The sequence below is a fragment of the Streptomyces arenae genome, assembly GCF_022343545.1.
Lineage (GTDB): Bacteria > Actinomycetota > Actinomycetes > Streptomycetales > Streptomycetaceae > Streptomyces > Streptomyces humi.
The window spans coordinates 1-83332 of the sequence record NZ_JAKQYH010000019.1 but is presented as its reverse complement, the minus strand read 5'-3'; the positions used below and the strand labels follow the sequence as shown (position 1 = coordinate 83332).

Here is an 83332-nt window from a genome sequence, read left to right as displayed (position 1 = left end):
CGGCGTGGGGCGGGGGCCCGTTGTGGGGCCGGTGGGGGGGGTGCGGTGGAAGGGGAGGAAGGTGTGCAGGCGGGTGTGGTGCGGGGTGGGCGGGAGATCGCGGGGGCGGAGGGTCAGGGCCACTGCTGTGGACGCCAGCAGCGGGGGCACCGTCAGGAGGGTCAGGGCGGCCGGCAGCGGGAGGGGCCGGTTCGCGGCCAGGAAGTCCTTGGCCGCGCCGTCGAACGGCATGCCCGTGAGGTCGCCGCGCAGGTGCAGGAAGACGGCCAGGGCCAGCAGGGAGCCCAGGGTGCACGCGAGGGCCGTGTTGAGGGCGGCGACGGCCATCAGGCGGCCCGGACCGAGGCCGAGGGCCGACAGACCTGGGCGCGGCCGGGTGCCGGGGTCGGTGCGGGCCACCGCCAGCGCCAGGTACACCGTGGCGGCGAGCGGGACCACGCACCAGGAGAGCCGCAGCAGCGCCGCCGTCGTGTGGGTGGGGTGGGTGATCGCGTAGCCGAGGGCGGAAAGGAGGAGAAAGCCCGTGCCCGCCGCCGCCGTGGCCACCATGAGGCGGCGCAGCTGGACGGCCGGGTGGGCGACGCGGGTCAGGCGGAGAGCGAGCACTCGGCCCGGCCTTCCGCTTCGGGGGCCGGCGGCAGCTGGACCGTGTTCACCCGGCGTCCGTCGAGCAGCGGGACCCTGCGGTCGGCGAGGGCCGCCGTCTCCGCGTCGTGGGTGGCGAGGACGACCGTGATGCCGTGCGAGCGCGCCGCCGTGGTGAGGGTGCGCAGCACGTGGGCGCGGTCGGCGCGGTGCAGCGGGGCCGTCGGCTCGTCCGCGAAGAGGATCGTGGGGGCGGGGGCCAGCGCGCGGGCGATGGCGACCCGCTGCCGTTCGGCCTGCTGGAGCTCCGCCGGGCGCCTGCGGGCCCGGTCGCCGACGTCCAGGCGGTCCAGCCACTCCAGCGCCGCCACCTTGGCCCGGCGGCGGCCGGTGCCCCGCAGCATCAGGGGCAGGGCGGTGTTCTCCCAGACGTTCAGCTCGGGGACGAGGGCCGGGACGGGGTCGATCCAGCCGAAGCGGTCGCGGCGCAGCCGTTCGCGGGTCAGCGGGCCCATGCGGTGCACGGCCGTGCTGTTGAACCAGACCTCCCCGTCCTGCACCGGCGTCAGACCGGCGAGGCACCTCAGCAGTGTCGTCTTGCCGCTGCCGCGCGGACCGCTGACGGCGAGGATCTCGCCCTCCCGCACGGCGAGCGAGACACCGGTGATCCCGGGCGAGCCGTCCTGGTGGCGGAAGTGCAGGGCGCGTGCCCACAGCACGTCGTTGTCCGGCGGGGCCTCCATGGGCGTACACCTCGGTTCTGATCCGTTTTGCCGTGCCTTCCCACGTCCGGGGGAACGAGAGGCTGGGCCGATCGGTCACGTGCACGCTAGGCGGGTCGGCGGGCGGTGCCGGGGAAGCACACGGCCCCGGGCCGCCGTTCTCACTCGAACGGACGGCGCCGGGGCCGGTGTTGATCAGCTGATCAGAGGTGCGGGGCTCAGCGGCCCGAGGCTCAGAGCTTCGTCCAGGCCTCCGTCAGCGTGGCGCGCAGGATCTGCTCGATCTCGTCGAAGGTCTCCTGGTTGGAGATCAGCGGCGGGGCGAGCTGGACGACCGGGTCGCCGCGGTCGTCGGCACGGCAGTACAGGCCGTTGTCGAAGAGGGCCTTGGAGAGGAAGCCGTACAGGACGCGCTCGGTCTCCTCGTCGTTGAAGGACTCCTTGGTCGCCTTGTCCTTGACCAGCTCGATGCCGTAGAAGAAGCCGTTGCCGCGGACGTCGCCGACGATCGGCAGGTCGTGCAGCTTCTGCAGGGTGGAGAGGAAGGCGCCCTCGTTGTCCAGGACGTGCTGGTTGAGGTTCTCGCGCTCGAACAGGTCGAGGTTGGCGAGGCCGACGGCCGCGGAGACCGGGTGGCCGCCGAAGGTGTAGCCGTGCAGGAAGGTGTTGTCGCCCTTGTAGAACGGCTCGGCGACGCGGTCGGAGACGATGCACGCGCCGATCGGGGAGTAGCCCGAGGTCATGCCCTTGGCGCAGGTGATCATGTCCGGGACGTAGCCGAACTTGTCGCAGGCGAACATCGTGCCCAGGCGGCCGAAGGCGCAGATGACCTCGTCGGAGACGAGCAGCACGTCGTACTGGTCGCAGATCTCGCGCACGCGCTGGAAGTAGCCGGGCGGGGGCGGGAAGCAGCCGCCCGCGTTCTGGACCGGCTCCAGGAAGACCGCGGCGACGGTCTCGGGGCCCTCGAAGAGGATCTGCTGCTCGATCTGGTCGGCGGCCCAGCGGCCGAAGGCCTCCGGGTCGTCGCCGTGGATCGGGGCGCGGTAGATGTTGGTGTTCGGGACCTTGTGGGCACCGGGGACGAGCGGCTCGAAGGGGGCCTTCAGCGCCGGCAGACCGGTGATCGACAGGGCGCCCTGCGGGGTGCCGTGGTAGGCGACCGCGCGGGAGATGACCTTGTACTTGGTCGGCTTGCCCTGGAGCTTGAAGTACTGCTTGGCCAGCTTCCAGGCGGTCTCGACGGCCTCGCCGCCGCCGGTGGTGAAGAAGACCTTGTTCAGGTCGCCGGGGGCGTGGTCGGCCAGCCGCTCCGCGAGCTCGACGGCCTTCGGGTGGGCGTAGGACCACACCGGGAAGAAGGCCAGCTCCTGCGCCTGCTTGAACGCGGTCTCGGCGAGTTCGGTGCGGCCGTGACCGGCCTGGACCACGAACAGGCCCGCGAGACCGTCGAGGTAGCGCTTGCCCTTGTCGTCGTAGATGTAGGTGCCCTCGCCCCGGACGATGGTCGGGACGGGGGCGTTCTCGTACGAGGACATGCGGGTGAAGTGCATCCACAGGTGGTCGTACGCGGTGCGGCTGAGGTCCTTCTGGCTCACGGTTATCGGGTTCCCCACATGTAGGTCTGCTTCTTCAGCTTCAGGTAGACGAAGCTTTCGGTGGAGCGCACGCCGGGCAGCGCCCGGATGCGTTTGTTGATGACGTCCAGCAGGTGGTCGTCGTCCTCGCAGACGATCTCCGCGAGGATGTCGAACGAGCCCGCGGTCATCACCACGTACTCGACTTCCGACATGGCCGTCAGCGCGTCCGCGATCGACTCGACATCGCCCTCGACGTTGATGCCGACCATCGCCTGCCGGCGGAAGCCCACGGTGAGCGGGTCCGTGACGGCGACGATCTGCATGACGCCCTGGTCCAGCAGCTTCTGGACGCGCTGCCGCACGGCCGCCTCCGACAGGCCGACGGCCTTGCCGATCGCGGCGTACGGCCGGCGGCCGTCCTCCTGGAGCTGCTGGATGATGGCGAGGGAGACGGCATCCAGCTGGGGGGTGCCGCTTCTGGACTCGCGGGACGAGTCCCTCTGGTCTGCGCTTCGACTGGCCACGACCTCACTGTGCACGACGTCTCGACGGTTCCGCAAGGCCGTATCAATGAAATTCGTTGTTTGGGGTGGCCGAGATTGCGGATTTCGCAGACTCGGCGGCGGCAGGGGTGTTGAAAACGTGGGATCTCGGATTACTGTGGGTGTCTCAGTCAATGGACACCCGAACTTGGAGGGCCGGCAGTGAGCACCGAGCTGCGTCGTCTGCGCAATTACATCGACGGTGAGTTCCGGGACGCCGCCGACGGACGGACCACCGAGGTGGTCAACCCGGCGACCGGCGAGGCCTACGCCACCGCCCCGCTGTCCGGCGAGGCCGACGTCGACGCGGCGATGGCGGCCGCGGCCGCGGCCTTCCCGGGCTGGCGCGACACCACGCCCGCCGAGCGGCAGAAGGCGTTGCTGAAGATCGCCGACGCGTTCGAGGAGCGGGCCGAGGAGCTCATCGCGGCCGAGGTGGAGAACACGGGCAAGCCGACCGGGCTCACCCGCTCCGAGGAGATCCCGCCGATGGTGGACCAGATCCGGTTCTTCGCCGGGGCGGCCCGGATGCTGGAGGGCCGTGCGGCCGGCGAGTACATGGAGGGGATGACCTCCATCGTCCGCCGCGAGCCGGTCGGTGTCTGCGCGCAGGTCGCGCCGTGGAACTACCCGATGATGATGGCCGTGTGGAAGTTCGCGCCGGCGATCGCGGCGGGCAACACGGTCGTGCTGAAGCCGTCCGACACCACCCCGGCCTCCACCGTCCTGATGGCCGAGATCATCGGCGGGATCCTGCCGAAGGGCGTCTTCAACGTCGTCACCGGTGACCGTGACACGGGCCGCCTGATGGTCGAGCACCCGGTCCCGGCGATGGCGTCCATCACCGGCTCCGTGCGCGCCGGCATGCAGGTCGCCGAGTCCGCGTCCAAGGACCTCAAGCGGGTCCACCTGGAGCTGGGCGGCAAGGCGCCGGTCGTCGTCTTCGGGGACACCGACATCGCCAAGGCCGTCGAGGACATCTCCGTGGCGGGCTTCTTCAACGCCGGCCAGGACTGTACGGCGGCGACCCGGGTGCTGGTGCACGAGTCGATCCACGACGAGTTCGTGGCCGCGCTCGCGAAGGCCGCGGCCGAGACGAAGACCGGGCAGCCGGACGACGAGGACGTGCTCTTCGGCCCCCTGAACAACCCCAACCAGCTCAAGCAGGTCTCCGGCTTCATCGAGCGGCTGCCCGCCCACGCCAAGGTCGAGACCGGCGGTCAGCGGGTCGGTGACAAGGGGTACTTCTACGCGCCGACCGTCGTCTCCGGCCTGAAGCAGGACGACGAGATCATCCAGCAGGAGGTCTTCGGGCCGGTCATCACCGTCCAGTCCTTCTCGGACGAGGACCAGGCCGTCGAGTGGGCCAACGGCGTCGAGTACGCGCTGGCGTCGTCCGTGTGGACGAAGGACCACGGGCGTGCGATGCGGATGTCCAAGCGGCTGGACTTCGGCTGCGTGTGGATCAACACGCACATCCCGCTGGTCGCGGAGATGCCGCACGGCGGCTTCAAGAAGTCCGGGTACGGCAAGGACCTGTCCGGGTACGGGTTCGAGGACTACACGCGGATCAAGCACGTGATGACCTCGCTGGACGCGTAAGCCGGGGGCCGCGGGAGGTCGTAGGTCGGCTGCGGGCGCGCGGGGGCTGGCCGCACAGTTCCCCGCGCCCCTTCAGGGCGCATGGAGGCGGCGGTGTCGACAAGGTGTCCGGGGCCTGAGCGCGCACACTCGACGCAGCGTCGATTGTCGGCCCGGCGCCCGGGGCGACATCCTGCGGCAATGCCCTTCTCAGCGAAGAACCTCCCGCTCTCCCGTCGCTCCCTGTTGCGCGCTCTCGGCGGCACCGCCGCGCTGGGCGCGCTGGCGGGCTGCGGGGTGCCCGCCGCCTACGTCAAGGCCGGCGACCGTGCCGTGACCGACCTGTCCGCCGAGGACCACAGGCTCGTCTTCGCGAACTGGCCGCTGTACATCGACGTCGCCGACGACAACCCGAACAAGCGGCCCACCCTCGACGCCTTCGAGAAGCGCACCGGGATCTCCGTCGACTACATCGAGGAGATCAACGACAACGACGAGTTCTTCGGCAAGATCAGCCCCGCGCTGATGAACCACCAGTCCACCGGCCGGGACCTCATCGTCATCAGCGACTGGATGTGCGCGCGGTTCGTCCGCCTGGGGTGGGTCCAGCGGATGGACCGCGCCCACCAGCCGAACGTCGCGAAGTACCTGGACCCGCTGCTGCGCACCCCCGCCTTCGACCCGGGCCGTCTCCACACCGTCCCGTGGCAGTCGGGCATCACCGGCATCGCCTACGACCGCCGCAAGCTGGGCCGCGAGATCCGGCACGTCAAGGACCTGTGGGCGAGTGACCTCAGGGGCCGGGTGACCCTCCTCTCCGGCCTCGACGAGGCGTTCGCGCTGCTCATGCAGGGCAACGGCGTGGACATCACCAAGTGGACGGCCGACGACTTCTACGACGTCTGCGACGAGGTGCAGAAGCAGGTCGACCGGGGCCAGATCCGCCGCTTCACGGGCAACGACTACACGAAGGACCTGGTCAGCGGTGACGTCCTGGCCTGTCAGGCGTACTCCGGTGACGTCATCCAGCTCCAGGCCGACAACCCCGACATCCGCTTCGTCGTCCCCGAGGAGGGCGCGGAGCTGTGGTCGGACTCCCTGATGATCCCGGACCGCGCCGCCCACAAGGCCAACGCGGAACGCCTCATCGACTACTACTACGAGCCGGCGGTCGCCGCCGAGCTGGCCGCCTGGGTCAACTACGTCTGCCCCGTCCCGGCGGCCCAGCACGTCCTCGCCGACTCCGGGGACAAGGACACCGCGGCCCTCGCCGACAACCCGCTGATCTTCCCGAACGCCGAGATGCGCAAGCGCCTCGCCATCGCCCGGGACATCACCTCGACCGAACGGGTGGACTTCGCCAGGCGCTGGAACAAGATCGTGGGGCTGTAGCGGGTCACGGGGGTTCTCAGTCCCCGCGGCCCGGGCGGGGGAGGCGGATCGCCGAGACGAGGAAGAAGATCCCGCCGAGAGTGGCGTAGCCGGCCAGGGCGGTCAGTGAGGGGTCGTCCTGGGAGGCGCTTCGGACGAAGGACGCGCCGGCGAGGACGGAGATGCCGCCGCTGAGGATCATGGCCCACTGGCCGCCCATCGGCCGGCGCGCGACGCCCACGAGGAGCTGGATCAGGCCGGAGACGACCGCCCACGCGCCCCAGACGCGCAGCACGTCGGCGACGCCCGAGGCGCCGGCGACCGCGATGCCGACGGCGGCGAGCACGCTGGCGGCCATGTTGGCGTACAGGGCCCTGACCGGCCCGGCGGTGCGCGCCGACCTGGCGTCGACGACGGCCGCGGCCACATCGAAGGCGGGATAGAGGAACAGCAGCAGCCTGGCCGCGACGGTGAGTTCGGAGCCGGACAGCAGCAGGAGCGCGGCCCACGCGATCGCGAAGACGAAGCGGGTGACGTACAGGCGGCGCAGAGCGGGCGTGGCGCCGAGGGGTTCGGCGGAGACGGTGGATGCCATGGGTTCTCCAGTGACTGCGAAACACGACCAGGAAGTAGAGAGAAGTAGAGAGAACGTTCTCTCTTGTCCGCAGCCTGGCACACCTGTCCCGTGGAAACAAGAGAGAGCGTTCTACCCGCTACCATGGACGGCATGACGAAGACGGAGGCCGGCACAGGCACCGGCAGGCGGGTCTCCGAGGCCCGGGAACGGCTCCTGAGGACCGCCGGGCAGCTCTTCTACACGGAAGGCCTGCACACGGTGGGCGTCGACCGTCTGGTCGCCGAGTCGAAGGTCACCAACGCCACCTTCTACCGCCACTTCCGCAGCAAGGAAGACCTCGCCGTCGCCTACATCGGAAGCGTCGACGAGGCGATCCGCACCCAGATCGGCGCCCTGACGGCCGCGGACGTGCCGGCCGACGGCATCCTGCGGGGCATCGGCGCCTCCCTGGTCGAGCAGATCCGCTCGCCCGGTTACCGCGGATGCGCCTTCCTCAACGCGGCGGCGGAGTTCCCCGATCCGGACCACCCGGTCCACCGCGCCGTCGTGCGACACCGCGCATGGTTCCTCCGGACGATCACCGGACTGTTCGCCGAGATCACGGCCGCGGAGGCCGAGCACGCCGGACGGCACTTCGTGATGCTCCGCGACGGCGCGATGAGCGCCGGCTACCTGGGCGACCCCGTCCTCGCCGGCGACACCTTGCTGCGCGGCATCGAAGGGCTGCTGCGGATCCACGCCGCCCGCGGGCACGACGAGCGCGCCGCCTCCGCGCCCGGTCTGCCTACCGCGGCCGCCACGGAGATCCCCGACATCGAGTGCGCGCCACCCGGCGCGTGACCCTGGCGCGGCCGGCGCGCGCCCGGCCACGCCGAACGCCTGCTCCGGGGCTCCCCGGCCGGGCAGGCCGTCGACCCGGCCGCCGGGGACGCGCCCGGCCTGCTCGACCACTGCGCCCGCCTCGGCGCGGCACGCCGTGGCCGCCCCGTCAGCTGAAGACCACCGTCCGGTTGCCGTGGATCAGGACACGGCCCTGGCAGTGCCAGTTGACGGCACGGGCCAGTGCCAGGCGTTCGGCGTCCCGGCCCACGGTGACGAGCCGTTCGGCGCCGGCCCGGTGGTCGACCCGGATGATCTCCTGCTCGATGATCGGCCCCTCGTCCAGGTCCGCCGTGACGTAGTGGGCGGTCGCCCCGACGAGCTTCACCCCGCGCCGGTGCGCCTGGTGGTACGGCTTGGCCCCGGCGAAACTCGGCAGGAAGGAGTGGTGGATGTTGATGGCCCGGCCCTCCAGCCGCTTGCACAGGTCGTCGGAGAGCACCTGCATGTAGCGGGCGAGGACCACCAGGTCGACCTGGTGCTCCTCGACCAGGGCGAGCAGCCGCGCCTCCGCCTGCGGCTTGGTGGCGGCCGTGACCGGGACGTGCGCGAACGGTACGCCCTCGGCAGCCGCCAGCGGCTCCAGGTCGGGGTGGTTGGAGACCACCAGGACGATCTCGGCGTCCAGGGCGGCACTGCGCCACCGGTAGAGCAGGTCGGCCAGGCAGTGGTCGAACCGGGACACCATCACCAGCACCCGCGGCTTGACCGCGGCATCCCTGAGCTGCCACTCCATGCCGAACTCGGCGGCCACGGGCGTGAAGTCCGCCCGCAGCCGGCCCAGGGTCGCCGCCGGGTCGGGGGCCGCGAAACTGGTGCGCAGGAACACGATGCCGTGGTCCGCGTCGTCGAACTGCTGGTGCTCGGTGATGTCACAGCCGTGCCCGAGCAGGAACGACGTCACGGCGTGCAGGATGCCGGGGCGCTCGGGGCAGCTGAGGGTGAGGACGAACTCGGTCTTCATGCGGGGCTCCTCAGCGGTGTTCGGTGCAGGCGTCGACCAGCCAGGCGGCCAGGTACGCGGCGAAGGAGGCGCGGACCAGCAGCCGGACGTCGGGGGCCGGCGCGTCGTCGCGGACCACGAGGGTCACCGGGGCCTGGGCCAGCAGCGTGGTCGGGCAGGAGCCGGCCGGTGTGACCCGCGGGTCCAGGTCCACGGCGCAGCCCTGGGCCAGCACCGGGCGGACGAGGGGCCCGGACAGGGCCAGTGTGGTGCGCTGCGCCGAGACGTCGGTGACGGTGGCGAACTCGTCGCCGACGGCGGACCGCAGCCGCGCGCGGAGGTCGTCCGCCCGGCCGTCCGGAGCCACCAGCAGCCATTCGTCCGGGCCCATCCACAACACCTCGACGTCACCGGAGAGTTCGGCGCGCACCGGGCCGGGCAGGGGGACGCCCAGGCAGGCCTCGACGGCCCGCGCCGCGGCGCTGCCGGGCTTCGCACGGAGGGTGAGCTGGGTCAGGTGGGGCACTTCCCGCACCCGGATGCCGGTGGGCAGCTGCGCCAGGGTGTCCTGCCACGCGGACAGCGGGCTGAAGCGGACGGGGGTCTCAACCGTCACGGCGAGCTCCCTCCTTGTCGAAGAGCACGGGGTCGGTCACGGTCACCGGGACGGTCCGGCCGTCCAGCGGGACGTAGAGGGTCTCGCCGATGCGCCGGGTTCCCGAACGCACCAGGGCCAGGGCGAACGTCCGCTGGAGCGCGTCACTGCGGTAGCTGGAGGTGACATGGCCCAGCATCGGCACCGGGGGCGCCGGGATGTCGCTGGTGGCGATGATCTGGGCGCCTTCCGGAAGCAGCACGTGCTCGTCGGCCGGCAGCAGGCCCACCAGTTGCTTACGGTCCTCACGCCGGTTCTCCGCACGGGCGAAGGACCGCTTGCCGACGAAGTCCGGCTTCTTCTTCGACACGACCCAGGACATGCCCAGGTCCTGCGGGGTGACGGTGCCGTCGGTGTCCTGCCCGATGATCGGGTACGCCTTCTCGGCGCGCAGCACGTGCATCGTCTCGGTGCCGTACGCCGTGATGCCGAACGCGTCCCCGGCCGCGTGCAGGGCCTCCCACACCGTGATGCCGTACCAGGCGGGCACGTTGACCTCGTAGGCGAGCTCACCGGAGAAGCTGATCCGGCAGACCCGGGCCGCCACCCCGGCGACGGTGGTGTCCTGCCAGGACATGAAGGGGAAGGCCTCGTTGGTCACGTCGAGGTCCGGCGCCACCAGGGCCAGTACCTCGCGGGAGCGGGGGCCGACCAGGGGGATGGTCACCCAGTGCTCGGTGACGGAGGTGAGGTGCACCCGCAGGTCGGGCCACTCCGTCTGAAGCCACTCCTCCATCCACTCCAGGACCCTGGCCGCGTTGCCGGTGGTCGTGGTCAGCAGGAACTCCTGCTCGGCCACCCGGATCACGGTGCCGTCGTCGATCGCCATGCCGTCGACGCCGCACATCACGCCGTAGCGGACCCGGCCCACCTTGAGGGTGCTCATCAGGTTCGTGTAGAGCCGGTCCAGCAGCACGCCGGCGTCCGGGCCCTGCACATTGATCTTGCCGAGGGTGGAGCCGTCCATCATCGCGACGCCGGTGCGGGCGGCCCGGCACTCCCGCTGCACCGCCTCCTCGATGGTCTCCCCGGCCCGCGGGTAGTACCAGGGGCGCTTCCACTGGCCGACGTTCTCGAACAGGGCGCCGTGCTCGACGTGCCAGGGGTGCAGCGCGGTCACCCGGACCGGGTCGAAGAGCTCCCCGCGGTTGCGGCCCGCCAGGGCGGCGAAGGACACCGGCACGGCCGGCGGCCGGAAGCGGGTGGTGCCGAGTTCGGCGACGTCCACGCCCAGCGCCTCGGCGACGATGCCCGAGGTCATCACGCCCGAGGTACGGCCCTGGTCGTGGGCGGTGCCGATGGTGGTGTACCGCTTGACGTGCTCCACCGACCGCAGGCCCGCGCCGGTCGCCCGCAGCACGTCGGAGACGGTCGCGTCGCGCTGGAGGTCGACGAACTGGAGCGTGCCGTCCTGGTCGTCGTGGCCGTCCCGCGGGCTCGGCACCCGCCACAGCACCTGGGCCGGCGCCCCGTCCGGGAGCGGGCCGGTGACCGGCAGGGCGGTCTCCGGAACGGTCCTGCCGAGCGCCGACAGGGCCTGCCCGGCCGCGGCCACGCCGTCCGCGAGACAGCCGGCGAGGGTGAAGGTGCCGCCGGCCGCCCCCGCCGTACGGACGCCGCCGGGCGCGCCCGCGGGGACGAAGGCACCGGTCCCGGCGTCGTAGCGCAGGGTGCCGCGGGCCTGGCTGAACAGGGCGACGGCCGGGTTCCAGCCGCCGGAGACCAGCAGCAGATCGCAGTCGACGCCGTGCCGCTCGCCGAGCCGTCCCGCCCCGAACGAGGCGACATGGGCGCGGCTGACGCGCTCGATGCCGCTGGTGCCGGCGACGACGTGGCCCGCGCGGACGGCGATGCCGCTTTCGGCGCAGGCGGTGCGCCAGTGCTCCGGCACCTCCTCGCGCACGTCGGCCACCGCGGCGATCCGCACGCCCGCGTCGGCCAGTTCGAGCGCGGCCGGGTAGGCGCTGTCGTTCGTGGTGAAGACGACCGCCCGCGTGCCGGGCAGGACGCCGAAGCGGTTCAGGTAGGTGCGGGCCGAGCCGGCCAGCATGATCCCGGGGCGGTCGTTGTTGTCGAAGGCGATCGGACGCTCGTAGGCACCGGTGGCGTACACGACCTGCCGGGAGCGGATCCGCCAGATCCGCTGCCGGGAGACGTGCGCGGGCGCCGCGGCACCGAGGTGGTCGGTGCGCTTCTCCAGGGCGAGGACGAGCCCGTCGTCGTAGTGGCCGAAGGCGGTGGTACGACGCAGGACCCGTACGTCCGCGTGCCCGTCGAGCTCCGCGAGGACCGCGCCGACCCACTCCATGGCCGGTGCGCCGTCGAGCGGTTCCTGGCTGCCGAGCAGCGAACCGCCGGGCTCGGGGAGTTCGTCGACGAGGACCACCCGGGCCCCGGCTCGGGCGGCGGCCAGGGTGGCGGCCAGGCCCGCCGGGCCCGCGCCGACGACCAGGACGTCGCAGTGGGCGTGCATGGTGTCGTAGCGGGCGGTGTCCGGCTCGCCGCTCAGCCTGCCCTGACCCGACAGGCCCCGGGCGACCAGGCCCTCGTACAGCTCCACGGTGGTGGCCGTGAGCATCGGTTCGGGGAACGGGAACTCGATCTGGACGAGGGCGTTGGGTTCCTCGGCGCCGGCGGCCAGGACACCGCGCGGGCGGCCGTACCTGATGCCGTGGGCCACCTGGTGCACGCCCGCCGCGAGCAGCGCCGAGGCGAGGGTGTCACCGGGGTGGCCGGTGTAGGCGGTGCCGTCGAAGGTGAAGGTGAGGGTGGTGCCGCGGTCGACGCGACCGTGGCCGGGGGCGCGGAAGGGGGTGTTCATCGGGTGGCCTCCTGGCCCTTCGCGGTGCTCGTGGGGGAAGGGCGGGCGGAAGGGCGCTCGGCGCCGGCCTCGTAGACGGCGAGGAACTCGTGGGTGACGGTGTCCCGCAGGGCGTTGAACCAGCGGCGGCAGCCGGCCGCGTGCACCCACCGCTCGGCGAACGGCCCCTTGGGGTTGTCGCGGAAGAAGACGTACTGGGCCCACTGCTCGTCGTCGAGCGCGTAGGGGTCCTCGGGGTAGGCGACGTGCGCCTGACCGCCGTAGTGGAACTCGACCTCCTCGCGGTCACCGCACCAGGGGCAGGTGATGAGCTGCATGTCGGTACTCCTCGGCTAGTGGGCGACGGCGGCGGCGCCGTGCTCGTCGACCAGGGCACCGGTGGTGAAGCGGTCGAGGGTGAAGGGCGCGTTGTAGGGGTGCGGTTCGCCGGTGGCGACGGTGTGCGCGAAGCACCAGCCGACGCCCGGGGTGGCCTTGAAACCGCCGGTGCCCCAGCCGCAGTTGAGGTACAGGTTCTCGACGGGGGTCAGGCCGACGATGGGGGAGGCGTCCGGGGTGGTGTCGACGATGCCGGCCCAGGTGCGCAGCATGTGGGCGCGGGCGAAGACCGGGAACAGCTCCAGGGCGGCGGCCATCTGACGCTCCAGGATGTGGAAGGCGCCGCGCTGTCCGTAGCCGTTGTAGCTGTCGATGCCGGCGCCCATGACCAGCTCGCCCTTGTGCGCCTGGGAGACGTACACGTGCACGGCGTTCGACATCACCACGGTCGGGTGCACCGGTTCCAGGAGCTCCGAGACCAGCGCCTGGAGGGGGTGGCTCTGCAACGGCAGCCGCAGCCCGGCCATGCCGGCCAGCACCGAGGAGTGCCCGGCCGCCGCGAGGGCGACCTTCCCGGCGGCGATGGGACCGCGCGTGGTCCGCACCCCGCGCACCCGGCCGTCGACGATGTCGAGGCCGGTGACCTCGCAGTCCTGGATCAGGTCGATGCCGTACGCGTCGGCCCTGCGGGCGAAGCCCCACGCCACGTAGTCGTGCTTGGCGATGCCCGCACGCGGCTGGTAGGTGGCGCCGAGCACCGGGTACCGCACGTCCGGTGAGACGTTGACGATGGGGCAGACCTTGGCGACCTCGTCGGGCTCCAGCCACTCGGCGTCGATGCCGTTGAGCTGGTTGGCGTAGACGCGGCGCTTGCTGTCGCGGATGTCCTGGAGGGTGTGGGCCAGGTTGAGCACACCGCGCTGGCTGAAGAGGATCGGGTAGTCGAGGTCCTCCTCCAGGGTCTCCCAGAGCTTGAGGGAGTGCTCGTAGATGCCGGAGCTCTCGTCCCAGAGGTAGTTGGAGCGGATGATCGTGGTGTTGCGGGCCATGTTGCCGCCCGCGAGCCAGCCCTTCTCCAGCACGGCGACGTTCGTGATGCCGTGGTTCTTCGCCAGGTAGTAGGCGGTGGCCAGGCCGTGCCCGCCGCCGCCGACGACGACCACGTCGTACGACCGCTTGGGGCCGGGGTTGCGCCACAGGAAGTCCGGGTGGTCGGGCAGGCCGGCGCCGGGCGGGACGGGAGCGGAGCCGCCGGGCGTGGCAGGGGTGTTGGTGCGCTGGTGCTGGTGCATCACTGAGCGGCCTCCTCGGCCACGAGCTGCGGGTCGACGAGGGAGCCGGGGGAGCCGGGGGAGCCCAGGGAGTCGGGGGAGTCCGGGGAGTCGGGGATGCCCGGGGAGTCGGGGGAGCCGGGGGATGTCGGGGCACCGGGGGAGTCGAGGACCGAGCCCTGGGCCTGCGTCACCGCGAGCGGTGCGAAGCCCTCGCTCGCGATCATCTCCAGGGTGCCGCGCCGCCTGGCCGGTTCGGCGGCCACGGCTGTGGCGGTCTCGGGGTCGAAGTCGTCGAGCCGGGCGCTGAGAACCGCGGAACGGGCCGCTTGCGCGCCGGGGGCGTGGGCAGTCATGCGAGCTCCCTGGTGGGACCTGGGGACCGACTGGAAGGCGACTGATATATCAACCTGCTGTTGCGCTACGCTAAGAGGACGGATCGGCTCGCGTCAAGGGAGGGCTGCGCGTGACTTCATCGACCGCCGCTGGTCGGAGCGCAGGTCAGGACGCGGGTGCGCAGGGCGCCGGGACACTGGCGGACCAGGCCTATCGCGCCGTCTCCGACCGCCTGGTGACCCTTCGGATCCGCCCCGGCGAACCCATCAACGACGAGCGGATCGCCGCGGAGCTCGGCTTCGGGCGCACCCCGGTCCGCGAAGCGCTCAAGCGCCTCGAACACGAACGGCTGATCGTCGCCTACCCCCGGCGCGGGACCTTCGCCACCGAGGTCCAGATCGCCGACCTCGGGCATGTCTCGGAGGTGCGCAGACAGCTGGAGCCGCTCGCCGCGGGCCTGGCGGCGCAGCGGGCCGGCGAGGCCGACCGCGCCGCGCTGGAAGGGCTGCTGGCCCAGCTGGCGGACGCGTCCGACGTCGGCACCGACCTGATCCGGCTCGACATGACCCTGCACCGCGCCATCTACGCCGCGACCCGCAATCCCTACCTCGAGGACACGCTGATCCGGTACGACAACCTGGCCACCCGCATCTGGTGCCTGTTCCTCGACCGGCTGCCGGGCCTCGCGGGCCACGTGCACGAACACGGGCCCCTGCTACGGGCCGTCATCGAGGGCGACGCGGAGAAGGCCGCGGCACTGGCCGAGGGCCACGTGGCCGGCTTCGAGGCAGCGGTCCGCGGCGTCATCTGAACACCCCGGCACGCCGTTCCGCGCGCGCTCGCGGAAGTCGTGTCAGCGGGGTGCGGTGTTCCGTGGTTCTCCTGGGCGCAGGCGGGCGTGGTCCGCGTGCCTGCGCCCAGCGTTCGATCTCGACCCGCCACAGCCGCGCCGCCGCGTTCCCGTCGGCGTCGCGCGAGGCGTCGTACACGGCGGCGTCGCGCGAGGCGTCGTACACGGCGGTGTCCTCGTCGGCGATCGTGAGGCTGTCCGGTGTGATCAGGAAGCGGCGCCGCGCAGGACCGAGCGCAGGTGTTCGGCGCTCGCCCAGACGTCGTCGACCGGACCCTTCTCCTTGGGCTCCGCGGTGAGGATGGTGTCCTGCTCCAGCACGTACCAGCCGTCGTAGCCGCGGGCGCTGAGGTGGCCGACGATGGCCTCCACGTCGACGTCGCCGGCGCCCAGCGGCCGGTACATCCCGGCCCGGACCGCCTCGGTGTAGCTGAGACGGCCGGACTGGACCTTGGCGGCGAGGGCGGCGTCCACGTCCTTCATGTGCGTGTGGGCGATCCGCTCGGGCGCCTGCCGGGTCAGTTCGGCCGGGTCGGTGCCACCGATGAGCAGATGGCCGGTGTCGAGGCAGAGGGAGATGGCCGAGTGCTCCAGGACCCGGCGGACCTCGTCACCGTTCTCGATCATCGTGCCGACGTGCGGGTGCAGGACGGCCCTGACGCCGCGCTCCGCGGCCAGCGCCGTCAGCCGGTCGAGGTTGGACAGCAGTAGCCGCCAGCCCTCGGCGTCGAGTTCGGGGCGGGAGTCGTAGCCGTCCTGGCCAGTGATCGCCGACAGGACGAGGACCTCGGCGTCCGAGGCGGCGTAGCCCTCGAGCAGCTGCTCCGCCTCGGGCAGGGGGTCGTGCCCGGGGACGTGCAGCAGCAGCGGTGTGAAGCCGCCGACCGCGTGCAGGTCGTGGTCGGCGAGGACCCGGGCCATCGCGTCGGGGGCGGCGGGCAGGAAGCCCTCGGGGCCGAACTCGGTGGCGGCCAGGCCGACTTCGCGCATCTCCTTCAGCACTCGCTCGGGCGCCAGCTGGTGGCCCCAGCCGGGTACTTCGCAGACGCCCCAGGAGATGGGCGCGCCGGCGATCCGGTTCAGGGAAGGAGTGCTCATGCCGCGGCCTTTCGGTGGTCCGGTCGGGTGGTCCAACGGCGAGGCCGTTCACGTGCCGGTAACGCTAGGACCGCGAGGGGACCCGGCGAAACCCCCGAACCCATCAATTACCCCTCACCAAACCCATCATTTTCCCTTCAGTGCAGGGAGATCACTGGGGGGAGGTTGTCGTGGGGGTGTCGAGGGCGTGGGTGAGGAAGCGGTGGGGGGCCGGGGGCAGGGGGCGGGAGGACGGCCAGGCGATGCCGATGTCGCGGGTGGCCCGGACGTCGGTGAGGCTTAGGTAGCGGACGGGGAGGTCCGGGTTGGTGTCCGGGGCCGCCGTGGCGTCCGGCGAGGCCGGGATCAGGGACACCCCGAGACCCGCCGCCACCAGACCACGCAGCGTCTCCACCTCCTCACCCTCGAAGGCGACGAGCGGGCTGAACCCAGCCTGCCGGCACAGGGTCTCGGTGACACTGCGCAGGCCGTAACCGGGCTTGAGCACGACGAACTGCTCGGCCGCCACCTCGGCCAGTCGGACCCGGCGACGCTGGGCGAGCCGGTGCCGGGCCGGGACCGCCAGCCACAGCGGCTCGACCAGCAGCCGGCGCCAGGTGATGAGCGGGAGCCCGGGGTCCTTGCCGGTGATGACCAGATCGGCGGTGGCGTCCAGGAGGTGCTGGGCGAGGCCGTTCTCGTCGGCCTGGTGGAGTTCGAACCGGACGGCGGGGAACCGCTGCCGGAACCCGGTGACCAGCCTCGGTACCAGCCAGGTGCCGAGGGTGTGCAGGAAGGCCAGCGAGACCACGCCGGTGTCGGGGTCGACGACCTCGGCCACGGCCCGCCGGCCGCGGTCGTAGGCGTCCAGCACGGTGTCGACGTGCTCCTTGAACACCCGCCCGGCCGGGGTGAGCCGGAGGACTCGGCCGACGCGCTGGAAGAGCTCCGCGCCGACCTCGTTCTCCAGTCGGCGCAGGGACCGGGACAGGGCGGGCTGGGTGATGTGGGCCTCGGCCGCCGCCTCGGTCACCGTCACCCCTTCGGCCACGGCCCGGAAGGAGCGCAGTACCTGGAGATCCATCGTCCCATTCTCCCGCCGCATGGAAGGAGCCCGGTCCAGAACCCCGACGCATGCCCTCCGCCCAACGGCTGGTCCGCCGAGGCGCATGCCCCTCCTGGAAGCCGCCGGGCCTCCCAGCCACATGACCGCCCCGGAGCGGTCGAGCTTCCACGGCGCGTGGTCCCTCCGGGGTGCGGTCGGCTTCATAGCCGCGTGACCGCGACGACCGGCCGAGCTGCTCCGCCGCATGACCTCCCAGGAGTCGCCGGCTTCTCGGCCGCAGGGGCGTCGGGGTGCGGTCGGGGTTCCGTGGCGGGTGGGCCCTCCTGGGCGTGGCCGGGGTCTCAGACCGCCTTGACGGGTGGGTACGTCGGCTGCCACATGGTTGTCCTGACGTGGTTCTCGATCGTGGCGTCCACGGTCGCGCGGGCCACCCCGTCGGCGTCCGCCGCGCGGGCCACCGCCACCGCGACGGCCACCGACGTCTCGCGCAACTGGTCGGTGAGGGGCAGGATCGGCGCGCCCGGACCGTCGGTGTCCGTCTGGTCGGCGACGGCGTGCGCGGCGGCCACCAGCATCCCGTCGGTGACCCGGGTGGCCCGCGCGACGATCGCGCCGAGCCCGAGCCCGGGGAAGATCAGCGCGTTGTTGGCCTGCCCGATCCGGTACACGACCCCGTCCTGCTCGACCGGCCGGAACGGGCTGCCGGTGGCGATCAGCGCCCGCCCCTCCGTCCAGGCCAGCAGGTCGGCGGGGACCGCCTCGGCCAGGTCCGTCGGGTTGGACATCGGCAGCACGATCGGGCGCTCGGTGTGCGCGGCCATCGTACGGACGATCTCCTCGGTGAAGGCGCCGCCCTGCCCGGAGGTGCCGATCAGCACCGTCGGCCGGACCCGCTCGACGACCTCGGCCAGCGCGATGCCGCCCACCTTCTCGTCCCGCTGCCAGTCGGCGACCTCGGCGGCCGGGCGGGCGTACCCGACCTGGAAGTCGCGCAGCTCGTCCTGGTCCTCGGTGAGCAGGCCGTACCGGTCGACGGCGAAGATGCGGGCGCCGGCCTCCTCGGCGCTCAGCCCGTCGGCGACCATGGCGTCCCGCAGCTGGTCGGCGATGCCGATCCCGGCGGTGCCCGCGCCGAAGATCACCACCCGGTGCGCGCGCAGCGGGGTGCCGCTGGCCTTCACCCCGGAGAGCACGGCGGCCAGGTTGACGGCGCCGGTGCCCTGGACGTCGTCGTTGAAGGTGAACTCCTGCGGGCGGTAACGGTCCAGGATGCGGCGGGCGTTGGCGGGACCGAAGTCCTCCCAGTGCAGGAGGGCGCCCGGGAAGAGGCGGCGGGCGGTGGTGACGTAGGCGTCGATGAAGGCGTCGTACGTCTCCCGGTCGACGCGCGGGTGCCGGTTGCCGAGGTAGAGGGGGCTCTCCAGGAGTTCCTGCCGGTTGGTGCCGACGTCCAGCATGACCGCCAGGGTGCGGTTCGGGTCGATGCCGGCGGCGGCCGTGTACACGGCGAGCTTGCCCACCGAGATGTCGATGCCGCCCACGCCCCAGTCGCCGATGCCGAGGATCGCCTCGCCGTCCGTGGCGACGATCAGGTCCACGTCGTCGGGGCCGAGGCCGGCGGCGGTGAGCGCGCCCTCGATGTCCTCCGGCGCGTCCACCGACAGGTACACCCCGGCCGGGCGCCGGTACTCGAAGCTGTAGCGCTGGATCGCCCGGCCCACGGTCGGGGTGTAGACGATGGGCAGCATCTCCTCGAGGTGGTCGCAGAGCAGCCGGTAGAAGAGCACCTGGTTGCGGTCGTGCAGGGCGGTGAGGTTGACGTTCTTGGCCAGGTCGGTCGGCTGCGCCGCGTACTGCTGGTACGCCCGCTCGGCCTGCTGCTCCAGCGTCAGCACCGCCGGCGGCACCAGTCCCGTCAGACCCAGCTCGCGCCGCTCCTCGGGGGTGAAGGCGGTGCCCCGGTTCAGACGGGGCTGCGAGAGTACGGCCCTGCCGCGGTCGGTGGTCTCGACCCGCCCCTCGTCGGCGTTCCACTGGGTCGTCATGATCGGCTCCTCGTCACTTCCGGCGGATCGGTGCTCCCCACCAGCCTCGGCCGTGGCCGACACATACGTCCAATGCCTGAAAAGGCAGTGATCCATGCGTGAAAGACATGTATGCGAGCCCACCTGGGTGTACGGCGTCAGCCGCGCCGCGCGTTCGCGTAGGTGCGCTCCAGCGCCGCGACCGTGCTGAGGAAGTCGGCGCCCCGCAATCCGCGCAGGGTGTCCGTGGCCAGGCGGTCGAGGGTGGTCCACAGGTCGGCGACCGGGCGGCGGAGCGCCTCGCCGTCGGCGGTGAGGGAGACGACGACGGCCCGCCGGTCGTGCTCGGCGCGGGCGCGGGTGACCAGGCCGGCGTCCTCCATGCGGCGGATCGACCGCGAGACCGTGGAGTGGTCGAGCCCGACGGCCTGTTGCAACTCGGCCTGGGTCTGGCCGTCCCGGTCGAAGAGCCGCATGAGGATCAGCTCCTGGCCGGGGTGCAGGCCCAGCCTGAGCAGGAGTTCGGCACCGTAGCCGTGCAGTTCGCGGGAGAGCGCGAAGAGCCCGAAGCTGACCGGGGCGCGCTCGACGAGGCTGGGCCGGGGCATCACCGGGTCGGGCTTCGAGATGAGTTACGCGACGTTCGTGACCTTCGAGGACGGCCTGATCGTCAGGTACCGCGAGTACTGGAACCCGCTGGCGTTCCTCGAGGCGCTCGGCGGCCGCGCGTTCTAGGCCGCCGCCGTCGCCCCCCGGGTGGCCGGGCGGATCAGTCCCGACTCGTAGGCGAAGGTCACCGCCTGCACCCGGGCGCGGGCGCCGATCTTCGCGAGGACGTTGCTGACGTGCGTCTTCACGGTGGTCGGGGCGATGGACAGCCACTGCGCGATCTCGGCGTTGGTCCAGCCGGAGGCGACGGCGATCAGGACGTCGCGTTCGCGCCGGGTGAGGGCCCCGAGCCCCGCGGTGCGGGGGAGCGGGCGGACGGTGTGCTGCCGGCGGACGGCGTCGATGAGCGCCCGCGTCAGACCGGGCGTGATGACGGCGTCCCCGGTGGCCACCACCTGGATGGCCGCGGTCAGTTCCGCGGGGTCGGCGTCGTTGAGCAGGAAGCCGCCGGCTCCCGCGCGCAGCGCCGCCCAGGCGTCGGCCTCCCGGTCGGCGGCGGTCAGCACCAGCACCCGGGGGGCGGCCGGCTCCTCGCCGGGGAGCCCCGCGATACGGGTGACGCCGGCCGGACGGCTGATGCGCCGGACGGTGTCGATGACGTCCGCACGGGACAGCCTGCTGTCCATCACCACGACGTCGGGGCGGAGCGCGGCGCTCGCACGGATCGCCGCGTCACCGTCCGCCGCCTCCCCGACCACCGTCAGGCCGGGCTCGGCGGTCAGCAGCATCCGCAGGGCGAGGCGTTGGAGGGACTGGTCGTTGACGACGAGTACGGAGACCATGCCTGCCTTCTCCCTGCGGGGTTCCACGCGAGGTTCCATGCGAGGTCCGTTCCGTGAACGAAACTGTTTCGTTCACATGCTACGCCCGGATCCGCCGTCCTGGGAGAGTGGCTCCGCTCACTCGGCCCGGACGATCCGCGTCTCTGCCCTGAAGGCCCCGCTCACCGGGCAGGGACGAGCCCGGTGCCGTACGTACCGGTCCGGTCTCTCACTGCGGTTGACGTGCCTGCCTGCCGAGCGCCGCCAGGGCGATCCGCTGGGCCACCGGGTTCATGTCCTCGCCCTTCGCGTCGGTCGCGTTCACCGAGTAGACGAGCGTCCGGCTCAGGTCCCGGGTGCCGAGGACCAGGGCGTTGTACCCGTACCGGGCGCCCGACTTGAGCCAGTACACCTGCCCCTCGTACTCGAACCGCTGGAGCCCGGCGCTGTAGGTGGCCCCCGCGATGTGCGCCGGGACCGTGAACATCTCCGCCAGCTGCGGTCCCGGCGGCACGATCCGCCCGCGGAACAGGGAGGTCAGCAGCCGTTCCAGATCCGCCGTCGTGGAGATCATGTCCCCGGCGGCGAACCGGTCCGCCTGGTTCCAGTCGGTCACGTCCACGAGGGACGTGGTCCCGTCGGCCCGCGTCACCTTCTGGTAGCCGTGGTTGTGCGGGCCGCGGATGCGCGGGTCGGTGCCGGGGAAGTAGCTGTCCCGCATCCCGGCGGGGCGCAGCACGAGCCGGGTGACCTCGGTGGCGTACGACCGCCCGGTCACCTTCTCGATCAGCAGCCCGAGGACCGTGTAGTTGATGTTCAGGTAGTCCTGCCGGGCGCCCGGGGCGAACTCCGGTCCCTTCGCCACCGCCGACCGCACGACCTGCTGCGGGGTGAGCGTGTCGAACCGGTGCGCGTACTGCGCGTCGAAGGAGTCGCCCCAGCCGTCGCCGGCCCGGATGCCGCTGGTGTGGTTCAGCAGCTGCCGTACGGTGATGGGCGCGAAAGCCCCGGTGAACAGGCCCGGGAGGTAGTGCTGGACCGGGGTGCCCAGGTCGATGCGGCCCTGTGCGGCCAGTGCCAGCACGGCGGCCGCGGTCACCACCTTCGTCGTGGAACCGGCCCGGAAGCGGGCGTCCGGGTCCGCCGCCCGGCCCGTCGCCAGGTCGCGCACGCCCGCGCTTCCGCGCCAGACCCCGTCGGTGCCGCCGACCCGGACGAGTGCGGCGGTGGCGTCCGCGCTGGGCAGCCCGGTGATCGCGGCACGCAGCGCGGCCGCGGCGGGGAAGGCGGCCGATGTGGTGGACGCCGATGTGGTGGAGGCCGATGCGGGCAGGGCAGGGGCTGCCAGGGGGCCGGCCACGAGGACCAGGGCGAGGGAGGCGGTGAGGACGGTGGTCCGGGAGTGGACGCGCATACGTGGGCTCCAAGGGGGCGTCGGGTGACGGGCGCGTTCATCCTCCTGGCGCCCGGCGGCCGGCCGGATCCTCGGCGAGGAGGACGCGGATCCCTGATGTTCGTCCCGCCAACTTGCGCTACTCATAAGGGAGTTACCAGGGTTCGCCCGTAGGGGGGTGTCGGCGGCGGGTACCCCGGTGCGGAAAAAGTGTTATCCCGGAACGCCTCGCTCCGTCTCCACTCTGTGATCCCCGACATTGCCAAGCCCACCGCCCGGGCTGAGAGGGTGCGGTCATGAGGACGGACGTGCGGGTGCCGCGGCAGTGGCGGGCCACGGTCGCGGCCGCGCAGGCGGGTGACCGGCGGGCGCTGGACGAACTGGTCGAGGGCTGGCTGCCGTTGGTCTACAACGTCGTCGGCCGCGCCCTCAACGGCCATGCCGACGTCGACGACGTCGTCCAGGAGACCATGCTGCGTGCCGTCGGCAGCCTAGGCACCCTCCGCGACCCGGACAGCTTCCGGTCCTGGCTGGTGGCCATCGCCATGCGGCAGGTACGGGACCGGGCCCGCCGCAGACCGGAACGGAAACTGGACGAGCAGGTCCCGGACGGCACCGCCGACTTCGCCGAACTGACGGTGCTGCGCCTTCAGTTGGAGGGCCAGCGGCGGGAGGTCGCGGAGGCGGTGCGCTGGCTGGACCCGGAGGACCGGCAGTTGGTGTCGCTGTGGTGGCTGGAGGTCTCGGGCGAACTGACCCGCCGCGAACTGGCGGCGGCCGTCGGCATCAGCCGGCAGCACGCCGCCGTCCGCGTCCAGCGGTTGAAGGAAAGGCTGGAGACCTCACGCGGCATCGTGCGCGCGCTGGACGGGGCCTGCCCCGGGCTGCGCGAGCTGACCGCCCGCTGGGACGGGCGGCCCGACTCGGTCTGGCGCAAGCGGCTGGCCCGGCACATCCGGGGCTGCGGCTACTGCTCGGACAGCCGCGACTCCGTCGTACCGGCGGAACGGCTGCTCGCCGGAATCGCGCTGGTGCCCGTGCCGGTGGGCTTCACGCTGTCGCTGGCGCTCGGCGGGAAGACGGCGGTGGCGGCCTCGGTGACGTCCGCCGGGTGGTCGGCGAAGGTGCTCGGCGCGCTGACCAAACCGGCGGTGGCGGTGACGGCGGGGGCGACCATCGTGGCGGGCGGCGCGTACGTCGTCGTACAGACGCCGGGCGAGAGCGCGCCGCGTACGGCTGTGTCACCGACGGCGGTGGTCACCGACGGAGGGCCCGCGACGACCCGGCCGGCCACAGCCGCGCCGTCTCCTTCGGCCTCGCCGTCCCCGTCGCCGTCACCGTCGACGTCGGCGTCGGCGTCGGGCCGTGCCGGGGTCTACGGCTCGGTCGTCGACGCCGTCGACAGGGCGCCGGACCCGGACACCCGGCCGGGGGCGCTGCCGCACCGGCCCGAGTCGGGGATCACCAGTACGGGCGGGGCGCACGCCGTGCTGAACCACCGGGGAGACAGCGTCACCCTCAGCGGGCGGGGCTATGTGCTGGTCCGCTGGCAGATCTCACCGCAGTACCGGGCCGGGAGTCTGGTGATGCCGTCCTGGACCGGGTTGAAGGGGAAGCTCTTCCATGTGGCGTCCGGGGGCGGGCGGCGGATGGACGACCGGGTGAGCACCACGGACACCTCCGCGACGGGCATGGGCAACTCGGCGGTGGGCTACGCGGTGCTGCCGTCCGGCGCGCAGCAGATGTGGCAGAACGAGTACTTCTACGTCGACGGGAGTGTGTCGCTCACCGTGAACGAGCGGGGGGCGGACTACGGGTTGAGCGTGTTCCCGTCGTCGTGGGACGCGGTGGAGAAGGACGTGCTGTACGGACCGCCTGCCGGGGCGGTCCGGTACGGGCTGGTGCGGGACGACGGGACCGACGCGGCGCCGGTTCCGCAGTACGTGACGCGGAAGACGCCTGCCGACGCTTCGACCGTGCCCCAGCGTTCGCGGGTCTAGGGCGGGCCGGCGGGCGGGGCGTGGCTGGGGCGCCTCAGCGCAGCGCGTCGAGCAGGTCCACCCTGTTGGTCGTGATCGAGTCGACGCCCAGGTCCAGCAGGCGGCGCAGGGAGCGGCGGGTGTCCGGGGTCCAGCAGGAGACCAGGTGGCCGGCGCGGTGGACGTGTTCGGTCAGGGCGTGGTCGAGCAGGGTGAAGCGGTAGTTGAGGTAGCGGGGGCGGATCGCGTCCAGGACCACGGGGCGGACCGGGGCCAGCGTCGTGCGGGTCAGGGCGATCTCGGCCGCCGTGTCCGCCGCGCGCACCGCCAGCATCGACGGGGCGTCCCCGGTGTAGTAGACGCGGTCCGCCGCGCCGCACTCGCGGGCCACCGCCACGATCCTGGCCACCGCCCGCTCGCTCGGGGCCCCGGGCAGGTCGATCATCACCCGGCTGTCCTCCGTCGCCGCCAGCGCCTCGGCGAGCGTCGGGACACCGCCCTCCGTGAGACCGCGGACCTCGTCCGCCGACAGGGCGGTCAGCGGTCGGTCGTGTCCCCACAGCCGCTTGAGGGTGCCGTCGTGCAGGAGGACGGGGACGCCGTCACGGGTGAGGCGTACGTCGATCTCCACCGCGTCCGCGCCCCGGCGGAGCGCGGAACGCAGCGAGTCGAGCGTGTTCTCACGGAGACGGTAGGGGTCGCCGCGATGGGCCACGGCGGTCACGGTCTGCATGGGCCCATGTTCTCAGGGCCCGGCAGCGGTTCATCAGGGGGCGAGCCACGTCTTCGTGTACGTGTCGATCTCGGCCGATATCCTCGCCTTGCCCGGCTCGTCCAGGAAGGACGCCTCGACCGCGTTCTTGGCGAGGTCGGCGATGCCGCGCTCGTCCAGGCCGAGGAGGCGGGCGGCGACGACGTACTCGCTGTTCAGGTCCGTGCCGAACATCGGCGGGTCGTCCGAGTTGACCGTGACCAGGACACCGGCGTCCACGAAGGCCTTGATCGGGTGCTCCTCGAGGGTCCGGACCGCGCGCGTCGCGATGTTGGAGGTCGGGCACACCTCCAGCGCGATCCGGTGCTCGGCGAGGTGGGCGAGCAGCTTCGGGTCCTGCGCGGAGCTGGTGCCGTGGCCGATGCGTTCGGCGCCCAGTTCGCGCAGGGCGTCCCAGACCGTCTCGGGGCCGGTGGTCTCACCGGCGTGCGGGACGGAGTGCAGGCCGGCCGCGACCGCCTGGTCGAAGTACGGCTTGAACTGCGGCCGCGGTACCCCGATCTCGGGGCCGCCGAGCCCGAACGACACCAGGCCCTCCGGCCGGAGCCGGTCGTCGGTGGCGAGCCGCACCGTCTCCTCGGCGGCCTCCAGACCTGCCTCGCCGGGAATGTCGAAGCACCAGCGCAGGACGGTCCCGAACTCGGCCTCCGCCGCCTTCCGCGCGTCCTCGATCGCGTCCATGAAGGCCCGCGCGTCGATCCCGCGCCGGGTGGACGAGAAGGGGGTGATCGTCAGCTCGGCGTAGCGCACCTGCTGGCGGGCCAGCTCGCGGCCCACCTCGTAGGTCAGCAGCCGGACGTCCTCGGGCGTGCGGATCAGGTCGACGACCGACAGGTAGACGTCGATGAAGTGCGCGAAGTCGGTGAACGTGAAGTAGTCGACCAGAGCCTCGGGGTCGGTGGGCACCTTGGAGTCGGGGTGCCGGGCGGCCAGTTCCGACACGATGCGGGGGGAGGCGGAGCCGACGTGGTGGACGTGCAGTTCGGCCTTGGGCAGTCCGGCGACGAAGGCGTGCACATCGCGCAGGGCGGCGGGTTCGGCGTGGCGGTCGGTCAAGGGTTCCTCCCCGGAACGGCGCGGGGGGCCGCCGGCGGCCGCGGTACGGCCGCGAGCTCGCCCCTCGCGCGGTGATCGGCTGATCAGTGGTCCGGGGTCATGGTAGGCCGGACCGGCGTCCGACGTGCTCGGGCCGTAGCATGACGGCGGCACGCGTGAGGGACACGTCGGGGAGACGTGGGGGAGACGTGGGGGAGAGGGGACATCGCGAGATGGCTGACGAGGCGCCTGAGGCTCCGAGGATACGGCTGGACAAGGGAGCGGACGCGGCGGAGGGAGCCGGGCCGGCGGCGGACCCCGCGGCGGCCGGCGACACCTCGCGCGCGTGGCCGGCCCCCGCGACCCCGGGCGGCCCCGGCGAGACGGTGCTGTCGGTCGGGCCGGGGGCCCCGGGACCGGCCGAGCCGACCGTCCATGACGTGCCCACCGGGCCGTCGGTCCACGACCAGCGGACGGTCGCCGCGGTACCGGGCGCCGAGGTGCCCGCCGACGCGGCGCCCCAGGCCTGGGCCAACCCCTTCGCGGCCCCCTCCGACACCCCTCCGCCGCCCGCCGCCAATCCCTTCGCGGCGCCGTCCCAGTCCGCTCTGCCGCCCGCCAACCCCTTCGCGGCGCCCGGTCCCCAGGCCGCGCCGAGCCCTTACGCCCCGCCCGCCCCGCCGCAGGGCGTGGCCGTACCGCCTCCTCCGATAGCCCCGGACGGCCCCGGGCAGGTGCCGTACGGCTACCCCGGCGCACCGGCTCCCGGCCCGGTGCCGGCGGCCCCGGGCTACGGCTACCCCGGTCCGCCACTGCCGTCGTACCCGGGTGGCCCCGGCGGGTACGGAGGCTGGCCCGGTGCGCAGCTCACGCCCAACAACGGGATGGGCACGGCCAGCATGATCACCGGGATCGTCAGTGCCATCGGGTTCTGCATGGTGCCGGTCGCCGTGGTGACGGGGGTGCTGGCGATCATCCTCGGCGTGCTCGGGCGGGCGCGGGTCAGGCGCGGGGAGGCCACGAACGCCGGACAGGCGCTGGCCGGGATCATCTGCGGGGCGGCGGGGCTGGTCCTGACCGCCGCGTTCATCGCCCTGATCGTCTTCGCCGGCTCCCAGGACTAGCCACCTCCCAGGACTAGCCGGCTCGCGGGGCTGGCCGGCTCCCAGGACTAGCCGGCTCCCAGGACTAGCTGGCTCGCGGGGCTGGCCGGCTGACGGGGCTGGCCGGCTCCCAGGGCCTCCCCACCGTCTGCCGCCCCGCCTCCCCTACGCCGGGCCGGGCCCGTCCGTCGTCAGGCGCTCTCTCGCTGCCATCAGCGCGAATCCCAGCAGGTTCGACCCCTGCCACCTGGCCGGGTCGTCGGCCCCCTCGTCCGTCGCCGCCAGGCCGATCCCCCACACCCGGTCCACCGGGCTCGCCTCCACCAGGACCCGGTCGCCGGTCGCCAGCAGGAAGTCGCGGAGCGCGTGGTCGGCCGTGAACTTGTGCACGCTGCCCTCGGTCACGATCCCGAGGCGTTCCCGCTGCCACACCGCCTCGTCGAAGCCCCGGACCAGCCGGCCCGCCTTCTTGGCCTCGGCGGGATGTCCCGCCGCCAGGATCCGGCGCTCCGCCTCCGGGTCCGCGAAAAGCCTCGCCTTGCCTGCCATCATCCAGTGCTCGGCCGTCGCGTACTCGACACCGTCGACCACGAAGGGTGACGGCCACCACTGACTCAGACAGCTCGCCGAGACCTGCCCGTCCGGCCTCGGGCGGTGCCCCCAGAAGTGCAGGTATTTGATCCTGGCCCCCGCCCGGACCGCCCTGATCAGGGCTTCCACAGAATCGATCCTCGCCATGCACGCCAGTCTGGCAGGCACCACTGACACTCCGTCCCGCCTTTCCGGTTCCCACTCGACACCTGGTCGACAGATTCCGTCGCGTAACCAAAAGGCAACAACGGAATCACTTGTTGGACTCCCCTTGCTCTGTCAGGATCGGCAGTCAAATCCAGCTGGAGCTACGCCACCCACCCCTCGGGACGGGTACACGGCGGAGGAGAAGCGACATGGACAACCCGGGCACCGCCACCCCGGAGACCTTCCCCGCGCAGGAGCGGCTCGCCGGCGGCGCGCAGTACATCGCGGGACGGTTCACCAAGGGCACGTCAGGCCGTACGCACGCGGTCGTCGACCCGGCCACCGGCACGGACGTGTACACGTACGAGCTGGCCGGTACGGCGGACGTCGACGCCGCCGTGGCCGCCGCCCGCGACGCCTTCCCCGGCTGGGCCGGAGCTACCCCCGGCGAGCGGTCGGACGCGCTGCACCGGTTCGCCGCCGTGCTCGCCGACCGCGCCGAGGAGTTCGCCCGCGCCGAGTCCCTGCAGTGCGGCAAGCCGCTGAAGCTGACCCGCGAGTTCGACGTGCCGGGGACCATCGACAACACCGCGTTCTTCGCGGGCGCCGCCCGGCACCTCCAGGGACAGGCGGCCGGCGAGTACTCCGGCGACCACACCTCGTACGTACGCCGTGAGCCCATCGGTGTCGTCGGGTCGATCGCGCCCTGGAACTACCCGCTCCAGATGGCCGCCTGGAAGATCCTCCCGGCGATCGCCGCAGGCAACACCGTCGTGCTCAAGCCTGCCGAGCTGACCCCGCTCACCTCCCTGCTCTTCGCGGAGGCCGCCACCCTCGCCGGGATCCCCGACGGTGTGATCAACATCGTCACCGGGACCGGAAAGGAGGCCGGTGAGCACCTCGTCGGCCATCCCGACGTCGCCATGACCTCCTTCACCGGCTCCACCGGCGTCGGCAAGCGGGTCGCGGAGGTCGCCACGGCGACCGTCAAGCGGCTCCACCTGGAGCTCGGCGGCAAGGCACCCTTCGTGGTCTTCGACGACGCCGACCTGGAGGCCGCCGTCCACGGGGCCGTCGCGGGTTCGCTCATCAACACCGGGCAGGACTGCACCGCCGCCACGCGCGCGTATGTGCAGCGGCCGCTCTACGAGGCCTTCGTGGAGCGGACCGCCGCGCTGATGGAGACCGTCCGGCTCGGTGACCCGTTCGCCCCCGGCACCGACCTCGGGCCGCTGATCTCGCACGCGCAGCGGGACCGCGTCGCCGGGTTCGTGGAGCGGGCGCGCGGCTACGCGCGCGTGGTGACCGGCGGCGAGCCGCCCCAGGACGAGCTCAAGAGCGGCGCCTACTACCGGCCCACCCTGATCGCCGACGCACCGCAGGACAGCGAGATCGTCCAGGCCGAGATCTTCGGGCCCGTGCTGGTCGTCCTGCCGTTCGACAGTGATGATGAGGGCATCCGGCTGGCCAACGACACCCCGTACGGACTGGCCGCCTCCGCGTGGAGCGGCAGTGTCTACCGGGCCAACCGAGCGACCCGCGAGATCAAGGCGGGGTGCGTATGGGTCAACGACCACATTCCGATCATCAGCGAGATGCCGCACGGCGGCTACAAGGCGTCCGGCTTCGGCAAGGACATGTCGGTGTACTCGTTCGAGGAGTACACCCAGGTCAAGCACGTAATGTTCGACAACACGGCGGTGGCCCGGAAGGACTGGCACCGCACGATCTTCGGGGACCGATAGTCATACCTCCGGCCGCTCGGTGAACGGCCGTCTTCCCGAAAGGGCATCAAGCGCATGAGGCAGTACGAGCCCGACCGCCCTACCCCGGTCGAAATGGCCGCCATCCGGCGCGGCCTCCGCACCGGCCGGGCCGCCCTGGGCCGCCGTTCGTTCCTCGGCGGCGCGCTCGCGGTGGGCGGTGCCGGGGCGCTGAGCGCCTGCGGAATCCCCGCGGCAGGCAAGACCCAGGGCGGTGTCTCCGCCGACGACCACTCGGCACAGGAGAAGGTGGTCAACTTCTCCAACTGGCCCGAGTACATCGACGTGGACGACAGCGGCAAGACCCACCCCACGCTGGACGAGTTCCGCAAGCGGACCGGCATCACCGTCAAGTACACCGAGGACATCAACGACAACGACGAGTTCTTCGGCAAGATCCAGCCGCAGCTCGCCGCCGGCCAGGACACCGGCCGGGACCTGATCGTCCTCACCGACTGGCTGGCCGCCCGGATGATCCGGCTCGGCTACGTCCAGCAGCTGGACGCGTCCAACCTGCCGCATGCCTTCGCCAACCTGTCGGACCAGTTCCGCAGCCCCGACTGGGACCCGGGCCGCGCCTACTCGTACCCCTGGCAGGGCATCTCCACCGTCGTCGCCTTCAACAAGAAGGCACTGAACGGCGTCGAGGTGAAGTCGGTCTCCGACCTGCTCGACAACCCCGCGCTCAAGGGCCGGGTCGGACTGCTGACGGAGATGCGCGACACCGTCGGCATGACCATGCTCGACATGGGCATCGACCCGGCGAAGTTCACCGACGACGACTACGACGCGGTGATCGCCCGCCTCCAGAAGGCCGTCGACAAGGGGCAGATCCGCCGCTTCACCGGCAACGACTACACCTCTGACCTCAGCAAGGGCGACCTCGCCGCCTGCGTCGCCTGGGGTGGTGACATCGTGCAGCTCCAGGCCGACAACCCGGACGTCGCCTACGTCCTCCCGGACAGCGGCTACATGACGTCGACCGACAACCTGATGATCCCCAACAAGGCACGTCACAAGACGAACGCCGAGCGGCTCATCGACTTCTACTACGAGCCCCAGCCGGCCGCGGAACTCTCCGCCTACGTCAACTACGTCAGCCCGGTCGCGGACGTGCAGCCGTACCTCGCCAAGATCGACAAGGGGGCGGCGAGCAACCCGCTGATCGTCCCCGACAAGGCCATGCAGGCCAAGTCCCATGCCTTCCGGGCGCTCAGCTCGAAGGAAGAGACGGCCTACCAGCAGAAGTTCGCGAAGCTCACAGGGGCGTGACGACACCATGACGAAAGACAGCAGCGGCGACGTCCGCCTCACCGGCATCGGCAAGACCTACGACAACGGTTTCACGGCCGTACAGCCGATGGACCTGACCGTGCCGCAGGGCTCCTTCTTCGCCCTCCTCGGTGCCTCGGGCTGCGGCAAAACCACCACCCTGCGCATGATCGCGGGACTGGAGGAGCCGACCAGCGGCACCGTGCACCTCGGCGACCAGGACGTCACCCATCTGCCGCCCTACAAGCGGCCGGTGAACACGGTCTTCCAGTCCTACGCCCTCTTCCCGCACCTCGACATCTTCGAGAACGTCGCCTTCGGCCTGCGCCGGCGCGGCATCAAGAGCGTGAAGAAGCAGGTCGAGGACATGCTGGAGCTGGTCCAGCTCGGCGAGCAGGCCCGCAAGAAACCGCATCAGCTCTCCGGTGGCCAGCAGCAGCGGGTCGCGGTGGCCCGCGCGCTCATCAACCACCCCAAGGTGCTGCTCCTCGACGAGCCGCTCGGCGCCCTCGACCTGAAGCTGCGCCGGCAGATGCAGCTGGAGCTCAAGCGCATCCAGACCGAGGTCGGCATCACCTTCGTGCACGTCACGCACGACCAGGAGGAGGCCATGACCATGGCCGACACGGTCGCCGTGATGAACGCGGGGCGCGTCGAGCAGCTCGGCTCGCCGGCCGACCTCTACGAGAACCCGAACACCACGTTCGTGGCGAACTTCCTCGGCACCTCGAACCTGATCGAGGCCGAGGTCGACACGAAGAGCGGGGACGACATCGTCCTCAAGGCCGGCGGCGGGAAGCTGGTGCTCCCCGAGGCGCGATGTTCGGCGCCGACCACGACCGGCGGCAAGGTGCTGGTCGGGATCCGGCCCGAGAAGATCTCCCTCACCCACGCGGACGACGCCGGCTCCATCCCCGAGGGCCGCAACCGCATCACCGGCAAGGTCGCCGACGCCAGTTTCATCGGCGTCTCCACGCAGTACGTCATCGACAGCCCGGTCTGCGACGAGTTCGCGGTGTACGTGCAGAACATCGAGCGCGACGGACGGCTCGTCCCCGGCGCCGACGTCGTCCTGCACTGGAGCCCCGCCCACACCTTCGGTCTCGACGCCGCCCAGGACATCGACGCCGGCACCGAGGAGGAGGCCGCCTGATGGCCACGCTCTCCGAGGCGCCGCCGCCCCTGGCGCCCGCCGAACCCGGGACGAAGAAGCCACCGCGCAAGCGGGGCCGGCTCACGCCCTACTGGCTGCTGCTGCCCGGCATCCTGTGGCTGGTCGTCTTCTTCGCGCTGCCGATGATCTACCAGGCGTCCACGTCCGTGCAGACGGGCTCCCTGGAAGAGGGCTACAAGGTCACCTGGCACTTCGCGACCTACTGGGACGCGCTGAGCGAGTACTGGCCGCAGTTCCTGCGGTCCGTCTTCTACGCGGCCGCGGCCACGGTCCTGTGTCTGCTGCTCGGCTACCCGCTGGCGTACCTCATCGCCTTCCGCGCCGGGCGCTGGCGGAACCTGATCATGATCCTGGTGATCGCGCCGTTCTTCACCAGCTTCCTGATCCGCACCCTGGCCTGGAAGACGATCCTCGCCGACAACGGTCCGGTCGTGCACGTACTGAACTCGCTGCACGTCCTGAGCGTCACCGACTTCCTCGGCTGGACGGCCGGCGACCGCGTGCTCGCCACACCGCTGGCCGTCGTCTGCGGTCTGACGTACAACTTCCTGCCGTTCATGATCCTGCCGCTCTACACCTCGCTGGAGCGGATCGACGGCAGGCTGCACGAGGCGGCCGGCGACCTGTACGCCAAGCCGTGGACGACGTTCCGGAAGGTCACCTTCCCGCTGTCGATGCCGGGCGTGGTCTCCGGCACGCTGCTGACCTTCATCCCGGCGGCCGGTGACTACGTCAACGCCGAACTCCTCGGCTCGACCGACACCCGCATGATCGGAAACGTGATCCAGACGCAGTTCCTGCGGATCCTGGACTACCCGACGGCGGCCGCGCTGTCCTTCATCCTCATGGCCGCGATCCTCGCCATGGTCACGATCTACATTCGCCGGTCCGGGACGGAGGATCTGGTCTAAATGCCCTTCGTCAAGTGGCTCAAGAAAAACCTCGTCGTCATCGCGGGACTGCTGACCCTCGGATATCTCCTCCTTCCGAACGTCATCGTCACGGTGTTCTCCTTCAACAAACCGAAGGGGCGCTTCAACTACGAATGGCAGCAGTTCTCGCTCGACGCCTGGAAGCAGCCGTGCGGGGTCGCCGACATGTGCGGCTCGCTCTCCATCAGCCTCCGGATCGCCGCCCTGGCGACGATCGGCGCCACCCTGCTCGGCACGATGATCGCCTTCGCCCTGGTCCGCTACCGCTTCCGGGCGCGCGGCGCGGTGAACTCGCTGATCTTCCTGCCGATGGCGATGCCCGAGGTGGTGATGGCGGCCTCGCTGCTCACCCTGTTCCTCAACATGGGCGCCCAGCTGGGCTTCTACACCATCCTGATCGCCCACATCATGTTCTGCCTCAGCTTCGTCGTCACCGCGGTCAAGGCGCGCGTGATGTCGATGGATCCGCGCCTGGAGGAGGCGGCCCGGGACCTCTACGCCGGACCGGTGCAGACGTTCGTCCGGGTCACGCTCCCCATCGCGGCCCCCGGAATCGCGGCGGGCGCGCTGCTCTCCTTCGCGCTCTCCTTCGACGATTTCATCATCACCAATTTCAACGCGGGCTCCACCGTCACCTTCCCCATGTTCGTCTGGGGTTCGGCGCAGCGCGGCACGCCCGTCCAGATCAACGTCATCGGTACGGCCATGTTCCTGGTCGCCGTACTGTTCGTGCTGGCATCGATGCTCATCAACAACCGCCGCAACAGGCAAAAGGCATAAGCCTTTAATTGACTCTGTAGGGAGTTGAAAATCATGGCCCCGAGCGCCATGAGCCGTCAGGCAGATTGGACCAGGTCTCTTTCTGAAGCACAGCCGGTCGCGTACTGGCTCGAAGACCCCGGCAAGCCCCACCCCGAGCCCGCGCTCACCGGCGCCGACATCTGCGACCTGCTGGTCGTGGGCGGTGGCTACAGCGGACTGTGGACCGCGCTCAACGCCAAGGAGCGCGATCCGGGGCGCGAGGTGGTCCTGCTGGAAGGCCACGAGGTGGGCTGGGCCGCCTCGGGCCGCAACGGCGGCTTCTGTGCCGCCTCCCTCACCCACGGGCTGCCCAACGGGCTGGCCCGCTGGCCCGAGGAGATCTACCGCCTGGAGGAGCTGGGCCGGCGCAACCTCGACGAGATCGAGGCCGCCGTCGCCCGGCACGGCATCGACTGCGAGTTCGAGCGCACCGGCGAGATCGACGTCGCCACCGAGACCTACCAGGCCTGGGAGCTGCGCGACTGGCACAAGGAGCTGGAACGGCGGGGCCTTGCGGACGACATCGAGTTCCTCGACGCCGACGCGGTGCGCGCCCAGGTGGCCTCCCCCACCTTCGAGGCCGGACTGTGGGACCGGCGGGGCGTGGCCATGCTCAACCCGGCCAAGCTCGCCTGGGGCCTCAAGCAGGCCTGCCTCGCGCTCGGCGTCCGGGTGTACGAGCACACGCCCGCCCTCGACCTGAAGGCGTACGGCGCCGGCATGGCCGTACGCACGCCCTACGGGGCGATCCGTGCCCGGCAGGTCGCGCTCGGCACCAACATCTTCCCGAACCTGGTCAGGCGGGTCCGCGCCTACACCGTCCCGGTCTACGACTACGCCCTGATGACCGAACCGCTCACCGCCGAGCAGCTCGGCGCGATCGGCTGGAAGAACCGGCAGGGCCTCGGGGACTCCGCCAACCAGTTCCACTACTTCCGGCTCTCCGCCGACAACCGCATCCTGTGGGGCGGTTACGACGCGATCCACCATTACGGCGGCCGGGTCCGCCGCGAGTACGACGACCGTCCGGAGACGTACGCCAAGCTCGCCGGGCACTTCTTCACCTGCTTCCCGCAGCTGGAGGGCGTCCGCTTCAGCCACGCCTGGGGCGGCGCGATCGACACCTGCTCCCGTTTCTCGGCGTTCTTCGGCACCGCGCACCAGGGGAAGGTGGCGTACGCGGCCGGGTACACCGGTCTCGGCGTCGGCGCGACCCGCTTCGGCGCCGACGTCATGCTGGACCTGCTGGCGGGGGAGGAGACCGAGCGCACCCGCCTGGAGATGGTCCGCAAGAAACCGCTGCCGTTTCCGCCCGAGCCGTTCGCCTGGACGGGCATCGCCCTCACCAAGTGGTCCCTGGCCCGCGCGGACGCGCATGGCGGGCGCCGGAACCTGTGGCTCAGGGCGATGGACCGGCTGGGTCTCGGCTTCGACAGCTGACCGCCCGGCATGTGATCCAGGTCACTTGAAAAAGGCGGCCAAACCCGCGTAATGCCCCTGGAGGACCTCCCTCTCTCCTCGTGGACGCGACACCCGCGTCCGCGAGCGGATCGGGAGGTCTTCTTGATGACTGGGGCGAAGACGGCGGTCGAGTGGCTGGCATCCGTCGCACCGGACCCCGAGTCCTGCCGGCGGGAGTGGGAGCGCAACCCCCTGGGGGTCGCGCTGCTGCCCGCCGGCCGGGCCTGGGACGTGCTGATCCTGCCGGGCGGGCTCGGCTATCCCACCCTTGACGTGCTCACCCGCGTCCTCGACCAGCCGGGGCCCGTGCTGGTCGACTTCGGGGACAACCGGGTGGGGTTCTTCGTGCCGCCGGGAACGGCCGCGCGGTGGCTCGGCACGGGGATCAGGACGGCGGGTGCCGGTACCTGGATCGTGGTGCCGTACCCCGGGCGGGCGACCCGTGGTGTGCGCTGGCTGGTGGCGCCGGACGGATCGGGGACGCTGACGGATCCGGCGTTGCTGGAGCTGGCCATGCACGAGGCTGCCGCCGGCTTGGCCGACGAATAGGCGTTGCTGTGCTCGGTCGGCTGCGGCGGCGTCGTGGCTGGTCGCGCAGTTCCTCCCCCAGCCTCCGGCCGGGGGTACCCCCAGCGCCCCCGACGGGGCGCTGTCCTTGCCGTCTGGCAGACCGTTGCTGTGGCCTTGACAAGTGAATTGGTCTGGACCAAGTTGTGTGCGGTCGCATCCTCCAAATCCCCCATGTTCGGAGGCACTTGTGGTTCGCGCGAGACCTTTTCTCACCCTGCTCACGGCTCTGTTGCTGGCTCTGCCCGGTGTCACCGCGCTCTCGTCGGCCGCCCGTGCGGCCGACGCGGACCTCGTCGTCAACGGCGGCTTCGAGTCCGGCCTGAGCGGCTGGAGCTGTACGGCGGCCACGACGGTCGGCTCGCCCGTGCACAGCGGCGGCTCGGCGCTCCAGGCCACCCCGGCCGGCAGCGACTACGCCCAGTGCGCGCAGACGGTGACCGTGCAGCCGGGTGCGCAGTACACCCTGTCCGGCTACGTCCGCGGCTCCTACGTCTACCTGGGCGCGAGCGGCACCGGCACCACCGACGTCTCCACCTGGACCCAGTCCGCCCCCGACTGGCAGAAGCTCACCACCACCTTCACCACCGGCGCCTCGACGACCAGGGTGACGATCTACACCCACGGCTGGTACGGCACCGGCGCCTACTACGCCGACGACGTCTCACTGGTGGGCCCGGGGGGCTCCACGGGCCAGCCGCCCGCCGCGCCCGCCGGCCTGAAGGCCGGCACGATCACCTCCTCCAGCGTGGCCCTTTCCTGGACCGCGGTCACCGGTGCCACCGGTTACGCGGTCTACCGGGACGGGACCAAGGTCCAGACGGTGACCGGGACTTCGGCCACCGTGAGCGGGCTCTCCGCCGCGACGGCGTACAGCTTCCAGGTCACCGCCGTGAACGCAGCGGGGGAGTCACCGAAGTCGGCCGCGGTGACCGCCACGACCACCACCGGCTCCTCCGGCGGCTCCACCGGCCTGCCCACCCACGCCCTGGCCGGCTACCTGCACGCCTCCTTCGCCAACGGCTCCGGCTACACCCGGCTCGCCGACGTCCCGGACAGCTGGGACGTCATCGACCTGGCCTTCGGTGAGCCGACCTCCACCACCTCCGGGGACATCCGCTTCAACCGCTGCCCGGTGACGGAGTGCCCGAACGTCGAGTCCGACGCCGACTTCAAGGCGGCGGTCAAGGCCAAGCAGGCGGCCGGCAAGAAGGTGCTGATCTCCATCGGCGGCGCCAACGGCCAGGTGCAGCTGACCACCACCGCCGCCCGCGACACCTTCGTCTCCTCGGTGTCGAACATCATCGACACCTACGGACTGGACGGCCTGGACATCGACTTCGAGGGCCACTCGCTCTCCCTGGACGCGAGCGACACCGACTTCAGGAACCCGACCACCCCGGTGATCGTGAACCTGATCTCGGCCCTGAAGACCCTGAAGGCGAAGTACGGCTCGAAGTTCGTGCTGTCCATGGCACCCGAGACCTTCTTCGTGCAGATGGGCTACCAGTACTACGGCACCGGCAAGTGGGGCGGCCAGGACCCGCGCTGCGGGGCGTACCTCCCGGTCATCTACGCCCTCCGCGACGACCTGACCCTGCTGCACGTCCAGGACTACAACTCGGGCTCGATCATGGGCCTCGACAACCAGTACCACTCCATGGGCGGCGCCGACTTCCACATCGCCATGACCGACATGCTGCTCACCGGGTTCCCGGTGGCGGGTGACGCCAACAACGTCTTCCCGCCGCTGCGCCCGGACCAGATCGCGATCGGCATGCCGGCCTCGGTCAACGCGGGCAACGGCTACGTGGCCCCGGCCGAGGTCACCAAGGCCCTGGACTGCCTGACGAAGAAGGCGAACTGCGGCTCGTACGCGACCCACGGCACCTGGCCCGCGCTGCGTGGCCTGATGACCTGGTCGGTCAACTGGGACCGCTACTCGAACTGGGAGTTCCAGAAGAACTTCGACGCCTACTTCGGCTGAGCAGCAGCGTCAGGGCGGTCAGCATGACCGTGCCCAGGCACCAGGCCGCCACCACGTCCAGCGGCCAGTGCCAGCCGCGGCGGACCAGGCCGTAGGAGACGCCGAGGACCAGGGCCGCGCAGATCCCGACGGTCAGCCGGCGGGCTCTCGCGGAGGCCAGCCAGGGGAGGAGGACCAGGGTCGCGGAGCCGTACGCGATCGCCGCCGTCGTCGTGTGACCCGAGGGGAAGTAGCCGACCGCCGGGGGCACCACCGGTGTCCCCGGCCGGGCGGTCCACTCCTTGAGGGGGACGACGACCGCGGGGACCAGGGCCATCAGGACGGCGGCCGCGGCCGGCGGCAGCCACCAGCGGTCTGTACCGGTGGCACGGCCGCGCCGGGCGACGTGGGCGAGGACGACCACCAGGACCGGGACCGCGACCTGGACGTTCCCGAGGTCGGAGAGGAGTTCGGAGAACCGGTCCGGGTGGACGAGTGCGCCGCTCAGGCGGCTGTCCAGGCGCAGCAGGGGGCCGTGCGCCACGACCTGCCAGGTGATCAGCGCGAACAGGACGGCCGGCAGGGCCACGAGTCCTGTGAGGAGAAGGAGAAGGAAGGAGGTCGGCCGCCCCGGAACAGGGGGGGTGGTTCCGGGGCGGCCGTCCGGATCGGAACGCCGCACGCCCCGGGGGGTTTGGGGCGGGCGACCGTCCGATCGGTGAGGAGATCCGGAGCCGGAGGCCCCGGTTGTGTGCGCGAGGGCACGACCAGGTCGAAGCTGGGGAGGCCCCGGCCTGAGATCGCCCACAGTCCCCTGTGGGCGGGGTGTATCTCTCATCTGGGTAGAACCTACGGCAGGGGGCGGTGCGGCGACAGGCAGAATCGGGTCCCGTCATCCACCTCGCACACGTTCTTCACACGGCCTGACGGCCGCCGCCCCGGCCTCCCGCATCACACCAGGTGGGAGGGGTGGGGCCGGTGCGGCACAAGGGTTCGAGACCCTTGGAGCCGACTGCGGGAACCCTGTGGCTCAGATCCGCGCGAAGGCCTGCTCGATGATGTCGAGGCCCTCGTTGAGGAGGTCCTCGCCGATCACCAGCGGGGGCAGGAAGCGCAGCACGTTGCCGTAGGTGCCACAGGTCAGGACCAGCAGGCCCTCCTGGTGGCAGGCCTTGGTGAGGGCGGCGGTCGCCTCCGGGTTCGGCTCCTTGGTGGCGCGGTCCTTGACCAGCTCGATGGCGATCATCGCGCCCCGGCCGCGCACGTCACCGATGACGTCGAACTTCTCGGCCATGGCGGTCAGGCGCGGCTTCATGATCGCCTCGATGGCCTTCGCCTTGCCGTTGAGGTCGAGCTCCTTCATCGTCTCGATGGCGCCGAGCGCACCGGCGCAGGCGACCGGGTTGCCGCCGTAGGTGCCGCCGAGGCCGCCCGCGTGGGCGGCGTCCATGATCTCGGCGCGGCCGGTGACGGCGGCCAGCGGCAGACCGCCCGCGATGCCCTTGGCGGTGGTGATCAGGTCGGGGACGATGCCCTCGTCCTCACACGCGAACCACTGACCCGTACGGCAGAACCCGGACTGGATCTCGTCCGCGACGAAGACGATCCCGTTGTCCTTCGCGAACTGGCTGATCGCCGGCAGGAAGCCCTTCGCGGGCTCGATGAAGCCGCCCTCGCCGAGCACCGGCTCGATGATGATCGCGGCCACGTTGTCCGCGCCGATCTGCTTGCTGATCTGGTCGATGGCCTGCTTGGCGGCCTCCGGACCGGCGTTCTCCGGGCCGGTGGGCCAGCGGTAGCCGTACGCCACCGGAACGCGGTACACCTCGGGCGCGAACGGGCCGAAGCCGTTCTTGTACGGCATGTTCTTCGACGTCAGCGCCATGGTGAGGTTGGTGCGGCCGTGGTAACCGTGGTCGAAGACGACCACGGCCTGCCGCTTGGTGTACACACGCGCGATCTTGACGGCGTTCTCGACGGCCTCGGCGCCGGAGTTGAACAGCGCGCTCTTCTTCGCGTGGTCGCCGGGGGTCAGCTCGGCGAGCGCCTCGGCCACCTCGACGTACCCCTCGTACGGCGTGACCATGAAACAGGTGTGGGTGAAGTCAGCCAGCTGTGCGCTCGCCCGGCGTACGACGGCCTCGGCGGAGGCGCCCACGCTGGTCACCGCGATACCGGAACCGAAGTCGATCAGGCGGTTGCCGTCGACGTCCTCGATGATGCCGCCGCCCGCGCGCGCGGTGAACACCGGCAGCACGGAACCGACGCCCTGCGCGACCGCGGCGAGACGGCGGGTCTGCAGCTCCTGCGACTTGGGGCCGGGGATGGCGGTGACGACGCGGCGCTCCTGCGGAAGTGCGGTCATGAGGGCTCCCTGATGAATCGTGCGAACCGGTGCGTTCCGGGCTGCGAACCGAGTGTTCCCCCCGGTGACTCCGGTGGTGCGTTTTCGGACGCTTTCCTTCTTTCTTCGCAGGCTAGGGCCGGGTGTGGAGGGTGGGCATGCTCCATGTGGGCGTTGTCGGCGGGTGACGTTGTCCGTGGTGGACATAGTGAAGGGGGAGGTGCGGGGCCCGGCCGGGGGGCTCCTCGGCCGCGTAAGCGGTGAACTCCCTTGGTGGGAGCGTTAGATTGGCCGCTGACGGTGGACGGAACGGCTGGTCAGGGAGCGAGAGCGATGGACAGCGACGGGACGCGGGACGCCCGGGGCACGCATGCCAATCCTGTACCGCGTCCGGCGGGGCCGCAGGACGCGGGCGCGGTGCCGGCCGAGGCGTCCGCCGTGCCGGCCGGTGCCGCCGCGGTGCCGCCGCGGCCGACGGCGCCGCCGACGGTGCCTCCGCTGCCGGACGGCTCGGCCTTCCTCAGCTGGCTCCGCACCCCCCGCCCGGAGGCGGCCCCGGGGGTGTGGCGGTTCGGGTACCGGGCGCGGTTGAAGGAAGAACCCGACGAACTGCCCACGCGGCAGCTGCTCAGCGGCGCCTTGATCGCCTTCTTGGTGGGGTGGCTCATCTGGTCGCTGCTGACGCACGGCTATCTGGGTATGTGGTGGGGCCTGCCGTTCCGGCTGCTCGTCCCCGACTCCTGGCAGGGTGGTCACAGCAAGCTGGGACCGACCTTCACACCACTCGTCTACAAGGGTTATGAGTACCTTGTTGCCATTGCCATCATGGCCGTGGTGGGGAAACTCGGCAGGTGGGGAGAGGTGTGGAGGCGTTTTGTGGCACCCCGTGTAAAGCCTGCGGTGTCGCATCATGAGCCCCTGACGCCGGCGGAGGATCCCGCGGAATGGCCCCATCTCCGCGCGGCCGGTGCGTACGAGGCTGCCGAGCGGCTGGCCGGGGAGGCCCGGGGCGGGCTGATGCGGGACGTGGACCATGCCCGGATCGCCCGCGCCTGGCAGGGCGTGCAGAGCGGCCGGCACGGCCTGGCCGCCTTCTCCGCCGCCGTCGTCAAGGACGGCGCCGCCGCCTGCGCACACCCCTCCGGCGAGCGCGACCTGCCCGCCAGGCACGCCCGGCACGACCTGGTCACCGGCCAGGTCCGGCTCGGCACCACGGCCGACGACCCCCGCAACCCGTACCACTACCGCGGCACCGGCCTCGCCCTCGGCCCCGAGCTGCTCGGCACCTCGCTGCTCGCCGTCGGCCCGGCCGGCTCCGGCAAGACCGGCTCCCTGGTCCGCCCGCTCGCCGAGTCGCTGTGCCTGCACGCGCTCGCCGGCCGCGCCTCCGTGGTCGTCGTCGGCGCGGCCGGCGCGGGACTGGGACCGGCCGACTCCTACGACGTCGTCGTCCGCATCGCCCACCCCGACTCCGTCTACGACCTCGACCTGTACGGCGGCACCACCGACCCCGACGAGGCCGCCGCCATACTCGCCGAGGCCCTCGTCGGCGACCTCGCCGACCCGCATCCCGGCAGCGACAGCCGCCGCTCCACCACCGTCCTCGCCCAGCTGCTCGGCCCCTTCAAGGCGGTCCACGGCCGTTTCCCGTCCGTGCCCGAACTCCGTCAGCTGCTGGACGGAGCGGCCGGCCCGCTGGCCGCGCTCCGCAAGGCGCTGACGGTCACGGGCCACGAGTCCCTGCTGCGCGAACTCGACGCGCGGGAACGGCAGATGGGCCACCCGGGCGACGTCGGCGCGGTCCTCGCCGACCGCATCGCGCTGCTCGACCGCCCCGCCTTCGCCGGCTTCTTCGACACCTCCGGGCAGACCCGCCCGTTCTCCCTCAAGGCCCTCGACCACCCGGTCCGGGTCCGTATCGACCTGCCCGAGCGCGGCCACGCCGACGCCTCCCGGATCCTGGCCCGGCTGGTGCTCGCCCAGTTCACGGCGAGCGTGACGGTACGGGACGACCGCTCGCTCTTCGCCTGCCTGCTCCTGGACGACGCGACGGGCGTGGTCACCCCCGAGGCGGTGCGCGCCGTCCAGCGGCTGCGTTCGACGAACGCGGGCGTCGCGCTGACCCTCCGCACCCTCGACGACGTGCCCCGGCCGCTGCGCGGTCCGCTGCTCGGCGCCACCGGCTGCCGGATGGCCTTCGCCGGCCTCACCCCCTGGGACGGACAGGACTTCGCCGAGGTCTGGGGCAAGGAGTGGACGGAGACCCGGGACGTCACCGACCGCCAGATCATCGCGGAGACCCCCGCGGGCAAGGCGCTGCACGTGGTGCGCCGGGTGATCACCGGCAAGGCGCCCACGGCACGGGCGGTCACCGTCCGGCAGGTGGAGCGGGAGCGCTGGTCCGCCTCCGAACTGGCGCACGGGGTGCCCGCCGGCCACGCGGTCCTCTCCCTGACGACCGTCAAGGGCGAACACGCGCCGCCCCTGCTGGTGGACCTGAGGAGCGGCGGCCGGGGGTGAACAAGGACGTACGGGTGACCGTACAGTGAGGCAGAATCGACAGTGGCCGTTCATACGCGACGGCCAAAGCTCCCTGCCGCCGCGCAGGCCGCCTCCGTCCACGACGAAGAGAAGATCTGACGGCCTCATGCCACCGACGCTCGCCTCGCTCGTCCATCACTCCGCGCTCAAACTGACCGTGCGCGCGGGCGAGGACCGCCTCGACGTGCCCGTGCGCTGGGCGCATGTCAGCGAACTCGCCGACCCGGTGCCGTACATGGAGGGCGGGGAACTGCTCCTGATCACCGCGCTCAAGCTGGACGCGGAGGATCCGCAGGCGATGCGGCGGTATGTGAAACGCCTGGTGGGAGCGGGCGTGGTGGGTCTCGGCTTCGCGGTCGGGGTCAATTACGACGAGATCCCCGAGGCCCTGGTCGACGCGGCGCGGCAGGAGGGGCTGCCCCTCCTGGAGGTACCGCGCCGCACCCCCTTCCTCGCCATCAGCAAGGCGGTCTCTGCGGCGATCGCCGCCGACCAGTACCGGGCGGTGACCGCGGGCTTCGCCGCCCAGCGCGAGCTGACCAGGCAGGCCCTGAACGCCGGCCCCGAGGGCCTGCTGGCCGCGCTCGCGGCGCAGGTGGACGGCTGGGCGGCGCTCTACGACGCCTCGGGCGCCGTGGTGGCGACCGCACCGGAGTGGGCGGGGCGCAGGGCGGCCCGCCTGACCCCGGAGGTGGAACGCCTCAGGGAACGCCCGGCCCCGGCGTCCTCCGTGGTGGGCGGCCCCGACAACGAGGACCGGGTCGAACTGCACTCCCTCGGCACCGGCCGCCGCCCGCGGGCGGCCCTGGCGGTCGGCACGGCCGCGGCGCTGGGCACGGCCGAGCGCTATGCCGTCCACTCCGCGATCGCCCTGCTCACCCTCACGACGGAACGCTCCCGTTCGCTGCACGCGGCCGAGCAGCGGGTCGGGGCGGCGGTGCTGCGGATGCTGCTCGCCGGTCAGCCGGACCACGCCCGGGCCGTCGCCGGGGACCTCTACGGCCGGCTGCTCGACGCACCGTTCCGGATGATCGTCGCGGACGCCGGCGGTGAACTGCTGGCCGGCCTCACCGAGGCGGTCGAGTCGGCCGCGGCCCGCTCCGGGGAGGCGGTGCTGGTGGTGCCCGAGGGCGAGGGGCGGCTGGTGGTGCTGGCCGCGGACGGGGGCGCGGCGGTCACGGCGTACGGGGAGTACGCGGCGGCCCGCGAGGCGGCGCGGACGGCGGCGGAACAGGCGGCCGACGACGACGAGCTGGTGGTGGGCCTCTCCGCGCCCTCCGGCCCGACCGGCGCGGCGGCCGCCTACAAGCAGGCCGAGCAGGCGCTGTCCGTGGCCCGGCGCCGGGGCCGCGTGCTGGTCGAGCACGAGCAGCTGGCGTCGGGGTCGGTGCTGCCGCTGCTCGCCGACGACGCGGTGAAGGCGTTCGCGGACGGTCTGCTGCGGGCGCTGCGCGAGCACGACGCGACGGGCCGGGGCGACCTGGTCGCCTCCCTGCGCGCCTGGCTCTCCCGGCACGGCCAGTGGGACGCGGCCGCCGCCGACCTGGGCGTGCACCGCCACACGCTGCGCTACCGGATGCGCAGGGTGGAGGAGATCCTGGGCCGCTCCCTGGACGACCCGGACGTACGGATGGAGCTCTGGCTGGCCCTGAAGGCGACCTCGGCGGACTGACCCCCGGGACGCCCCTGCCAAACCGGCGCGCCCCCACCCTCCACCACTACACCCCGGACAAACGCACCCGGGCCCGCGCCGACCTACCGTGGACGCGAACGCACATACCTCCAACGCGGAAGGGCCGGGGCCCGCACATGACTTCCACCACCGCCTTCTGGCTCGCCGGCCGCCAGGTCACCGGCGAGGACACCTTCGACGTCACCAGCCCCTGGGACGGCCGGCTCGTCGGCAGGGTCGGCGTGCCCACCGACGCGCAGGTCGAAGAGGCCGTCGCCGCCGCGTACGCCGTACGGGACGAGTTCGCCGCCACCCCCGCCCACGTACGCGCCGCCGCCCTCGACCACGTCAGCCGCCGGCTCGCCGAGCGCACCGAGGAGATCGCCCAGCTGATCTCCGCCGAGAACGGCAAGCCGATCAAGTGGGCCCGCGGCGAGGTCGGCCGGGCCGTCTCCGTGTTCCGGTTCGCCGCCGAGGAGGCCCGCCGGTTCAACGGCGGCGAGGCGCAGCGCCTCGACACCGACCTCGGCGGCCAGGGCCGTCTCGCGCTGACCCGCCGCTTCCCCAAGGGCGTCGTCCTCGGCATCGCGCCCTTCAACTTCCCGCTCAACCTGTGCGCCCACAAGATCGCCCCGGCGATCGCGGCCGGCGCGCCGATCATCCTCAAGCCGGCCCCGGCCACCCCCCTGTCCGGCCTGATCATCGGCGACCTGCTCGCCGAGACCACGGGGCTGCCGGCCGGCTCCTGGTCGATCCTCCCGGTCGCCAACGACAAGATGGCCGCCCTCGTCCAGGACGAGCGCCTCCCGGTCATCTCGTTCACCGGTTCCGAGAAGGTCGGCTACTCGATCATGGACTCGGTGCCGCGCAAGCACTGCACCCTGGAGCTCGGCGGCAACGGCGCGGCCGTCGTCCTCGGCGACTACGCGAGCGACGCCGACCTCGACTGGGCCGCCACCCGCATCGCGACCTTCTCCAACTACCAGGGCGGCCAGTCCTGCATATCGGTGCAGCGCGTGATCGCCGACGCGTCCGTGTACGACCGTCTTCTGCCGCGTATCGTCGCCGCCGTCGAGGCCCAGGTCACCGGTGACCCCGCCGACGCGAAGACCGACGTCGGCCCGCTGGTCAGCGAGGCCGCCGCGGAGCGCGTCGAGGCGTGGGTGAAGGAGGCCGTCGAGGACGGCGCCACCCTGCTGACCGGCGGCGACCGGGACGGCGCCAGCTACGCGCCGACCGTCCTCGCGGACGTCCCCGCCGACACCACCGTCTCCTGCGAGGAGATCTTCGGACCGGTCCTGACCGTGCAGAAGGTGCACGGCGAGGCCGAGGCCTTCGCCGCCGTCAACGACTCCAAGTACGGCCTCCAGGCGGGTGTCTTCACCCACGACGTGCAGACCGCCTTCCGCGCCCACCGCGCCCTCGAGGTCGGCGGCGTGATCATCGGTGACGTCCCCTCCTACCGCGCCGACCAGATGCCGTACGGCGGCGTCAAGCAGTCCGGCGTCGGCCGCGAGGGCGTCAGGTTCGCGATGGACGACTACACCTACGAGCGGGTCCTGGTCCTCACCGGTCTCGCACTCTGATCCACTCCCGACGACCACCACGGCCGGAGCCCGCTGTGCGGGGGCTCCGGCCGTGGTGTCGGCCCCTCCGGACCCTCAACCGGAGAAGTCGACGCGCGCGAGCCGCAGGGGGCCGCGCAGTCCGAGGCGGAGGTCGTGGACGCCCTCGGCGACGAGGTCCGCGGTGAGCGTGACGTAGGTGTACGCGTCCGCGGTCGGCTCGCCCAGGTGCAGTGCGGCCCGCGGCGGGCCGCCGTCCAGGGCCAGTTCCAGGGTTCCCCCGCCCGCGACCAGCGCCCGTACGCCCGTCACCCCGGCGCCGAAGTCGCATTCCCGGTAGACGAGTTCACCGGCGCCGGCGTCCTCGGGCGTGACCGCGTCGCCCTCCGTCCGCGTACGGTCCACGATCGCGATGCCCGACTGCTCGTCGAAGTCGGCCGCGTCCAGGCCGTGTTCGGCCACCGGCCGCGGTGTGGCCCGCTCGCCGTCCAGGACCAGCGTCGTACGCAGCCTGATGTCCTCGCTGGACGCGCCCACCAGCACGTCGTACGGACCCGGCTCCACGCGGTGGGCGCCGCGCGTCACGTCCCAGAACCCCAGTGCGGAGAGCGGGACCTCGAAGCTCACGCCGGTGCGTTCGCCGGGGGACAGGGTGAGCCGGCGGTGGTCGAGGAGCTCGCGGCGCGGGCGGACCACGGAGGGTTCGACGGCGCGGCCGTAGAGCTGGGGAACCTCGTCGGCCGTCACGTCACCCGTGTTGGTGATCGTGCAGGAGACGCGCAGCGCCCCGTCGCGGACCTCTGCCGTCAGGTCGGCGTAGGAGAAGGACGCGTAGGACAGGCCGTGTCCGAACGGGAAGAGCGGGGTCCCCTCGAAGTAGAGGTAGGTCTGGCGGGAGCCGAGGACGTCGTAGTCGAGGAGACCCGGCAGGTCGGCGTCGGTGGCGTACCAGGTCTGCGGGAGGCGTCCGGCGGGGGAGACGTCGCCGGCCAGGACCCGGGCGAGCGCGGTGCCGGCCGCCTGGCCGCCGTGGGCCGTCCAGAGCACGGCCGGCAGCCGGGCCGGCTCCACCGCGTAGGGGTAGGCGGAGGTCAGCGCCAGCACGGTCCGCGGGTTCGCGGCGCGGGCGGCGCGCAGCAGGCGCTCCTGGTGCGGGGGCAGGGCCAGGGTCGTACGGTCCTCGGTCTCGCGGCCGTTGATGTGCGGGTCGTTGCCCGCGACGACCAGGACCGCGTCGGCCGCGGCGGCCACCCTGGCGACGGCTTCCTCGCCGCGTTCGACGATGATCAACTCGAAGACCGACGCGTTCTCGGCGGCAACCCGCACGCCGTCGGCGGCGACCCAGACGTGTCGACCCGTGCCGAGATGCCGGAGGAGGTGACCGTTCTCGTGGGGTTCCAGGCGGAACGTCTCCTGGACGACCCAGCCGCCGGGCTGGTCCGCGGCGGCGCGGACGAGACCGTCGTCGGCGACCGAGAGGTAGCGGCCGTCCGGGGCGCGCAGCGTCAGCACCCCCTCGCCCCAGTCGACGAGCGCGAACTCGGTGCCGGTGGCGTCGGCCGTGAGCGGCGGGAGGTCGGTGCGGCCCGCGAGCAGCGCCGGATCCAGGGCGCCCGCCGCGCCGCGCGCCTCGTCGCCGGCCTCGGGGGCGGCGGGGACGTGCAGGAACGTGCCGTCCGCGAGCCCCAGCCGGACCCGGTCCACGCCCTCCGCGAACTCCACGCGCTGCGCCCCGAACCGCTCGTACAGACCCTCCAGCGGGGTGGCTCGGTGGATCAGGGTGCCGCTGTACCAGTCGAGTTTGCACTCGTCGGCGAGCAGCCCGACCACGGCGAGCCGGGTGTCGGGGGCGAGCGGCAGCAGGTCGCCGTCGTTCTTGAGGAGGACGACCGCCTGCTCCGCCGCCTCCTGGGCGAGGGCCCGGTGCGCCGGGGTGTCGAACTCCGCGGACTCCGCGGTGGGCCGGTGCGGGTCGTCGTCCGGGTCGAACTCGCCGAGCCGGAACCGCACCGAGAGCTGGCGGCGGACCGCCGTGTCGATGTCGGCCTCCGTCAACAGGCCCCGGTCCAGCGCCCCCTGGACGCGCGCGATGATCTCCGAGGGGTCCGTGCCGTGGTCCGTGAAGCTGTCGACACCGGCCAGCAGGGCGGCCGCGGTGGCCTCCTCATGGGTGTCGAAGTAGTGCTCGTGGTCGACCAGGTTGGAGGGCGCGCCGGCGTCCGAGCAGACCAGCAGCTCCTCGTCGGTCCAGGTGCGCAACGGCTCGCGCAGGTACGGGGAGACGTGGTTGGGGCGGCCGTTGACCAGGTTGTACGCGGGCATCACCCCGGCCACCCCGCCGGCCCCGACGGTCTCCTCGAAGGCGCGCAGGTCGTACTCGCGCAGCACGCGCGGACGGACCGAGGAGGAGGAAGTGGCCCGGTCCGTTTCGTTGTTGTGGGCCAGCCAGTGCTTCAGGACGGGAGCGGTGCGCCAGTACACCGGGTGGTCGCCGCGCAGCCCGCGGGTGTAGGCGGTGGCGATGGCGGAGGTCAGCTTCGGGTCCTCCGAGTAGCCCTCCTCGTTACGGCCCCACAGCGGGTGGCGCAGCAGGTTCACCGTCGGGGCCCACACGTTGAGGCCGACACGGTCGTCACGGGCGCGCATCGCCCGGACCTCCTTGGACACGGCCTCGCCGACCCGTCGTACGAGATCGGTGTTCCAGGTCGCGCCGAGCCCCACCGCCTGCGGGAACACCGTCGCCGGGCCCATCCAGGCGACCCCGTGCAGGGCCTCCTGGCCGGTGCGGAAGGCGGCGATGCCCAGGCGCTCCACGGCGGGCGCGAACTGGTGCAGGAAGGAGACCTTCTCGTCCGGCGTGAGCCGCGCCAGCAGATCGTCGATGCGCTTCGCGAACGGCAGGCGCGAATCGCGGAAAGGCGGCGTAGGCGGCGTTTGTGCGGTCACGTGGCGTTCCCCTTGCGATGGAGCGGCGAGGCGCTTTCGAAGCGCTTCGATGCTCATTCGACGCAGGGGTGAGTGTCAAGGGATGCTCACCGTAATTTCAAGCAGCGCAGGCGAAGAGGTCACTTCAGATGGCTCGGAGGAATCTTGGGAGCGACCCTTGTGCACCCCCGGGTGTTCACTTAACCTCGCAGCAACATCGAAGCGCTTCGACTGGCCGATCCGCCCCCAGGGACCCACGACCGGGACGCACGTCAACGGCCGCAGGACCGCTTCGGCTCAGCCAGTTCCACTCGAGACACCGCAGCCGACGGCCACCGCCGGGTGTCCTGGTGCGCCATGAAGGGTTGACGCAATGACGCCGAACGCCGCTTCCGCCCCCTCCGGGCCGAGCCGGAGAAGTTTCCTCGCCTCCACGGCAGTCGCCACCGCAGCGGTGGCGGGCGGGATGCCGCTGCTCGCCGCCTGCGGAGGGTCGGACAGCGGGTCGGGAGGCGGCTCCTCCTCGGGCAAGGACGCGAAGAAGCTGCTGCCGTCCTACGTCGCCAACAACGTGGTGACGCCGGACATCCCGTCGAAGTACGGCTCGTCGATCGGCTTCACCGGCAAGCTCGACCTGGCCACCCTGAAGACCTCCGTCCCGAAGAAGCTCGGCAAGGGCGGCAAGGTCACCGTCATGGCCCCGTTCTGGGGCTCCCCGCCGAAGCAGGACAACGCCTACTACACGGCGATGAACAGCATGATCGGCGTCGACGTCGAGTGGCAGAACCAGGACGGCAACACCTACGACCAGAAGCTGGGCGCGGTCCTGGCCTCCAGCGACGTACCGGATGTCGTGGTCGTCCCGAACTGGAACATGGGCGGCAAGATACCCACCGCCATCATCAGCAAGTTCGCCGACCTCGGGCCGTACCTGTCCGGTGACAAGGTCAAGGACTACCCGAACCTCGCCGCCATCCCCACCGACGCCTGGCGCCGCTGCATCTTCGGCGGCAAGCTGCGGGGCCTGCCGATGCCGGCCTCGTACGTGACCAACATCGTGCCCTTCTACCGCAAGGACATCTTCGACAAGAAGGGCTACGAGGTCCCGCGCTCGGCGGACGAGTTCCTCGCCCTCGCCAAGGAGATCACCAACGCCAAGGCCAAGCGCTGGGCCTGCATGGACATGAAGTGGACCGCCTGGCAGATGTTCAGCGTGCTCTCCGGCAGCGAGAAGCCGCTCGGCTGGAACCTCGTCGACGGCAAGCTGGTCAACCGCATCGAGACCCAGGAATACCTCGAAGCACTGGAGTGGACCCGCAAGCTCTTCGCCGCCGGGGTCGTCCACCCCGACTCCATGCTGGGCAAGAACGCCCCCGACGCGGGCCCCAAGTTCGCGGCCGGCGAGTTCCTGATCTACCCCAACGACATCAGCCAGTGGTGGAGCCGCACCGCCGAACAGGCCACCCAGAACCCGGACTACAAGATCTGGGGCATGGACGTCTACGCCCACGACGGCGGCAACCCGCAGGTCTGGGCCGAACAGCCCGCCGGCATCTTCGCCTTCGTCAACAAGAAGGCCTCCGAGTCGGTGATCCACGACGTGCTGGCCGTCGCCAACACCACCGCCGCGCCGTACGGGACCAAGGAGTACATGGCCACCAACTACGGCGTCGAGGGCACCCACTACACCGTCAAGAACGGGGTGCCCACCAAGACCACCCAGGGCAACAACGAGGTCATCAACGCCTACGTCATGGTCGCCAGCCCCGCCTCCACCATCGCCCACCCGGACTTCCCCGAGGTCGCCAAGGCCCAGGTGGAGTGGCAGCAGCGGATGGGCTCCTTCACCAAGAAGTCCAGCTTCTTCGGCCAGATGATCACCGAGCCGTCCCGCTACACCAACCTCATGAACGACTTCGAGCAGCTCGAAGACGACATCACGCGCGGCCGCAAGAAGATCAGCGACATGCAGCAGGCCGTCTCCGACTGGAAGAGCAAGGGCGGCGACAAACTGCGCGACTGGTACCAGAAGCTGCTCGACGACAACGGTTCCTCCGCGAGCTGACCAGGCACCGAGGCAAGGAGAACGGCCGTGTCCCACAGCACGGTGCCTCGCAGCAGAGCCGAGGCAGACGACGACAGGGCGGGGAGGACTCCGGTGGCGTCCGACGGCACCACCGGCCCGAAGAAGCCGAAGGCAGGGAAACTGAGCCTGCGCCTCAGATTCAGACGCGACCGCACGCTGATCCTGATGACACTGCCGGCGGTCCTGCTCCTCCTGGTCTTCAACTACCTGCCGATCCTCGGCAACATCGTCGCCTTCCAGGACTACGACCCGTACGTCAGCGACAACGGCATCGTCTCCATGCTGCACAGCGCCTGGGTGGGTGTGGAGAACTTCCAGCAGACCTTCGCCGACTCGGCCTTCTGGAACGCGGTGCAGAACACGCTGGTGCTGTTCTTCCTCCAGCTCGTGCTGTTCTTCCCGATCCCGATCGCGCTCGCCCTGCTCATCAACAGCGTGGTCCGGCCCCGGGTGCGGGCGATCGCGCAGGCGGTCCTGTACCTCCCGCACTTCTTCTCCTGGGTGCTGGTCATCTCCGTCTTCCAGCAGATCTTCGGCGGCGCGGGCCTGCTGTCGCAGCTGCTGCGGCAGCACGGCTACGCCGGCATCAACATCATGTCCGACCCGTCGACCTTCAAGTTCCTGGTCACGGCGGAGGGCGTCTGGAAGGACGCGGGCTGGGGGATCATCGTCTTCCTGGCGGCGCTGGCGTCCGTGAGCCCGGACCTCTACGAGGCGGCGGCGATGGACGGAGCGGGCCGCTGGCGCCGCATGTGGCATGTCACCCTCCCTGCCCTGCGGCCGGTGATCGCCCTGCTGCTGGTGCTGCGGGTGGGTGACGCGCTGACGGTCGGTTTCGAGCAGATCCTGTTGCAGCGCGACGCCGTCGGCCCGGGGGCCTCGGACGTCCTCGACACCTTCGTCTGGTGGAACGGCGTCCGCAACCAGGACTTCGGCTACGCGGCCGCCGCCGGACTCATCAAGGGCGTGGTCAGCATCGGCCTGGTCCTCGCCGCGAACAAGGTGGCCCATCTCATGGGCGAGCAGGGGGTGTACAAGAAGTGACCGCGATCATCGACGAGCCGCCCGTACGGGAACCGTCCCGGTGGGCCGCGCCGCCCCGCCCGGTCTGGGAGGAGGAGCCGAGCCGGGCCGGCGTGGCCGGCAAGGGACTCGTCCTCGCCCTGGCCTGCCTCGGCATCCTCTTCCCGCTGTGGATCATCGTCGTCACCAGCCTGTCCTCGCGGAAGACGATCGACCAGGCCGGTGGCCTGGTGATGGTGCCCAAGGGCATCACCTTCGTCGCCTACAAGGAACTGCTGAGCGGCGGCCAGGTCACCCGGGCCACGATCATCAGCATCGCCATCGCCCTGGTCGGCACGTTGTTCTCGATGGCCGTGTCGGTGCTGTGCGCCTACGGCCTCTCGCGCACCGGCTCGCTGGGCCACCGCTGGTTCCTGATGCTGCTGCTCGCGACGATGTTCTTCAGCGCGGGCCTGATCCCGACGTACCTGCTGGTCCAGTCCCTGGGGCTGACCGACAGCTACCTCGCGCTGATCCTCCCGAGCGCGGTGAGCGTCTTCAACATCCTCGTCCTGCGCGGGTTCTTCATGGGCATCTCGCAGGAACTCGTCGACAGCGCACGCATCGACGGCGCGGGGGACTTCCGGATCCTGTGGCAGATCGTGATGCCGCTGTCCCGGGCGGTGCTGGCCGTGATCACCCTGTTCTACGCGGTGGGGTACTGGAGCGCCTGGTTCAACGCGTCCCTCTACCTCAACGACCAGGACATGATGCCGCTCCAGAACGTCATGATCCAGCTCGTCCAGAAGCAGGAGGCTCCGGTGGGGCTGGGCCAGGCGATCAAGACGGGTGAGCTGTCGGGGCTGGCGGTGCAGATGGCGGTGATGGTGATGGCGCTGCTGCCGGTCGCGGTCCTCTCGCCGTTCGTCCAGAAGCACTTCAAGAAGGGGATGCTGACGGGGGCGGTCAAGGGGTAGCCGACGCGCGCTCCTGGAGGGGCGGCGGGGGAGCGTCGGCGGCCTCGGGTGCGTGGGGGCTGGTCGCGCAGTTCCCCGCGCCCCCAGGCAGGAATCCGCGCCGTCCGCTGCAAAGTCACCCAGCTGCGGGCATGCGTGCCGCCGCTTTTTCGCCAGCCGCGGGCAGTCGTGCCTCCCCCAGAGGGGGGACCCCCAGGCGGCACGGGTGGGCGCGACGGCACCCTGCCAGCGCCGGTAAGCGTCCCCAGCCCCGCCCAGCCCCCCCACCCCGGATCACCAACCACCCACGCCCACCGAAGGTTCCCCATGCCCTCTCTGAGCCGCAGAACCGTCCTCGCCGGTACGGCAGCAGCAACCGCCCTCACCGCTCTCCCCACCCTCACCGGAACCGCCCACGCGGCCGAGCCCCAGCCGCAGGCGTACCGCTGGCGCAACGCGGTGATCGGCGGCACCGGATTCGTCACCGGCGTCCTCTTCCACCCCACCGCACCCGGTCTCGCCTACGCCCGGACCGACATCGGCGGCGCCTACGGCTGGGACGCCCGTGCCGCCCGCTGGACGCCGCTCACCGACCACCTCGGCTGGGACGACTGGAACCTCCTCGGTGTCGAGGCCCTCGCCGTCGACCCCGTTCACCCGGACCGGCTCTACCTCGCCCTCGGTACCTACGCCCAGTCCTGGGCCGGCAACGGCGCGATCCTGCGCTCGGACGACCGCGGCGCCACCTGGACCCGTACCGACCTCAACGTCAAACTCGGCGCCAACGAGGACGGCCGCGGCACGGGCGAACGCCTGCTCGTCGACCCGCGGGACAGCGACACCCTGTGGCTGGGCACCCGGCACGACGGACTGCTCAGGTCGACGGACCGAGGCGCCACCTGGTCGCCGGTCACTGGCTTCCCGCCCGCCCCCACCGCCTCCGGCCAGGGCGTCAGCCTCCTCGTGGCCGTCGGCCGTGCCGTGTACGCCGGCTGGGGCGACGGCGACGGCAGCGCCACCGCCGTCAACCTGTACCGCACCACCGACGGCGCCACCTGGGAGCCCGTACCCGGGCAGCCCACCGGCACCGCCGCCAAGGTCCCGGTACGCGCCGCCTACGACCGTCACGCCCGCGAGCTGTACGTGACGTACGCCGACGCCCCCGGCCCCAACGGCCAGGCCGACGGAAGCGTGCACAAACTGGCCGTCGGCAGCGACCGGTGGTCCGACGTCACCCCGGCCGCGCCCGGCGGCAGCGACACCTTCGGCTACGGCGGGGTCGCCGTCGACGCCCGCCGCCCCGGCACCGTGGTCGTCTCCACCAACAACCGGTGGACGGCCGTCGACACCCTCTACCGGACCACCGACGGCGGCCGCACCTGGACGTCCCTCAAGGACTCCGCGGTCTTCGACGTGTCCGAGACTCCCTTCCTGAAGTGGGGGGCCGAAGAGCCCAAGTTCGGGTGGTGGATCCAGGCCGTGGCCGTCGACCCGTACGACTCGAAGCACGTCGTCTACGGCACCGGCGCCACCCTCTACGGCACCCGCGACCTGGTCCACTGGGCGCCGCGGATCCGCGGCCTGGAGGAGACGTCGGTGCTTCAGCTGGTGTCGCCCCCGGTCGGGGAGGCGCACCTGCTGAGCGGCTCGGGGGACATCGGCGTCATGTACCACGAGCGGCTCACCTCGTCTCCGTCCCGCGGTATGGCCTCGAACCCCGTGTTCGGGTCGGCGACGGGGCTCGCGCAGGCCGCGGGCAGGCCGGCGTACGTGGTCCGCACCGGCTGGGGCGACCACGGCAACGGCGCTTACTCGAACGACGGGGGCCGGACCTGGGCGCCCTTCGCCGCCCAGCCCTCCCTCGCCCACGACGCACCGGGGCCGATCGCCGCCAACGCCGACGGCGGCGTGCTGCTGTGGTCCTTCGTGCACTGGGACGGGACCAAGTACCCCGCCCACCGGTCGGACGACAACGGCGCCACCTGGACCGAGATCTCCTCCTTCCCGAAGGGCGCCACGCCGGTCGCCGACCCGGCCGACCCGACGCTCTTCTACGCGTACGACACCGACACCGGAACACTACGGGCCAGCACTGACAGTGGCCGCTCGTTCACGGCGCGTGCGACCGGGCTGCCCGCCGGGGACAGCCAGTTCCAGCTGGCCGCGGCGCCCGGCCGGTCCGGAGACCTGTGGCTGAGCGTGAAGTGGAACGGGCTGTACCGCTCCACCGACGGCGGTGCCACCTTCGCCAAGGTCGCCGGCTGCCGGGCCGCGTACACCCTCGGCTTCGGCAAGGCGGCGCCCGGTGCCGGCTACCCGGCGATCTACCTGGTCGGCTCCACCGATGCCGGCACCGCGGTCCACCGCTCCGACGACGCGGCCGGATCCTGGATGCGGATCAACGACGACCGGCACCAGTGGGGCTGGACCGGGCAGGCCGTCACCGGCGACCCGCGCGTGTACGGCAGGGTCTACCTGGCCACCAACGGGCGCGGCATCCAGTACGGGGAGCCCCGCTGATGCCGGGGCTCCCCGACGCCACCCGCGGCCGGATCCTCTTCGGCGGTGACTACAACCCCGAGCAGTGGCCCGAGGAGACCTGGCACGAGGACGTCCGGCTGATGAAGGCCGCCCACGTCAACTCCGTGACCCTGGGTGTCTTCTCCTGGGCGAGACTCGAACCCCGGCCGGGGGAGCGGGACTTCGGCTGGCTGGACCGGCTCATGGACCTGATGCACGACAACGGCATCGGCGTCGTCCTCGCCACGCCGACCTCGGCCCCGCCGCCGTGGCTGGGCCGGCTGCACCCCGACACCCTGCCCCGGGACGCCGACGGCCGCACCGAGTGGTGGGGCGGCCGCCAGCACTTCTCGCACTCCAGCGCCACCTACCGCCGCCACGCCGCCGCCATCACCGAGGACCTCGCCGCGCGCTACGGCGGCCATCCCGCCCTCACCATGTGGCACATCAACAACGAGTACTGCACCTACGACCACGGCGACGAGGCCGCCGCCGCCTTCCGGCGCTGGCTGCGCGAGCGCTACGGCACCCTCGACGCCCTGAACACCGCGTGGGGCACGGCGTTCTGGAGCCAGGGCTACGACAGCTGGGACGCCGTGCTGCCCGCCCGCCACACCCACTACCTGAAGAACCCCACCCAGGTGCTGGACTTCCGCCGCTTCACCTCCGACATGCTCCTCGAGTGCTACACCGCCGAGCGGGACATCGTCGCCCGGCACACCCCGCACATCCCGGTGACCACCAACTTCATGCCGTTGTGGACCGGACTGGACGCCTGGCGCTGGGCGGCCGAGGAGGACGTCGTCTCCGTCGACCTCTACCCCGACCCCCGTGATCCCCTCGGCCCGCAGCACGGCGCGCTCGTCCACGACCTCACCCGCTCCCAGGCACGCGGCCCCTGGATGCTCATGGAGCAGGCCGCCGGGCCGGTCAACTGGCGCGGGGTGAACCACCCCAAGCCGCGCGGCCTCAACCGCCAGTGGTCCCTCCAGGCGGTGGCCCGGGGCGCGGACGCCGTCTGCTACTTCCAGTGGCGGCAGTCGAGGCAGGGCGCGGAGAAGTTCCACTCCGGGATGATCAGCCACGCGGGGGAGGAGGGCCGCACCTACCAGGAGATCAGGCAGCTCGGCTCCGAACTGACCTTGATCGGGGACGAGGTGACCGGCCATCACATCAGCGCGGACATCGCGATCCTCCACGACTGGCACTCCTGGTGGGCCGGGGCCCACGAGGGCCGGCTCTCCGCCGAGGTCGACCTCCCCGGCGTCCTGCACGCCTGGCACCGGGCGCTGTGGGAGTCGAACCTCACCACCGACTTCGCCCACCCCGAACACGACCTGTCCGCCTACCGGCTGGTCGTCGTCCCGCAGCTCTACCTGCTCACCGACACCGCGATCGACAACCTCCTCGGCCACGTCCGCTCCGGCGGCACGCTCGTCAGCGGATTCCTGACCGGCGTCGCCGACGAGGACGACCGGATCCGGCCCGGCGGTATGGACGCCCGGCTGCGCGAGCTGTTCGGCATCCGCACCCTGCACGAGTGGTGGCCCCTGGAGGCGGGGGAGAGCGTCGCGTGCCAGGGGTTCCGGGGAACCCTGTGGTCGGAGGAGATCGAGGCCGCGCCCGGTGTCACGGAGACGGTGCCGTACGAGGGCGGCGAACTCGACGGGCTGCCGGCCGTGCTGCGCAACGGGCGTGCCTGGTACGTCTCCACGCTGCCGGAGCCGCAGGCGCTGCGATCGCTGCTCGGCCGGATCGCCGCCGCGGCAGGCGTCGGGCCGGTGCTGGAGGGGCTGCCGGCCGGCGTCGAGGCGGTCCGCCGGGGCGACCTGCTGTTCCTGTTCAACCACGGGCGTGATCAGGTAAATGTGCCGGTCATGGGAACACATCGAGATCTGCTGACCGGTACGGACGTCACGGACCGGATCGTCCTCGGCCGCTACGGAGCGGCGGTGCTCAAGCCGTGACCGCCACCGGCCCCGTCCACGGCACCTGGGAGCCCGCACCCGCCGCCCGCTGGGAGGACGCCTTCCTGAGCGGCAACGGCCGGCACGGCGCCCTCGTGTTCGGCGATCCGAACGACGACCGCGTCATCGTCACCCAGCACACCCTGGTCCGCCCGAACGGCGGCGAACAGGCCCGCCCGCCCCGCCTGGCCGCCCAACTCGCCGACGTGCAGGACAGGCTGCTCGCCGGCGAGCGGAACGCCGCCGAGCGTCTCACCGACGGCCGCCCGCTCCAGTGGGTGCAGCCCTTCCACCCCGCCTTCCAGATCCGGCTGCGCAGACCGCGGGGCCGGACCGACGGCTACCGCCGCGCCGTCGACTTCACCACCGGTGAGGTCACCGCCACCACCGCCGACCGGACCAGCAGGGTCTTCGTCTCCCGCGCGGACGACGTGATCGTGCAGCACGTCACCGGCACCGCCGGCCTCGACCTCGGCATCACCCTCGACCACCGGCTCCCCGGCGCCCCGGCCGACCTGGGCATCGGCCACGGCACGCTGCGCACCCCCGAGGGCGCCCTGCTCAGTCTCCGCGCCCGCTACCCCGGCAGCGACCGCGCCGTCACCGGCGTCACCCTGGTCGCCGTCACCGGCGGCGCCACCGGACTCGTCCCGCCGGGCGTCCGCGTCACCGGCGCCGAGGCCGTCCTCCTCCTCACCCGGGTCCGCCGCCACACCGGCGAACTCGACGTGACCGCCGAGGCGCACGAGCTGCGCGCCCTGCTCACCGACGGGCAGTCGTACGACACCCTGCTCGCCCGCCACCTCGACCGGCACCGCACCGCCTACCACCGCGTCACCCTCGACCTGGCCGCCGCCCCGGCCGCCCGCGCCCTCCCCGGCTCGCAGTTGCTGGCGCGGCCCGCCGAACCCGCCCTGCTGGAACGGCTCTTCGCGGCCGGCCGCTACCACCTGCTCTCCGCCTCCGGCCTCAACCCGCCCCGGCTGACCGGACTGTGGACCGGCGACTGGGACACCGCCTGGTCCGGTGCCTTCACCAACGACGCCAACGTGAACCTCCAGACGGCCTCGGCCGCGGCCGCCGCCCTCCCGGAAGTCACCGAGGCGTGCGCCGCACTGGTCCAGCGCCAGCTCGGGGACTGGCGGGAGAACGCCCGCGCGGTCTTCGGCGCCCGGGGCGTGGTGGCGCCCGCCCACAGCGACGGCGAGTCCGGGCTGTCGTACCACTTCAGCCGCGAGTACCCGCTGCACCTGTGGACGGCCGGTGCCGACTGGCTGCTGAAACCCCTCGTCGACCACGACGAGATCCGCGGCGAGCGGGATCCGCGGACGGCGGCGGCGCTCGCCGAAGTCGCCACGTTCTACGAGGACTTCCTCACCCGGACCGACCCCGAAGGCCGGCTCGTGGTCGTCCCCTCCTACTCGCCCGAGAACCGGCCGGCGAACGGCGGCTGGGGTGCGGTCAACGCGGCGATGGACCTGTCCGCGGCCCGGCACGCCCTGCGCACGGCCGCCGACTACCACCCCGGTCCGGACGCCGACCGCTGGCGCGCCCTCGCGGACCGGCTGCCCCCGCACCGGGTCAACGCCGACGGCGCCCTCGCCGAGTGGGCGTGGCCGGGCCTCGACGACACCTACGACCACCGCCACCTCAGCCACCTCTACGGCGTCTGGCCGCTCGACGAGATCACCCCGTACGACACCCCGGAGCTCGCGGCCGCCGCCCACCGCGCGCTCGAACTGCGCGGCGCCGAGAACGACTCGGCCCACGGACACCTCCACCACGCGCTCGTGGCGGCCCGGCTGCGGGACGGCGAACGGGTCGCCGCCGCCCTCGCCCACGTCCTGGACGGCGACTTCTTCCACGCCTCCCTGATGAGCGCCCACTACCCGAACCGCGACGTCTACAACGCCGACGCCGCGCACACCCTGCCCGCCGTGCTCGTCGAGGCCCTGGTGCAGTCCACCCCGGACCGCCTGGTCCTCCTGCCCGCGCCGCCGAGCGCCCTGGGCACAGGCCGGCTGCACGGCGTCCGCACCCGCTTCGGAGCCGAACTGGACCTCGACTGGGCCCCCGGCGGAGCGCGCGCCGTCCTGAGGCCGTCCCGGACGCTCCGGATCGACCTGTGGACTTCCTCCGGCGCCCGGCCGCTCGACCTCGTCGCCGGAGAAGACCACGTCCTCACCCTGGGGACGTGGTGACCGCGCAGTTCCCCCCACCCATGGAAGGGACACCATGGCAACACGCACGTACCGCAGGGTCGCCAAGGCCCTGATCGCCCCCGCGCTCGCCCTCGCCGCCACCGTCGGCCTGGCCTCCGCCCCCGCCTCGGCGGCCGTCTGGAGCTCCTGCGACCAGTGGGGCAGCACCACGCTGAACGGCTACACGCTCTACAACAACATCTGGGGCTCCGGCGCCGGCAGCCAGTGCATCTGGGCCAACTCCGGCACCAACTGGGGTGTCTGGGCCAACCACCCCAACACCGGCGGCATCAAGTCCTACCCCAACGCCAAGGCGGTCATCAGCAAGTCGATCACCTCGCTGTCCTCGCTCTCCAGCAGCTACAACGTCACGGTCCCGTCGTCCGGCGCGTACAACACGTCGTACGACATCTGGGACACCGGCTACAAGTACGAGATCATGCTCTGGATGAACTACACGGGCGCCGTGGGCCCGCTCGGCACCTCGCAGGGCACGCTGACCCTGGGCGGCCACACCTGGACCGTGTACAAGGGCAACAACGGCTCGAACGACGTCTTCTCGTTCGTGCGCACCTCGAACTCGTCCTCCGGCACCGTCAACGTGCTGCCGATCCTGAAGTGGATCAAGGACACCAAGGGCTGGTTCGGGAACGTCACCATCGGTGACTTCCAGTTCGGCTTCGAGATCACGTCCTCGTCCGGCGGGCTGGACTTCGCCGTGAACAGCGAGAGCGTCAGCAGCAGCTGAGCAACGGGCCGGCCCCGCGTGCGGTGCGGGGCCGGCCCCCTCGCGGTCAGGCCCGGTCGACCTCGGCGCGCAGCGCGTTGTAGTCCGCGAAGGCCGCGTCGACGTCGGCGCGGCTCAGTCCGTAGCGGGCCAGGTCGTAGGTGTGCACCCGGGTGCCCTTCGGGCGGGTCGTGACGGCCGGGAGCCGGGCCGCGTCGGCCTCGGTCCAGCGGGCCCCCACGGCCGCGTACAGCTTCGGGGCGCCCGCGGCCGGGTCGGCGCCCAGCCAGGAGTACGGCACGTCGACGAGCAGTTCGCGGGGGACGGCCGCCCGGGCGGCCAGGCCGCGGGACGCCGACCGGGCCAGCAGCGCCAGCCAGGTGGCGCCGATCCACTCCGGTTCGACGGGGCGGGTGCTGACCGCCATGCCGTGCTCGACCAGGCTGCAGAAGGAGGCCACGGCGGTGGCCGGATCACGGTGCGTCCACACGATCGTGGCGTCCGGGAAGACCGCGCGCAGCGCGTCCAGGTTCTCCAGGTGCAGCGGCGACTTCAGCACCCAGCGGCGGCGCGGGCGGCCGTACTGGAGCACCTGGTAGATCTGCTTGAGGTAGCGGTAGTCCGCCTCGAAGTCACGGGCCTCGTGCCAGGGCAGGTACTCGGGGATCACGGCCTGGGACAGCGGCATCACGGTGTGCGGCAGCGCGAAGGTGCACTCCTCCGGGCCCTCGGGGCGCAGGGTGTGGATGTGCCGGAACCGCGGCGCGAACAGGTTGATCCCGCCCACCAGGCGGCGGGCGGTCGCGATCGCCTTCTCCCGTTCCGCGGGCGGGCGTTCCAGGTCGGGGGTGAGCAACTCCCAGAGCAGCGGGCAGCGGTGGTCCGCGGAGAGGGACAGCACGCTGTGCGTGAGCGTGGTGGCGGTGCGCGGCAGGCCCACCACGAACACCGGCCGCTCGATCGGTTCCCGCTCGATCGCGGGGTGCTCGGCGAGCAGCCGGCGGATCCGGGCCCGGTTGGCGAGGTGGCGGCCGACGTGTCCGCGCGCGGACAGCCGGCCGACCGGGGTGAGGTGCTCGGCGTCCGACCAACATCGCAGCAGGAACCGGAAGTCGTCGGCGAACCGCTCGTCGCCCTCCGTCCGCCCGGCCGCGTCGAGCAGCCGGTCGAAGGCGTGGTCGGGCGTGCGGCGCGCGCGGGAGGCCGGTCTGAGCAGCGCGTTGGCGAGCGTGAGGGAGAGCGGACCGGAGGACACGGGAGCGGATCCCTTCGTGGGGGACAGGGGGAGGGGATACTGCCTACCCTCTCCAACTGCCCCACCACACCGCTGAGTTGAGACAATCAACGGCCGCCGGCCGCAGCACCGCCCCCGCTACTCCGCCACCGGCAGTTCCGCGCCGTCCCGCAGGAACAGCGGAATGCGGTCCAGCGGCGCGTCCACCGTCACCGCCCGGCCGCCCTCGTACGACTCGCCGGTCCACGCGTCCGTCCAGCGGGCGCCCGCCGGCAGGTACGTCGTCCGGGCCGTCGCCCCGGCCGTCAGCACCGGCGCCACGAGGAGGTCACGGCCGAACAGGTAGGCGTCGTCGACCGTCCAGGCGGTCTGGTCCTGCGGGAACTCCAGGAACAGCGGCCGCAGCACCGGCAGGCCCTCCTCGTGGGCCTCCCGCATGACCGTCAGGACGTACGGCTTGAGCCGTTCGCGCAGCCGCAGGTACTTCTCCAGGATCGCGCCGGCCTCCTCGCCGTAGGACCACACCTCGTTCGGGCCGCCGGTCATGTCGGGGCCGAGGGGCATGCCCGGGTCACGGAAGCCGTGCAGCCGCATCAGCGGGGACAGTGCGCCGAACTGGAACCAGCGGACCATCACCTCGCGGTACGCCGGGTCGTCCGGGTCGCCGCCGTGGAAGCCGCCGATGTCCGTGTTCCACCAGGGGATGCCGGACAGCGCGGTGTTGAGTCCGGCCGCGATCTGGCGGCGCAGGGTCGCGAAGTCGGTGCCGATGTCGCCGGACCAGACGGCCGCCCCGTAGCGCTGGCTGCCCGCCCACGCCGAACGGTTGAGGGTGACGATCTCGTCGTCGCCCAGACCGGAAGCCCGCAGGCCCTCGTGGAAGGTCCGGGCGTTCTCGGCGGGATAGCTGTTGCCGACCTCCAGTCCCGGGCCGGTCCAGTAGCGCAGGTTCTCCTGGAAGCCGGGCTTCAGCTCGGGCTCGCAGGCGTCCAGCCAGAAGGCCGTGATGCCGTACGGGTCGAGGTAGTTCTCCTTGATCCTCGACCACACGAACGCGCGGGCGTCCGGGTTGGTGGCGTCGTAGAAGGCCACCTGGACGGTCGACGCCACCTCCTTGTCCGGCCAGTCGGCGTGCGCCATCGGGCCGTACTGGGTGCCGATGAAGTAGCCGCGCTGCTCCATGACGCCGTGGTTCTCGGACAGCGGGGACACCGACGGCCAGACGCTCACCACCAGCTTGATGCCCAGCTCGTCCAGTTCACGGACCATCGCGGCCGGGTCGGGCCACTCCGCGGGGTCGAACTTCCACTCGCCGAGGTGGGTCCAGTGGAAGAAGTCGCAGACGATCGCCGAGACGGGCAGGCCGCGGCGCTTGTACTCCCGTGCCACGGCGAGGAGTTCGTCCTGGGTGCGGTAGCGCAGCTTGCACTGCCAGAAGCCCGCCGCCCACTCCGGAAGCATCGGCGAACGGCCGCTCACCGCCGTGTAGTTGCGCTGCCCGTCGGCCGGATCGCCCACCGTGATCCAGTAGTCGAGCTGGCGGGCCGAGTCCGCCACCCAGCGGGTTCCGTTGCCCGCCAGCTCGACCCGGCCGATCGCCGGGTTGTTCCACAGGAGGGTGTAGCCGCGGCTGGAGACCAGGACCGGGACCGAGACCTCGGCGTTGCGCTGGACCAGGTCCAGCACCAGGCCCTTCTGGTCGAGGCGCCCGTGCTGGTGCTGGCCGAGGCCGAACAGCTTCTCGCCCTCGTAGGCGGCGAACCGCTGCTCCAGCCGGTGGTAGCCGTTGCCGACGGCGGTGTAGAGGCGGGAGCCGGGCCACCAGAAGTGGGCGCGTTCCTCGGCCAGGACCTCCGAGAGGTCGTCGGAGCGCAGGAAGCGGACCAGCCCCTCGGCCGACACCTCCACGGTCAGGTCCCCGACCGTCAACCGCCCCTCCCCGTCGGTGACCTTGACGGTCGACTGGGCCGGCGGGCGTTCGTCGAGCAGGGCGCCCGGCAGGCCGTCGAGGACCGGACCGCCGAGCCGGGCCCGCACCCGGACGGCGTCCGGCCCCCACGGTTCGATCCGCAGGGTCTCCTGGCGCCCGCTCCACTCCAGACCGCCGTCCCGTTCACGGAACGTGCCGACGGTGGGGGAGGACTGCGCGAGGCTGACCTTGGGCTGGTGGTCCGCGGACTGGATTTCGGCAGGCTGATTCACGGCAGGTGCTCCTGGAGGAGTGCAGACAGGGGGGTGCCCCGGCACGGCGGGGCACTGCGAACGAGGCGCTGCGTCCGGGTTCAGGACCCGGCCGGGGCCGGTCCCGTGCTCGCCCGTACCGTCAACTCGGGTGCGATCAGCACGACTTCGTCACTGCCCCGGCCGTCCAGCTTGGCGACCAGGTGTTCCACCGCGTGCCGGCCCATCTCCTGGGCGGGGATGGCGACCGAGGTCAGCCGCACCGAGGCCTGGACGGCGACCTGCTCCGGGCAGATCGCGACCACGGACACGTCCTCGGGCACGGCCCGGCCCTGCTGGCGCAGCAGCGCCAGCAGGGGTTCCACCGCGGACTCGTTCTGCACGACGAACCCCGTGGTGTCCGGGCGTTCGTCGAAGATCCGGGCCAGCGTGGCGGCCATCGCGTCGTAGCCGCCCTCGCACGGCCGGTGCAGGACCCTCAGGCCCAGCTCCCGGGCCCGGGACCGCAGCCCGTCCAGGGTGCGCTCGGCGAAACCGGTGTGCCGTTCGTAGACCGCCGGGGCCTCGCCGATGACAGCGATGTCACGGTGGCCGAGCTTCGCGAGGTGCTCCACACAGAGCGCCCCGGTCGCCCCGAAGTCGAGATCGACGCAGGTCAGCCCGGAGGTGGAGGCGGGCAGGCCGATGAGCACGGAGGGCTGGTCGGTCCCCCTGAGCAGCGGCAGCCGTTCGTCCTCCAGCTCCACGTCCATCAGGATCATGGCGTCGGCGAGCCCGCTGCCGGTGACCCGGCGGACCGCGTCCGGGCCCTCCTCGCCCGTGAGCAGCAGGACGTCGTAGCCGTGGAGGCGGGCGGTGGTGGCCACCGCGATCGCGATCTCCATCATCACCGGCACGTACATGTCGGTACGCAGCGGGACCATCAGCGCGATGATGTTCGACCGGCTGCTGGCCAGGGCGCGGGCACCGGCGTTCGGGTGGTAGCCCAGTTCCCGGATGCTCTGCTCGACCCGCTGCCGGGTGGTGGTGGAGATGGACCGCTTGCCGCTGAGGACATAGCTCACCGTGCTCGCCGAGACTCCGGCGTGCTGGGCGACCTCGGCGAGGGTGACCATCCAGCTCTCCAAGTGTTGTGAAGCGCTTCGACAGTGCGCATTGCTGACAAGGGCGAGTGAGGGTGGTTCGACAGTAGCCCCAGTGAAGGTGGGTGTCCATAGGTTGTCGAAGCGCTTCGACAGCGAATTGACGGCACGCTCTGGCCGAACCGTCCCCCGTGAGGGCCCCACGACGCAACACCGGGGACCGGGACGGCCGGTCCGGGTGACCCGATCGGACCGCGAGGACTGGTGGGGGCAGCCCGTTTGGGGTACCAACGATCCAGTAGCACTGGTCGGTAACGAACGGTCCTCAACGTCCCCTTTCGTGGCGAGGTGAGCCTCAATGTCCGCCCCCACCACCAAGAAACCCACCGTCACCGAGCGGGAGGCCCGCCAGGTGGCGGAGGCCGCCCGGGAACAGGACTGGCGCAAGCCCAGCTTCGCCAAGGAACTGTTTCTCGGGCGCTTCCGGCTCGACCTCATCCACCCCCATCCGCTCCCGGCGGACGAGGACGTGCGCCGCGGCGAGGAGTTCCTCGCCCGGCTGCGCGAGTTCTGCGAGACGAAGATCGACTCGGCGCTCATCGAGCGCGAGGCGCGCATCCCCGACGAGGTGATCGCCGGCCTCAAGGAGCTCGGCGCCCTCGGCATGAAGATCGACCCCAGGTACGGCGGCCTCGGCCTCACCCAGGTCTACTACAACCGGGCCCTCGCCCTGGTCGGCTCCGCGAACCCGGCGGTCGGCGCGCTGCTCTCCGCCCACCAGTCGATCGGCGTGCCGCAGCCGCTGAAGATCTTCGGCACCCAGGAGCAGAAGGACGCGTTCCTGCCCCGCTGCGCCCGCACCGACATCTCGGCGTTCCTGCTCACCGAGCCGGACGTCGGCTCGGACCCGGCCCGCCTCGCCACCACGGCCGTACGGGACGGCGACGACTACGTCCTCGACGGGGTGAAGCTCTGGACCACCAACGGTGTGGTCGCCGACCTGCTCGTGGTCATGGCCCGGGTGCCGAAATCCGATGACGGCAAGGGCGGCAAGGGCGGCATCACGGCCTTCGTGGTGGAGGCCGACTCCGAGGGCGTCACCGTCGAGAACCGCAACGCCTTCATGGGCCTGCGCGGCCTCGAGAACGGTGTCACCCGCTTCCACCAGGTCCGGGTCCCGGCGGCCAACCGCATCGGCCCCGAGGGCGCCGGCCTCAAGATCGCGCTCACCACCCTCAACACCGGACGGCTGTCCCTGCCCGCGATGTGCGTGGGCGCCGGCAAGTGGTGCCTGAAGATCGCCCGGGAGTGGGCGGGGGTCCGCGAGCAGTGGGGCAAGCCGGTGGCGCTGCACGAGGCGGTCGGCTCCAAGATCAGCTTCATCGCCGCGACCACCTTCGCGCTGGAGGCGGTCGTCGACCTGTCCTCCCAGATGGCCGACGAGAACCGTAACGACATCCGCATCGAGGCCGCCCTCGCCAAGCTCTACGGCTCCGAGATGGGCTGTCTGATGGCGGACGAGCTGGTCCAGATCCGCGGCGGCCGCGGCTTCGAGACGGCGGAGTCGCTGGCGGCCCGCGGCGAACGGGCGGTCCCCGCCGAGCAGCTGCTGCGCGACCTGCGCATCAACCGCATCTTCGAGGGCTCCACGGAGATCATGCACCTGCTGATCGCGCGGGAGGCCGTGGACGCCCACCTGTCGGTCGCGGGCGACCTCATCGACCCCGACAAGTCCCTCCAGGACAAGGCGAGGGCGGGAGCCAACGCGGGCGTCTTCTACGCCAAGTGGCTGCCGAAACTGGTCGCGGGGCCGGGCCAGCTCCCCACCTCGTACGGCGACTTCAAGCACGGGATCGACCTCTCGCCGCACCTGCGGTACGTGGAGCGGCACGCCCGCAAGCTCGCCCGGTCCACCTTCTACGCGATGTCCCGCTGGCAGGGCCGGATGGAGACCAAGCAGGGCTTCCTGGGCCGGATCGTGGACATCGGGGCGGAGCTGTTCGCGATGAGCGCGGCCTGCGTCCGTGCCGAACTGCTGCGCCGCGAGGGCGACCACGGGCGCGAGGCCTACCAGCTCGCCGACGCGTTCTGCCGGCAGGCCCGCGTCCGCGTCGACGAGCTGTTCACCCGCCTCTGGTCGAACACCGACGACCTGGACCGCAAGGTCGTCAAGGGCGTGCTCGGCGGCTCCTACGAGTGGCTGGAGCAGGGGATCGTCGACCCGTCGGGCGAGGGCCCGTGGATCGCCGACGCGACCCCCGGACCCTCGCAGCGGGAGAACCTCCGCCGCCCGCTGAAGTAGCGGTTCAGCAGTACTTGTCGCTCGGATCCCGCGTCGTCCAGGAGCAGGAGTCGACCTTGGCGCCACTCGCCCGGGTCAGCGTCGCCGTGTCGCTCGTGTTGTTCCACACGTAGGCGCGGCGGTTCTGGAACTTGTCCGACGCGGTGTCCGTGCCCCGGCCGGTGTGCACCTTCATCGTCTTGTGGGCGCCGATCCGGACGTCCTTGAACACGTACCGGTGGTTGGAGGCGTCCTTGAGCACCCAGCCCTTGACCGAGACGGCCGAACCGCCGGTGTTCTTGATCTGCACCCACTCGGCGTTGAGGCTGGAGTTTGAGCGGTTGTCACTGCCCGGGCTGTCGAACCACACGTGGTAGACGGTGACACCGCCGGCCGCCTGGGCCGGGGTGCTGAGCACGGTGCCGGTGAGCAGCGCGGCGCTCGCGAGCGCGGGCAGGGCAGCGCGTATGTGCGGAGTACGCATGAAGAGATCCCCCCTGGATCCAGATCCACATCCGAACAGACAGCAGTGTTATCACATGATCTTCACCTGAATCTCACAACGGGAATTCCGCGTCATAGGACACCAAGAACTGATAACGCACCCGCGCGAGGGACGCGCTGTCCACCGGCCCGCCCGATGCGGCCACAATGGGGGGATGACCGACAGTCCCGCCAGTCCGGCCCCCCTCGCCGACCCGCATCTCGTGTACGACCCGCTCGCGGGCGACGGCCCCAAGGACGTGGTGATCCTCGGCTCCACCGGATCCATCGGCACCCAGGCCATCGACCTCGTACTGCGCAACCCCGACCGCTTCCGGGTCACCGCGCTGTCCGCGAACGGCGGGCGGGTCGCCCTCCTTGCCGAGCAGGCGCACCGGCTGCGCGTGCGGACCGTCGCGGTCGCCCGCGAGGACGTCGTGCCGGCCCTGCGCGAGGCGCTGACCCACCGGTACGGCGCGGGAGAGCCGCTCCCCGAGATCCTCGCCGGACCCGGCGCGGCCACCCAGGTCGCCGCGGCCGACGCCACGGAGTGCCACACCGTCCTCAACGGCATCACCGGCTCCATCGGCCTCGCGCCGACCCTCGCCGCCCTGGAGGCGGGCCACACCCTCGCGCTCGCCAACAAGGAGTCGCTGATCGTCGGCGGCCCGCTGGTCAAGGCACTGGCCAAGCCCGGCCAGATCATCCCCGTCGACTCCGAGCACGCGGCGCTCTTCCAGTCGCTCGCGGCCGGCACCCGGGCCGACGTCCGCAAACTGGTCGTCACGGCCTCCGGCGGTCCCTTCCGCGGCCGTACCAAGGCCGAACTGGCGAACGTCACCGTCGAGGACGCGCTGGCCCACCCCACCTGGGCGATGGGCCCGGTCATCACGATCAACTCCGCGACCCTGGTGAACAAGGGCCTGGAAGTGATCGAGGCACACCTCCTCTACGACATTCCCTTCGACCGCATTGAGGTGGTCGTGCATCCACAGTCGTATGTCCACTCGATGGTCGAGTTCACGGACGGATCCACGATCGCGCAGGCGACGCCCCCCGACATGCGGGGGCCGATCGCCATCGGTCTCGGCTGGCCCGAACGGGTGCCCGACGCGGCGCCCGCCTTCGACTGGAGCAAGGCCTCCACCTGGGAGTTCTTCCCGCTGGACAACGAGGCCTTCCCGTCCGTGAACCTCGCCCGGCACGTCGGAGAGCTCGCGGGCACCGCCCCGGCGGTGTTCAATGCGGCCAACGAGGAATGCGTCGAGGCCTTCCGGAGCGGTCTGCTGCCCTTCAACGGGATCATGGAGACCGTCACCCGGGTGGTCGAGGAACACGGCACCCCTCGAACGGGAACTTCGCTCACCGTGCCGGACGTCCTCGAAGCGGAGACCTGGGCACGGGCCCGGGCCCGGGAACTGACAGCACTGAAGGCGACCGCGGAGGCGCGTGCATGACAGCCCTGATGATGATCCTCGGCATAGTCGTCTTCGTGGTCGGCCTGCTGGTCTCGATCGCCTGGCACGAGCTGGGGCATCTTTCCACCGCCAAGCTCTTCGGCATCCGGGTCCCGCAGTACATGGTCGGCTTCGGCCCGACCATCTGGTCGCGGCACAAGGGCGACACCGAGTACGGGATCAAGGCCATCCCGCTCGGCGGCTACATCCGCATGATCGGCATGTTCCCGCCCGGCGCCGACGGCCGCATCACCGCCCGCTCCACCTCGCCCTGGCGCAGCATGATCGAGGACGCCCGGTCGGCCGCCTTCGAGGAGCTCAAGCCCGGCGACGAGACCCGCCTCTTCTACACGCGCGCCCCCTGGAAACGCGTCATCGTGATGTTCGCGGGCCCGTTCATGAACCTGGTCCTGGCGGTGGCGCTGTTCCTCACCGTCCTGATGGGCTTCGGCATCAGCCAGCAGACCACCACGGTCAGCTCGGTCTCCCAGTGCGTGATCGCCCAGAGCGAGAACCGCGACACCTGTAAGAACTCCGACGCGGCCGCCCCGGCCGCCGCCGCGGGCCTCAAGGCGGGCGACAAGATCCTCTCCTTCGACGGTGTCGAGACCACCAGCTGGAACCAGCTCTCCGACCTGATCCGGTCCGCCCCCGGCAAGGAGGTCGCGATCGTCGTCGACCGCAAGGGCCAGGACCTCACCCTGCACGCGAAGATCGCCACCAACCAGGTCGCCAAGAAGGACTCCAGCGGCCAGATCGTCCAGGGCCAGTACGTCACCGCCGGCTTCCTCGGCTTCAGCGCCGCGACCGGCATCGTCCGCCAGGACTTCGGCGAGTCGGTGACGTGGATGGGCGACCGCCTCGGCGAGGCCGTCGACTCCATCGCGAGCCTGCCCGGCAAGATCCCGGCCCTGTGGGACGCGGCCTTCGACGGGGCGCCCCGCCAGCCGGACTCCCCGATGGGCGTGGTCGGCGCGGCGCGCGTCGGCGGGGAGATCTTCACCCTGGACATCCCGCCCACCGAGCAGCTGGCGATGGCCCTGATGCTGGTGGCCGGCTTCAACCTCTCCCTGTTCCTCTTCAACATGCTCCCGCTGCTGCCGCTGGACGGCGGCCACATCGCGGGCGCCCTGTGGGAATCCCTGCGCCGGAACCTGGCCAAGGTGCTCCGCCGCCCGGACCCGGGCCCGTTCGACGTGGCGAAACTGATGCCGGTCGCCTACGTCGTGGCCAGCATCTTCATCTGCTTCACCTTGCTCGTCCTGGTCGCGGATGTAGTTAACCCGGTGAAAATCTCCTAGCCACGCGTTGTTCGAGGCGGCCCGGAACGCTTTGTTCCGGGCCGCTTCCATCGAGTGGGTTTACGGGTGGGGGATGTGCTCGCGACTGTGCCGGTGCCGTAATCTCGAAGCCTGGAACCCGCCTACGACGGGACCTGGACCTAGATCCACGACTTGGGGTTGCACAGCAGATGACTGCGATTTCTCTCGGCATGCCGTCCGTTCCGACCAAGCTCGCCGAGCGCCGGAAGAGCCGGCAGATCCAGGTCGGCTCCGTGGCGGTCGGCGGGGACGCCCCGGTCTCGGTCCAGTCGATGACCACGACCCGTACGTCCGACATCGGCGCCACCCTCCAGCAGATCGCCGAGCTGACGGCGTCCGGCTGCCAGATCGTCCGGGTGGCCTGTCCCACGCAGGACGACGCGGACGCCCTCGCGACCATCGCGAGGAAGTCGCAGATCCCGGTCATCGCGGACATCCACTTCCAGCCGAAGTACGTGTTCGCGGCGATCGAGGCCGGCTGTGCGGCGGTGCGTGTGAACCCGGGCAACATCAAGCAGTTCGACGACAAGGTCAAGGAGATCGCGAAGGCGGCGAAGGACCACGGCACGCCGATCCGTATCGGTGTCAACGCCGGTTCCCTGGACCGCCGGCTGCTCCAGAAGTACGGCAAGGCGACCCCCGAGGCGCTGGTCGAGTCGGCGCTGTGGGAGGCGTCCCTCTTCGAGGAGCACGACTTCCGGGACATCAAGATCTCCGTGAAGCACAACGACCCGGTCGTGATGATCGAGGCGTACCGGCAGCTCGCCGCCCAGTGCGACTACCCGCTGCACCTCGGTGTGACCGAGGCGGGCCCGGCCTTCCAGGGCACCATCAAGTCGGCCGTCGCCTTCGGCGCCCTCCTCTCCCAGGGCATCGGCGACACCATCCGCGTCTCGCTCTCCGCGCCTCCCGTCGAGGAGGTCAAGGTCGGCAACCAGATCCTGGAGTCCCTCAACCTCAAGCAGCGCGGCCTGGAGATCGTCTCCTGCCCGTCCTGCGGCCGCGCCCAGGTCGACGTCTACAAGCTGGCCGAGGAGGTCACCGCGGGCCTCACCGGCATGGAGGTCCCCCTCCGGGTCGCCGTCATGGGCTGCGTCGTCAACGGCCCCGGCGAGGCCCGCGAGGCCGACCTCGGCGTCGCCTCCGGCAACGGCAAGGGCCAGATCTTCGTCAAGGGCGAGGTCATCAAGACGGTCCCCGAGTCCAAGATCGTGGAAACCCTCATCGAGGAGGCCATGAAGCTGGCCGAACAGATGGAGGCCACGGGCACGGAGTCCGGCGAACCGACGGTGTCGGTGGCGGGCTGACCTGAAAGCGCCGGGAGGGAAGCGCCCCGAAAGGGGCGCGGGGAACTGCGCGACCAGCCACACACGACCGGCACCCGCCCACCTGTAGAACCCCCCGGGCTCGTAGGCGCTTGAACAAGGTCACCACGACTGACGGCACCAACCAGCCAAGGGCAACCCACACCGGGGCGGCACCGCTCAGCTTCCGCAGGTACAGTGCGGAGATCAAGCAGAACCCCTCAGCGTGAGGCCCCGCACGTGTTGACGCAGACCACCTCACGGGTGCTCGAACCGAGCGACCTGGACGCCGCGCTCGCGGTACTCGACCGCGAGCCGGTCGCGAACGCCTTCGTGACTTCCCGTGTCCAGGTGGCCGGCCTCGACCCCTGGCGCCTCGGCGGCGAGATGTGGGGCTGGTACGAGGACGGCATGCTCACGTCCCTCTGCTACGCGGGCGCCAACCTCGTCCCGATCTGCGCCACCCCGCGTGCGATCCGCTCCTTCGCCGACCGCGCCCGCAGGGCGGGCCGCCGCTGCTCCTCCATCGTCGGTCCCGCCGAGCCGACCGCCCAGCTGTGGCGCCTCCTGGAACCGCACTGGGGCCCGGCCCGCGACGTCCGCGCCCACCAGCCCCTGATGGTCACCGACCGCATGCCCGCCGGCACCGCCCCGGATCCGTACGTCCGCCGCATCCGCAAGGACGAGATGGAGGCGATCATGCCGGCCTGCGTGGCCATGTTCACCGAGGAGGTGGGCGTCTCCCCGCTCGCCGGTGACGGCGGCCTCCTCTACCAGGCGAGGGTCGCCGAACTGGTCGGCTCCGGCCGCTCGTTCGCCCGCCTCGACGAACACGGCAAGGTCGTCTTCAAGGCGGAGATCGGCGCGGCGACGGCCGAGGCCTGCCAGATCCAGGGCGTCTGGGTGGCCCCCGAGTACCGCGGCCAGGGCCTGGCGGCCCCCGCGATGGCAGCGGTGCTCCGCTACGCGCTCGCCGACGTGGCCCCGGTGGTCAGTCTCTACGTCAACGACTTCAACACGGCCGCGCGAAGGACCTACCTGCGGGTGGGCTTCCAGGAGGTCGGCGCGTTCATGAGCGTGCTGTTCTGACGGCTCCCCTCCGGCGGCTCTGCCGACCCCCCTGTACCCTCCCCCACATGACCCTCGTGATCGGCCCCCTGGACCTCCCCTCCCACGTAGACGAGGCCCTGGCAGTCCAGGCGGTCGCCTTCGGTCTCGGCCCCGACGAGGTGGCGGTCCGCCGCCAGATCGTCCTCCGCCACATGCAGTACCCCGGGGCACGGGCCCTCGGCGCGACGGCCGAAGGCCGGCTCGTCGGGTTCGTCTACGGCATGCCCAACTCCCGCGCACACTGGTGGTCCACCGTCGTGGAGCCCTACCTCCGCGCGCACGGCCACGCCGACTGGCTCGACGACTCCTTCGTGATCACCGAGCTCCATGTGCACCCGCACCACCAGAACCGCGGCGTCGGCCGCCGCCTGATCACGATGATCACCGACGGCGCCGCCGAACCCCGCTCGATCCTCTCCGCGATCGACACCGACAGCCCGGCCCGCGGCCTCTACCACTCCCTCGGCTACGTCGACCTCGCCCGCCAGGTCCACTTCCCCAGCGCCGCCAAGCCGTACGCCGTGATGGGCGCCCCCCTGCCGCTCCGTCGCCGTTAACGGATTTCCACCGGCACAGCAAGCCCGGCTAACCTCCTGCCATACACCTCCCTCGCTCTCGGGCCGCCCGAGCGGGGGACCCCCATCGGCAGGAGCACAGGAAACATGGCGAACGCACCGGTCCAACGCATGTCCCAGTTGTTGGCGAAGACGCTGCGTGACGACCCGGCCGACGCCGAGGTCCTCAGCCACAAGCTCCTCGTCCGCGCCGGCTACGTCCGCCGCACCGCCGCCGGCATCTGGTCGTGGCTGCCGCTCGGCCTGAAGGTGCTGTCCAACATCGAGCGGGTCGTCCGCGAGGAGATGGACGCGATCGGCGCCCAGGAGGTGCTGCTCCCGGCCCTCCTGCCCCGGGAGCCGTACGAGGCGACCGGCCGCTGGGACGAGTACGGCGCCGAGCTGTTCCGCCTCCAGGACCGCAAGGGCGGCGACTACCTGCTCGGCCCGACCCACGAGGAGATCTTCACCCTGCTGGTGAAGGACCAGGCGTCCTCCTACAAGGACCTGCCGGTCATCCTCTACCAGATCCAGAGCAAGTACCGGGACGAGGCCCGCCCGCGGGCCGGCATCCTGCGCGGCCGGGAGTTCCTGATGAAGGACTCCTACTCCTTCGACCTGGACGACGACGGCCTGGCCCGTTCCTACGCCCTGCACCGCCAGGCCTACCAGCGGATCTTCGAGCGCCTCGGCCTCGACTACCGCATCGTCGCCGCCACGGCCGGCGCCATGGGCGGCTCGAAGTCGGAGGAGTTCCTGGCCCCGGCCGAGGCCGGCGAGGACACCTTCGCCGACTGCCCGAACTGCGACTTCGCGGCGAACACCGAGGCGATCTCGTACTCGCTGAAGCCGGTCGACGCCACTGACGTGCCCGCGCTCGAGGAGATCCCGACCCCGGACACCCCGACCATCGAGACCCTCGCCGCCCACCTCGGCGTCCAGGCCTCCGAGACCCTGAAGAACCTCCTGGTGAAGGTCGACGGGGAGATCGTGGCCATCGGCGTCCCGGGGGACCGTGAGGTCGACATGGGCAAGGTCGAGGAGCACTTCGCCCCGGCCGCCGTCGAGCTGGTCACCGAGACCGACTTCGCCGGCCGTCCCGACCTGGTCCGCGGTTACGTGGGCCCGCAGGGGCTCGGTGAGAAGGTCAGGTACGTCGCCGACCCGCGGGTGGCCCCCGGCACCTCCTGGATCACCGGTGCCAACAAGCCGGGCACGCACGCGAAGAACGTCGTGGCGGACCGTGACTTCACCGTGGACGAGTACGTCGACGTCGTCGTCGTACTGGAAGGCGACCCCTGCCCGAAGTGCGGCACCGGCCTCAGGCTGGACCGTGCCATCGAGATCGGTCACATCTTCCAGCTCGGCCGCAAGTACGCCGACGCCCTCAAGCTCGACGTCCTCGGCCAGAACGGCAAGCCGGTCCGCGTCACCATGGGTTCCTACGGCATCGGCGTCTCCCGCGCGGTCGCCGCGCTCGCCGAGCAGACCGCCGACGAGCACGGCCTGGTGTGGTCCCGGGAGATCGCCCCGGCCGACGTGCACGTGGTCGCCGCCGGCAAGGCCCTCCAGACCGAACTCGCCCTGGACGTCTCCGAGCGGCTGCGGGAGGCCGGCCTGCGTGTCCTGGTCGACGACCGCGCCGGGGTCTCCCCGGGCGTGAAGTTCACCGACGCGGAGCTGATCGGCGTACCGCAGATCCTGGTCGCGGGCCGCCGCTCCGGTGAGGGTGTGCTGGAGCTGAAGGACCGCAAGACGGGCGAGCGCGAGGAGCTGACGGTGGACGAGGCGATCGCCCGCCTGACCGCCGTCTGACATGACTCGTCCCGCGAGGGCCGCCGGGGTGACCCACCGGCGGCCCTCGCGGCTTTTCAGGAACGTCTCAGACAGTTCTTCCGATCCCTAGGGCTGCCTCACAGGTTTCTCTCAGGGCGGTCCCCGAACGTGATGCGTGACAGAGAGTCACGTGGGAGGGGATCGGTCATGACCGGGAGAGCACAGCACAGTCCCCGAGGGGACCGGCCGGGGGACAGGGGCGCGGCCGCGGCGGTCCGCCGCGGCACCCGGCGCACGGCGGCGCTGGCGGCGGCGGTCACACTCGCCGCGGCGGCCGGGGTGTTCGCCCTGGTCGGCACCATGCAGTCGGACGCCGACACGACGGCGAGCGGCAACACGGGCACGACGTCCAGCAGCTCCGACTCCGGCTCCGGCACGGACAGTTCGTCCTCGTCGAGCGCCAAGTCGACCGATTCAGCGAGCGCTTCACCCTCGTCGTCGTCATCCTCGTCGTCGACCTCATCGTCGTCGTCATCGTCCTCATCGTCGTCCTCGGACCTCCAGTCCTCCTCCGGCGGCCTCACCTCCGGCAGCGGCTCCACCGACGCCACCTCGGGGGCGTCATGACCGTCCGCGCCCAGCGCCCCACGGCCGCCGCCGACTGGCGCGCTCTCGGCACCACCGTCCGCCTGGTCGTCACCGACCCGGCCCTGCTGGGCTCCTGCAACCTGCTCCTCGCCCGGCAGCTCGCCGAGGTGGACGCGGCCTGCAGCCGGTTCCGCACCGACTCCGAACTCGCCGCCCTGGACACCGCCGGCGGCCGCCCGGTCCGGGTCAGCCCGCTGCTCGCCGAGGCGCTCGCGGTAGCGCTGCGCGCCGCCGAGGCGACCGACGGCGCGGTGGACCCCACGATCGGCTCGGCGATGACCGCGATCGGCTACGACCGCGACTTCACCCTCGTCCGTGAGGACGACCGCCCGGTCTCGCTGCGGGTGCGGCGCGCCCCCGGCTGGCGCGCGGTCAGCCTCGACCGTGCGACCGGCACGGTCAGCGTCCCCGAGGGCGTCCGCCTCGACCTGGGCGCCACGGCCAAGGCCTGGGCCGCCGACCGGGCGGTGCGGATGCTGGCGGGAGCGGCCGGCTGCGGGGTGCTGGTGAGCCTCGGCGGTGACACCGCCGTCGCGGGCGAGGCCCCGGGGGGCGGCTGGCAGATCCGCGTCCAGGACGTCACCGGCGCGGTCGACGAGACGCCCGCCGAGGGGTCGTACGACACCGTCGGGCTGCGCTTTGGAGGCCTCGCCACCTCCGGTACCGCCGCCCGCCGCTGGCGGCGCGGCGGTCATCACCTCCACCACATCGTCGACCCGCGCACCGGACTGCCGGTCCGCTCCCCGTGGCGCACCGTCTCGGTGGCCGCCGCCGACTGCGCCGACGCCAACGCGGCGACCACGGCGGCCCTGGTCAAGGGCGCGGGCGCGGAACGCTGGCTGACCCGGCTCGGACTGCCGGCCCGCCTGGTCGCGCACGACGGCACGGTCGTCACCACCCCGGGCTGGCCCACCTCCGCCGTCGCACCGGAGGCCGCGGCATGACCTCGGAGACCCTCTGGTACGCCAACCGGGCCACCGGCGCCGTCTGCCTGGTCCTCTTCACCGTGGTCGTCCTGCTCGGCATCGCCGTCCGCCTCCGGACCCGCCTCCCCGGCCTGCCGCGCTTCGGCACGGTCTCCCTGCACCGCACGCTCTCCCTGTCGGCCACTGCATTCCTGTTCCTGCACATCGCGGTGGCGGTCGTCGACGGCTACGTGGACATCACGATGGCCGACGCCCTCGTCCCCTTCGTCTCCGACTACCAGCCGCTCTGGCTCGGCCTCGGCACCGTCGCCTTCGACCTGCTGCTCGCGGTCCTGGTCACCAGCCTCCTCCGCGACCGCCTCGGGCACCGTGCCTGGCGGACGGTGCACTGGCTGGCGTACGCCTCCTGGCCCCTCGCCCTGATCCACGGCATCGGCATCGGCACGGACGCCGGCACCGGCTGGATGACCTGGCTGACGGTGGCCTGCGTGGCGACGGTGATCACCGCCTTCGCCGTGCGCACCGCCCATGCCGTCCGCGCCTCCCGCCAGACCCCCGCAGCGCTTCTGCACACCGAAGGGGCCCACTGATGACCATGCTCTTCGCCGACGTCCACATGTCCCCGCGGCTGCTGGCCCCCGGCGGCACCCCGGCCGACCTCCCCACTCACGAACAGCGCTACGGCCCGGTCTCGTACGGCGATCCGGCCACGGTCCTGCGCACTCTCGCCGCGTCCGGCCTCACCGGCCGCGGCGGGGCCGGCTTCCCGGCCCACCGGAAGTTCGCCGCGGTCGCCGACGCGGCCCGCCGTACCGGGCGGGCACCGGTCGTCGTCGCCAACGGCGCGGAGAGCGAGCCGGCCAGTCTCAAGGACCGGACCCTGCTCCGCCTCTCACCCCATCTGGTCCTGGACGGGCTCCAGCTGGCGGCCGAGGCGATCGGTGCGGAGGAGGCGTACCTCGCCGTCGAGGACGGTGCCTCCTATCTGGAGTCGGCCCTCGCCCAGCGCCGCGACCCGCTCCGCGTGCAGGTCGTACGACTGCCCGCCGGCTTCCTCTCCGGCCAGGCCTCGGCCCTCGTCCAGTACCTCTCCGGCGGCCCGGCCCGCCCCACGCACCCGGTCCCGCCGGTCCGCGAACGCGGGGTGGGCCGGGCCCCCACCCTGGTCCAGAACGTCGAGACCCTGGCCCACCTCGCCCTGGTCGTCCGCTACGGCGCCGACTGGTTCCGCTCGGCCGGCACCCCCGCGGAACCGGGCAGCGCCCTGTGCACCCTGCACACGGCGAGCCGTGAAGTCCGGGTGGTGGAGGCCCCGTTCGGCATGCCGGTGGGCCGGCTCCTGCCCCTGGACGGCGCGTCCGCGGCGCTGGTCGGCGGCTACCACGGCACCTGGATCCCGGCCGCAGAGGCCGCCCGGGTCCCGCTCTCGCCGGCCTACCTGGGCGCCGGTGTGCTGGCCGCCCTCCCCGCCGACCGCTGCGGTGTGACCGAGACCGCCCGGATCCTGCGCTACCTGGCGCTCCAGTCGGCGGGCCGGTGCGGCCCCTGCCTCAACGGCCTGCCGCGCATCGCCGCGGCCTTCCAGACCCTGGCCGGACCCGGCCCGCAGGGCCACGCCCGTTCCGACATCTCCCGCTGGGCGGGCCTCGTCGAGGGCCGGGGCGCCTGCCACCACCCCGACGGCACGACCCGTCTGGTCCGCAGCGCGCTCACGACCTTCGCGACGGAACTCGACGCCCACGCGAACGGCCACTGCACCGCGACCGACCGCACCCCTCTCCTCCCCGTACCCACTGAGAAGGGCTGACATGGACCAGCACATAGCCATCGACTGGACGTCCTGCCGGGCCCACGGCCTGTGCGCGGAGCTGCTGCCCGAGCACATCACCTTGGACGAATGGGGCTACCCCTTGGTCGACGGCCGCCCCGTCCCACCGCGCACCCGCAAACGAGCCCGCAGAGCAGCGTCAGCCTGCCCGGTCCTGGCCCTGAAACTAGGGGAGGAGTGATTCCCTGGGGACGCGGGGCTGCATCTGATGTGCGGCTCCGCCGCGTGGGCGCGACCGGCCCCCACCGGGCCCGCACCCGAAACCGTCAAACCCACCCGGCGAACTCAAGCAACAGCTCCGCATCCCGCGGCCGCCCCACGCGAAGCGCCCGCACTCCCGACTCCACGGCCCGGAACAGCGTCCACCCCCGCAGCCGCTCCTGATCCACCTCCAGCGACTCCGCGAGCCGCTTGATCCGCCGCCGAGTGATCGACGCCCCCGACGGCGAGGCGATCAGATCCTCCACCCGGTCCCGCACGAGCCGCGCCAGATCGAACGCACACTCCCCGACCACCGGATCCGGCCCCACCGCCAGCCACGGCAACCGCTCCCCGGCCAGCACCTTGCTCTGCCGGAACGTGCCGTGCAGCAACCGCCGCTCCGGCTCGGCGGCCAGCAGCTCCTCCCGGGCGGCGAGCGCCCCCGCGACCAGCGGGGCCACGTCCGGGTCCCCGGCCGCCGCGGCCATCGCCGCCGCCTGCCGTCCCGTCCGCTCGGCCACGGTCTCGAACACGTGCCCGGACGGCGGTTCCACCCAGAGCCGCCGCAACGTCCCGGCGGCCTCCAGCAGCGCCTTCGCCTCCGCCAGCGACCGCACCGACACCTCCGGGTGCAGCCGCTCCAGCAACAGCACCCCCGCGGCCGCGTCGTCCTCCAGGAGCCGTACCGCCCCCAGCCCACCCCAGTGAGCGAGGGCCGCCGCCTCGCTCTCCGGCCGGGCCCGCCGCGGCGCGAGCTTGAGCACCGCCGGTGTCCCGTCCGCGCGCCGCACCAGCAGTACGAGACTGCTGCGGCCGCCCGGCACCTGCACCCGTTCCACGGTCAACTCGCGTTGCGTGACGGCCCGTTCCACCGCATCCGGCAGCTCTGCCAGCCACTCGTCACCGTCCGGCGCCGTCTCACCGAGCGCCTTCACCAAGCGCCGCGGCGGTTCGAAAGCCATACGCGAGTCATTCCTTTCCTCTGCCGGGAAGTGCCCCATCGGTGCCAATGAGAGCCAGCCAGTGCCAGCCAGTGCCAGCCAGTGCCGGCCAGTGCCGGCCGGTGCCAGGGAGCGCCGGGGGGCACCATGGAGCGTCAGGGAGTCGCCGAAGCCGTGGGCGAGGCCGAACCGCCGGCCTGCCCCAGCGGCGCGCCCCGCTCGGCGAGCCCAGGGAAGGCTACGCTCTCCCCGCGCCAGCGCACCGCCCGCACCGCGGCCTCCCGCAGCGCCCCGGCCGCCGAGCCGCGCCGGGTGCCCGAGGAGGCCCGGACCAGGTCGGAGTACACGTCGGCGACCCGGTCCTCCAGTTCCGCGGCGAGCCGTACGGCCGTCGCCGCATCGCTCACCGCGAACGGCAGCGCGTACGCGGCGCTCGCGGCCACCGGCTCACCGCCCAGGTCCCGCACCTCGCGGGCCAGCGCGTCCCGGCCGGACCGGTGCGCGTCGTAGGCGGCACGCGCCTCGGCCAGCCGCCGCGCGCCCACCCGGCCGCCGACGACACCGTAGCCGTACACCGCCGCGTGCTCGGCCGCCAGCGCCGCCTGGAGCGCCTTGAGCACGCCCGCCCTGGCCTCGTCGCTCACTTGTCACCCTTCGTCAGGAGGTACGCGTGCCCGGCCCCGGCCGCCGCCACCCCGGCCAGCAGCCGTGCCAGCTCGCCCGGCACGTCCAGGAGTGCCTTGGCCCGCTGATCGGCGAGGGTCCGTTCGGCGGTGGCCAGCACGGCGAGCGCGGCCTGCGCGTCGGCCGGTACCGCGGGGGAGGCCGCGGCGGACGGCGACGCCGACGAACCGGCTGCCGGGAGCGAAGCCGAAGCCGAAGCCGTTGCCGTTGGGGATGTCGATGTCGGCGATGCCGTTGCCGGATCGGAACCTTCCTCGAATGCCGCCGCGTGTGCCGCCACCTCCGCGCGCAGCGGCCGCAACCGCTCCGCGAGCGCCGGATGGACGGCGAGCACGGCGTCGTACCGCGCGAGCAGCGCCCTGCTGTCCCGGGCCGCACGCGCGCGTGCCCGCATGGAGACCGACGGGGTGCCGGCGGTACCGGCGGAGTCGGAGCCGGTGGAGCAGCCGGCCAGCGCGGCCGCCGCGGCCGCTGAAACGATCAGGCTCCTTCTGCGTACTCCCGAGCGGGTACGCGGCGACGGGGGCAACGGCACGGCTGACGTCCTCGGGGGGCTCGTACGAACACACGGGCGGGCGGGCACCCCGCGGTGATCACGTTACCCGCGCATCCGGTCAACCGGCGTCACCGGCTCGTCACCCTCGCGCGCAAGCGGTCAGGGGGTGCGGCCGGCCGCCCGGGGCAGGACGCAACACACCTCACGACCCGATACGCTTTGACCAGACACGCGACCCATCCCACAACAGCACACGCGGCCGAGGAGTCACCCGGATGAGCACCACCCAGAGCGAGAGGCTGCGAGAGCTCCTGGAACCGCTCGTCACCTCCCAGGGACTGGATCTCGAAGAGATCGCCGTGGACTCCGTCGGACGCAAGCGGGTGCTGCGCGTCGTCGTCGACTCGGACACCGGGGCCGACCTGGACCAGATCGCCGATGTGAGCCGTGAGCTCTCGGCGAAGCTCGACGACAGCGACGCGATGGGCGAGGGGGAGTACACCCTCGAGGTCGGTACCCCCGGCGCGGAGCGCCTCCTCAAGGAGCACCGCCACTACGTGCGGGCCGTGGACCGGCTGGTGAGGTTCCAGCTCGCCGAGGGCGGGGAACTGGTCGCCAGGATCCTGGGCGTCGACGACGAGGGCATCGACCTCGAGGTGCCCGGCGTCAAGGGCCGCAAGGCCACCGCGCGCAGACTCGCCTTCGCCGACATCGACAAGGCGCGCGTGCAGGTCGAGTTCAACCGCAAGGACAAGAACGAGAAGAACGAGAAGGAAGAGGAGGCGTAGCCGTGGACATCGACATGAGCGCCCTGCGGGGCTTGGTTCGGGAGAAGGAGATCTCCTTCGACCTGCTGGTCGAGGCGATCGAGTCGGCCCTCCTCATCGCCTACCACCGCACCGAGGGAAGCCGCCGACACGCGCGCGTGAAGCTCGACCGGGAGACCGGGCATGTGACCGTGTGGGCGAAGGAGGATCCCGAGGACCTGGAGGAGGGGCAGGAGCCGCGCGAGTTCGACGACACCCCGTCGGACTTCGGGCGGATCGCCGCCACCACCGCCAAGCAGGTGATCCTGCAGCGGCTGCGCGACGCCGAGGACGACGCGACGCTCGGCGAGTACGCCGGCCGTGAGGGCGACATCGTGACCGGTGTCGTGCAGCAGGGCCGCGACCCGAAGAACGTGCTGGTCGACATCGGCAAGCTGGAGGCCATCCTGCCGGTGCAGGAGCAGGTGCCCGGCGAGAGCTACGCGCACGGGCTGCGGCTGCGGTCGTACGTCGTACGGGTGGCGAAGGGCGTCCGCGGCCCCTCGGTGACCCTCTCCCGTACCCACCCGAACCTGGTGAAGAAGCTCTTCGCGCTCGAGGTGCCGGAGATCGCCGACGGGTCCGTCGAGATCGCCGCCATCGCCCGGGAGGCCGGTCACCGGACGAAGATCGCGGTCCGTTCCACCCGTTCGGGCCTGAACGCCAAGGGCGCCTGCATCGGCCCCATGGGCGGCCGGGTCCGCAACGTGATGGGCGAGCTGAACGGCGAGAAGATCGACATCGTCGACTGGTCGGACGACCCGGCCGAGATGGTGGCGAACGCGCTGTCCCCGGCCCGGGTCTCGAAGGTCGAGGTCGTGGACCTGGCGTCCCGGTCCGCCCGGGTGACCGTTCCGGACTACCAGCTGTCGCTGGCGATCGGCAAAGAGGGGCAGAACGCCCGTCTCGCCGCCCGTCTCACCGGCTGGCGCATCGACATCCGCCCGGATGTCGAACAGGTGACCGAGTAGAGCACCGCCCGAGCCCCGGACGGATCACGGGGTACGGCTCCCGTCCCGTCCGGGGTTCACCCGGACGGGGGGAATAGTTCCAAGCCGCAGGTGGCTTGGATTACGACAATGGCCGTTCGATCTTTGCCCCGAAGGGGTGAGGTCGGTACGGGGAGGTAGACTTAGCAGTGTCTGGCCGGACGCGTGCCCGCGCATGCCCTGAGCGCACCTGTGTGGGGTGCAGGCAGCGAGCGGCCAAGACCGAACTGCTGCGGATCGTGGCGGTCGAGGACGAATGCGTCCCCGATCCTCGCGGTACGCTGCCCGGCCGGGGTGCATATGTACACCCCGTCCAGGTCTGTCTGGACCAGGCGGTGCGCCGCCGGGCACTCCCGCGGGCGCTGCGCGTCCCGGGTCCGCTGGACGTAAAGGCGTTGCGCCGGTACGTCGAGCAGTAACACCGTAAGAAGCGTCGTACGGAACGTCCGTGCGGCTCTGGTACCCCGCGAGTTGGAAGTAGGTCGAGATTGCGATGAGCACTCGATGAGCACGCGATGAGTACGCCCATGAAGTAGCGACGGTCCGGACGCACCCGGACCTAAAAGGAGCGAAGTGGCTAAGGTCCGGGTATACGAACTCGCCAAGGAGTTCGGGGTTGAGAGCAAGGTCGTCATGGCCAAGCTCCAGGAACTCGGTGAATTCGTCCGTTCGGCGTCCTCGACGATCGAGGCGCCCGTTGTACGCAAGCTGACCGACGCCCTCCAGGGCGGCGGCAGCGGTAAGCCCGCCCCGCGCAAGGCGGCCCCCAAGCCCGGCGCGCCCTCTCCGGCGCAGTCGGCCCGTCCGGGTGCCCCGAAGCCGGGTGCCCCGCGTCCGGCTGCCCCGCAGCCCCCGGCCGCACCCGCGGCCCCGGCGGCTCCCGCGGCTCCGGCTCCGGTCACCCCCGCGCCGGCCGCCTCCGGCCCGCGTCCCGTCCCG

At 71.7% G+C, this 83332-nt stretch carries 69 protein-coding genes and 2 pseudogenes; 40 read left to right on the top strand and 31 right to left on the bottom strand.

The annotated features are described in order from the left end of the window. The 4 genes and pseudogenes from MB828_RS11310 to MB828_RS11295 all read right to left on the bottom strand — a co-directional run. Positions 1 to 606: pseudogene (locus MB828_RS11310) on the bottom strand (hypothetical protein); the annotation flags it as partial. Next, positions 588 to 1328: an ABC transporter ATP-binding protein gene (locus MB828_RS11305; protein ID WP_133027332.1), complete on the bottom strand. Its 741-nt coding sequence runs from the start codon at positions 1326 to 1328 to the stop codon at positions 588 to 590. The pseudogene MB828_RS11310 and the gene MB828_RS11305, both read right to left, overlap by 19 nt. Before the next feature lie 212 nt (positions 1329 to 1540). Next, a complete protein-coding gene (locus MB828_RS11300; protein ID WP_133027333.1) occupies positions 1541 to 2923 on the bottom strand; it encodes an aspartate aminotransferase family protein in 1383 nt (460 codons plus the stop codon). Beyond that, positions 2908 to 3426 carry an Lrp/AsnC family transcriptional regulator gene (locus tag MB828_RS11295; protein ID WP_133027334.1) on the bottom strand — a complete coding sequence of 173 codons (519 nt, stop codon included), beginning with the start codon at positions 3424 to 3426 and terminating at the stop codon, positions 2908 to 2910. The genes MB828_RS11300 and MB828_RS11295 overlap by 16 nt, the downstream gene beginning before the upstream one ends. Positions 3427 to 3591: 165 nt before the next feature. On the opposite strand from MB828_RS11295, the gene MB828_RS11290 reads away from it, so the two are divergent. Together MB828_RS11290 and MB828_RS11285 are read left to right on the top strand one after the other, a co-directional pair. Further along, positions 3592 to 5031: a gamma-aminobutyraldehyde dehydrogenase gene (locus MB828_RS11290; RefSeq protein ID WP_301648033.1), complete on the top strand. Its 1440-nt coding sequence runs from the start codon at positions 3592 to 3594 to the stop codon at positions 5029 to 5031. A gap of 180 nt (positions 5032 to 5211) precedes the next feature. Continuing rightward, on the top strand, positions 5212 to 6402 hold the full coding sequence (locus MB828_RS11285; RefSeq protein ID WP_301648032.1) for a polyamine ABC transporter substrate-binding protein: 1191 nt from the start codon (positions 5212 to 5214) through the stop codon (positions 6400 to 6402). 16 nt (positions 6403 to 6418) lie between these two features. On the opposite strand, the gene MB828_RS11280 is transcribed toward MB828_RS11285, so the two are convergent. Further along, positions 6419 to 6976: a hypothetical protein gene (locus tag MB828_RS11280; protein ID WP_133027337.1), complete on the bottom strand. Its 558-nt coding sequence runs from the start codon at positions 6974 to 6976 to the stop codon at positions 6419 to 6421. A gap of 123 nt (positions 6977 to 7099) precedes the next feature. On the opposite strand from MB828_RS11280, the gene MB828_RS11275 reads away from it, so the two are divergent. Beyond that, positions 7100 to 7798 (top strand): TetR/AcrR family transcriptional regulator, encoded by a 699-nt coding sequence (locus tag MB828_RS11275; protein ID WP_301648031.1) that lies wholly within the window; start codon positions 7100 to 7102, stop codon positions 7796 to 7798. A gap of 148 nt (positions 7799 to 7946) precedes the next feature. Here the strand turns inward: MB828_RS11275 and purU are convergent, their stop codons facing one another. From purU to MB828_RS11250, 6 genes are read right to left on the bottom strand one after another with little or no spacing between them, the layout of a single operon-like run. Continuing rightward, on the bottom strand, positions 7947 to 8801 hold the full coding sequence (purU, locus tag MB828_RS11270; protein ID WP_301648030.1) for a formyltetrahydrofolate deformylase: 855 nt from the start codon (positions 8799 to 8801) through the stop codon (positions 7947 to 7949). 10 nt (positions 8802 to 8811) lie between these two features. Beyond that, positions 8812 to 9396, bottom strand: a complete 585-nt coding sequence (locus MB828_RS11265) for a sarcosine oxidase subunit gamma (RefSeq protein ID WP_301648029.1) — start codon at positions 9394 to 9396, stop codon at positions 8812 to 8814. Then, positions 9386 to 12256 carry a 2Fe-2S iron-sulfur cluster-binding protein gene (locus MB828_RS11260; RefSeq protein ID WP_430381360.1) on the bottom strand — a complete coding sequence of 957 codons (2871 nt, stop codon included), beginning with the start codon at positions 12254 to 12256 and terminating at the stop codon, positions 9386 to 9388. Before MB828_RS11260 ends, MB828_RS11265 begins: the two co-directional genes overlap by 11 nt. Next, on the bottom strand, positions 12253 to 12573 hold the full coding sequence (locus MB828_RS46835) for a sarcosine oxidase subunit delta (RefSeq protein ID WP_430381359.1): 321 nt from the start codon (positions 12571 to 12573) through the stop codon (positions 12253 to 12255). Before MB828_RS46835 ends, MB828_RS11260 begins: the two co-directional genes overlap by 4 nt. Before the next feature lie 15 nt (positions 12574 to 12588). Beyond that, positions 12589 to 13866 carry a sarcosine oxidase subunit beta family protein gene (locus tag MB828_RS11255; protein WP_301648028.1) on the bottom strand — a complete coding sequence of 426 codons (1278 nt, stop codon included), beginning with the start codon at positions 13864 to 13866 and terminating at the stop codon, positions 12589 to 12591. Continuing rightward, a complete protein-coding gene (locus MB828_RS11250; RefSeq protein ID WP_301648027.1) occupies positions 13866 to 14201 on the bottom strand; it encodes a hypothetical protein in 336 nt (111 codons plus the stop codon). The genes MB828_RS11255 and MB828_RS11250 overlap by 1 nt, the downstream gene beginning before the upstream one ends. A 176-nt stretch (positions 14202 to 14377) precedes the next feature. Here MB828_RS11250 and MB828_RS11245 point away from each other — a divergent pair, with 176 nt between their 5' ends. Continuing rightward, positions 14378 to 14992: a GntR family transcriptional regulator gene (locus MB828_RS11245; protein WP_301648035.1), complete on the top strand. Its 615-nt coding sequence runs from the start codon at positions 14378 to 14380 to the stop codon at positions 14990 to 14992. A 246-nt stretch (positions 14993 to 15238) separates the two neighbouring features. Here the strand turns inward: MB828_RS11245 and MB828_RS11240 are convergent, their stop codons facing one another. The 4 genes from MB828_RS11240 to MB828_RS11225 all read right to left on the bottom strand — a co-directional run bounded on the left by MB828_RS11240 (position 15239) and on the right by MB828_RS11225 (position 19806). Continuing rightward, entirely contained in the window at positions 15239 to 16129 is an 891-nt protein-coding gene (locus tag MB828_RS11240; RefSeq protein WP_301648026.1) for a sugar phosphate isomerase/epimerase family protein, read from the bottom strand. A 151-nt stretch (positions 16130 to 16280) separates the two neighbouring features. Next, positions 16281 to 17192, bottom strand: a complete 912-nt coding sequence (locus MB828_RS11235) for a LysR family transcriptional regulator (RefSeq protein ID WP_301648025.1) — start codon at positions 17190 to 17192, stop codon at positions 16281 to 16283. A 323-nt stretch (positions 17193 to 17515) separates the two neighbouring features. Beyond that, a complete protein-coding gene (locus MB828_RS11230) occupies positions 17516 to 19219 on the bottom strand; it encodes an NAD-dependent malic enzyme (RefSeq protein ID WP_301648024.1) in 1704 nt (567 codons plus the stop codon). 137 nt (positions 19220 to 19356) lie between these two features. Next, complete coding sequence (locus MB828_RS11225; RefSeq protein WP_301648023.1) at positions 19357 to 19806, bottom strand: MarR family winged helix-turn-helix transcriptional regulator; 450 nt, start codon at positions 19804 to 19806, stop codon at positions 19357 to 19359. A 19-nt stretch (positions 19807 to 19825) separates the two neighbouring features. Between MB828_RS11225 and MB828_RS46830 the strand changes: the two genes are divergently transcribed. Continuing rightward, complete coding sequence (locus tag MB828_RS46830) at positions 19826 to 19933, top strand: nuclear transport factor 2 family protein (protein WP_430381358.1); 108 nt, start codon at positions 19826 to 19828, stop codon at positions 19931 to 19933. Here the strand turns inward: MB828_RS46830 and MB828_RS11220 are convergent. Both MB828_RS11220 and MB828_RS11215 read right to left on the bottom strand, forming a co-directional pair. Then, positions 19930 to 20649: a LuxR C-terminal-related transcriptional regulator gene (locus MB828_RS11220; protein ID WP_133027392.1), complete on the bottom strand. Its 720-nt coding sequence runs from the start codon at positions 20647 to 20649 to the stop codon at positions 19930 to 19932. The genes MB828_RS46830 and MB828_RS11220 overlap by 4 nt on opposite strands. A gap of 208 nt (positions 20650 to 20857) precedes the next feature. Beyond that, positions 20858 to 22042 carry a serine hydrolase domain-containing protein gene (locus MB828_RS11215; RefSeq protein ID WP_301648022.1) on the bottom strand — a complete coding sequence of 395 codons (1185 nt, stop codon included), beginning with the start codon at positions 22040 to 22042 and terminating at the stop codon, positions 20858 to 20860. Between the two features lie 275 nt (positions 22043 to 22317). Here MB828_RS11215 and MB828_RS11210 point away from each other — a divergent pair, with 275 nt between their 5' ends. Next, positions 22318 to 24021 carry an RNA polymerase sigma factor gene (locus tag MB828_RS11210; RefSeq protein WP_301648021.1) on the top strand — a complete coding sequence of 568 codons (1704 nt, stop codon included), beginning with the start codon at positions 22318 to 22320 and terminating at the stop codon, positions 24019 to 24021. A gap of 34 nt (positions 24022 to 24055) precedes the next feature. On the opposite strand, the gene MB828_RS11205 is transcribed toward MB828_RS11210, so the two are convergent. Beyond that, positions 24056 to 24733 (bottom strand): glycerophosphodiester phosphodiesterase, encoded by a 678-nt coding sequence (locus MB828_RS11205; RefSeq protein ID WP_133027353.1) that lies wholly within the window; start codon positions 24731 to 24733, stop codon positions 24056 to 24058. Positions 24734 to 24766: 33 nt separating this feature from the next. Further along, a pseudogene (locus MB828_RS11200) lies at positions 24767 to 25904 on the bottom strand (adenosine deaminase). 136 nt (positions 25905 to 26040) lie between these two features. On the opposite strand from MB828_RS11200, the gene MB828_RS11195 reads away from it, so the two are divergent. Beyond that, positions 26041 to 26931, top strand: a complete 891-nt coding sequence (locus MB828_RS11195) for a DUF4190 domain-containing protein (RefSeq protein WP_301648019.1) — start codon at positions 26041 to 26043, stop codon at positions 26929 to 26931. A 144-nt stretch (positions 26932 to 27075) separates the two neighbouring features. On the opposite strand, the gene MB828_RS11190 is transcribed toward MB828_RS11195, so the two are convergent. Next, positions 27076 to 27648 (bottom strand): NADAR family protein, encoded by a 573-nt coding sequence (locus MB828_RS11190; RefSeq protein WP_301648018.1) that lies wholly within the window; start codon positions 27646 to 27648, stop codon positions 27076 to 27078. Between the two features lie 209 nt (positions 27649 to 27857). Between MB828_RS11190 and MB828_RS11185 the strand changes: the two genes are divergently transcribed. The 8 genes from MB828_RS11185 to MB828_RS11150 all read left to right on the top strand — a co-directional run bounded on the left by MB828_RS11185 (position 27858) and on the right by MB828_RS11150 (position 37605). Continuing rightward, on the top strand, positions 27858 to 29393 hold the full coding sequence (locus tag MB828_RS11185; protein ID WP_301648017.1) for a gamma-aminobutyraldehyde dehydrogenase: 1536 nt from the start codon (positions 27858 to 27860) through the stop codon (positions 29391 to 29393). Between the two features lie 54 nt (positions 29394 to 29447). Continuing rightward, on the top strand, positions 29448 to 30683 hold the full coding sequence (locus MB828_RS11180) for an ABC transporter substrate-binding protein (protein WP_301648016.1): 1236 nt from the start codon (positions 29448 to 29450) through the stop codon (positions 30681 to 30683). 7 nt (positions 30684 to 30690) lie between these two features. Next, the gene (locus MB828_RS11175) at positions 30691 to 31836 is read left to right on the top strand and encodes an ABC transporter ATP-binding protein (protein WP_133027358.1); all 1146 of its coding nucleotides are present in this window, start codon (positions 30691 to 30693) and stop codon (positions 31834 to 31836) included. After that, positions 31836 to 32768, top strand: a complete 933-nt coding sequence (locus tag MB828_RS11170) for an ABC transporter permease (protein WP_301648015.1) — start codon at positions 31836 to 31838, stop codon at positions 32766 to 32768. The genes MB828_RS11175 and MB828_RS11170 overlap by 1 nt, the downstream gene beginning before the upstream one ends. Next, positions 32769 to 33569, top strand: coding sequence for an ABC transporter permease (locus tag MB828_RS11165; protein WP_046731832.1), 801 nt, complete (start codon positions 32769 to 32771; stop codon positions 33567 to 33569). Between the two features lie 33 nt (positions 33570 to 33602). Beyond that, a complete protein-coding gene (locus tag MB828_RS11160; protein WP_301648014.1) occupies positions 33603 to 35030 on the top strand; it encodes an NAD(P)/FAD-dependent oxidoreductase in 1428 nt (475 codons plus the stop codon). A gap of 126 nt (positions 35031 to 35156) precedes the next feature. After that, a complete protein-coding gene (locus MB828_RS11155; RefSeq protein WP_301648013.1) occupies positions 35157 to 35600 on the top strand; it encodes a hypothetical protein in 444 nt (147 codons plus the stop codon). Positions 35601 to 35808: 208 nt separating this feature from the next. Next, entirely contained in the window at positions 35809 to 37605 is a 1797-nt protein-coding gene (locus MB828_RS11150) for a chitinase (protein WP_301648012.1), read from the top strand. Here MB828_RS11150 and MB828_RS11145 read toward each other — a convergent pair. Both MB828_RS11145 and gabT read right to left on the bottom strand, forming a co-directional pair. After that, positions 37544 to 38422, bottom strand: coding sequence for a phosphatase PAP2 family protein (locus MB828_RS11145; protein ID WP_301648011.1), 879 nt, complete (start codon positions 38420 to 38422; stop codon positions 37544 to 37546). The two genes, MB828_RS11150 and MB828_RS11145, sit on opposite strands and share 62 nt — an antisense overlap. Positions 38423 to 38614: 192 nt before the next feature. After that, positions 38615 to 39949, bottom strand: a complete 1335-nt coding sequence (gene gabT, locus MB828_RS11140) for a 4-aminobutyrate--2-oxoglutarate transaminase (RefSeq protein ID WP_301648010.1) — start codon at positions 39947 to 39949, stop codon at positions 38615 to 38617. Between the two features lie 312 nt (positions 39950 to 40261). On the opposite strand from gabT, the gene MB828_RS11135 reads away from it, so the two are divergent. The 3 genes from MB828_RS11135 to MB828_RS11125 all read left to right on the top strand — a co-directional run bounded on the left by MB828_RS11135 (position 40262) and on the right by MB828_RS11125 (position 45727). Beyond that, complete coding sequence (locus MB828_RS11135) at positions 40262 to 42448, top strand: ATP-binding protein (RefSeq protein ID WP_301648009.1); 2187 nt, start codon at positions 40262 to 40264, stop codon at positions 42446 to 42448. 127 nt (positions 42449 to 42575) lie between these two features. Continuing rightward, the gene (locus MB828_RS11130) at positions 42576 to 44141 is read left to right on the top strand and encodes a PucR family transcriptional regulator (RefSeq protein ID WP_301648008.1); all 1566 of its coding nucleotides are present in this window, start codon (positions 42576 to 42578) and stop codon (positions 44139 to 44141) included. 137 nt (positions 44142 to 44278) lie between these two features. Next, positions 44279 to 45727 carry an aldehyde dehydrogenase family protein gene (locus MB828_RS11125; RefSeq protein WP_133027367.1) on the top strand — a complete coding sequence of 483 codons (1449 nt, stop codon included), beginning with the start codon at positions 44279 to 44281 and terminating at the stop codon, positions 45725 to 45727. Between the two features lie 75 nt (positions 45728 to 45802). Here the strand turns inward: MB828_RS11125 and MB828_RS11120 are convergent, their stop codons facing one another. After that, positions 45803 to 48652 carry a glycoside hydrolase family 3 protein gene (locus MB828_RS11120; RefSeq protein WP_301648007.1) on the bottom strand — a complete coding sequence of 950 codons (2850 nt, stop codon included), beginning with the start codon at positions 48650 to 48652 and terminating at the stop codon, positions 45803 to 45805. Between the two features lie 352 nt (positions 48653 to 49004). Here MB828_RS11120 and MB828_RS11115 point away from each other — a divergent pair, with 352 nt between their 5' ends. The 7 genes from MB828_RS11115 to MB828_RS11085 all read left to right on the top strand — a co-directional run bounded on the left by MB828_RS11115 (position 49005) and on the right by MB828_RS11085 (position 60111). Next, positions 49005 to 50696 carry an extracellular solute-binding protein gene (locus tag MB828_RS11115; protein WP_301648006.1) on the top strand — a complete coding sequence of 564 codons (1692 nt, stop codon included), beginning with the start codon at positions 49005 to 49007 and terminating at the stop codon, positions 50694 to 50696. Positions 50697 to 50723: 27 nt separating this feature from the next. Continuing rightward, positions 50724 to 51761, top strand: a complete 1038-nt coding sequence (locus tag MB828_RS11110; protein WP_301648005.1) for an ABC transporter permease — start codon at positions 50724 to 50726, stop codon at positions 51759 to 51761. Further along, on the top strand, positions 51758 to 52696 hold the full coding sequence (locus MB828_RS11105) for a carbohydrate ABC transporter permease (RefSeq protein ID WP_301648004.1): 939 nt from the start codon (positions 51758 to 51760) through the stop codon (positions 52694 to 52696). The genes MB828_RS11110 and MB828_RS11105 overlap by 4 nt, the downstream gene beginning before the upstream one ends. A gap of 306 nt (positions 52697 to 53002) precedes the next feature. Next, the gene (locus MB828_RS11100; protein ID WP_301648003.1) at positions 53003 to 55195 is read left to right on the top strand and encodes a sialidase family protein; all 2193 of its coding nucleotides are present in this window, start codon (positions 53003 to 53005) and stop codon (positions 55193 to 55195) included. After that, positions 55195 to 57162 (top strand): beta-galactosidase, encoded by a 1968-nt coding sequence (locus MB828_RS11095; protein WP_301648002.1) that lies wholly within the window; start codon positions 55195 to 55197, stop codon positions 57160 to 57162. Before MB828_RS11100 ends, MB828_RS11095 begins: the two co-directional genes overlap by 1 nt. Next, complete coding sequence (locus MB828_RS11090; protein ID WP_301648001.1) at positions 57159 to 59363, top strand: glycosyl hydrolase family 95 catalytic domain-containing protein; 2205 nt, start codon at positions 57159 to 57161, stop codon at positions 59361 to 59363. Before MB828_RS11095 ends, MB828_RS11090 begins: the two co-directional genes overlap by 4 nt. A gap of 34 nt (positions 59364 to 59397) precedes the next feature. After that, entirely contained in the window at positions 59398 to 60111 is a 714-nt protein-coding gene (locus tag MB828_RS11085) for a glycoside hydrolase family 12 protein (protein WP_301648000.1), read from the top strand. A gap of 46 nt (positions 60112 to 60157) precedes the next feature. Here MB828_RS11085 and MB828_RS11080 read toward each other — a convergent pair whose 3' ends face one another. From MB828_RS11080 to MB828_RS11070, 3 genes are all read right to left on the bottom strand, one after another. Continuing rightward, entirely contained in the window at positions 60158 to 61345 is a 1188-nt protein-coding gene (locus MB828_RS11080) for a sulfotransferase family protein (protein WP_301647999.1), read from the bottom strand. A 117-nt stretch (positions 61346 to 61462) separates the two neighbouring features. Then, entirely contained in the window at positions 61463 to 63526 is a 2064-nt protein-coding gene (locus MB828_RS11075) for a glycoside hydrolase family 31 protein (RefSeq protein ID WP_301647998.1), read from the bottom strand. 80 nt (positions 63527 to 63606) lie between these two features. Then, entirely contained in the window at positions 63607 to 64620 is a 1014-nt protein-coding gene (locus MB828_RS11070; protein ID WP_133027378.1) for a LacI family DNA-binding transcriptional regulator, read from the bottom strand. A gap of 325 nt (positions 64621 to 64945) precedes the next feature. On the opposite strand from MB828_RS11070, the gene MB828_RS11065 reads away from it, so the two are divergent. Then, entirely contained in the window at positions 64946 to 66889 is a 1944-nt protein-coding gene (locus tag MB828_RS11065) for an acyl-CoA dehydrogenase family protein (protein ID WP_301647997.1), read from the top strand. Positions 66890 to 66893: 4 nt separating this feature from the next. On the opposite strand, the gene MB828_RS11060 is transcribed toward MB828_RS11065, so the two are convergent. After that, the gene (locus MB828_RS11060) at positions 66894 to 67352 is read right to left on the bottom strand and encodes a lamin tail domain-containing protein (protein WP_301647996.1); all 459 of its coding nucleotides are present in this window, start codon (positions 67350 to 67352) and stop codon (positions 66894 to 66896) included. 175 nt (positions 67353 to 67527) lie between these two features. On the opposite strand from MB828_RS11060, the gene dxr reads away from it, so the two are divergent. The 6 genes from dxr (at position 67528) to MB828_RS11030 (ending at position 74913) form a co-directional block, all read left to right on the top strand. Further along, the gene (gene dxr / locus MB828_RS11055) at positions 67528 to 68808 is read left to right on the top strand and encodes a 1-deoxy-D-xylulose-5-phosphate reductoisomerase (protein WP_301647995.1); all 1281 of its coding nucleotides are present in this window, start codon (positions 67528 to 67530) and stop codon (positions 68806 to 68808) included. 8 nt (positions 68809 to 68816) lie between these two features. Next, positions 68817 to 70109, top strand: coding sequence for a M50 family metallopeptidase (locus MB828_RS11050; protein ID WP_301648034.1), 1293 nt, complete (start codon positions 68817 to 68819; stop codon positions 70107 to 70109). A gap of 170 nt (positions 70110 to 70279) precedes the next feature. Continuing rightward, positions 70280 to 71437 (top strand): flavodoxin-dependent (E)-4-hydroxy-3-methylbut-2-enyl-diphosphate synthase, encoded by a 1158-nt coding sequence (gene ispG / locus MB828_RS11045; RefSeq protein WP_301647994.1) that lies wholly within the window; start codon positions 70280 to 70282, stop codon positions 71435 to 71437. Positions 71438 to 71674: 237 nt separating this feature from the next. After that, positions 71675 to 72523: a GNAT family N-acetyltransferase gene (locus tag MB828_RS11040; protein ID WP_301647993.1), complete on the top strand. Its 849-nt coding sequence runs from the start codon at positions 71675 to 71677 to the stop codon at positions 72521 to 72523. Positions 72524 to 72570: 47 nt separating this feature from the next. Further along, positions 72571 to 73101: a GNAT family N-acetyltransferase gene (locus MB828_RS11035; RefSeq protein WP_133029249.1), complete on the top strand. Its 531-nt coding sequence runs from the start codon at positions 72571 to 72573 to the stop codon at positions 73099 to 73101. Positions 73102 to 73206: 105 nt separating this feature from the next. After that, complete coding sequence (locus MB828_RS11030) at positions 73207 to 74913, top strand: proline--tRNA ligase (protein WP_301647992.1); 1707 nt, start codon at positions 73207 to 73209, stop codon at positions 74911 to 74913. Positions 74914 to 75011: 98 nt separating this feature from the next. Here MB828_RS11030 and MB828_RS11025 read toward each other — a convergent pair whose 3' ends face one another. Continuing rightward, entirely contained in the window at positions 75012 to 75476 is a 465-nt protein-coding gene (locus MB828_RS11025) for a hypothetical protein (RefSeq protein ID WP_301647991.1), read from the bottom strand. A 21-nt stretch (positions 75477 to 75497) separates the two neighbouring features. Between MB828_RS11025 and MB828_RS11020 the strand changes: the two genes are divergently transcribed. From MB828_RS11020 to MB828_RS11005, 4 genes are read left to right on the top strand one after another with little or no spacing between them, the layout of a single operon-like run. Further along, entirely contained in the window at positions 75498 to 76466 is a 969-nt protein-coding gene (locus tag MB828_RS11020; protein WP_301647990.1) for an FAD:protein FMN transferase, read from the top strand. Further along, positions 76463 to 77038 (top strand): ferric reductase-like transmembrane domain-containing protein, encoded by a 576-nt coding sequence (locus MB828_RS11015; protein ID WP_301647989.1) that lies wholly within the window; start codon positions 76463 to 76465, stop codon positions 77036 to 77038. The genes MB828_RS11020 and MB828_RS11015 overlap by 4 nt, the downstream gene beginning before the upstream one ends. Further along, entirely contained in the window at positions 77038 to 78255 is a 1218-nt protein-coding gene (locus MB828_RS11010; RefSeq protein ID WP_301647988.1) for an NADH-ubiquinone oxidoreductase-F iron-sulfur binding region domain-containing protein, read from the top strand. Before MB828_RS11015 ends, MB828_RS11010 begins: the two co-directional genes overlap by 1 nt. Before the next feature lies 1 nt (position 78256). Beyond that, positions 78257 to 78457 carry a ferredoxin gene (locus MB828_RS11005; protein WP_301647987.1) on the top strand — a complete coding sequence of 67 codons (201 nt, stop codon included), beginning with the start codon at positions 78257 to 78259 and terminating at the stop codon, positions 78455 to 78457. A gap of 85 nt (positions 78458 to 78542) precedes the next feature. On the opposite strand, the gene MB828_RS11000 is transcribed toward MB828_RS11005, so the two are convergent. From MB828_RS11000 to MB828_RS10990, 3 genes are all read right to left on the bottom strand, one after another. Then, complete coding sequence (locus MB828_RS11000) at positions 78543 to 79439, bottom strand: aminoglycoside phosphotransferase family protein (RefSeq protein WP_301647986.1); 897 nt, start codon at positions 79437 to 79439, stop codon at positions 78543 to 78545. A 134-nt stretch (positions 79440 to 79573) separates the two neighbouring features. After that, positions 79574 to 80062, bottom strand: a complete 489-nt coding sequence (locus MB828_RS10995) for a DUF4439 domain-containing protein (protein ID WP_301647985.1) — start codon at positions 80060 to 80062, stop codon at positions 79574 to 79576. After that, positions 80059 to 80637, bottom strand: coding sequence for a hypothetical protein (locus MB828_RS10990; protein ID WP_301647984.1), 579 nt, complete (start codon positions 80635 to 80637; stop codon positions 80059 to 80061). The genes MB828_RS10995 and MB828_RS10990 overlap by 4 nt, the downstream gene beginning before the upstream one ends. A 236-nt stretch (positions 80638 to 80873) precedes the next feature. On the opposite strand from MB828_RS10990, the gene rimP reads away from it, so the two are divergent. From rimP to MB828_RS10970, 4 genes are all read left to right on the top strand, one after another. Next, positions 80874 to 81386, top strand: a complete 513-nt coding sequence (gene rimP / locus MB828_RS10985; RefSeq protein WP_133029239.1) for a ribosome maturation factor RimP — start codon at positions 80874 to 80876, stop codon at positions 81384 to 81386. 2 nt (positions 81387 to 81388) lie between these two features. Beyond that, complete coding sequence (gene nusA / locus MB828_RS10980; RefSeq protein WP_133029238.1) at positions 81389 to 82375, top strand: transcription termination factor NusA; 987 nt, start codon at positions 81389 to 81391, stop codon at positions 82373 to 82375. Positions 82376 to 82542: 167 nt separating this feature from the next. After that, a complete protein-coding gene (locus tag MB828_RS10975) occupies positions 82543 to 82812 on the top strand; it encodes a YlxR family protein (protein ID WP_071659563.1) in 270 nt (89 codons plus the stop codon). A gap of 154 nt (positions 82813 to 82966) precedes the next feature. Further along, on the top strand, positions 82967 to 83332 hold a 366-nt coding region (locus tag MB828_RS10970), incomplete at its 3' end, for a translation initiation factor IF-2 N-terminal domain-containing protein (RefSeq protein ID WP_301647983.1).

Coding starts and splice junctions, on each gene's coding strand:
- MB828_RS11305 (WP_133027332.1), bottom strand. CDS start 1,328: ATGGAGGCCCCGCCGGACAACGACGTGCTGTGGGCACGCGCCCTGCAC.
- MB828_RS11285 (WP_301648032.1), top strand. CDS start 5,212: ATGCCCTTCTCAGCGAAGAACCTCCCGCTCTCCCGTCGCTCCCTGTTG.
- MB828_RS11280 (WP_133027337.1), bottom strand. CDS start 6,976: ATGGCATCCACCGTCTCCGCCGAACCCCTCGGCGCCACGCCCGCTCTG.
- MB828_RS11275 (WP_301648031.1), top strand. CDS start 7,100: ATGGACGGCATGACGAAGACGGAGGCCGGCACAGGCACCGGCAGGCGG.
- purU (WP_301648030.1), bottom strand. CDS start 8,801: ATGAAGACCGAGTTCGTCCTCACCCTCAGCTGCCCCGAGCGCCCCGGC.
- MB828_RS11260 (WP_430381360.1), bottom strand. CDS start 12,256: ATGAACACCCCCTTCCGCGCCCCCGGCCACGGTCGCGTCGACCGCGGC.
- MB828_RS46835 (WP_430381359.1), bottom strand. CDS start 12,573: ATGCAGCTCATCACCTGCCCCTGGTGCGGTGACCGCGAGGAGGTCGAG.
- MB828_RS11255 (WP_301648028.1), bottom strand. CDS start 13,866: ATGCACCAGCACCAGCGCACCAACACCCCTGCCACGCCCGGCGGCTCC.
- MB828_RS11250 (WP_301648027.1), bottom strand. CDS start 14,201: ATGACTGCCCACGCCCCCGGCGCGCAAGCGGCCCGTTCCGCGGTTCTC.
- MB828_RS11240 (WP_301648026.1), bottom strand. CDS start 16,129: ATGAGCACTCCTTCCCTGAACCGGATCGCCGGCGCGCCCATCTCCTGG.
- MB828_RS11235 (WP_301648025.1), bottom strand. CDS start 17,192: ATGGATCTCCAGGTACTGCGCTCCTTCCGGGCCGTGGCCGAAGGGGTG.
- MB828_RS11230 (WP_301648024.1), bottom strand. CDS start 19,219: ATGACGACCCAGTGGAACGCCGACGAGGGGCGGGTCGAGACCACCGAC.
- MB828_RS11225 (WP_301648023.1), bottom strand. CDS start 19,806: ATGCCCCGGCCCAGCCTCGTCGAGCGCGCCCCGGTCAGCTTCGGGCTC.
- MB828_RS46830 (WP_430381358.1), top strand. CDS start 19,826: ATGAGTTACGCGACGTTCGTGACCTTCGAGGACGGCCTGATCGTCAGG.
- MB828_RS11220 (WP_133027392.1), bottom strand. CDS start 20,649: ATGGTCTCCGTACTCGTCGTCAACGACCAGTCCCTCCAACGCCTCGCC.
- MB828_RS11215 (WP_301648022.1), bottom strand. CDS start 22,042: ATGCGCGTCCACTCCCGGACCACCGTCCTCACCGCCTCCCTCGCCCTG.
- MB828_RS11210 (WP_301648021.1), top strand. CDS start 22,318: ATGAGGACGGACGTGCGGGTGCCGCGGCAGTGGCGGGCCACGGTCGCG.
- MB828_RS11205 (WP_133027353.1), bottom strand. CDS start 24,733: ATGCAGACCGTGACCGCCGTGGCCCATCGCGGCGACCCCTACCGTCTC.
- MB828_RS11195 (WP_301648019.1), top strand. CDS start 26,041: ATGGCTGACGAGGCGCCTGAGGCTCCGAGGATACGGCTGGACAAGGGA.
- MB828_RS11190 (WP_301648018.1), bottom strand. CDS start 27,648: ATGGCGAGGATCGATTCTGTGGAAGCCCTGATCAGGGCGGTCCGGGCG.
- MB828_RS11185 (WP_301648017.1), top strand. CDS start 27,858: ATGGACAACCCGGGCACCGCCACCCCGGAGACCTTCCCCGCGCAGGAG.
- MB828_RS11180 (WP_301648016.1), top strand. CDS start 29,448: ATGAGGCAGTACGAGCCCGACCGCCCTACCCCGGTCGAAATGGCCGCC.
- MB828_RS11175 (WP_133027358.1), top strand. CDS start 30,691: ATGACGAAAGACAGCAGCGGCGACGTCCGCCTCACCGGCATCGGCAAG.
- MB828_RS11170 (WP_301648015.1), top strand. CDS start 31,836: ATGGCCACGCTCTCCGAGGCGCCGCCGCCCCTGGCGCCCGCCGAACCC.
- MB828_RS11165 (WP_046731832.1), top strand. CDS start 32,769: ATGCCCTTCGTCAAGTGGCTCAAGAAAAACCTCGTCGTCATCGCGGGA.
- MB828_RS11160 (WP_301648014.1), top strand. CDS start 33,603: ATGGCCCCGAGCGCCATGAGCCGTCAGGCAGATTGGACCAGGTCTCTT.
- MB828_RS11155 (WP_301648013.1), top strand. CDS start 35,157: ATGACTGGGGCGAAGACGGCGGTCGAGTGGCTGGCATCCGTCGCACCG.
- MB828_RS11145 (WP_301648011.1), bottom strand. CDS start 38,422: ATGAGAGATACACCCCGCCCACAGGGGACTGTGGGCGATCTCAGGCCG.
- gabT (WP_301648010.1), bottom strand. CDS start 39,949: ATGACCGCACTTCCGCAGGAGCGCCGCGTCGTCACCGCCATCCCCGGC.
- MB828_RS11135 (WP_301648009.1), top strand. CDS start 40,262: ATGGACAGCGACGGGACGCGGGACGCCCGGGGCACGCATGCCAATCCT.
- MB828_RS11130 (WP_301648008.1), top strand. CDS start 42,576: ATGCCACCGACGCTCGCCTCGCTCGTCCATCACTCCGCGCTCAAACTG.
- MB828_RS11125 (WP_133027367.1), top strand. CDS start 44,279: ATGACTTCCACCACCGCCTTCTGGCTCGCCGGCCGCCAGGTCACCGGC.
- MB828_RS11115 (WP_301648006.1), top strand. CDS start 49,005: ATGACGCCGAACGCCGCTTCCGCCCCCTCCGGGCCGAGCCGGAGAAGT.
- MB828_RS11100 (WP_301648003.1), top strand. CDS start 53,003: ATGCCCTCTCTGAGCCGCAGAACCGTCCTCGCCGGTACGGCAGCAGCA.
- MB828_RS11095 (WP_301648002.1), top strand. CDS start 55,195: ATGCCGGGGCTCCCCGACGCCACCCGCGGCCGGATCCTCTTCGGCGGT.
- MB828_RS11085 (WP_301648000.1), top strand. CDS start 59,398: ATGGCAACACGCACGTACCGCAGGGTCGCCAAGGCCCTGATCGCCCCC.
- MB828_RS11070 (WP_133027378.1), bottom strand. CDS start 64,620: ATGGTCACCCTCGCCGAGGTCGCCCAGCACGCCGGAGTCTCGGCGAGC.
- MB828_RS11065 (WP_301647997.1), top strand. CDS start 64,946: ATGTCCGCCCCCACCACCAAGAAACCCACCGTCACCGAGCGGGAGGCC.
- MB828_RS11060 (WP_301647996.1), bottom strand. CDS start 67,352: ATGCGTACTCCGCACATACGCGCTGCCCTGCCCGCGCTCGCGAGCGCC.
- dxr (WP_301647995.1), top strand. CDS start 67,528: ATGACCGACAGTCCCGCCAGTCCGGCCCCCCTCGCCGACCCGCATCTC.
- MB828_RS11050 (WP_301648034.1), top strand. CDS start 68,817: ATGATGATCCTCGGCATAGTCGTCTTCGTGGTCGGCCTGCTGGTCTCG.
- ispG (WP_301647994.1), top strand. CDS start 70,280: ATGACTGCGATTTCTCTCGGCATGCCGTCCGTTCCGACCAAGCTCGCC.
- MB828_RS11035 (WP_133029249.1), top strand. CDS start 72,571: ATGACCCTCGTGATCGGCCCCCTGGACCTCCCCTCCCACGTAGACGAG.
- MB828_RS11030 (WP_301647992.1), top strand. CDS start 73,207: ATGGCGAACGCACCGGTCCAACGCATGTCCCAGTTGTTGGCGAAGACG.
- MB828_RS11020 (WP_301647990.1), top strand. CDS start 75,498: ATGACCGTCCGCGCCCAGCGCCCCACGGCCGCCGCCGACTGGCGCGCT.
- MB828_RS11015 (WP_301647989.1), top strand. CDS start 76,463: ATGACCTCGGAGACCCTCTGGTACGCCAACCGGGCCACCGGCGCCGTC.
- MB828_RS11010 (WP_301647988.1), top strand. CDS start 77,038: ATGACCATGCTCTTCGCCGACGTCCACATGTCCCCGCGGCTGCTGGCC.
- MB828_RS11005 (WP_301647987.1), top strand. CDS start 78,257: ATGGACCAGCACATAGCCATCGACTGGACGTCCTGCCGGGCCCACGGC.
- MB828_RS11000 (WP_301647986.1), bottom strand. CDS start 79,439: ATGGCTTTCGAACCGCCGCGGCGCTTGGTGAAGGCGCTCGGTGAGACG.
- rimP (WP_133029239.1), top strand. CDS start 80,874: ATGAGCACCACCCAGAGCGAGAGGCTGCGAGAGCTCCTGGAACCGCTC.